Below are 115,343 nucleotides of genomic sequence, written 5' to 3' on the forward strand. Positions count from 1 at the left end.
GTAGTCGTCCTTCCCGTCCCCGTTGAAGTCCAGGAACCGGACCTTGGAACCGTCACCGGTGCCGGGCGCGACCCGTCCGAGGCTCTTCCAGCCGGCGCCTCCGTTGCTGTCTCCACCATTGTTGAGCCAGACGTCCAGCTGGCCGGCGGACCCGAGGACCGCATAGTCGTCCTTCCCGTCCCCGTCGAAGTCCATCAGCCGGACCGACGCGGAGGAAGCCGCACCTTGAGCGTGGACGCCGGTGCCTTGCCATTTGCTTATGTCGTTCAACGTGTACTTGGTCGTGTCGATGAGCGCCAGTCCGGTGCCGCTCGCTCCGCCGCTGCCGCCGCCCATCTGACCCGTTCCTCCGGTCTCTGCCCCGGCCGCCCCGCCGTCGAGGACGCGGTTGATCCAGAGCCGCATCTCACCGTTTGCCGGCTCGAGGGTCACGTAGTCGTCGTCACCGTCCCTGTCGGCGTGCATGAACTGGACCTTGGAACCGTCGCCCGTCCCGACCCCGATGAGGCCGAGGCTCTCCCAGCCATGGCCCCCGGCACGGTCGCCACCGTTGTTGCGCCAGGCCAGCATCGCTCCCTGCGTCCCGAGGACGATGTAGTCATCGTCACCGTCGCCGTCGAGATCCATGAACCTGATGGCGTCCCGAGGGCCGGCACCCTTCGCGTCACGGCCCATATTCGTCCACCCGTGCCCGCCGGGGACGTCGCCGCCGTCGTTGCGCCACAGGTCCATCTCTCCATTCGGGCCGAGGATGACGTAGTCGTCGTCGCCGTCGCCGTCAGCGTCCATGAACCGAATGTTGTCGCGTGTGGACAGGCCGCCCTTTGCGACCTGTCCAAGGTTGGTCCACCCGTGCCCGCCGGGGACGTCGCCGCCGTCGTTGCGCCAGACGGTCAGCTCACCGTTGGGGCCGAGGATCCCGTAGTCGTCCTTCCCGTCCCCGTCGAAGTCGAGGAAGCGGACGTTCGCCGGATCCGTGAGGCCGCCCTTTGCGACCTTGCCCAGGTTGGTAAAGCCCTTTCCTCCGTAGGTGTCGCCGCCGTCGTTGCGCCAGACGTACAGCTCACCGGCGGGGCCGAGGATCCCGTAGTCGTCATCGCCGTCCCCGTCGAAGTCAAAGAAGCGGACCGACGCGGCGGGAGCCGCACCCAGCGCGTGGACCCCTCCGGTGCCGAGCCACCTGGCGACATCGTTGAGCGTGTAGTCCGCCGTGTTGATCGTGGCGAGCTGGCCGCTCAAGCCCCTGCCATCGCCCGAGCCCGTGCCGCCCAAGCCCTTGCCATCGCCCGGGCTGCCCCAGCTTCCGGTGTTCTCGTCACTGCCGGTCACCGTGACGCCGGGCAGCAGCCCTCGCTTGATACCGTCCGCGACGCCGTTGGAGAAGATCGCTGCCATCTGCTGATACGACGCATCGTTGGGGTGCACGAAGTCCGGCCACCCTTGCGTCGACACCCCGGCCATCTCCACCAGGACGATACGGTCGCCCTTCGACACCCGCGCTCCGACTTGCTGCCGGACCTGCGCGTTGTAGGAATCCATACGAGCCTGAACCGCCGCGTCGGTGCACGGGGTCAGCGTCGCGACGACCACGAACCCGGCCGGGTTCGCCGCCAGCACGCCATCGATCAAGCGCTGCAGCCGGTTGATCGCGTTGCCCGGGTCGACGTTGTGGATCATGTCGTTGGTACCCGCCATGAGCGTGACCACGTCCGGACGCATCACCGGAACGTCTCTGCCCGCAGGCCCGGCGATCTGATCGATGGTCCATCCCGGGTACCCGTTGTTCTCCGGGTTGCTCATGGTGCCGTTCTTCTGCGAGCCAACGAATTCCACAGTGACCGAGCGCCGCTTGAGTGAGGCGGCCAGGTGGTCGCGATAGCCGTTCCCGTCCGGATCACCTATGCCGTAGGTGATCGAGTCTCCGAGGGGCATCAGCCGCAGCGTACGGTCCGAGGGATGCAGCCCACCCCAGTCCCTCATCGCTTCGTCGAGGAGTCCCTCCAGTGCCTCAAGCTCCTGGCCGAGATGATCCGCCTGCTCGGCGGCACTGGTTCCGAGCCAGGAGTCGACCCAGGGCACCTTGTTCCTGATCCAGGTACCGACGTCCTTGAAGGCCCTGGCGACATGGGTCTTCGCCCACGGGGAGAAATACTTCTCCCACAGGGCACCAATGGACAGTCCGACAAGCCCACCGATGATGATGTCCCTGATCGACTCCCTGGAGCCCAGGTCTCCGGCGAACCCGTGGTTCACGATCGCCGTCACGATGCCGGTAACGGCGCCTTGGAGGGGGGTGCAGACCAGCGGGATGGTCGCGGCGCCCACCCCGGTGGAGGTCAAGCCCGCGATGCACAGCACCCTGAGCCCGTACCCCGCGGCGTAGCCGATCAGCGAGGCGGCGACCCCCGACCAGAAGCCGGCGGTGGTGATCTGCCCCCTCGGGATGGTGATGGCCAGGCCGCCCGAGGTCACGTCCACCGTGCCCTGGAAATTCGGCCACTCCGAGGTATTGACGTTGGTGCTCACATTGCTGTCCGCGAGCGTCTGCTTGACCGCGTTGCCCAGTCCGCCGTGGTCCCTGATATCTGCCTGCATCGCGGGAACGATGTTCCGCAGGTCGGCAGTTGTGACGCCGATGTCCGAGGCGTTGAGGGTGAGGACCAAGTCCTCGCTGAGCCCTCGGTCGTCTGCCGCTGCCACCGGGGATATCAGGCCGACGAACACAGCCACCACGACGGACAGGACCAAGGCCACACGGCCGGTCGATCTTCGCGTGTTCACGCTTACCTCTCAAATCGGGGAGGTGATCTTCTCCAACCCAGACGAGTGCGGCGTGAACGTTTCGTTAACTTTGATTCGCCAGCGGGTTTCGGTTGCTACTTTTCGCCTGTAATGTCCTCTGCTGTTGGAGGATGGACCGTCGCGTGACGCCGCGGGTACGCCGGGTGCCCGGAGGTTGCGGGTTCTCCTCCTTCCTGGTCCTCGTCAGGACGTGAGCCGGCCGTCAGGTAGCGGGCGGAAGCTGAGTGATCCTGTTCCAGCTGGTGGTGAACGCCGCCGGCCAGGGCCAGGTCCGCTCGACGCGCAGGATGCGACGGCGGGCGTGGCGGGACAGGCGGGCCGGAAGGTGACAGAGGCGCAGGCGCATCGTGTCCGGCTCGGTGTTGAAGAACGTCGCGAAGACCATCATCGACACCCGGTCCGCCGAACACCAGGAGATCAGCCGACTGGCCGGCTACAAGAACTGACCTGTTCGGGGCGCCGCGCGAAAGCGTGGTTTTCCTTCGAAGTCAACCAAATGCGGGGCGCTTCCCAGCCGGGGGCCGGACATTTCCCGAAACCGTCGTGTACAACCTAAGGAGACGACCTCGTGAACGATGTTGACCAGAGGAGAAAAGGTGGCGGACGACCAGCCCCCGGCCGAGACGGCCCTCGGACCCGACGAGCGGCTCGCGCGGCTCAGCGCGGAGTTCTTCCAGGTCAAGCACTCCGCCGACCCGTTCAGCGCCACGGTGCTCGGCGTCTCGGGCTTCGACGGCCTGGTGCCCGACGTCAGCCGGGAGGGCTCCGCCGCCGTCGCCGCGAAGCTGGGCGACCTGGAACGGCGGCTCGCGGAGATCGACCCGGCGGGCCTGAACCAGGCCGACCACGTCAACCACGCCGTGCTCGGCCGTCTCGCCTGGGCGATGCGGGCCGACCTGGAACACGCGCTGTGGGAGACGGGCGCGTCCGCGGACGGCTACTCGGCGCCGCAGTCGATGATGTTCATGGCGGTCCCGGCCACGTCCATCACCGACGCCGCCGGCGCCGAGGCGTACCTGGAGCGCCTGGCCGCCCTGCCGCCGTTCCTCGACGCGGTCCTCGACCGGCACCTGCGCGCCAAGGCGGACGGGCGGATCCCGACCCGCGTCGGCGTCGGCCAGGCGATCGACCAGCTCACCGGGCACCTCGCTCTCCCGCTGGAGGACGACACCCTGCTCAGCCCCAAGCTGCCCGAGGGAATCGACGCCGGCCGGGTGCGGGCCCGCGCAGCCGAGATCGTCGCCGGGTCCGTACGGCCCGCGCTGCGCCGCCTGCTCGCCGGGCTGGAGGAGGAACTGCTGCCGGTGGCCCGTCCCGACGACCGGGTCGGTGTCCGGTTCGTCCCGGGCGGCGAGGAAGGCTACCGCGCGGCCGTGCGGCGGCACACCACCACCGGCCTCACGCCCGAGGAGATCCACCAGATCGGCCTTGACTGCCTCGCCGCCCTGCGGGACGAATGGGCCGAGGTGGGCGGCCGGGCGCTCGGCACCGGCGACGTCGAGGAGATCCGCAAGCGGCTGCGCGAGGACCCCTCGCTGCGCTTCGGAAGCGCAACCGAGATCGTCGGCGCCGTCACAGACGCCCTGCGCCGCGCCGAGGTGGCCGGTAAGGACTGGTTCCCCGACTACGGCATCGCCGGCTGCGTCGTCGAGGAGATCAACCCGATCGAGGCAGGCAACGCCGCGCTCGCGTACTACCGCGGGCCCTCCGGCGACGGCTCGCGTCCCGGCGCCTTCTGCGTGCTCACCACCGACCCGGGCGAGCGGTTCGTGTACGAGTACGAGGCGCTGGCCTTCCACGAGAGCACGCCCGGCCACCACCTGCAGATCGCCTCCGCGCAGACGCTGACCGACCTGCCCGAGTACCGGCGCTTCCTGGACGTCGAGGTGTGCGGGTATGTCGAGGGCTGGGGCCTCTACAGCGAGCGACTGGCCGACGAGATGGGGCTCTACACCTCCGAGATCGCCCGGCTCGGCATGCTGTCGTTCGACGCGCTGCGCGCCTGCCGCCTGGTCGTCGACACCGGCATGCACCACTTCGGCTGGTCCCGGCAGAAGGCCATGGAGTTCATGTGGGACAACACCGCGACCACCCGGGCCAACGTCCGCAACGAGATCGACCGGTACATCTCCTGGCCCGGCCAGGCCCTGGCGTACATGATCGGCCGCCGCGAGATCCGCCGCCTGCGCGACCTCGCCGAAACCCGCCTCGGCCCCCGCTTCGACATCCGCGCCTTCCACGCCACCGTCCTCGGCAACGCCGCCGTCCCCCTCGACGTCCTCGACCAGATCGTCACCACCTGGATCGCCACGGTCCCGGCCTGACGCGACACGAACCGACCCCGGACCGCGGCCTTCGCCCAGGCCCGCGTTCGCGCCTGTGAGCCTCACGCGCTTCGCGGCCTGGCCCCTGCCGACCCCACGTCTGATCGGCCGTGCAGGACGGCCGATCAGACGCTCTTGCGTGGGTGAGACCGAGAAGTGGCTGACTTTGGCTAGGAGCCGAGCGGCCCACCGGTTCGTAGCGATGCGGACGTTCCCGTGATCAGCGTGAGTAGCGTGTTAGGCAGATTCCCTGGCCGAAGCGTTGGGTAACCGAGCATCGCTGCCCCGGACCATCGATGATCCGCAGTGCTTCAGCGTGATGGGCACCGGGTGTTGCCGAGTTCGAACCATGTCGTGGTGCTCGCCCTGGAGTCGCGGGTGAATCCCCATCGCGTCGCCATGACGTCGACGAGCTTAATGCCGCGCCCTGATTCCAGGAGCATTCCTCTTGAACACAGGCAGGGGACGGTCTCGCCGCCGCCGTCGGCCACTTCGACACGCAGAGCGCCGTCGACGTCGAGCACTGCGACGGTCACCGAGCCCCCTCGCCCGCTGGCACTGTGGCGGATGCTGTTTCCGATCAGTTCGCTGAGGAGAAGCCTGCCGGCCTCGATGTCCTGGTGGTCCGCACCGAGAAGTTTCACTAGGAAGCGGCGGGCTTCTGCAATGTTCTGCGCAGAGCCGGGGACGGTCAGCGCTCCGATGACGGTGGAGGAGTTCATCACGCCACCGCCTGCGCGATCGTCTCTACGGTAGTGGACTGCCGCTCAGCCGGTACGCCCATCTCCGGACCCCAGATGAAAAACCACTGGTCACCCCGTTCGATGGCCAGAACGGCTACCTTGTGCCCATCGCCGCGCTCCAGGTAGAGCACCGGTTCGCTCTGGCGCCGGACGACGAGTATGGCCGTGCGGTCAGCCCGGTGCAGGCCCCATGCAAGCCATGCCAGCAAGGTGTAGCGCACCTCGGAGGACCGCTTCGGCTGCTCTGGATTCGGGCTGGGCTGTGCGCCCGCCGTCGTAGTACATCGCAATGAGATGACCTTCTCCTCGTTCGACGTCGGGGAAGGCCGATCGCATATCGGACCCATGGCTGTGCTCGCTTCCGGAGATCTGGCCTTCAGGGGTAACGATCTGTGGAACCATGCGATACGCAGTGTGACGCACGGTTGCCCGTGTTGCAAGCCATGTAACTTGCAGGCCCTGTAAGTCGGCTAGATATCACCCATTTGGAGCGGAATGTCATGGCAGATCACATCCCCACTGTCAGGCAGCGGCGTCTCGCCCAGTCCCTGCGAGAGCTACGCCTGAAAGCCGGCCTCACGCAGGAGCGGGTCGCCGCCGAGATGGGCTGGCACTCCAGCAAGTTGTTTCGGCTGGAGAACGCCCGAAGTCCGCGCGTCGACTGGATCGACGTCAAAGAGCTACTCGACCTGTACGGCGTGGCGAGCCCTCAGCGCGATGCGCTCATCCAACTCGCCCGAGATGCCCGGCGCCGAGGCTGGTGGACTCCCTACAGTGATGTCTTCACCGGGTCCTTCGTGGCCTTGGAAGACGCCGCATCCCTGCTACGCGTATACCAATCTGAGCTGGTACCAGGGCTGCTCCAAACCAGCGAGTACGCTCGCGCGGTCATCACCGCTGTCCGGCCAGGATTGCCCCCTGAAGAGACCGAGCGTCGCGTCGAAGCCCGCATGGCACGCCAACTCGCCGTCCTCGATCGTGACCACAGTCCGCAGCTCGTCTGTCTCCTCAACGAGGCCGTGGTACGGCGGCCGGTCGGTGGACCCTCGACAATGCGCGCCCAATTGCGACGGCTTGCCGAGATCGATGGCCGACCGGATGTCGCCATCCGGATCATTCCGTTCGGTGCTGGGGCGCACGCGGCGATCGAAGGTCCGTTCGTCCTGTTCCGCTTCCCTGAAGAGCACGCCCCTGACGTCGCCTACGTTGAGGGAGCCATGGGCGACCTCTATTTGGAGAGTGTCGAGGAAGTTCAACGCTATACGCTCTTGTTCGAGCGGATTTGTGAACTCGCGCTGGACGTCGAGGAGACCGCGAAGGTGATCGCGGCAGCGGCTGAGGAGTTGTAGTGTCCGACCAGTTTGACCTTGTTGGCGTGTCGTGGTGGAAGAGCAGCTTCAGCGGTGGTGGAAACGACTGCGTGGAGATCGCGAAGATCGACGACACCATTGCGCTCAGGGATTCCAAGAGGCCTGGAGGCCCCATCCTCCGGTTCGGTCGTAGCGAATGGAAGGCCTTCCTGGACCACCTGAGAACCGACGGCCTCGCGCCTTAGCCGTTCGGTGGCGCGGCGGCTTCACTCTGGGCCGCGTGGTGCGCATGGCTGTGCGGACGTCGTGGTAGCACGATAGGGACGACCGCACGAGAGGACCGCCTGTGCAGAATGATCAGGGGCGCGTGTTCCGCGAAGCGTGGATCTCCGGGGTACGCAAGCACTACCCGGGTGAGCCGAAGGCGGGATTTGTCGCGCCGTGGGAGGAGACTCCCGAGTGGGAGCGTCAGGCCGCGGCGGCGGCGGTGTGCCATCGTGGACAGGTCAACCGACGACGCCGCTCATGAGCGGCATTTTCACGATTTCCGGGGGCAGTACCACGCCGGTCAACCGGGCCGCGAGGAGAAGCGCTCCGGATACCGACGACGGCGCCTTTGCGCCGGTTCCAGGTACGTCATCGGGATCAAGTCCCGCCTCCCGTATCAGGTCGTTGAGCCGATCAGGATCACTCCCGTGCCGCCACTCTGGAATCTTGGGGTTAAAGTACGTGACCAGTACCCCGTCCACTGCGTAGACGAAGTCGTCGGATGCGTAATCGTGCCGTAGCACCGCCACGGTCACGGTCCCAGCCGACAGCGCCTGTGCCTTGTCGGCTTCCGTGCACGTCCACCCGCTCTCCTCGATGAGAACCGTCCATTCGCCCACCCGCCCCGCGAGCACCGTCTCAGGAAAGAGGCCCTCGTCTATCAACTCGTCATAGGTGAGCGGCCGGATGCTCTCCTGGTCGGCCCCCAGTCGGCGAAGCGCCTCCACCTCGCTGACTCCATGCACGAAGGTCAGGCACCACAGATCGCCCAGCTCATCGTCTTCGGCCAGCCAGGCAACATCGTCGTAGGTAAAAGCCATCCGCGACACCTCATCCGTTGATCGTCGTGCCATTAGCGTGCCATTAAGGGCGGTGAACAGGGGGGAGTCACGGGGACCCAGCCGGAGGCTTGCTCTTGAGGTCAGGCATGTTCCCCCAGGCGATCAGGCCGATATGCAAGCAGGAAGTCAGGGGTTCGACTCCTAGGCTCCACCTGCAAAAACGCCCCGTTTCCGATCATGGAAACGGGGCGTGAGTGACCAACTGAGTGACTAAGCCTCTCTGTCACCTCTGAAGATGCCGTCCATCGAGAGCTTCGAACAGCAGTGCCGCCGCGGTCCGGAGCATGATCAGTACACGTCTGTCGCGTAGCGTCCCGCTTTGCGCATCTCCTCCAGCCACCCGCTACCGTCCTGGTCGTCCGAGATCGTCGTGCCGATTCGCTGGAGTGTCTCCTCTACGGCCGGTCCCATGCCCGTCGCATCGCCGCAGACGTACACGTGTGCCCCGTCGCCGATCAGGGCGCGTACACGCTCGCGCTGTTCCCACAGCCGGTGCTGAACGTAGCGAAGCTCGCCATCGGCCAGCCGGGAGTACGCTCGGTGGATTTCAAGGCGGCCGGCTTCCGCGTGCTCGATGAACTCGGCGGCGTAGAGGTCGTCCCATTCGGGGTGCCGGCAGCCGAAAAACAGCACCGTGGGTCCCACGTCCTGTCCGGACGCCGCGGCGCTCATGCGTGCCCGGATGAAGCCGCGGAACGGAGCGATGCCCGAGCCGGCGGCGATCATGACGGCAGGGGTGCCGGTGTCGGCCGGTGGCCGGAACGCGTCCGAAGGGGAGGTGATGGTGGCGACGATGCGATCACCGGGGCGCACACGCTGCAGGTAGCTCGATGCCACACCGCGGAAGGTGCCTTGCCCGGACAGTGCCGGGCCCTCGAGCACTGACACGGTCAGGGCCACCTCGCCTTGTTCTTCGGCGGCGGAGCTGATCGAGTACTGGCGCGGTCGGGGCGCGGGCAGCAGTTCGAGCGCGAGGGCGAGGTCCACCTGGCACGAGGCGAATGTCTCGAGCAGGTCGATCAGCGTCAGCCGGCGGCGCAGCACGTGGTCGGCGTGGTCGTCGCCGCCGAGGCGTTCGAGCTGCACCCGTTCCGGCGGGCAGCCGGTCGTCTTCGCCAGCCGGGCCACGACGCCCGGGGAAGCGGGGGCCGCCAGGTCGACGTAGCGGGTCAGCAGATCGTCCACGCGTAGCGCACGTCCGATGGGGACCAGTCCTAGGGGCGCGCTCGATTCGATCGTGCAGATCCGGCCGCCGCGCAGGCCGAGGCGTTCGATCATCCTGGCGACCAGGCTGGGGTCGTTCTGGGGCAGGACCGAGAGGTAGTCACCGGTCCGATAGCGCACGCCGTCCGGGAGACGGATCTCCAGGTGACGCTTGGACCCGCGGCCGGGGTGGCGTACGAGCTCGTGGTTGTCCAGCACGACCGCGGGCCCGTGGCTGTCCTCGTGCTCGTCGTCTGCCTCGATGACGCGGAAGCGGGGGCCGGTCTGCGCGATTCGTTCGACGCGGTACTCGTCGGCCAGGAGCGACCACAGCGGTTCGTACCAGCGCTCCCAGTCGCCGAAGAAGTCGGTGCGGGCGTCGATCGTGCCGCGTTCGCGGATGCGGCGAGACCCCGCGGCCCGCATCGCCTCGTCGAGGAGCGTGGGGACTCGCTGGTAGGTGGCCGCCCAGTCCAGGCTTCCGCAGCCGAGCACGAGGTAGTCGACGCCGCTCAGGTCGGGTTCGGCCGTGGTGAGCCAGGTGAGGAAGCGCCGTGCGTTGTCGGGCGGGGTGCCGTTGTAGGAGGAGGTGACGATGGCCACCGGTCCGGTCGTGGGGAGGCGTTCTGCGTATTCGTCCAGCGCGGCCACGGTCGTCTTCCAGCCGCGCAGAGCCCCGTCGGCGGCGATCGTGCGTGCCAGGCTTTCGCTGCTCCCCCCGTTCGAGCCGTAGAGCACGAGCAGCGGGGTGCCGTGGCTGGGCACGGAGCTCTCGCTCGTGATGCCGGTGTCCGCCGGGGAGGGCCGTTGTACGCGTGGGCGGGTGTGGCGGGGCGTGGCACGGATGGCGAGGTTCTTGGGCTTGATCGTCAACGTCTCCTGGATGACCAGTTCGTAGCCCGGATCGGCGAGTTCGATGTCGAAGCGCTGCAGCATCATGGCCAGGACCAGGGTGGCCTCCTGGAGCGCGAAGGCCCGGCCGATGCAGGCTCGGGCGCCGTGGCCGAACGGCATCCACGCGTACTCCGGGATCTCGGCCATCCGCCCGGGGGCGAAGCGATCGGGGTCGAAGAGGTCCGGGGCGTTCCAGACGGCGGGATCGCGGTGGAGCGTGGGGAGCATGATGAGCACGTCCTCGCCCTTGCGCACCGTGTACCCGCCCAGCGTGGTGTCCTCGCTGGGGGTGAGCGCGAAAGCGGGCGCGGTCGGGTGCATCCGCAGCGTCTCGCGGAGGACCTGACCCAGGTACCCGAGGTTGGCGAGGTCGTCGAAGCCGGGTGTGCGCTCGCCGAGGACCTCATCGACGGTCTGCCGGGCCCGGCGCAGCACATCGGGGTGGGTGAGCAGTTCGTACGTGGCGAAGGAGAGCAGGCCGGAGGTCGTCTCATGGCCCGCGATCAGGAAGGTCGCGAGCTGGTACTGGACGTTCTCCTCCGGCAGCTTCGCCCCGGTCACGGGGTCGACCGCTGTGAGCATGCGTTCGAGCAGGTCGTCGGGGCGCGTGGGGGAGGCGTGCGCGGTCCGTGCCGCGACGATCTCCTCGGTGATACGGCGCATGGTCGCGATGTCGTCCCGGTACTGGCGGTTGGTCCTGAACAGCAGCGGCTGGATGGCGGGCAGCCGATCGGTGCGGGCGCCGGCTTCGACGAGGCTGCGCACCATAGCCCCGATGAACGGGTGCATCCCTTCGGAGTAGAAAGAGTTGAGCCGGACGTTGAAGGCGGACAGGGCGATCGTGTCCAGGGTCAGGCGGGTCATGTCGTCGGGGATGTCGATGCGTGCGTCCGGTCCGAAGCGCTCCCAGCGGGTGAACATCTGCTCAGCGATGTCGAGCATGACGGGGAAGTAGTCCTTCATGGCGACCGGCCCGAAGGCGGGCATGAGGAGGCGGTGGGCGATCGCCCAGTTCGGCTCGTGGTTGTGGGCCGTGAACAGACCGTCGCCCGCGATGGCGCGCACCTCCTCGAGCGCCGCGTGGACCGACTTCGTCCACAGAGGGCTGGAGCACATCTCCGAGACCAGCGCATGGCTCGAGGCGAAGATTGTTCGTTCACCGGCGGTGGTCAGGGCGAAGATGCCGCCGTACCTGCGGTGATACTCGTCGGCGAAGTCAACGTTCGTCTCGGCGGACGTGGTCAGCAACTCGGTCAGGTTGCCCAGCAGCGGCAGGGCCTTCGGCCCGGGCATCTGGGAATCGTCAGGCGCGGGTGCGGTGGTCGGCGGCTTGACCGCGGACATGGCGAACTCCTCTTTCTGCGCTGGTGATCAGCGGTTGTGGCGGTGCCGCCGGAGCGTGACGATCGCGGCGACGGCGGCGGCGCCCACGATGAGCGCGGCGGCCGTGAACGTCTGGGTCATGGCGTTGACGAAGTCGACACTCGATTCACCCCGGACGGGCATGCCGATCACTCCTTCTGTGACGTGCCAACGAGGCGACCATAGAATTGGCCACATGGCCAAGTCAAACGGCCAAGTCACATGGCCAAGAACTTGCTACCCTGGAGACATGGCTTCCGCACAGGTGGATAAGGCAACGAAGAAGCACGTCAGCGCGGACGTCCGGCGCGAACTGCTGGTGGCGGCGGCGCTGCGCGTGATGAAACGTGACGGCATCGCCGCGGCGACAACACGGGCGATCTGCGCGGAGGCGGACATGCCTCATGGCGCCTTCCACTACTGCTTCCGCGGCAAGCGGGAGCTCTACGCCGCCCTGCTGTCCACCGACATCAACATCACCCTGGACGCGGCCTGGCCCGGCATCACCCCTGAAGCCGAACCCGTCGAGAACATCCGGATGCTGTTGCGCGCCTACTGGTCGGCCGTGGAGACCGACCCCGAGGCGCAGCTCGTCCTGAGCGAACTGGTCAACCTCGCGCTAAGGGAACCCGAGCTGAGCGGGCTGCCGGCCTGGGAGCACCGGGCCTACCTCGACAAGACCGTGTCGTACTTGGAGCGCTTCACAGACGAGGCGTGCCTCGAGTTGACCGTCGACACACGGGTTCTCGCCGAGATGATCAATTCAGTGGTCAGCGGAGTCATCTCCTTCTGGCTCTCCCACCGTGACAACGGCACCGTCGTGGAGACCCTCGACAACTTCGCCGCCCTCTTGGCCACCCTCACCCGCCCTCGCCGGAAGGTATGAGGAGGCGACGTTCCGTTACGTCTCAGGGGTTGGGATGACATTCATGCCAGGTCGTGGCGCATTCACAGCGAGCCGCCCCCAAGGGCGACCTCGGAGGCGTCGGCGCGGATCATCAAGTCGCCGAGGAGGAAGGTGCTATCCGCAATGAACGACTTCCCGGCCGCGCGTCGCTCCAACCGCAGCGGCGCCTGATCCAGACGACCGTGAACCCATGCATGCACGTTCGAAGTCGCGTACCCATCTCTGGACCCCAGATGAAAAACCACTGGTCACCCCGTTCGATGGCCAGAACGGCTACCTTGTGCCCATCGCCGCGCTCCAGGTAGAGCACCGGTTCGCTCTGGCGCCGGACGACGAGTATGGCCGTGCGGTCAGCCCGGTGCAGGCCCCATGCAAGCCATGCCGGCAGGGTTTACCGCACCTCGGAGGACCGCTTCGGCTGCTCTGGATTCGGGCTGGGCTGTGCGCCCGCCGTCGTAGTACATCGCAATGAGATGACCTTCTCCTCGTTCGACGTCGGGGAAGGCCTATCGCATATCGGACCCATGGTCGCTCATGCAACTCGCCCGAGGGGCGAACTGCCGCCAAGCAAGATCTCCCCCGAGGGCTGTGCAAGAGTGGCCAACACCCGGCCGCCCCTCCCATCGAAGGAGCTGTCCAGTTCATGCATTGCGCCGACTCGGCATACGCGGCACGTATGCTCTCCTACGACGCCGTATCCACCCATCTGGCCATGCTGAGCGACCGCGAACTCGCCGACCTCGTCGCCCAGGCCGAGCCACGGGGAACCGGTATCGGCGGTCGGTCAGCGGAGCTGGAGATCAACGCAAGGCGCGTGTTCACCAAGCGCGTTCCCCTCACCGACCTGGAAACACGTCCTGAGAACATGCGCTCAACAGCCAACCTCTTCGGCCTGCCGAGCTACTACCACTACGGCATCGGCTCGGCCGGGTTCGGTGCCTGGCGCGAACTGGCCGCCCACGTCATCACCACCTGGGTGCTGACCAACGCCCACGCCGGATTCCCGCTGCTCTATCACTGGCGGATCGTCCCCGACACTCCTCCCGAAGGATTCGTCGACGAATTCGGTGGCATCGACCAAGCCGTCGCACACTGGGAAGGTTCACCTGCCATACGCAGGCGATTGGAAGCCATCGCCGAGTCCTCTCTCAGCCTGGTCCTAGTCCTCGAACACCTGCCCCAGGCGGTGGCGTCCTGGCTATCAGACCGGCACGGCGCAACCACCCCGCACAACGCCACCGCCGCGCCGTACCCATGGATCGAACAAACCCTCGCCCACGCAACCAGCTTCATGAGCTCGCGCGGTTTCGTTCACTTCGACGCCCACTTCCTCAACCTGCTCACCGACGGCCAAGAGATCTACTTCGCCGACTTCGGACTGGCGCTGAGCTCGCAGTTCAGCCTCTCCGCCGAGGAATCCCGCTTCCTTGCCAGCCACCTCTCCTACGACCGGCACTACACCACGAGCCATCTCCTCCGTCACCACCTACCCCGCGACCTCCGAGGAAGCAAGCAGCACACCCAGTTCCTCCGCGACTGGACCACAGGCAACGCACGACGCCAAGACGTTCCGGACGCCGTCGCCAAGCTCATCGATCGACACGCCGCGACCGCCCTCATCTTCGATCAGTTCCACCACCAACTGATCAACGAAAGCAAGAAGACGCCCTACCCCCATGCGGAGCTTGACCTCACGACAGCCCGGGCATAAGCCGGCCAATCCAACCAGCGGGAAACGATCACATCTCCGCCGGGAAGCGATCACATCTCCGCCGGGAAGCGATCACATAGCGCGGGACATCACCCAAGGCCAGCCGTACTCGTGAACACCCCCCGGCATTCCCGCTCTCACCCGTCCGCGGGCCAACTCCCACAGCGCGTGGGTGTGTCCGGCGTCGACGGCGGCGCAGGCCAGGCGTCTCGACCCCGTCCCAGTCCCCAGCCCGCTGCCGCCTCTGGGCCAGTTTTCGAAGGGCGGTGGCGTCTCCCGCGTCAGTGGCAACGCGGGCCAACCGCTCTGCCACATCCACCTCACACACCCTGGCGCTCGCCTACCTGCCCGCAGGGCCACCAAGCAAGGTGCTCAAACTGACGGGCCCAATTGCGACGGCTTGCCGAGATCGATGGCCGACCGGATGTCGCCATCCGGTTCGGTCGTAGGGAATGGAAGGCCTTCCTGGACCACCTGAGAACCGACGGCCTCGCGCCTTAGCCGTTCGGTGGCGCGGCGGCTTCACTCTGGGCCGCGTGGTGCGCATGGCTGTGCGGACGTCGTGGTAGCAGGATAGGGACGACCGCACGAGAGGACCGTCCGTGCAGAACGATCAGGGACGCGTGTTCCGCGAAGCGTGGATCGCCGGAGTGAACAAGTACTACCCCGGTGCGCCGAAGCCAGGGTACGTCGCGCCGTGGGAGGAGACTCCCGAGTGGGAGCAGCAGGCTGCGGCGGCGGTGTACGGGCAGGTGCGGGAGTTCATCGCGGTCAGCGGAGGTGCCGCGACTCGGCTGACCCGGGCGCAGAAGGGCCGTTTCGTGGCGTTGTGCTGGATCGCGCAGATCTACCGGCACTTCCCGGACCCCAAGCCCTCCTATGTCGCCGACTGGGACGAGATGCCGGAGTGGCAGCGCGAGACCGACGCCGACATCTTCGAGCGGATCGAGTTGGAGGCGTAGCGACGGCGCCCTCCGGCTACTGGCGTCGCCGTGCCGCCGCAGGTATCGCTGGACTCGCGGCCGGATCAGCGGCACTGGGACCTTCGTGGGCGTGCCGCGATCTCTGTCGGCACTCCGGGCGCCCCCGTGGGCGATGGCCGGGCCGGCCGCGCGACCGAGCATGCCAACCGACATGGGTCTATGCAGCGGGTCCGTTGCATGAAATTATGCATTCGTGGTGACGAGTGAAAGTGCGCCGGAGGACGGCTCGATCCGGGGGCGGCTCGGGTGAGCGGGCCGGTCGAGCAGGGAGCCGCGGTCGCCTCGGAGGATGGGTCGCGGGTGGCGGGGCGGCTTAGGGAGATCTTCGAGGGGCATCGGCTGTCGCCGGCGCAGCGGCGGATCGCGCGGCATCTGCTGGAGCGGCCGGCGGACGCGGTGTTCCTCACCGGGAACGACCTCGCCGAGGCGGTCGGCATCAGCCAGCCGTCGGTGACGCGCTTCGCCGTCGCGCTCGGGTACGCCGGTTTCCCCGAGTTCCGCGACGACCTGCGGACCGCGCTACGGGACGGCAGGGGCCCGGACGCCGTGCCGGTCGTGTCGAACCCGGTCCAGGCCATGGTCGACTCCGAGATCCGCAACCTGGAACTGCTGCGCGACTCGCTGGCCGACACCCGCAGACTCACCCAGGTGGCGGCGGCCATGGCGGCGTCGCGGCCGTTGCCCGTCGTCGGGTTGCGGGTGTCCGCGCCGCTGGCACGGCTGTTCGGCCAGTTGGCGGCCAAGGCGCACCCGGACGTGCGGGTGCTCGACGCGCCGGGGTCGACGTTGGAGGACGGGCTGACCCGGGCCAGGGACGCCGGAGCCGAGTGGACGCTCGCCTTCGGCCTGCCCCGCTACCCGCGCGAGCTGCGCGACGGGCTCGTCTGGGCGCGACGGGCGGGGTTGCGGGTGGCGCTCGTCAGCGACCATGCGGTGGGCGCGCTGGCCGAGCACGCCGACGCCGTCCTGACGGCCCCGGTGAGTTCGCAGTTCGCCTTCGACTCGCAGGCGGCGCCGAGCGTGCTGTGCACGCTGCTCGTGCAGGCGATGGTCGACGCGCTGCCGACCCGGGAACAGGCGTCGATCGAGGAGTTCGAGAGCAGCGCCGCCGAACGCCGGCTGTTCCTCACCGAGTGAGCGGCTGGAGGTCCCCTCGGCGGGAGGGCCCGGGACGGGCCAGGGAACGACCGGACGGCCTTGGCCGGGGGAAACGACCTCGGGGAATGGCCGGGAACGGTGTTGACCAGGGAAGACGACCCGAGAACGACCGGACCGCCTTGACCGGGGAAACGACCTCGGGGAATGGCCGGACCGCCTTGACCGGGGAAAACGACCTCGGGGAATGGCCGGGAACGGTATTGACCAGGGAAGACGACCGGAGAACGACGGAAGACGACGAGTGGGCGGCCCGCCGGGCGTGCCCGCCAGGTAACGACACGAGAGGACCGGCGGGCGGCCAACGGGCGTGCCCGCCGAGTGAGGAGGGGACGAGCGATGAGTGAGGACGCCGGGCGGGTCATCCGCGCGCCGCGGGGGACGGATTTGTCGTGCCGGGGGTGGCAGCAGGAGGCCGCGTTCCGGATGCTGCACAACAACCTCGACCCCGAGGTGGCCGAGCATCCGGACAAGCTGGTCGTGTACGGAGGAACCGGCAAGGCCGCGCGAGACTGGCCCTCCTTCGACGCCATCGCCCGCACGCTGCGCGGCCTGGAGCAGGACGAGACGCTGCTCGTGCAGTCGGGCCGTCCGGTGGGCGTGATGCGCACCCACGAGTGGGCGCCGCGCGTGCTGATCGCCAACTCCAACCTGGTGCCCGACTGGGCGAGCTGGGAGGAGTTCCGGCGCCTGGAGGCCGCCGGGCTCACGATGTACGGCCAGATGACCGCCGGGTCGTGGATCTACATCGGCACCCAGGGCATCCTGCAGGGCACCTACGAGACCTTCGCCGCCGTCGCGGCCAAGCGGTTCGGCGGCAGCCTGGCCGGGACGATCACCCTCACCGCCGGGCTCGGCGGCATGGGCGGCGCCCAGCCGCTGGCGGTGACCATGAACGACGGCGTCGTGATCTGCGTCGAGTGCGACCCCTCGCGCATCGCCCGCCGCATCGAGCACCGCTACCTCGACGTCGAGGCCGAGGACCTGGACCACGCCCTGCGCCTCGCCGTCGAGGCCAGGGACGCCCGCCGGCCCCTGTCGATCGGCCTGCTCGGCAACGCGGCCGACGTGCTGCCCCGGCTGCTCGCCATGGACGCCCCCATCGACGTGGTCACCGACCAGACCTCGGCGCACGACCCGCTGTCGTACCTGCCGTCCGGCATGGCGTTCGAGGACATGCGCGACGAGGCCGCCAAGGACCCGGCGGGCTTCACCGAGCGCGCCCGCGCGTCGATGGCCCGGCACGTCGAGGCCATGGTCGGCTTCCTGGACAAGGGCGCCGAGGTCTTCGACTACGGCAACTCGATCCGCGGCGAGGCCAAGCTGGCGGGTTACACGCGGGCGTTCGACTTCCCCGGGTTCGTGCCCGCCTACATCCGTCCGCTGTTCTGCGAGGGCCGGGGCCCGTTCCGCTGGGCCGCGCTGTCGGGCGACCCGCGCGACATCGCCGCGACCGACCGGGCGATCCTCGAGCTGTTCCCGGAGAACGAGTCCCTGGCCCGCTGGATCAAGCTCGCCGGCGAGCGCGTCGCCTTCCAGGGGCTGCCCGCGCGCATCTGCTGGCTCGGGTACGGCGAGCGGGACAAGGCGGGCCTACGGTTCAACGAGATGGTCGCCTCCGGGGAACTGAGCGCCCCGCTCGCCATCGGCCGCGACCATCTCGACTGCGGGTCGGTCGCCTCGCCGTACCGCGAGACCGAGGGGATGCTGGACGGTTCCGACGCCATCGCCGACTGGCCGCTGCTGAACGCCATGGTCAACGTCGCCTCCGGCGCGTCCTGGGTGTCGATCCACCACGGCGGCGGGGTCGGCATCGGCCGTTCCATCCACGCCGGGCAGGTCGCCGTCGCCGACGGTACCGAGCTGGCGGCGCGGAAGCTGGAGCGCGTGCTGACCAACGACCCGGGCATGGGCGTCATCCGGCACGTCGACGCCGGGTACGACAGGGCGGCGGAGGTCGCCGGGGAGCGCGGCGTGCCGATCCCGATGGCATCTGGGGAAGCGCGATGATCCAACGCCCCGCGGCACCCGTCCCCGCGTACCTGGACGAGGCGGAGGGCCATGGTCAGGTGGCGTCCGTGCGGATGGCCTTCGAGCGGGAATGGGGCGCGCTGGCCGGAATCGGCGGCGGGGGAGTCGGCGGCTACCACCGGTTCGCCTGGACTCCGGCCGACCTCGCCTTGCGTGCCTGGTTCCGCGAGCAGGCCGCCCGGCGTGACATGGCGTGTGAGCAGGACCGCAACGGCAACCTCTGGGCCTGGTGGGGAACCCCCGGCCCCGGCGCGGTCGTCACGGGCAGCCACTTGGACAGCGTCCCCGGCGGCGGGGCCTTCGACGGGCCGCTCGGCGTGGTCTCGGCCTTCCTCGCGATCGACGTTCTGCGCGAGCGCGGTGTCGAGCCCGCGCGGCCGATCGCGGTGGTGGACTTCGCCGACGAGGAGGGCGCCCGCTTCGGCGTGGCGTGCGTCGGCAGCCGCCTGCTCACCGGCGTGCTCACCCCGGACGACGCCCGCGCCCTGCGCGACGGCGACGGGGTGACCCTGGCCGAGGCGATGCGCGCCGCTGACGCCGACCCGGACGCACTCGGCCGCGACGAGCGGGCCCTGGAACGCATCGGTTCATTCGTGGAAATGCACGTCGAGCAGGGACGCGCCCTGGACGACCTCGGCGCGCGGGTCGGCGTGGCGAGTGCGATCTGGCCGCACGGCCGGTGGCGGTGCACCTTCCACGGGGTGGCCGACCACGCGGGGACGACCCGCCTCGCCGACCGGCACGACCCCATGCAGCCGTTCGCCTCGACCGTGCTCGCGGCCCGGGGGATGGCCGAGCGGTTCGGCGGGCTGGCCACGTTCGGCAAGGTGCGCGTCGAACCGGGCGCCACCAACGCGATCCCCTCGCGGGTCGACGCCTGGCTGGACTGCCGCGCCCCAGACGAGACCACCGTCACCCGGATGGTGAAGGAGATCGGCGCCGCCGCTCGCCGCGCGGCCGGCCTGCACGACGTCCGTGTTGAGGTCGTGACCGAGTCCTCGACGCCGCTCGTCGAGTTCGGCGACGCCCTGCGCGACCGGATCTCCGCCGCGCTCGGCGGCGTCCCCGCGCTCCCGACCGGCGCGGGCCACGACGCGGGCGTCCTGTCGGCCTCGGTCCCGGCCGCGATGTTGTTCGTCCGCAACCCGACCGGCGTCAGCCACAGCCCGGCCGAGCACGCCGAGACCGACGACTGCGTGACGGGCGTCTTCGCCCTGGCCGCAGTCCTGGAAGACCTGGCATGCCGGTGACCGTCTACTACTGCGACCACGCCTGGCTGAACGACGGAACCCGCGGTACCTCCGGCCCCGGCGAAGCGGGCGACACGCGCGAGATCGGCCGGGCCGGGGGGAGGGACGACGGCGTCGTCCGGGGCGTCGTTGTGGAGGCCGGACACGGCAGGATCACGGCTGTACGCCGGGGGGTCCCGGGGCCCCCGCCGGGAGCCGTCCGGCTGCGCGGCCTGACCGTCCCCGGCCTGGCCAACGCGCACAGCCACGCCTTCCACCGGGCCTTGCGCGCCCGCACCCAGCGTGAGCGCGGCACGTTCTGGACCTGGCGCCGCCAGATGTACGAGGTCGCGGCCCGCCTCACCCCCGACACCTACCACGCGCTGGCCACGGCGGCGTACGCGGAGATGGCGCTCGCCGGGGTGACCTGCGTGGGCGAGTTCCACTACGTCCACCACGACACCGGCGGGCGGCCGTACCAGGCGCGCAACGCGATGGGCGAGGCGCTGGTCGCCGCGGCCCGGGACGCCGGGATCAGGATCACGCTGCTCGACACCTGCTACCTGCGCGGCGGCTTCGGCACACCCCTGGAGGGGCCGCAGACACGCTTCGGCGACGGCGACGCGGCGGCGTGGGCGGACCGGGCAGGCGCGCTCAAGGGCGGCGAGCACGCCCGGATCGGCGCCGCGATCCACTCGGTCCGCGCCGTCCCCGCCGAACAGCTCGCCGTCGTGAGCGGATGGGCGTGCGAACGCGGCGCGCCCCTGCACGTCCACCTGTCCGAGCAGGTCGCCGAGAACGAGGCGTGCCTGGCCGCGCACGGCAGCACCCCCGCGGGGCTGCTGGACGACCACGGCGCGCTCGGCCCGCGCACCACCGCCGTACACGCCACCCACCTCACCCCGGGCGACATCGCCCTGCTCGGGACATCCCGGACCGGCGTCTGCATGTGCCCCACCACCGAACGCGACCTCGCCGACGGCATCGGCCCCGCCCGCGCGCTGGCCGGGGCCGGGTCCCCGCTCTCCCTCGGCAGCGACAGCCACGCCGTCGTCGACCTGCTGGAGGAGGCGCGCGCCGTCGAGCTGGACGAACGGCTCGCCACGCGCGAGCGCGGCCACTGGACGGCCGCCGAGCTGCTGCGCGGCGCCACCTCCGGCGGGCACGCGGCGCTCGGCTGGCCCGAGGCGGGACGCATCGAGCCCGGCGCCCCCGCCGACCTGGTCACGGTCGCGCTGGACTCGGTCCGCACGGCCGGGGCTCCCGAGGACGCGCTGCTGGAGACGGCCGTCTTCGCAGCCACGGCCGCCGACGTCCGCGAGGTCGTCGCCGGAGGCCGCCACATCGTCACGGAGGGCCGCCACCTGCTGGTGCAGGACGTCCCCGCCGCCCTGGCCGCCGCCGTGTCGGCCGTGATCTCACCCACCAGCTCGGAGCGGGTATGACTTCGCTGCTCATCGACCACATCGGGTCCCTCGTCACCAACGACCCCGGCCTCGGCGCGGGGCCGCTCGGGGTGATCGAGGACGCGGCGGTCGTCGTCGAGGACGGCGTCGTCGCCTGGGCGGGCCCCCGCGCCGCGACGCCCGAGGGGGCGGCGGGGGAGCGGGTCGACGCCGGGGGCCGCGCGGTGATCCCCGGGTTCGTGGACAGCCACGCCCACCTGGTGTTCGCGGGCGACCGGGCGCGCGAGTTCGAGGCGCGCATGTCGGGCCGCCCGTACACCGCCGGGGGAATCCGCACCACCGTGGCGGCGACCCGCGCGGCGACCGACGAGGAGCTGCGGCGCAACGTGCGGCGGCTGGTGGCGGAGGCGCTGCGGTCGGGCACCACGACCGTCGAGTGCAAGTCCGGATACGGCCTCACGGTCGAGGACGAGGAGCGCGGCCTGCGCCTCGCCGCCGAGCACACCCCCGAGGTGACCTACCTCGGCGCGCACGTCGTCCCGCCCGAGTACGTCGGCGACCCGGACGCGTACGTCGACCTCGTGCGCGGCCCCATGCTGGACGCCTGCGCGCCGCACGCGCGGTGGATCGACGTCTTCTGCGAGCGCGGCGCCTTCGACGGCGACCAGACCCGCGCGATCCTCGAAGCGGGCGCGCGGCGCGGGCTGGTGCCGCGGGTGCACGCGGGCCAGCTCGGCCCCGGCCCCGGGGTCGCGGTCGCCGTCGAACTCGGCGCCGCGTCGGCCGACCACGTCACCCACCTGACCGATGCCGACATGGACGCGCTCGCCTCCGGCAGCACCGTGGCCACGCTGCTGCCCGGCGCGGAGTTCTCGACCCGCGCGCCCTACCCCGACGCGCGGCGGCTGCTGGACGCCGGGGTCACGGTCGCGCTGGCCGCCGACTGCAACCCCGGGTCCAGTTACACCACGAACATCCCGTTCTGCGTCGCCCTCGCCGTGCGCGACATGAACATGACCCCCGCCGAGGCCGTGTGGGCGGCCACCATGGGCGGCGCCCGTGCCCTGCGCCGGACGGACGTCGGCCACCTCGCCCCCGGCGCCCGCGCCGACCTCGTCCTGCTGGACGCCCCCTCGTACATCCACCTCGCCTACCGCCCCGGCGTGCCCCTGGTCGCGCGCGTGTGGAAGGACGGCAGGCCGAACCCCTGACGGATGGCGATCGCGCCGATGCGGGTCAGACGCGGGCCGTGTCCGCGACCGACCGGGCCTCCTCGGGCGCGAGCCTGCCGCCGCGGGCGAACTCGGCGGCGAACCCGTCCTCGCCGAGGGTGTGCCGGGCCCGCGCCTCGATGCGGTCGACGTCGCCGCGCTCGGCGGGCGCGAGCGGCAGGGCGCTGGACGCGCGGGTCGCGGCGGCGGCCCCGAGCAGTTGCGCGGCGGGTCCGGCGCACTCCGACAGCGCGAGCGCGCCGGCCAGGCCCTCCAGGGCGCGCGCCTTCCCGCGTGGCGCGCCCAGCCGGTCGGCGATGGCGAACGCCTCCAGGTGCAGGGCCTTGGCCGCCGGGGCGTCGCCGCGCTGCTCGGCGACGAAGCCCAGCTCGGCGAGGTTCATCGACAGGTGCGGCGCGGCCTCCTGCGCGGCGTCCCTGCGGGGCGTGGAGTCGAGGACGTCGCGCAGATGCCGCTCGGCGACGTCCAGCAGCCCGTCCTTGCGCGCGGCGAACGCGAGCCCCATCTCGGCGAACACCTGGATCGGCCGGAAGCTCTGCTCCCTGGCCAGGCGCACGGCCTCCTCGCAGTACTCACGCGCCCGCGCGTACTCGCCCTGCTGCAGGGCGATCCAGCCGAGCCACGCCAGCCGCCCAGAGACGTCCGGCCACAGCGCGAGCTCCTCGGCCATGCGCAGCCCGTCGGTGTGCAGCGCGCGGGCCCGCTCGTATTCGCCGGTCATCTCGGCGAGCGCGCCGAGCCAGCCGTTCGCCTGCAGCTCGCCCCAGCGGTCGCCGAGCGTCTCGAACAGCTCGGCGCTGCGCTCACCGTCGCGCCGCAGCGCGTCCAGGTCGCCGCGCAGGTGCGCGAGCTTGGTCCGGGTCACCAGGGCCGCGGCGACGCCCCACTCGTCCCCGATGGCGCGGAAACCGTTCAGCGCGTGCTTCAGCAGCTCCTCGCTGGCGGCCAGGTCACCGGCGTCGAGTCCGGCGAAGGCCAGGAACCACTGCGACCGGGCGAGCCCGCACGCGTCCTCGACGCCGTCGTACGCGCGCAGCGCCGCCTCGAGCGGCTCGGCGCGCCCCGCGTCGGCGCCGCCGCCTGTGTCGCCCTGGAGCCGGGCGACGCCGGCGTGCCAGGCGGTGGCTCGGGCGCGCAGGGCGGCGTGCGCGTCGCCTTCCCCGTCTTTGTCCCCGTCCCCGTCCATGGGCAGGGCCAGGGCCAGGGCCGCGGCCAGGGACCGCCGCGCCTCGGCGAGCCGCCCGCGCAGGAACCAGTACCAGGCGAGCGCGTTCACCATGCGCAGCGCGCACTCGGCGTGCCGGTCGGCGAGGGCGGCGTCCAGCGCGGCGCGCAGGTTGGCGGTGGCGCCGTCGAGGCGGGCCAGCCACCGGCGCTGGTCCTTGCCGTACAGGTGGGGGGCGGCCTTCTCGGCCAGGTCGATGTAGTACTCGTGGTGGCGCCGCCGCACCTGCTCGAACTCGCCCGCCTCGTGCATGCGCTCCAGGCAGTAGGCCGCCACCGACTCCAGCAGGCGGTAGCGGGGGCCGTCCACGCCGTGTACGGCCACCACCAGCGACCGGTCGACCAGGCGGGCCAGCAGGTCCAGGACGGCCGCGGCCGGCAGGTCCTCTCCCGAGCAGACGGACTCGGCGGCCTCCAGGGTGCAGCCGTCGGCGTGGACCGCCAGGCGGCGCAGCGCGATCCGCTCGGGCGCGGTCAGCAGCTCCCAGCTCCAGTCGATCATCGCGGTCAGGGTCTGCTGGCGCGGCGGCGCGCCGCGGTGGCCGGTGGCCAGCAGCCGGAAGCGGTCGTCCAGCCGGGCGACCAGCCCGTGCACGCCGAGGGTGGGCACCTTGGTCGCGGCCAGCTCCAGCGCCAGCGGGATGCCGTCCAGGCGCCGGCACAGCACCGCGACGTCCGGGGCGGTGTCGTCGTCCAGGGTGAAGCCGCGGGCGGCGGCCGAGGCCCGCGTCACGAAGAGCCGGACGGCGCTGGAGCGTTCGAGCTCGGCGGGGTCCTCGGCCGCCCCGCGACCGGGCACCCGCAGGGGAGGCACGTTCCAGACGACCTCGCCGGGCAGCGCGAGCGGCTCCTGGCTTGTGGCGAGGACGCGCAGGCCGGGGGCCGCCCGCAGCAGGGCTTCGGCCAGCTCGGCGACCTGGTCGACGACGTGCTCGCAGTTGTCCAGGACGAGCAGCGTCCTGCGCGTGCGCAGCGCGGCGATCAGCCGCTCCAGCGGGGTCATGGGCCGGCCGGGGGCGCCGCCGTCGCGGATGTCCAGCGCCGACATGACCGCGTCGATCAGCGAGCCGAGCACGTCGGGCGTGCCGAGCCGGTCCAGGACGGCCAGCTCGACCAGCCACACGCCGTCGGCGTAGGAGTCGACCAGCCCCCCGGCGGTCTCCAGGGCCAGCCGCGTCTTGCCGACGCCACCGGGGCCGGTCAGCGTGACGAGCCGCGACGTCTGGAGCTGCGCGCGGACGTCGTCCACCGCGTCCTCCCGGCCGATGAGGTCGGTGAGCGGGGCGGGCAGGTTGGTGACCGGGCGCGCGGTGGCGGTGTGGCGTTCCTGCGGCGGGTCCAGCGAGGGGTCCTGGTTGAGGATCGCGCGGTGCAGGGCGACGAGGTCCGCGCCCGGGTCCAGGCCCAGTTCGTCGGCGAGGCGGACGCGCAGTTCCTCGTAGCCGTCCAGCGCCTCGCTCTGCCGGCCGGCGCGGTACAGGGCCCGCATGTGCGCGGCGCGCAGCCGCTCGCGCAGCGGGTACCGCCGGAGGACCTCGGCGAGTTCGTCGGCGAGCAGCGTGTGCTCGCCGAGCGCGAGCCGCGCCTCGGCCTGGTCCTCGCAGGCGGTGAGCCGCTGCTCGTCGAGGCGGGCGACGGCGGGACGGGTGAAGGCGTCGTCGGCGAAGTCGGCGTAGGCGTGGCCGCGCCACAGGGCGAGCGCGTCCGCGAGCAGGGACGCCCGGACGCGGGGGTCGTCGGTGGCGCGGGCCTCGGCGACGAGGGCCTGGAAGCGGCGCGCGTCCACGGCCTCGGCGGGGACGTCCAGCAGGTAGCCGGCGGGCCGGGCGACCAGAAGATCGCGCGCGCCCGGTTCGGCGTCGTCGAGCGCGCGGCGGAGTTGTGAGACCTTGGCGGACAACGCGCCCGCGGGGTTGCCGGGCGGCCTGTCGCCCCACAGGTCGTCGATGAGGCGGTCGGCGGGCACGGGCCGGGCGTCGTGCAGGAGGAGGTCGGCGAGCAGGGCGCGCACTTTCACGCCGGGGACGGTCACAGGATCGCCGGTGGCCGTCCACACAGCGAGCGGCCCCAGAACCCCAAAACGCATGAATGCCACGATATCGCCACACGCCCTCAGGAATCACGACCCTTACGGGGGCACAGGCAGGACCCCGTAAGCGAGTGAGCAACATGCCGTAAACCTCTGCCCCAGAGTGAAACACAATAGGCCGGACTCACGCGCGAAGGAGCCGCAGATGGCACCGCACGACGTGAGCCCGCACGGCGGCGGACGCGGTCCGCGGCGTGCGGGCGCCCGGCGAGCCGGCCTCCCGTCCGGATCCCTCGCGCCGGCCCTGGAGCCGGGTGCAGAGAACGGCTCGCCTGCTCCGACTTCCCCCGAGAAGGCCGCCCACCTGGGCGCCGACCACCGACCGCCCGCCAGGACGATCTTCGATGGATATGACGGAAGGGTTTTGAGATGAGCCAGAACGTGCAGGAGCAGACGTACCGATATCCCGGGATCGACCCCGCCGCCGTCGCCGCCCGCCTTTCGCGCCTCGGTTTCGAGGGCGCCGTTCACCGGCCGGATGACCCCGGATACGACGAATACCGGGAACCCCTATATGACACGATCAACCCCTACCCGGTGGTCGTCGCCGAGGCTTCCGGGCCCGCGGACGTCCGCGCCGCCGTCCTCACCGCCCGCGAGGAGGAACTGCCGCTGGCCGTCCAGGTCTCCGGGCACGGCACCTGGGTCCCCTCCGACGGGGGCGTCCTGCTCAGGACCAACTCCCAGTCGGCCGTCATTGTCGACCCGGACCGGCGGATCGCCCGCGTCGGCCCCGGCGCGCTGTGGGGCGAGGTGATCGCCGAGGCCGGGCGGTCCGGCCTCGCGCCGCTCGCCGGCTCCTCGGCCACCGTGGGCGTCACGGGCTACACCCTCGGCGGCGGGCTCGGATGGCTGGGACGCAAGCACGGCTTCGCCGCCGACAGCGTCCTGCGCGCCGAGGTCGTCACCGCGGACGGCTCGCTCGTCACCGCGAGCCCGGACAGCCACCCCGCCCTGTTCTGGGCGCTGCGCGGGGGAGGCGCCAACTTCGGCGTCGTCACCGCGCTGGAGTTCCGGCTCTACCCGGTCCCCGAGGTCTACGCGGGGCAGTCGTACCACTCCATCGAACGCGGCGCCGAGACGCTCGACTTCTACCGGCGGTGGGCGGCCGAGGCCCCCGACGCGCTCAGCACCGCCATCGTCCTGCGGCGCGTTCCCGACACCGAGGACTTCCCCGCGGCGGTGCGCGGCCGGCGCGTGCTCGTCCTCAAGGCCACGTACGCCGGCGACCCGGAGGAGGGCGAGCGGCTGCTGCGCCCGCTGCGCGAGGTCGCCGGGCCCGCCATCCTGGACGACATCCGCCCGACGACCTTCGCCGACGCGGTCATGGGCGGACAGGGCGCGCCGTTCCTGGACTTCTACCACGAGCTGCCCGACCCGGTCGTGGACGCGCTCGCCACCGCGATCCAGGACGACCCGGAGTCGCCGGTGACCAGCGTGGAGCTCCGGCACTGGGGCGGCGCCCTGGCCGCCCCCGGCCCGGACGCCGGGCCGATCGGCCCGCGCCTGGCGCCGTTCGCCATCAGCGTCGACGCCGACGTGCCGGAAGTGACGGCGAAGCTCAGGCCGCACGGCACCGGCGCCACGTTCCTGAACTTCCTCGGCGACCCGGGACGGGTGCCCGCCGCCTACACGACCGCCGACTACCGGCGGCTCGCCGAGGTGAAGCGGGACTACGACCCCTCCAACCTGTTCCGCCTGAACCACAACATCCCCCCGGCGCTGCCGCCCCGCGCCGGCTGACCGGACGCACGCGAGGGGGACCGGGCCGGCCCGGTCCCCTTTTCGTCGTGCCGTTCCGCCTTCCTAGGCCACCGGCACGCGCGCGTCCCCGCCCGGGTCCGAGGCGCGCTCCAGCTCCGCGATCACGAGCTCCGCGACCCGGGCCGCGGACGCCGGGTTCTGCCCGGTGACCAGGCGCCCGTCGGCCACGGCGTGCTCGGCGAAGTCAGGTCCCTTGGTGAAGCGCGCGCCGCGCTCCCTCAACCGGGTCTCCAGCGAGAACGGCACCACGGCGCTCAGGCCGACGGCGTCCTCTTCCTCGTTGGTGAACGCGCTGACCTCCTTGCCGTCCACGAGGTAGGTGCCGTCGCCCAGTCGCACGTTGACCAGACCGGCCGGGCCGTGGCACACGCCCGCGACCACGCTGCCGCTCTCGTAGACCGCCGCGGCGAGCCGGGCGAACTCCTCGGAGCCGGGAAAGTCCCACATGGTGCCGTGCCCGCCGACGAAGAGGACGGCCCGGTACTCGGCCGGGTCGAGCTCGCCGGCGGCGGGGGTGGAGGCGAGCCGGTCGGCCTGCTCGGTGAGGAACCGCGCGATCTCCTCGTCGCCGGGGTCCACGCCGTCGCGCGGGGGCTCGCCGCCCTTGACGGAGGCGAAGGACACCTCGTATCCGGCCTCGGTGAACACCCGGTAGGGGTGGGCGGCCTCGGGCACGTAGAACCCGGTCGTCCGGCCGGTGTCACCGAGCTCGCCATGGCTCGTCAGGGCAAGAAGGATCTTGGGCATGGCAGGTGCCTTTCGTGAGTCGTTCGGTCCGAGGCACCGCGCGAGGAATGCGCGGAGCGCGCTCAGGCCAGCAGGTCAGCCGGTACGGCCGCCAGCGTGGCCAGGGGAAACGGTCGGCCTCCGTCAGGTCCCCGGCGGTGTGACGGGTGCATGGCTCCCATAACGCGCATAGCGCCTCAGGGCCCGGAAGGGGGTCCGCGCATGCGGAAGGGGCGCGCACGATACCCGTGCGCGCCCCTTGGCGGTCGTTCAGTGGTGTCAGCCGGCGGTCGTGGCCGGGCGGTAGGACAGGACGGCGATGCCGGAGTCGAAGGTGGTGGCCTCGGCGAGCTCGAGCAGAACCTTGCTGCCCTCGCGGACGATCTGCGTGCCGGGGGCGGTGACGCCGACCAGGACGGGGTGGACCCAGATCTCCAGCTCGTCCAGCAGGCCGTGTTCGAGCAGGGTGTGGGCGAGCTGTCCGACGCCGTAGATGAGGATGTTGTCGCCGGGCTTGTTCTTCAGCTCGGTGATCTGTTCGATCACGTTGTCGCGGATGACCGTGACCGGGCCCCACTCGGCTTTCTCGATGGTGGTGGAGACGACGTACTTGGGCAGGGTGTTCATCCGGTGAGCGAAGCCGTCTATGCCTTCTTGTTCGGCCATGGTGGGCCAGGCCTGGGCGAAGCCCTCGTAGGTGCCCTTTCCGAGCAGCAGGGTGTCACTGGCGAACAGGGTGGCGCTGGCGCGCTGGGCGGCCTGTTCGTTGAAGTAGGGCATGGACCATTCGGGGTTCTCGATGACGCCGTCCAGCGAGGCGTACACCACGGCGATGATCTTTCGGGACACGGAAACTCCAGGTGGTAGGTCGGGTGGTTGCCTTGGACCCGGAACCCGCCCACGCCCTGCGCGGCGCACCGGCGATCAGGGACGGTGCGCCCCGGAGGAGGCACACGGCCGGCAGGGGCGGGTCCGGAGGTCGACCAGGCCAGGTCCGGGTTCAGGACGGACCTGGCCTGGTGGCGTGGGGGCCCGGTCAGGTCAGGGACTTGGTGACCAGGGCGGAGATGGGGGCGATGTTGGTGTAGTCGCCCGCGGTGAAGCGGTTCTTGGTGACGGCGAAGGCGATGTTGTTGGTCAGGTCGACATCGGCCACGCTGCCGCCGGCGCCGGGCCAGCCGATGGTGGTGGCGCCGGCGGGCGCGTCGGGCACCGGGCGGCCGATCGAGTAGCCCAGCGCGTACTGGGTGGGCATGCCGAAGATCTGGTCGGTGTCGGCGACGGCCACCGCCGAGATCTCGGCCAGCCGCTCACCCGAGACCAGCGGCTTGGTGCCGGGAAGCTGCCCGGCCAGCGCGGCGTACACCTTGGCCACGCCACGCGCGGTCAGGGTGCCACCGGCCGGGATGTCGGCCTTGAGGTAGTCATCGCGGTTGCACAGCTCGACCGACAGCTGCACGGCCGGCGGCGCGATCTTGAAGAAGGTCGGCATCATCGCGCGCAGCTGCTCGAGGTCGATCTGCGGGCCGACCTGCTCCAGCCGCGCCACCCGGGACAGCTCGGCCTCGGGGACGCCCAGGTAGATCTCCCGCTCCAGCCCCAGCGGCGCCGCGATCTCCTCGTGCAGGACCTGGGAGATGGGCTTGCCGGTGGCGCGGCGGACGACCTCGCCCAGGATGTAGCCGAAGGTCTGGGGGTGGTAGCCGACCTTGGTGCCCGGCTCCCACCACGGCTCGGTGTCGGCGAGCGCGGTGGTGATCTTGTCCCAGTCGAGCAGGTCGTCGGCGGTGGTGTCCTCCGGGACGCCCGGGACGCCGACGGTGAAGGCCAGCGCGTGGCGGATGGTGGCGTTCTGCTTGCCGTGCGCGGCGAACTCGGGCCACAGCTCGGCGATGGGGGTGTCGTAGGAGAACACGCCCTGCTCGGCCAGCACGTGGACCACGGCGCTGGTGAGGGACTTGCCGGTGGAGCTGCTGTAGATCGGGCTGTCGCCGGTGATCGCGCGCCCGGTGGCCGGGTCGGTGCCGGCGACCGCGTCCACGACCAGGTCACCGTCCTTGTACACGGCGACCTGCAGCGCCCGCTCGGCTCCGGACTTGACCAGCTCGTCGATGGTGTTCTGCACTTGCTGCTGCAGGTCGCTCAATGCGATCGCTTCCTGTTCGGTAATGGATGGGAAAGAAGTCTCAGGTCGTGTACGGACGCTCGGCCCGCGCGGCGCGCAGGGCATGCGCCCACCACGCGAGCTGGTCCAAGGTGGTCTTGATGGCGCTGTTGCACTCCGCGCCCGGTCGCGGCCAGCTCCCGTCGGCGGCGAACAGCTCCCAGTAGCAGGGGAGGCTGATCGTGTTGCGGATCGGCACGGCGTGCAACTCGGTGAACACCTGGCGCAACTGGGCGACGGCGTGCAGGCCGCCCGACTCCCTGCCATAGGAGACGAAGGTGACGGGCTTGGCCTTCCATTCCTCGTAGTACCAGTCGATGGCGGTCTTCAGCGGCGCCGGAAAGCTCTGGTTGTACTCGGGCGTGACGATGACGAAGGCGTCGGCGGCGGCGAGGCGGGGCGCGAGGGCGCGGACCTGGGGCGGGAGGGCCTCGTCCTGGTCGGTGAGCGTCTCGGGCAGGCGGGTCTCGGCCAGGTCGATCAGGTCGACGTCCAGGTCTCCGCGCCTGACGGCACGGGCGCTGAACCAGCGGGCCACCGTGGGGCCGAACCGGCCGCTACGGGTGCTGCCGATGATGACGGCCACCCGCAACCTATGGTTCTCCGGCATCTCCAGCCTCCTCAGCGCTCGCGTCCGCTTCGACGTTCTCACTGTGCCCGGCGCCGTTTACGGTTTGTTGCTCGCGGGCTTACGGCCATCTGCTCACGTCCTCACGCCGGGGTGACGGCGGCGCGTCAAAGCCGCGTCGGTTCTCCGGGCATATCCGTCAGAAGGGCGTCAAGAGTAGGTATCAGACACCCTTCCCCGTCCTAGCGTGGCGTTCGAGGCGAATGTGAAGGGCCTCCAGAACCGCTGCCAGGAGGAAAGATCGTGGGAACCGAAGCCGATCCGCTCATAGTGGTCCCGGTGCGAGGGGACGACGTCGTGTCGCTGCGCCTGTTCCGGACGGTCGCCGGAGCGAGGACGGCCGTCGCGTTCTCCTCGCCCCTGGCGCTGACCAGGGTGCTCGGCGAGGGGCAGCGCTGGATCCGCCTCAGCGAACCCGCCCTGCGGCACATGCTCGCCGATCTCGGCGTCACCGGGATCGTCCTCGACCCCGCGGGCGCCCTGCCCGCCCGCGCCCCCGAGCGCGGCGCCGTGCGGGCCGCGTGATGTGCGTCCTGGCCCAGTCTCTAGAGGCCACCGGAGACCTCACCGAGGACCCCGCCGTGCCCGCGGCCTTGGAATCCGGCGATATCCCCGCAGACCCCGAAGATCCTGACAACCCCGAAGACACCGCGGGAGGCGAGGCCCCATGTCTCTCATGACCGAAACCACTCACCGGCCGTGGTGCTTGGACGGCCTGATGCGCCGCGAGGCCGGGCTCTAGACCGGAGCCGCGACCTTGAGGATCTTGAGGAACTCGCGCATCCAGGCGGGGTGGTCCGGCCAGGCGCGGCCGGTGACGAGGTTGCCGTCGATATGCGCCTCGCTGTCCACCCAGGTCGCCCCGGCCAGCTCGACGTCGGGCGCGCAGGCGGGGTACGCGCTGCTCGACCGGCCCTTCAGCACGCCGGCGGCGGCCAGGACCAGCGGGCCGTGGCACAGCGCGGCGATGGGCAGGCCGCCTTCAGCGAAGTGCCGCACGATGCGGCGGCAGTCGGCGTCGTTGCGGATGTACTCGGGTGCACGCCCGCCCGGGATCACCAGCGCCGCGTAGGCGGACGGGTCGACGTCCGCGAAGGCGACGTCCGCGGGCCAGGAGTGGCCGGGCTTCTCGGTGTAGGTGTCGAAGCCGTCCACGAAGTCGTGCACGACGAACTGGAGCTTCTTGGCGCTCGGCGCGGCGATGTCGACCTCGTACCCCTCCTCCAGCAGCCGCTGGTACGGGTACATCACCTCGAGGTCCTCGGCCGCGTCACCGGTGATGATCAGCACTTTCGCCATCGCGGACACCCCTTCTCGACTGTACGACCCTCCGCGTCGATCGTGTCGAGCCGCACCCTGCCGGTCAACCACCGCGCTCTATCCCGATCCGGCTCGCACAGTGTATGAGAGACTCGTACACTGTGCGAGCGGCGAGTGCCGTCGGCGGGAGGCGAGGGACGATGGACGAACGCGACCTGCCCGTGGCCGCGCGGGAGCGGCGGTGGGCGAGGGACGCGCTGGCGGCGTTGCGCGCCGACGCGCGGGCCGAGCCGCCGACGCCGCTGAGGCACTACCCCCTGCCGCCCGAGTGGGACATCTCGCTGTACCTCAAGGACGAATCGCTCCGGCCCACGGGCAGCCTCAAGCACGGCACGGCACGGCGGCTGTTCGAGGACGCGATCGCCTGCGGCCACATCGGCGAGCACACCACCGTCGTCGCCGCCACCGCGGGCAACGCGGCCGTCTCCGGTGCGTACTTCGCCGGCATGCTCGGGCTGCCCTTCGTCGCCGTCGTCCCCGGCAGGACCACGTCGGCCAGGCGGGCCGGGATCGAGGCCTTTGGCGGCCGCTGCCACCCGTTCGACCCGCCGCTCGCGATCTACGACGAGGCCCGGCGGCTCGCCGGGGAGACCGGCGGCCACTACCTGGACCACTTCCAGGCGGCGCACGCGGAGGACTGGCGTGGCGACGGCGGGCTCGCCGCGACGCTGCTCGGCCAGGTGGCCGAGGCGAGAGGGGACGTGCCGCGCTGGCTCGTGGTCGGCGCGGGCACCGGGGTCACCAGCGCGACGCTCGGCCGGCACCTGCGCTACCACGGCCACCCGAGCCTGCTCGCCGTGGTCGACCCCGAGAACTCGGCCTACCTGCCGAGCTGGGTGACCGGATACCCGGGCTACGGGACCGGTATGCCCTCGCGGATCGAGGGGATCGGCCGCCCGCGCGTCGAACCGGCGTTCCTGCCCGCCGTCGTCGACCTGATGATCCCCGTGCCGGACGCGGCGAGTGTGGCCGCGACGCGCCACCTGGCCGCCGTGACGGGCTGGGAGGCCGGGCCGTCCACCGGCGCGAACCTCTGGGGGGCGCTCCGGCTGGCGGCGCGGATGCGCGAGCGCGGGGAGCGCGGCGCCGTCGCCACGCTGATCTGCGACGGCGCGAACGCCTACCGGGACACCTTCTACGACGACGCCTGGGTGGCGGGCAGGGGGCTCGACCTCGCTCCGCACGCCGAGGTGATCGAGCGCTTCGTCGCCGAGGGCGTGTGGGCGGGGTCGTGAGCGCCGGCGCGGCTCAGGGGCGGGGAGGCGGGACCAGGCGCAGCAGATGGGCGCGGGTCTCGTCGTCGAGGTCGGCCTGGAGCAGGACGTTCGAGACCGGCGGGACGGAGCCGAGGTCGACGCGGACGCCCGCGTGCGGCCCGTCCGGGTAGCGGAACAGCAGGACGAACTCGCCCTCGCCGGCCTTCGCGCCGGGGATCGGGCGGGACATGTGCTCGGTGGGCCAGGTGTCCAGGGAGTTCAGCGCCTCGGCGAGTGCCCGGGCCTCCTGCTTGCGGTGGTACACGCGGGTCGGCCGCCGGCCCTGCGGGTCGCGCCGGCACACCACCACGGCGACGGCGCCCTCGGGAACCAGGCGCTCGTCCTGCCCCCGCCGGTCGGGGAGGCCCGTGCACGGGTCGTCCGGCTCCGGGATCCGCCACGCCCCCTGCCGGTAGGCGATGCCCAGGCTCCCTCCCACGTACGTCGGAACCTTGACCGTGCCGTTCGTCGTCGCCGTGCAGGAGTTGACCTCCTCGGCGCCGCCCACCCAGAGCGCGTCGCCGTTCGCGTAGGCGAACCGGACGAGGAAGTTCGTCATCGGCCCGCCCGCCGCCGTGCAGATGCGGTTGGGGTCGTCGGACGTGGTCACCGGCAGGTAGGCGAGGTCGCGGGCCATCGTCGCGGCCTCGGCCTTGAGGACGCGCACCCCGGCGAGGCGCTCGCCGCCGGGATTCATGTTCACGCCCGGGTAGGCGCAGATCATCGCCTCCACCGGCTCGCCGGGCACGAGCGACTCCCCGGCTCCCTCGACGTCGGCCGCGGCGGGCACCCAGTCGCCGATGCCCTCGCCGCCCCACTGCCCGGGACACGCCTTCGGCACCGGCGGCGCGGGTCTCACCGCCCACGAGATCAGCAGGACCGCCGCGCACACGCCGACGATGGCCAGGACGGTGGGCAGCGCGCGTCTGAGGTCCACATGAATGAAGACGTCCGTCTCGTTCGATCGGTTCGCGGCCCGGGGAACGGCGGAGACGGGAAAACGAGAAAGCCCAGGCCATACAGGGCCCGAGCTTTGAAAATGGTGGGCGATACTGGGATTGAACCAGTGGCCTCTACCGTGTCAAGGTGGTCCCGATCGTGCGCTTACCTGCGATTTCTCCTGATGTCGCAGGTCAGGGGCGTTTGTTGGGCGTCACTAGACGCCTGTTGGGAGCGGCTGAGGAATGATGTCCGCTCCTGTTGATCTTAGTGAGGGGCGGGAGCGCGGGGAGCAATTGCGTAATCCTTGTGGCGCATCCAATTCGCGGCGAGGGCGGTGGCGGGATCCTCGACGTCGAGGCAGGGCCGTGCCGTGCTCGACCTGCCGAGGGGAGACGCCCCTGCGGCGCTCGGGGGTGAGCGGAAGTCAGATCACCCATTCCTTCAGTTGGCGCACGAGAGCGGCCGGGTCGTCTCCGATCGGGGTCACCTGGAGGTTGGTCACGCCCGACTCGCGGAACGCTTCGATGCGCTCCTTGACGTACGACTCCGGGCCGACGAGGTTGACCTGCTCCAGCAGCTCGAGCGGGACCTTGGCCTCGGCTTCCTTCTTCTTGCCGTCGAGGTAGAGGTCCTGAATTTCCTTGGCCTCCGCCTCGTAGCCGTACCGGCAGGCGAGGTCGTTGTAAAAGTTCTTGCCACGGGCGCCCATGCCGCCGATGTAGAGGGCGAACATCGGCCGCGCGAAGTCGAGCATCCCCTTCACATCCTCGCCAACCGCGACGATGCCGCCGGCCACAACCTCCAGCGGCGCCAGGTCCTCGGAGCGCTCGGCGGTACCAGCGGCAAGCGAGTCGCCCCAAACCTTGGCGGCGCCCTCGGGGGAGTAGAGGAACGGCAGCCAGCTGTCGGCGTACGCTGCCGCACCCTCGACCGACTTGGGTCCCAGCGCAGCGATGTAGAGCGGGACCGAGGAGCGCTCCGGCTTGGTCGGCATCTTCAGCGGCTTGCCCAGGCCGGTGGCCTGGCCGGCGGGTAGGGGAAGCTGGAAGGAGCGGCCGCTGTACTCGATCACCTCGCGGCGCAGGACCGCACGGATGATCTCTATGGTCTCCTTCGTCCGGCCGACCGGCTTGGCGTAGGGCAGGCCGTGCCAGCCTTCGACCACCTGCGGGCCAGAGGCGCCGAGACCGATGATGGCGCGACCGCCGGTGACGTTGTCAAGGCCGGCCGCGGTCTGCGCGAGCAGAGCCGGGGTGCGGGAGTAGACGTTGAGGATCGCCGAGCCGATCTCCACGGTCGAGGTGCGGGCCGCGAGGTAGCCCATCAGGGTCGGTGAGTCGAAGCCGTATCCCTCGGCGACCCAGACCGTGTCGAGTCCGGCGGCCTCAAGTCCAGCGACCTGGTCGGCGGCCGAGCGCGGGTCGCCGCCGTACATGAGCATGGTGGAGAGCTTCATGACCAGGACAATCACTCCGAGGCGGGCGGCGAATCGAAGCTTGCGCCCATCCCGATACCGGCTCCGTCGTCGACCGGAACCACCGCGCCGGTCCAAATCTGAGATGCGGTGACACGAGCGCACCGACTAGGTCGGCGAACTCGCGTGGCTCCCCGATGCGTCCCATCGGTAGCCCGCTCCCCAGACGAGCTTTGGAGAGTTCCGGCTGCCTCTCAAGCGTTCTCTCGATAAGCGGGGTGTCGAAGTACCCGGACATCAGGGTGTTGACGTTGATGTTGTGCGGCCCGACCTCTAGGGCGAGGGTCTGGGCGTAGCCGATCACGGCCGACCACACTGTCGCAGGCGCTGCCATGCCGACGGCCTGACGCCGAAGACGACGTTGAGGATGCTGCCACCTTCGGCCGTCATGTGCGGCAGCGTCGCTCGCACGGACCTGACCACGTAGAAGAAGTGGCGTGCGAAGGCTTGAAGCCACACATCGTCGGTGAGCTCCGAGATTCGGCGGATCGGCGGTCCACCGTCGTTGGTGACCAGGACGTGGACAGCTGGACCGAACCGCTCGAGCGTCGAGGCCGTGACCTGGTCGATGTCGGCGGCGACCGAGCAATCGGCGGCAAGCCCGAGGACCTGCTCCTCGCCGTACTTGCCGGCAAGTTGTTCTGCGGCGGCTGCGATCTTCTCCGCGCGTCGCGCGAAGATCGTGACGAAGGCACCTTCACTCAAAAGGCGATCAGCGATCGCGAAACCCAAGCCATCGCTGCCACCGCCGACAATGGCTACCTTCCCGGTCAGTCCCAGGTCCATCACTCAACTCCAATCGACGTGAGGAATGATTCGGCATTGCCCGAGAACACGTCGTCGAGGACGTCCGATGAGAAGTACAGGACACCTTCGTCGTCCTGACGGGCCAGGTCTCCCGTGTGCAACCAGCCGCCCTTGAGCGCTGCCTCTGTCTCCTCGGGAAGGTTCCTGTAGCCAAGCATGACTCCGCGGTTCCGCATGGCGATCTCGCCCACCTCGCCCAAGGGAACGTCATGACCGTCGTCGTCGATCAGCCTGATGCGGTTCCCGACCACGGGACGACCACAGGAGGCAAGCCGCTCCAGGCTCGCGGTCTCGTGCGCGGCCTTGGGCAGGACCGTCCCGATGCCGGTCGACTCCGTCTGCCCATATATCTGGGAAAAGACCGGACCGATGCGCTCACGAGCCTCTGCCAGGCGCACCGGAGACATCGGCCCGGTAGCATACCAGATCACCTCGAGACTGGATAGGTCTCTCGTCTCCGGACGCTCATGGTCCAGCAGCGTGTAGATCATCGTCGGAAGGCCGCTGATGCAGTTGATGCGCTCCGCCTCGATGATGTCGAGGAATCGGCTGGGGTCGAAGCCCTGCTCGATCACGACGGTGCCCCCACGAAGTAGCGTTGGGATGACACCAAGCCCGGTGGCATGGGTGAGCGGAGCCGAGGCCAAGTACCGCGGCAAGTGCGGCTGTTCGAAGTCGGCCATGTACGCATAGACCATCTGCACCATCGACCGATGAGGCTGTATCACGCCCTTGGGTCTCCCGGTCGTCCCCCCGGTGTACTGCAGCCATGCGACGTCCGTCTCGGTGGCCGGACCGGCATCAAGAGGTCGAGCTCCGTGAGACTCGCCCTCAGGCAGGCCACCTGCAGCCGGGATCACCATCAGGTGTCTCAGCGAGCCGGCCTCGGCGAGGACCTGGCGCCCGTGCTCCTCCAGGGGCGCGGTCACCACCAACACCGTGGCCTCCGCATCCTCGCAGACGACGATGTGGTCCTCGACCGAGGCCAGGGCCTGAAGGCCGGTAAAGCGCCCCCCCAAGAGGTACGTCGCAGCCTGGACGATCCATGACTCAGGCATGTTCGGACTGAGCATCGTGACACCCACTCCGAGCCCCACCCCTCGACGGGCCAGCGCGGTCATGTACTGCGAGACGAGATCTCTGACCTGAGCGTAAGTCAGTCGCCGATCACCGGCGACGAAGGCCTCGGACGAGCTGTGCCGAGTGAGGGCCTGCACGATCAGGTCGCCCAGCGTCACCCCAGAGGAGGCCGTTGTGGCAGTTGCCGAAGCGGAAGCGCTCTGCACGTTGACGGGATGAGACACGCCTCAACGATGGGTGTTACACGACGGACGTGCCACCGATGTTCCGCCAACAATTACGGGTAACCCGCCACGCTGACGCTAGTGAGCTGCGCGCGCCGTAGAGCGGTAGCGACCGGGTGTCTGGCCGACGAGATCGGTGAAGGCTTCGATGAAGCTGCTTGGGTTCGCCCAGCCCAGTCGCATCGCCGTGTCAGTGACCGAGGCGCCTTCGCAGAGTTCGAGCAGTGCCCGCTGAATACGCAGCAGCGTGCGCCACTGATGAAAGCTCATCGACAGTTCGCTGCCGAACAGACGGCTGAGGGTTCGTTCGCTCGAGCCGGTTCTGTGCCCCAGCTCCGCCAGTGTCGCCGGGCTGGCCGGGTCGGCGTGCAGCAGGTCGGTAACGGCCTTGAGGCGAGTGTCGCTCGGCTCCGGGAGGCGCAGTGATTCCTGCGGGGCGCGAGCGAGCTCCGCGATGACGACCTCGAGCAGCAGTCGGGCGCGGGGGCCATCGACTGGGTCGTGGTCGCTGATCAGCGCCAGGTAGGCCTCGCGCATCAGCGGACTGGCCACGAACACTGAGGGCTCCGTTGGCAGTTGCTCGGCCAGTGCCGCCGGAACCTGGAGCAGTCGGACATCGGTCTCGCCGTACGAGCGTCCGCTGTGTACATAGAAAGGTGGCACCCAGGTAATGCGGTTCGCCGGCGCCACCCATGTGCCGACCTGGGTCGCAGTGACCAGTGCTCCGGAGGCGGCGTACCTGAGCTGGCCGAAGTCATGGAAGTGCGCGGCGATGTCCTCGCCGTGGGCCATGGGCTCGCAGACCGCCGAATCGTCGGTCCAGAACACTGGCTCGCGGATAAGTTCGGTCATGGGCACTCACCCTAGCCCGCGTTCGCAAGTCTCTGGGCATGGTCGATCGGGGGTCGGCCGGGGTTGAGGCCGTTCCACGAGCGTCGCCGGCGATGCGGGGTCTCAGGCCCGTCAAGGCCAGAGCTCGTGGGCTCGGCAGCGGACCCCGAGGATTCCGCAGGTCGCCCATCGACCATGTTGGCGGGTTATCGGAATATTCTGGCGCGACACCGGTGGTACGCCTGCGTTGTGGCGTTCATCGTTGAGGTATGTCGCATCAGATGAATCTCGAGGGGGCAGTCGCACCCTCGTCCTCCCCAGCCGCGGAAGTCAACGCCTGGCTGGTTCTCGGCTCGCTCATGTCAGGGGTCAAGGCCTGAGGACCGCTTCGCCGTTCGTCCTTGCCCCGCTCCGTCAGCATGTGGATCGGATCGATCAGCGTGGCCCCGAGCGGGGTGAGTTCGTACTCGACGCGGGGCGGTGCCTCGGCGTAGGCGTACCGGCGGACAAGCCCGTGCGACTCGAGCCGTCGGAGCGTCTGGGTGAGCACCTTGCGGGAGATACCGCCGATCAACTCGACCAGCTCGCCATGGCGTACCGGGCCCTTGCCATGTAGAGCACGACCACCGTCCACTTATCGGCGATCAGTTCGACCGCCAGACACGCCGGGCAGTCGGCGAGAAGGAATCACCGGGACCGGACTCGCTCATGGCACCAAAGGGTACCTGCTGGTTCCCATCGGTCTCGTTCTCACACCCCAATACCAGGAGAGTCATGCGAGCCATCACCCAGCACACATTCGGCGGCCCAGAGGTCCTCACCATCGTGGACGCGCCCGAGCCCCAACCCCTTCCGACCGAGGTCCTCGTCCGGGTCAAGGCGATCGGGCTGAACCCACTGGAACCGCGCCTGCGCGCCGGCGAATTCCCGCTGTTCGGCCAGCCGCCGTTCATCCTCGGCTGGGACATCAGCGGCGTGGTCGAGGGTTTGCCGCAGACGTGGCGGTTCAGGCCCGGCGATGAGGTGTTCGGGATGCCGCTGTTCCCGCGGGCGGCCAACGCGTACGCCGAGATCGTGGCAGCGCCGGCATTGCACCTGGCGCGCAAGCCGGCGTCGCTTTCACACGTTGAGGCGTCGGCGTTGCCGGTCGTCGGGCTGACAGCGTGGCAGGGCCTCGTCGACCTCGGCGGCGTGACCGAGGGTGACCGCGTCCTGGTCCATGGCGGTGGCGGCGGGATCGGCCACGTCGCGATCCAGATCGCGAAATCGCTCGGCGCGCACGTGATCGCAACCGCCAGCGGGAGCAAGCGGGAGTTCGTCGAGGGGTTCGGCGCCGACGAGGTCGTTGATTACACGGCGGTCGACTTCACCGAGGCGGTCAGCGACATCGATGTGGTGCTCGACACGGTCGGCGGCGACACCGCCGAGCGCTCGCTCAAAGTGCTCCGCCCAGGGGGTCACCTCGTGACGGCGGTCGCCGAGGAGGATACGGAACTCGCCGCCAGGTTCGAGGCGGCCGGCGTGCGCTTCAGCGGCATCGCGGTCGACCCCGATCCGGTCGCCCTGCGACGCCTCGTCGAACTCGTCGAACAGGGCAAGCTCCGGGTCCATGTGCAGGAGACCTTCCCGTTCGAGCGCATCGCCGACGCACACCGGCTGATCGAGAGCGGTCACCTCCAGGGCAAGCTCGTCCTCACCGTCTGATCCTGCAGCCACGGCGCCGGATCCCTGGTCCCCTGCGGGGACGCTTTTCATGATCAGCGATCTTTAAAAGAAGATCCCCAGGCCGTTGACCTGGGGATCTGGTGGTGGGCGATACTGGGATTGAACCAGTGGCCTCTACCGTGTCAAGGTAGCGCTCTCCCACTGAGCTAATCGCCCTCGATGAAGAATCAGAGCGGACGACGGGATTCGAACCCGCGACCCTCACCTTGGCAAGGTGATGCTCTACCAGCTGAGCCACGTCCGCGCGATCATCAAGAACCCTGGAAGGCTCTTGCTGATGCCTGGTACAACTTTACCGGATCCCGGCAGTGCGAGATTCCGTCGAGGTGGAGACGGGATTTGAACCCGTGTACGCGGCTTTGCAGGCCGCTGCCTCGCCTCTCGGCCACTCCACCAGGATCTTCGAGCGGACGACGGGATTCGAACCCGCGACCCTCACCTTGGCAAGGTGATGCTCTACCAGCTGAGCCACGTCCGCGTGAGCCTCGGGAACGATCCCCGGCCACGCAAAGACTCTAGCGCGTCCGGGGACCTGGTGTGCGCAGTCCGTCGGGTGAGCCGTCTTCGAACGTGCGGAGATCGGGCCGGTGCGGTCTCCGGGCGGGGTTCGCGGCGCACGGTGCGTGACCGGGCGCTTCGCGGGTGCCGGGCGTCCATGCCCGTGCCCGATCGGGAGCGCCCGGGGTGCTCGACGTGTCCATTGCCTGCTCGATGCCGGACGGCGGGCCCTTCTAGTGCGTATCCTTGCCCGAATTCGGGCAGAAATCTTGGCGTGGCATCTCTTTCCTGCGTAAAGTCCTGGCCTGTGTCCACGGCCCGGCATTCCTACGAGGATCTGATCACCCACCTGACCCGGACCACCTCCCTTGGCCCGGGGGAGGCGGCGCGGGTCGTGGCGGAGGTCGTGGCCTACTTCTCGGAGTCCGTCGAGGAGTACGTCCGCCGCCGCCACGGTGAGATGAAGGCCCGAGGTCTCACCAACGATCAGATCTTCCCCGGGATCGCCGCCGAGTTGTCGGCCCGCCGCGTCGCGGCCCCTGAGCTGTCCCTGCGCCAACTGCGCCGCATCGTGTACGGCTAGCGCCAAGGAGATTTCATATGTGCGGAATCGTCGCTTACATCGGGCCCAAGGACGCGGCGCCGATCCTTTTGGAAGGGCTGCAGCGCCTGGAGTACCGAGGCTACGACTCGGCCGGTCTCGTGGTGAACAACAAAGGGCTGAAGGTACGCAAGGTCAAGGGCAGGGTCGCCGACCTCGCCGCCGCCGTACCCGCGCGGTTCAAGGGCGGCCTCGGCATCGGGCACACCCGCTGGGCCACGCACGGCGTGCCCAACGACGTCAACGCCCACCCCCACCTGGACACCAAGGAGCGCATCGCGGTCGTCCACAACGGCATCATCGAGAACGCCGACGAGCTGCGCGCCAAGCTTATCGCCGACGGCGCCGTGTTCGTCTCCGAGACCGACACCGAGGTGCTCGCCCACCTGATCGCCCGCATCGTCCAGGACTCCGACTCCCTGGAGGAGGCCGTCAGGGAGGCGCTGAAGAGCGTCGTCGGCACCTACGGCATCGCCGTCATGGACGCCGAGCGCGGCTCCGAGATCGTCGTCGCCCGCAACGGCAGCCCGATCGTGATCGGCATCGGCGAGAAGGAGATGTTCTGCGCCTCCGACGTCGCCGCGCTGGTCCGCTACACCCGCCAGGTCGTCCACCTGGAGGACGGCGAGCTCGCCGTGCTGAAGGCCGACGGCTTCCACACCTTCACCATGGACGCCCGCGTCACCTCCAAGGAGCCGCTGACCGTCGACTGGGACGCCGGGCACTACGACACCGGCGGGTTCGAGCACTACCTGCTCAAGGAGATCTCCGACCAGCCCGAGTCGGTGGCGCGCACGCTGCGCGGGCGCCTCGACGACCGGTTCCACATCGCCCACCTGGGCGGGCTCAACCTCGACCCCCGCGAGACCCGCGCGTTCCGCCGCGTCAAGATCATCGGCTGTGGCTCCGCCTACTACGCCGGGCAGATCGGCGCCCAGCTCATCGAGGAGCTCGCCCGCATCCCCGCCGACGCCGAGCCCGCCTCCGAATTCCGCTACCGCAGCCCCGTGGTCGAGCACGACACGCTGTACGTCGCCGTCAGCCAGTCGGGGGAGACCTACGACACGCTCGCCGCCGTGCAGGAGCTGAAGCGCAAGGGCGGGCGCGTCCTCGGCGTCGTCAACGCGGTCGGCAGCGCGATCGCGCGCGAGGTGGACGGCGGCGTCTACCTGCACGCCGGGCCGGAGGTCTCGGTGGCCTCGACCAAGGCGTTCACCTCGACGGCCGTCGCGTTCGCCCTGATCGCGCTGCACTTCGGCCGCGTCCGCGACCTTTCCCCGTCCGACGGCCGGCGCATCGCCGACGGGCTCAGGCGGCTCCCCGAGCAGATCGAGCGGATCGTCGAGCAGAGCGACGCCATCGCCGCCCTCGCCCGCAAGTACGCCCCCCACCCCGGGATGATGTTCGTCGGCCGGGTGCGCGGCTACCCGGTGGCCCGCGAGGGCGCCCAGAAGCTCAAGGAGATTTCGTACGTGCACGCCGAGGCGTACCCGGCGAGCGAGCTGAAGCACGGCCCGCTGGCGCTGATCGGCCCGGACATGCCGACCGTGGCGGTCGTGCCCGACGACGAGCTGCTCGACAAGAACCTCACCACCCTCGGCGAGATCCGCGCCCGCGGCGGCAAGGTGCTCATGATCGGTCACCGCGAGCCGGACGCCAAGCTGGCCGACGACGTCATCGTGGTGCCGAAGAACGAGGTCGAGCTGGACCCGATCCTCCTCGGCATCCCCCTCCAGCTCTTCGCCTACCACGCGGCCGTCGCCCTCGAACGCGACGTCGACAAGCCGCGCAACCTGGCCAAGAGCGTCACCGTCGAGTGACGTCCACCCTCTGACACCCTTTGACGCAGCCTGAGGCCGTGGTCCCGGCCCACCGCGGGGGGCACGGCCGGGGGTCGTACAGTCGATCGGGTGAGCAACCTGGAAAGCGATCCGCAGGAGACGGTGTGCGAGGCGCGGGCCGGCGGGCCCGCGCACGAGCTGCTGGAGGGCCGGGACGTCGTCCTCGGCGGCACCCGGGGCATGAAGGTGACCCGCACCCTCCCGAGCCGCGACCGCCGCATGGTCGGCGCGTGGTGCTTCGTCGACCACTACGGCCCCGAGCCGGCCGCCATGCGGGTGGCCCCCCACCCGCACACCGGCCTCCAGACGGTCACCTGGCTGCTCGAAGGGGAGGTCCTGCACCGAGACAGCCTCGGCAGCGAGCAGGTGATCACCCCGGGGCGGCTGAACCTCATGACGGCCGGCCGCGCGATCTCCCACGCCGAGGAGTCGCCCGCGGAGGGCATGCTGCACGGAGTCCAGCTCTGGGTGGCGCTGCCCGACGGGTCCCGGCACACCGACCCGGCGTTCGACCACCACCCCGACCTGCCCGTGCTGACCGCGCCGGGCGTCACGACCACCGTCATCATCGGCGAGCTCGGCGGGGCGACCTCACCCGCCCGCGCCCACACCCCGCTGGTCGGCGCCGAGGTGGCCCTGGAGGCGGGGGCGGCGGTCACACTGCCCGTCCGGCCGGACTTCGAGTACGCCGCGCTGGTGCTGGCCGGCGCGGCCGAGGTGGACGGCGAGGCCCTGGAACCGGGGCCTCTGCTGTACCTCGGGCAGGGGCGGACGGAGCTGGCCGTCGCCGCGGGGCCGGCGAGCCGGGTGCTGTTGCTCGGCGGCGAGCCGTTCGAGGAACAGCTCGTCATGTGGTGGAACTTCGTCGGCCGCACCCACGAGGAGATCGAGCGGTTCCGCAAGGAATGGGCGGAGGGCGGCGCGTTCGGCACCGTCGAGGGCTTCGACGGCGCGCCGCTGCCCGCCCCGGCTCTGCCCGGCACCCGCCTCAAGCCCCGACCCCGCCACCGCTGACGCCCCCTCGGCCACCCGTGACGGTCACCACGTCCCCGCCGGATCAGCACTGAAAACCGTCCGGGTGCTGTGAGGCCGCTGAGAGACGGCGTGGGCTGGGCCGGGTGGTCTGGGAGAATGGCTGGCGTGTGGATTCGTGCCCTGGTCGCCCCGCTCGTCAGCGGAACGACCTACCGGCGCGCCGTCCACCTGCTGCTCGGCGCGGTCCTGCTCCTGCCGTACATCCTGCTCGGCGTGGCCTTCGCCGGCATGTTCGCCGTCCCCGGCGAGCCGTACGGGCTGCTCGTACTCGTGCTCGCCCTGGTGGCCGTGATCGGCCTGGTGCCTCCGTTCCTGCGCGGCACCCGCGCCCTGGAGATCGCGGCGGCCCGCTCGCTGCTCGGCGTGGCCCTTCCCGACCCGCCGGTGACGGCCGAGCCCGGCAGGGCGGCGCGCGAGACCCGCCTGCGGGCGGCCCTGTGGTTCGCCGTCCACCTGGCCGCCGGGGGACTGGTCGGGTTGCTGCTGCTCATCCCGCTGGTGATGGGGCTGGCGTTCGCCGTCGAGTCGCTGGGCGTCGTGAGCGGTGCGCTCGACGGGCTGCGGCTCGGGCCGCTGGGCCGGCAGGACGGCCCGTGGCTCGGGCTGCTCGGCGTCCTCATGCTGGTCGGTGTGCTCTACGCCGTCGCCGGGCTCGGCGGCCTCGCGGCGGTGATGGCGCCGGTGCTGCTCGGCCCGTCCTCCGCCGAGCGGATCGCCGCGCTGGAGGCGCGCGCCGCCAGGCTGGCCGAGCGCAACCGCCTGGCCCGCGAGCTTCACGACTCCATCGGCCACGCGCTGACCGTGACGACGTTACAGGCCGCCGCCGCGCGCGAGCTGCTGCGCACGGACCCGGAGTTCGCCGGCCGCGCGCTCGCCGCCATCGAGGAGACCGGCCGCGCCGCGGCGGAGGACCTGGACCGCGTGCTCGGCATGCTGCGCGAACACGACCCCGCCGGCGACGGCGACGCCCTGCCGGGGACCACCGGCGTCGGCCCCCGTCCGGGGGACGGCTCGTCCGCGGATCGCGCGCCCGAGCACCGGCTGGGCGAGCTGCGCCGTCTCGTCGAGCACTCGCGCGGCACCGGCGTCGACGTGCGCGCCCAGGTCGAGGGGCCGGTGGACGATCTGCCCGCCTCCGTGTCGCGCGAGGGGTACCGCATCATCCAGGAGAGCCTCACCAACGTACTGCGGCACGCCGGGCCGGTCCCCGTGGCGTTGCGCGTAGCCGCCGGCGCCCGCGCGCTCGCCATCGAGGTGACCAATCCCGTCACAGGCGTGCTCGCACCCCGTGAGGGCGGGCGGGGGCTCGCGGGCATGAGGGAGCGGGTGACGATCCTGGGCGGCTCCATGACCGCCGGGCCGGACGGCGGGCAGTGGAAGGTGTCGGTACGCCTCCCAGTGGAGCCGCCCCGATGAATCCGCCCGCTTTCCGTCCGGTTCCTGATACCTCGCTCCGGCTGCCGGGCGTCCGGGCCTTGCCCGCTTCGGAAGGTGGTGTGACGGTGATCTCGCCCGTCCGCACGGCAGGGAGGGCGGTGTGACGGCGATCCGCGTGGCCATCGTCGACGACGAGGAGCTGATCCGGGTCGGGCTGCGCGTCATCGTCGACGCGCAGCCCGATCTGGAGGTCGTGGGCGAGGCGGCCGACGGAGCCGAGGTGATGGCGATGGTGGCGCGCTCCCGGCCCGACGTCCTGCTCATGGACGTGCGGATGCCCGCCATCGACGGCATCGAGGCGACGCGCCGCCTGCTGGCCGCCTCCGCCGCGCCCCCGAAGGTGCTCGTCGTCACCACGTTCGAGAACGACGACCACGTGTACGGAGGCGTTGCGGGCGGGTGCGAACGGCTTCCTGCTGAAGCGCGCCCGCCCGGCGGAGGTCGTACAGGCCGTGCGGGTGGTGGCGCGGGGCGAGTCCCTGGTGTTCCCCGCCGCGATCCGCCGCCTGGCCGGGTCCCACGGGCGAGGGCCCGCGGCCACGGGCCCGGCCGCCGACCGGCTGCGCCGCGCCCGGCTCACCGACCGGGAGGAGGACGTCCTGCGGCTCATGGCGACCGGCCTGTCCAACGCCGAGATCGCCGCCCACCTGGTGGTCGGGGCCGAGACCGTCAAGACCCATGTCGGGAACATCCTCACCAAACTCGCCGTCCGTGACCGCACGCAGGCCGTGATCGCCGCCTACGAGTCCGGCTTCGTCAGCCCCGAGGGGTGAGCCCATGAGCCCGCCTCGCCAGGCCGGACGGGACACGAGCTCGTCGCCGCCGCGCGGATCACGCCGGGCCGTCCCGGGGTCGCCTGGTTCGAAGGCGAGGGGGCCGGGGTCCGTTCGCATGGCGGTCATCCCTCGCGTCCGCAGGTCCGGCAGGCGCCGCGGCGTCGCAGGTAGTAGGCGTACGTCGCGACGGCGAGGGCGACGCCCCACAGCGGCCAGAGCATGTGCGTGGCGATGAGGACGGGGCTGTAGCCCGTCATGTTCACGAGCTCCGGCGAGGTCATGATGCCGATGCCGCCCGTGATCACGATGGGGACCACGTACGCCGCCGGGATCACCGCCAGCTTGACGGGCACACGGCGGCCCGCGAGGCCGACCATCCAGCGGGGGAAGACCTCGCCCCAGCGCCGTACCAGCCCCAGGGTGAGGATCGCGCCGACCGTGGCGAAGCTCGCGAGCCCCAAACCCGCCCAGACGCCCCCCGAGTCCCACAGAAAGCGCAGCTTCGCGTCGTCGATGCCCAGCGGGATGTGCATGGCCCAGGCGAAGCGGCTCGCGGCGTACAGGAGGGGGATCGCCACGGCGGTGATCGTCGCCCGGCGGCTCCACGCGAGGACGCGGAGCCCGTCCCCGGGCCGGTGGTCGTCGTCCCGGCCGCATCGGGCGCACGCGCCACGGCTGCGCCGCTGCCAGGACAGCACCGCGAACGCGAGCAGGAATCCGCCCGCCAGGGACCAGAACTGGTTCAGCAGCGACCAGTCGAGCACCCGGGAGTAGTCGATGTCCGAGGGCCATCCGAACGGGGCGCCGAGGATGAGCATCGGCGCGTAGCCGGTGAGCCCCAGCACGTCCACGGTCGGCACGCCGATCAGCAGGACGGCCGTCACGGTCCAGCCGAAGGCGAGCAGTGAGACCCGCAGGGCGCGTCCCGGCATCACCGCGTGCCGTCCGGCCATGGCCAGGAGCGCCACCGTGGCCACGAGCAGGACCGCAGCGAAGACGGGTGCCCCCACCTGCGGGGAGACCTCCCTTAACAGGGGTGACGATCTGGTGAACGCGTCGGGTCCGAAGGGGAAGCCTTTGCCGGAAATCGTCCAGTAGAGGGCCGCGATCCCGTAGACGGCGGCCCAGACGGCGGCCGCGTAACCGCCCCAGACGGCGGCCCCGATTCCCCGCCGCGTTCTGCCGGTGGACGTCCCGGAGCCCCTTTCGGGGGACGGTTCCCGGGGCGATCCGGAGGCCGTCCGTGGGGGAGGCTCCGGCGACGACAGGTGCGACGGGACCGAGGAGGACGGGCGGGACGCGGCGGCGGAGGACGGGCGGGACAGAACCGGGGAGGGCTCCGGAGGCCGCCCCGGAGTGGTGGGCGAAACCGGCGACGAGGACGAACTCGCCGGTTGCTGGGACGTCGACACGATGATCTCCTTCGCGGGGATACGAATTGAGCGCACCCCCACGCTCCCGCCCGGCCCGCCCCCGGCGACTCCCCCCACATCGGGAACCCCCTCCCCCGCACGGGGGATCGAGCCTTCGCCGAAGGCGGTCCCGCCGGGCCGTGGAGGGTGGGTGAGGGCCGTGTGCGGGGGCGGTGAGCTGGGCATTTAGGTGATATCGGGGGAAAGGGCGTGAACCATGCGTCGTCGCCAGGTGCTCGCGCTCGGGGCGGGGCTTGTCGCAATGGCCACCGGATGCGGGAGCGCCACCGACCCCCGCAGGCTCGCCTCCGCCACGGTCTCAATGGTGGTGCCCGGGCCGGCGGGAGGCGAGACGGACATGATCGCCCGGTCGCTCAAAGGAGTGGCCGAGCGCGAGTCGCTGGCCGGAGCGGTGCGGGTCGTCAACCGGCCGCTCGAGTCGGCGCTGACCGAGTTCACCCGCGCCCGGCAACCCGGCATGATGCTGATGGCCGAGCCCGAGCTGGTCGGGACGGTGCGGGACGTCCGCCAGGCCACCGCCTTCGCCGGCACCACCCCGCTGGCCCGCCTCTGCGGCGAGTGGGAGCTCCTGGTCGTCCCGGCGGCCTCGCGCCTGACGACGTTCGGCGCGTTCGCCGACGCGCTGCGGCGCGACCCGTCCCGGCTCGCCGTCGCGGGCAGGAACACGGGCGGGGTCGACCACGTCCTGCTCGGCATGCTGGCCCAGAGCCTCGGCGTCGACCCGCGCCTGGTCCGGTACGCGGCCTATCCGACCTGCGAGCAGGCCGTCGCCGCGCTGGCGGCCGGACGCGCCCCGGTCGCGATCTCCGGGCACGCGGCGGTGCGGCCGCGCGTGCGGTCGGGGGAACTGCGGGTGCTCGCGGTGTCCTCGCCGGACCGCCTGCCCGGCGTCGAGGCCCCGACGCTGCTGGAGTCCGACGTCCACCTGTACTGCGCGAACTGGCGGGGCCTGCTCGGATCCGGCGACCTTGCCGAGGCCGACAGGGCGGCGCTGGCCCTGATGTGCCGCGGCGTCGCGGACTCGCCACGCTGGCAGGCGATCTGCGTACGCAACGGCTGGACCCCGCTGTACCTCGACGGCGACGAGTTCCGCCAATGGCTGGGTGTGGAGTCCGCCCGCCTCGGCCGCGCCCTCGGCGACCTCGGCGTCCGCGTGTAGCGCCACGACGTGCCGTGACCCGTCAGCTCGATCGGTCGCCTCCACGTCCGGGATGGGGGTGGATGGTCACGCTGGGTGCATGGGAGCGACACAACCTATAGGGGTTGTTGCGGGGCAGGACACTAGATGTAGGATCCATGCTCGTCGCTGGTTCGCTCCTCGGGGCGAGGCAAGAGGGAATCCGGTGTGAATCCGGGACTGCCCCGCAGCGGTGAGCGGGAACGACCGCCGTCACATCAGCACTGGGCCGCCCGCGGCCTGGGAAGCGACGGCCAGTAGGCGTGTGAGGTGCGCCCGCGAGTCCGAAGACCTGCCGGTGACGTCGTCCAGGCCCCGAGGGAGGGCCGCCGGACGGGGAGACCGGCATGCCCGCTCACGGGTGCCCGGTCGTGCTCCGCCGTGCCTTCCTCCGGGGTGATCCGAGCGCACGAAGGAGACAGCACGTGACGGTGACGGATTCGCGGCCGGTGTACCGGCCGGAGGCGGGGAGCGAGCACAGGCGGCTCGCCATCGAGGAGGCCGCCGCCCGGGTCATCGCCGACCCCGCCAACTCCCGCGTCGCCGCGCGGCTGCTCGCCGAGGAGATCGCCGATGAGGCCGCCGCGCACGGCGTGCGGTCGTTCTCCGAGTCGGTCGCGGCCACGCACGCGGCGGGGCTGGTCCAGGACCGCCTGGCGGACTTCGTCCGGGACAACGCGGCCGTGCTGGACGGGCTGGTGGACCCCGGCGGCGACGACCGTTTCGAGTACTTCGGGCTGCGCACCGTCTACGACCGCTACCTGCTGCGCCACCCCGTGACCCGGGGCGTGCTGGAGCGCCCGCAGCACTTCTTCCTCCGCGTGGCCTGCGGCCTGGCGGACACCGTCGCCGAGGCCGGCGAGCTGTACCGGCTGACCTCCACGCTGTCGTACATGCCGAGCTCGCCGACGCTGTTCAACTCCGGCACCCGCCGCCCGCAGCTCTCGTCGTGCTTCCTGCTGGACTCGCCGCGCGACGAGCTGGACGCGATCTACGAGCGGTACGGCCAGGTGGCGCGCCTGTCGAAGTACGCCGGGGGCATCGGCATCGCCTGGACGCGGATCCGCTCGCGCGGCTCGCTGATCCGGGGCACCAACGGGCACTCCAACGGAATCGTCCCGTGGCTGCGCACGCTGGACGCGAGCGTCGCCGCCGTCAACCAGGGCGGGCGGCGCAAGGGCGCGGCCTGCGTCTACCTCGAACCGTGGCACGCCGACGTCGAGGAGTTCCTCGAACTGCGCGACAACACCGGCGAGGAGGCCCGCCGCACCCACAACCTGAACCTGGCCAACTGGATCCCCGACGAGTTCATGCGCCGGGTCGAGGCGGACGGCGAGTGGTCGCTGTTCGACCCCAAGGAGGTCCCGGAGCTGACCGACCTGTGGGGCGAGGCGTTCGACGCCGCCTACCGCGAGGCCGAGGCCGCCGGGCGGTACGTCCGGAAGGTCCCCGCCAGGGCCCTGTACGGGCGCATGATGCGCACGCTGGCCCAGACGGGCAACGGCTGGATGACCTTCAAGGACGCCTCCAACCGTGCCTCCAACCAGACGGCGCTGCCCGGGAACGTCATCCACCTGTCCAACCTGTGCACCGAGATCCTGGAGGTGACCAGCGACGCCGAGACCGCCGTGTGCAACCTCGGCTCGGTCAACCTCGCCGCCCACCTGGTGGAGCGCGGGCTCGACTGGGAGCGGCTGCGCGCCACGGTGGCGACGGCCGTGCGGTTCCTCGACAGGTCCATCGACCGCGGCTTCTACCCGACGCCGGAGGCCGAGGCGGCGAACAAGCGCTGGCGGCCGATCGGGCTCGGCGTGATGGGCCTGGCCGACGTGTTCTTCGCACTGCGGCTGCCGTTCGACTCGCCGGAGGCGCTGGCGCTGTCCAGCCGCGTCAGCGAGGAGATGGCGCTGGCCGCGTACCAGACGTCCTGCGACCTCGCCGAGGCGCACGGCGCGCACCCCTCGTACGCCGACACGCGGGCGGCGCGCGGCGTCCTGCACCTGGACCACTACCCGGCGGCGCGGCCCGTCCACCCCGGCGAGTGGGCCGCCCTGCGCGAGCGGATCGCGGCCACCGGGCTGCGCAACTCGCTGATGATCGCGATCGCGCCCACGGCCACCATCGCCTCCATCGCAGGCTGCTACGAGTGCGTCGAGCCGCAGGTGTCCAACGTGTTCAAGCGCGAGACCCTGTCGGGCGAGTTCCTGCAGGTCAACCGCTACCTGGTGCGCGACCTTCAGGAGTGCGGGCTGTGGACGCCGCAGGTCAGGGACGCGGTGAAGCGCGCCGACGGCTCCGTCCAGGACATCGCGGCCATCCCGGCGGACCTGAAAGTGCTGTACCGCACCGCCTGGGAGCTGCCGCAGAAGGCGCTGATCGACCTCGCCGCCGCGCGCCAGCCGTACATCGACCAGTCGCAGTCACTGAACCTGTTCATGGCGACCCCGACGATCGGCAAGCTGTCGTCGATGTACGCCTACGCCTGGCGGGCCGGGCTGAAGACGACGTACTACCTGCGCTCGCGCCCGGCCACCCGCATCGCGCAGACGACCGTCGCCGCCGAGCCGGCCACAGAGCCTCTCACCGGGCCCGTCGCCGGACCCGCCGCCACGCCGATCGCGGTCTCCGAGGCCGTGGCGTGCTCCCTTGAGAACCCCGAGATCTGCGAGGCGTGCCAGTGATGCTGCTCGACCCCGGCATGAACCTGACCCTGCGCCCGATGCGGTACCCGGAGTTCTACGAGCGGTACCGGGCCGCGATCCGCAACACCTGGACGGTCGAGGAGGTGGACCTCCAGTCCGACCTCGCCGACCTCGCCAAACTCGGCGCGGGGGAGCGGCATCTGATCAACCGGCTGGTGGCCTTCTTCGCCACCGGCGACTCGATCGTGGCCAACAACCTCGTGCTGAACCTCTACCAGCACGTCAACGCCCCCGAGGCGCGGCTGTACCTGTCGCGGCAGCTCTTCGAGGAGGCCGTGCACGTGCAGTTCTACCTGACGCTGCTGGACACCTACCTGCCCGACCATGACGAGCGGGCCAAGGCGTTCGCGGCGATCGAGCACATCCCGTCCATCAGGGACAAGGCCGAGTTCTGCTTCCGCTGGATCGACTCCGTCAACGGGCTGGCCCGCCTGGAGACGCGGGACGACCGCCGGGCGTTCCTGCTCAACCTGATCTGCTTCGCCGCCTGCATCGAGGGGCTGTTCTTCTACGGGGCCTTCGCGTACGTGTACTGGCTGCGCTCGCGCGGGCTGCTCGGCGGGCTCGCCACGGGGACGAACTGGGTGTTCCGCGACGAGTCCATGCACATGGAGTTCGCGTTCTCGGTCGTGGACACCGTGCGCGCCGAGGAGCCGGACCTCTTCGACGACGAGCTGGGCGCCCAGGTGACCCGGATGATCGAGGAGGCGGTGGCCGCCGAGCTGGCGTTCGCCCGCGACCTGTGCGGTGACGGCCTGGCGGGGATGAGCGCCGAGCGCATGCGCGAGTACCTCGAGTACGTCGCCGACCGCCGTCTGGCCCGGCTCGGGCTGCCGATCCGGTACGGGACGGCCAACCCGTTCGCCTTCATGGAGCTCCAGGACGTGCAGGAGCTGGCGAACTTCTTCGAGCGGCGGGTCTCCGCCTACCAGGTGGCGGTGGAGGGCAGCGTCAGCTTCGACGAGGCGTTCTGACCCCGTCGTCCTGCCCCTTCGTCCTCGTCCGAAGGTGGTCCGACCGAGTCCCTCCTCCGTGTGATCTGTATCACTCTATTTCGGGATTCATGGCCATATGTCTGGCTATGGATCGCCCGAGCCGGCGCGTGGCCTCGCGGCCCGCGCCGGTGGCGGGCCCGCGACGTCCGCCGTCACATGCCTGTACGCCGTCGGAGGAGGAACTTGTTCGCGCCCTGACTCGTGTGAAACGCGTAGCTCTGTGATCATTCGATCCGAGAGCACTCCGGATCCCGGTGCCCGGCTGCCATGGTTAGCCATTTACGCCTTTCCCCTGCACGCGATAGGAAAGGACGACGAAAGGGGCGCCGCCTGTGTCATCGGTAGCAAGCTGGATACTCCTGGTGGTCGCGGTGCTCGCGGCGGTGATCGCGGTCGAGCTGGTCAGGCGGCTGCTGCGGTCGCGCCACGTCAACGGCAGGTTCTCCCTGGCGGGCCCGCTCCTCGAGCGGTGCACGTGGCCGGCGTTCGCGACCGCGGCCGTCGTGACGTTCGACACCGGGTACGCGCCCGGCATGTCCAGCGTGACGGCCACCCTCGTGGTCGAGCAGGTCGTCACCCTGTTGCTCATCGCCTGCGTCGCCTGGCTGGTCATCCAGGCCGCGTACGCCGTGACCGACGTGGTGCTGGACCGGCTCGGCGCGATCGAGGGAGAGGGCAACCGCAAGGCGCGGCGCATCCGCACCCAGATCGCGCTCGTCCGCCGCGTCGCCGCCGCCGTGATCATCATCGTGTCCATGGGCTCCATGCTGTTCAGCTTCCCGGCGGTCCGCGCGCTCGGCGCCGGGCTGCTCGCCTCGGCGGGCATCGCGGGCGTGGTCGCGGGCATCGCCGCCCAGTCCACGCTGAGCAACCTCATCGCCGGGCTGCAGCTCGCCTTCAGCGACGCCATCCGCCTGGACGACGCCGTCGTGGTCGGCGGCGAGTGGGGCCGTATCGAGGAGCTGACGCTCACCTACGTCGTCGTGCGGCTGTGGGACGAGCGGCGGCTCATCCTGCCGGTCTCCTACTTCACCAAGACGCCGTTCGAGAACTGGACCCGCTACGAGAGCCGCGTCATCGGGCACGTCATGCTGTACGTCGACTGGTCGGTGCCCGTGGAGGAACTGCGGACCGAGCTCTACCGCCGCCTGCGCGAGCACCCCCTGTGGGACCAGAAGGACTGGACCATCCAGGTCACCGGCATCCAGCCCAACGGCCTGGTCGAGCTGCGCGCCCTGATGAGCGCCTCGGACGCGCCGAGCGTCTGGGACCTGAAATGCGACATGCGCGAGCACCTGGTGGCCTACGTCCGCGACCACTACCCCGAGGCGCTGCCCCGCCTGCGCGTGGAGGACTTCCCGCCCGCCGGACGCGGCGGCGCACCCGTCCCCGGGGCGGACGGTTCCGCCGCGGAGGCGGGCAGGCCCCCCGTCCGCGCCGGCTCCCTGCGGCCGCCCGGCGGCCCGTACCCCGACGACACCCCCGACGCCCAGGCCGACGGCGTCCCCGTGCGCTAGCCCACGGTGGCTCCGGGGCTCAGTTCTGCTGCGGGCGCAGCAGGCGCGTGGCGCCGGCGATGAGCGCCGTGGCGAGGATCCACCCCGACGCGATCAGGATGTTCGCCAGCCACTGCGTCCAGCCGACCGGCTCCCAGGCGGCCCGCTGCTCGAAGACGCTCACCGGGACCAGCAGGTCCAGGGTGTAGGGGAAGGCGTGGAACACGCGCCGCTCGTCCAGGCCCACCTGCGCGGGGGGATGCAGCGTGAACACCACCGTCCCGACCGCGAGCAGCAGGCCGAACCACACCCCGGCCAGCCACGCGCGGTGCCCGTACCCGACCGCGACGTCGAGCACGTAGCCGCCCACCCGGCCGGGGACTTCCAGGGTGGCGCGCCGGGCGCGCTGCTTGGCGAGCAGGACGGCGCGCGCCTCCGCATCGTGGCCGATCCTGCGGTACCACGCCGCGAGCTGCTCGTAGGGCTGCGGCCGGTAGCCCTCCGGGTCGCGGGCCAGCCAGGTCAGGCGGTCGGCCAGGGACGTGCCGCCGCGCAGCGACTCGAAGCCGAACCCGTTGAGCCGCACCTCGTCGGGGTAGGCGTCCGGGGAGTCGAGCAGGACGCCGATCCGCGAATAGCCCAGGTTGACCTCGCCGCTCAACGACGCGGGGCGCAGGATCAGCTCGTCGACCTGCATGTGGCTGAGGTGCAGGCAGCGGCGGCCGGGCGCGGTGAGCACCGCCTGGTCGAACGAGAGCACGCCCGCCACCCGGGCGCCGCGCAGCCGGATCGTGCCCTCGGCGGTGAAGCCGGCGCTGAACTCGGCGCTCGACGCCTGCATGTGGTCGGCGTAGATCGCGTGCTTTCCCGTGGCCTTGATCACCGCCCGCTCCAGGTACAGGCCGCTGTTGAAGCGGGCGCCGATCATCCGCAGCCCGCCCGTGGTGCGCAGGTCGCGGCAGAAGGCGCCGCCCTCCACGGTCATGCCGCCCGCCCACAGCGCCCAGTGGTCCTGGTCCCACCCGCGCTCGCGCCGCTCGGCCTCGCTGAACGGGCGGCGGACGTCCTCCATGTAGGTCTCCGACGCCCCGCTCATGGGTGGCGGCGCGTGCAGCGTGGCCCGGGCCAGCCGGAACTGGCCGGCGATGCGGGCGTTGTCCAGCCGCACCCCGGCGTGGACCGTGGAGGCGTCCAGCTCCAGCAGCCCGTCGACCGTGCAGCGGGCGGCCCGGATCCGGTGGATGTCGCAGCCGCGGAACCGCAGGCCCTTGGCGGTGGTGTCGGTCAGCGAGACCACGCCGGGCAGGTGGCAGTTGAGCAGGTGCAGCTTGGTGGTGAGCGTCGCGTCGGACAGGTTCAGGTCGCCCGCGATGTGCGCCCCGGCGAGCCGGAGCCCCGCGACCTGCCCCGGTCCGGCGGGGTTCGCCCCGAGCATGAGCGCGGTGACGACCTCGGCGCGCACCGTGCGGTGCCGGCCCCACGTGGCGCCCTTCGCCGGGTCGTCCGCCTCGGGGTCGCCGCTGCGCAGGTCGACCCAGGCGCCGGAGGGGTAGGCGTCCCAGACCTGGTGTTCCGCAGGGGTCAGCCGCCAGAACGGCCGTGATCTCCGCACATCGGGGACTTTAGCGCGAAATATCCCGCCCGGTCCCGTCTTGATCGGTTTCCCGTCATCGGACCGGCACCCGGGCGGTCCCCTCCGGCCCCGGCCCGGCGTACTCCCCGTGAACGTCAGTCGCGCTCGATGTGCATCGCCCGTTCCTCGGCGGACAGGTCCCCGTCGTCGGCGCCGACCTCCTGCGCCCACTCCTCGTGCTCCACGTCGGGATGCGCGCCCTCGTCCGGGGCGACGAAGCGGTACTCCTCGCGCGGCGTGTGGGAGCGCTCGGGGGCCTCCTGCCACACCCGGCGCGAGATGCCGTGCTCGTCGGGCTCGTCCTCGACGATCTCGTGACCGATGGGCAGGTTGTCGGTCCATTCCTCGATCTGGGTCAACTGTTCGTCATCGCCCATGTCGTCGGGCCCGCGTGTCGTACCGGTCATAGTGAAGGCCCTACCCCCGATCGGTCATTTATTGTCCATCCGCAGCCCTGTCATCGGGCAATGCCTGCTAGATCCTGGGCGGAGCCGGCCACGCTACCGCTCGACGATCTCGTTCTTGCCGATCACCACCACGCCGCCGCGGGTCACGGCGAAGCGCGAGCGGTCGTACTCGACGTCCAGGCCGATGCGGGCGCCGTCCGGGATGACCACGTTCTTGTCGATGATCGCGCGCCGGACGATGGCCCCCCGGCCGATCTTGACCCCGCCCATGAGCACCGAGTCCTCCACCTGGGAGTGGGAGTGCAGCACGACCCCCGGCGACAGGATCGACCGGGACGCCGTGGCGCCGGAGACGATCACGCCGGGGGACACCAGCGACTCGAGGGCGCGCCCGACCCGGTCGCCGTCGTTGTGCACGAACTTGGCCGGCGGGTGCGGGTCGTGGCCGGTGTAGATCGGCCAGCGGTCGTTGTACAGGTTGAACACCGGGTGCACCGACACCAGGTCCATGTGCGCGTCGTAGTAGGCGTCCAGCGTCCCGACGTCGCGCCAGTAGCCGCGGTCGCGGTCGGTGGAACCGGGGACGACGTTGTGCGCGAAGTCGTACACCTCCGCGCCACCCGACTTCACGAACGTCGGGATGATATTGCCGCCCAGGTCGTGCTTGCTGCCCGGGTCCAGCGCGTCCTCGCGCAGCGCGTCGATCATGGCCTGCGTCTTGAAGACGTAGTTCCCCATCGAGGCGTACACCTGGTCCGGCGCGTCCGGCAGGCCAACGGCGTCGGTGGGCTTCTCGCGGAACGCGACGATCCGGCGCCCGGCCGGGTCGGTCTCGATCACCCCGAACTGGTCGGCGAGCGACAGCGGCTGGCGGATGGCGGCGACCGTCACGTCCGCGCCGGAGTCGATGTGCTGCTCCACCATCTGGCGCGGGTCCATGCGGTAGATGTGGTCGGCGCCGAAGACGATGCAGTGCTCGGGCAGCTCGTCGTAGATCAGGTTCAGGTTCTGGAACAGCGCGTCGGCGGACCCGGCGAACCAGCGCGGGCCGAGCCGCTGCTGGGCGGGCACCGGCGTGACGTAGTTGCCGAGCATGGTCGACATCCGCCACGTCCGCGAGACGTGCCGGTCGAGGCTGTGGCTCTTGTACTGGGTGAGGACGACCATCCTGAGGTAACCGCCGTTGGCCAGGTTCGACAGGACGAAGTCGACCAGGCGGTAGATCCCGCCGAAGGGCACCGCGGGCTTGGCGCGGTCGGCGGTCAGCGGCATCAGGCGCTTGCCCTCGCCACCGGCCAGCACGATCGCGAGGATTCTCGTCTTCATAGGTCCGACGTTACCCGTCATTTCCCTGCTGAAGCCATCATTTGCCAACGCCACGCCCACCCAGGCGTTTACCTCACCGACCACACCCGTAACAGGGGTGGCCGCACGGGTCACTGCTAAGATCCTCGCTTGCGTTCGGGCGCTTCCCGGAAGGTGTTGGGAGAGCGGTGGGCGCTATGGTCTACGCATGCGCGTCGATCTCCTGAGCCGTGAGTATCCGCCCGAGGTCTACGGTGGGGCCGGAGTCCATGTGGAGTACCTCGCCAGGGAACTGCGGAGCCTGATCGACGTGCGGGTGCGGTGCTTCGGGGCGCCGCGCCAGGAGGCGGGGGTGGACGCCTACTCCGTTCCCGAGGGGCTGGCCGGGGCCAACGCGGCGCTACAGGTGCTCGGCGTCGACCTGGAGATCGCGGCGGCCTGCGCGGGCGCCGACCTCGTCCACAGCCACACCTGGTACGCCAACTTCGCCGGTCACGTCGCCAAGATGCTGTACGGGATCCCGCACGTGGCGACCACACACAGCCTGGAGCCCCTGCGCCCCTGGAAGGCCGAGCAGCTCGGCGGCGGCTACACCCTGTCCTCCTGGGCCGAGCGCACCGCGCTGCTCGCCGCCGACGCGGTGATCGCCGTCTCGGAGGGCATGCGGCGCGACGTGCTCGCCTGCTACCCCGAGATCGCGCCCGAGCGCGTCACGGTGATCCACAACGGCATCGACACGGGCCAGTACGCGCCCGATCCCGGTACGGACGTACTGGTCCGGCATGGCATCGACCTCGCGCGCCCGTACGTCGTGTTCGTCGGCCGCATCACCCGCCAGAAGGGCCTGGCCCACCTGCTGCGGGCCGCGCGCGCCTTCGACCCGGCCGCGCAGATCGTCCTGTGCGCGGGCGCCCCCGACACCCCCGAGATCGCCGCCGAGGTGACCGCGCTGGTCGAGGAGCTGCGGGCGAGCCGGGAGGGCGTGGTCTGGATCTCCGAGATGCTGCCGCGCCCCGACGTCATCCAGATCCTCACCCACGCGGGTGTGTTCGTGTGCCCGTCGGTGTACGAGCCGATGGGCATCGTCAACCTGGAGGCCATGGCCTGCGAGACCGCCGTCGTGGCGACCGCGACCGGAGGAATCCCCGAGGTCGTGGCCGACGGCGAGACCGGACTGCTCGTCCCCATCGACCAGGGAGCCGACGGCGAGCCGCACGACCCGGACGCGTTCGCCGCCGCCATCGCCGAACGGGTGAACACCCTGCTCGCCGACCCCGCCAAGGCCGCCGAGATGGGCCTGGCCGGCCGGCGCCGCGCCGTGGAGCACTTCTCCTGGCCGGCCATCGCCGTCCGCACCCGGGAGCTGTACGCATCCTTGGTGTGACCCTCGGGCCGGGCTGGTTCGCCTCCACGAGCCTCGAAAACGAGTGGCGACAACAGAACCGGCGGTCGGCGCGTCCAACGAGGTATGAGAAGCAAGAACGTGGCGCGTCTCGCGCTGGCCGCCGGGGTGGCGGCCGTGGTGCTGAGCGCATCGGGGGTTACGGCGGCGGTCGCTTCGACGGCGAAGACGTCGGCGTCACGAGTGTCGATGGTGCCGATTTCGGCGGCGGGCGTTTCCCAGGCACAGGCGCAGCCTGGGCGGTGTCACACCTCGGCGCTCGCCGCTCGGGCGGGGCGGGTGGACGCGGGGGCCGGGCAGCGATACGCGCCGCTGGTGCTCACCAACGTCTCGTCCAAGACCTGCTGGGTGTACGGCTATGTCGGGCTGATCATGATCGACGACCGGGGCGACGTGCTGCGCACCAGGACCCGCAGGGACGGCACGACGCCGCGCAAGGTCACGCTGCGCCCCCGGGCCTCGGCGTACACGAAGGTGCACTGGACCGAGGTCCGGTCCGGCCGCGAGACCGCCTGCCCGGCGTCGGCCCGGGTGATCATTCTGCCGCCGGACGAGGTGAACGCCCACCTGGAGATCCCCTTCACGGCCGCCCCCTGCGACGACGGGCGTCTGGACGTCTCACCGCTGGCCCCCGGCACGCACCCCTGAGCGCCTGGAATACGAAGGAAGCGTGCGGCGCCGGGTGGGGGGATCAGTACACTGGCGGGGTGCTCGCGATCGATCAGGTGCGGATGGCGTTCACGGATCGCCACGGGGGAGTCAGCGCGGGGCCGTACGGCACACGCAACCTCGGCGGGTCGGTGGGGGACGATCCCGCCGCCGTCGCCGAGAACCGGGCGCTGACCGCCAGGGGCTTCGGGCTCGACCCCGGCGGCGTGGTGTTCATGCGGCAGGTCCACGGCCGTGACGTGAGTTACGTGACCGAGCCCTTCGGGGCCGTTCCGCCCTCGCTCGACGGCGTGTTCACCGACAGGCCGGCGCTCGGCCTCGCCGTGCTGGCCGCCGACTGCGCGCCCGTCCTGCTCGCCGACCCCGTCAAGGGGATGGTGGGGGGCGCGCACTCCGGCCGCGTGGGCACGGCGGCCGGCGTGGTGACCGCGCTCGTGGAGGCGATGCGCGCCCACGGGGCGGACGATCTGGTCGCGATGGTCGGCCCGCTGGCCTGCGGTTCGTGTTACGAGGTGTCGGACGAGCTGCGTGACGAGGTCGCCGCCGTGGTTCCCGAGACGTGGTCGTCCACTCCGGCGGGCGCCCCGGCCCTGGACCTGCGGGCGGGGATCTCCGCCCAGCTCGCGCGGGCCGGGGTGGGCGACGTCCGGCACGACGCCCGCTGCACGATCGAGACCGCCGACCTGTTCTCTCATCGGCGCGAGAGGCTGACCGGCAGGTTCGCCGGGTACGTCTGGCTCACCGGCTGACCGGCGGCCGGGACCGCCCCGTCGCGGGTGGGGCGGGGCCCGGACCGGCGGGCGGCCCAGGACGTCCGGAACGCCGCGGGCCGCCGCATCGGCGTGATCAGCGCCAGGCCGGTCAGCATGGCCGCGGCTCCGAGCATCGGCGCCACGCCTGTGGTGAAGCCCGTCACGGTGAGGGTGAGCAGCCCCGCGCCCGTCAGGGCCGTCGCCACGGCCACCCGGACGCCGCCGGGCCGCGCGCCGGAAGCGGACGGGGGCTCCTCGAAGCGGGCGAACAGCCGGATCAGCGGGCGGGCGGCCAGCACGAGCGCGGCCAGCCAGAGGGGCCATCCGGCGAGCCAGGCCGCGCTCGCGGGCGCCGGGGTGGCGAGGCCCAGGCCGACGACGGCGACTCCGGCGACCACGAACAGGGCGCTCATGTGCCAGAGGTAGACGGTCATCATGCGCGGTCCCGCCCACGCCATCACGCGGGTCACGCGCGGCCGGGCGGCCAGGCGCACGAGACGGGGGCGCAGCAGCATGGCCAGCCCGATCTGCCCGAAGGCCACCCCGAGCAGCGCGACGGTCGGCGGGGCCATGTTGGAGATCGCTCCGGGCAGCCCGATCATGCTCCCCGGGTACGGGCCGAAGGCGACGAGCGCGGCGGCGGCGCCGAACCCGCCGGCCGCCATGAGCCGGAACCCGGCCAGGCGCCCGCTCGCGTACAGGAAGCCGAGCTGGTGAACGGCCAGCCAGACGAACGCGACGTTGAGGAATCCCGCCGCCTCGAATCCGTTGAACCGGACGACGTCGGTCAGCACGGCGGCCACGGCCATCGCCGCGGGCACCCGCCATCCGTACCGCTCGCCGAGCCGCAGCAGCGCCGGGGTCGCCGCGACCGCGACCAGGTAGATCGCGAGGAACCATAGGAGCTGCCCGGCCAGGCGCGCGGCCGTCTGCACCGGCTGCTCCGGCAGGCCGAACGCCAGGAGCAGGTGGGGGAGCGGGATCCACACGGCGGCCAGGGGGAGCACGGGCCAGGCGAGGCGGCGCACGCGACCGGCCAGCCAAGGCGCGTCTCCGCCCCCGCGGGAGGCGTGCGATCGGTGGCTGATCGCGTTGGCGGCCCCGCCGGCGAAGAAGACCAGGGGCATGACCTGGGTGATCCAGGTGATGACGAACGCGCCCGGTGAGGCGAACGCGTTGCCCGTGGTGATCCGCCCGTCGGGGCCGCCGGTGTAGGACAGGACGGGGATGCTCCAGTGCTCCAGCACCACCATGCCGATGCCGAACAGGCGTAACAGGTCGATGAACAGGTCGCGCCCCGGCCGGGCCTGGCGGGGGAGGGAGGACGACGGGCCGTCGCGTCCCGCGCGCACCTCGGCGACCGGGCCGGCACCGGCGGCGTCATGGGTGGAGGCGGTGGTGGCGCCGGACGTCACAGCGGGCAGGGCGACGGTGGTGGGGGGTGCGGGATCGGCCAGGTTCGCGGGCATGGGGGGACCTCGTGTCGTGAGGGGATCCAGGGTCCGGGAAGCCCGGCTCTGGCGGGATCCCGATGGACTCGACCCTCTCGCCGCCACCCCTGCCGGCGCACTGACGGCTACGGGTGTCTTCGGCGAAGATCACCTGACCTCTCGTGGTAGGGCTGGCCCTACCATCGGCCGGCCTGCGCACCGGCTCGATCGAGGTCGGAGGGGCTCGTACCTTTGACGGCATGACCTCCCCTTTCAAGCGACTTTTCAAGCGACTCGGCACCGACACGCAGTACACGTTGCTCGGCTTCCCCCTCGCCGTCCTGAGCTTCTGCCTGCTGCTGCCGGGCCTCGCCGCCGGAATCGGCACGACGGTGGTGTGGGTCGGCCTGCCCGTTCTCGCGCTCACCCTCATGGTGGCCCGGGGCATGGCGAACATCGAGCGGAGCCGCTTGCCGGCGATCATCGGCCGCCCGGTCACCCTGCCGCGCCGCAAGCGGGCGCCCGCGGGGGCGCGCTGGCCGCGCCGGGCGATCCAGCCGCTGCTGGACGGCCAGTCGTGGCTCGACCTGCTGCACGGCATCGTGGCCTTCCCGGTGGCGATCGTCACGTTCGTCGTCACCGTGGCGTGGTGGGCCGCTGCGCTGGCCGGCCTGACCTACCCCTTGTACGGGTGGATCACCTCCAGCATCCCGGGCAACATGCAGCTTCCCGAGCTGCTCGGGCTCGGCAGCGGCTACATCGTGGACTCGCTGTTCCACGTCGGCCTCGGCGCGTTCTTCGGCCTCACCCTGCCGTTCGTCATGCGCGGCGCGGCGATGCTGCAGGCAGGGCTCGGGCGGGCGCTGCTGGTCGGCGTGGCCGAGCTGCGCGAGCGCATCGACGACCTCACCGAGGGACGCGCCGCCGCCGTGTCGGCCGAGGCCGTCGCCCTGCGCAGGCTGGAGCGCGACATCCACGACGGGCCGCAGCAGCGCCTGGTGTACCTGGCGATGGAGCTGTCCCGGGCCCAGCGCCAGATGCGGAAGGACCCGGAGGCCGCGCAGGCGACGCTGGCGGAGGCGATCACGGCGACCCGCGAGACGCTGGATGAGCTGCGCGCGCTGTCGCGGGGCATCGCGCCGCCGATTCTCAGCGACCGCGGCCTGGCTCCCGCGCTGGCGGCGCTCGCCGGCCGCTGCACCGTCCCGGTCGACCTGGACGTGCAGACGGCCGAGAGGTACACCGCCGTGGTGGAGAACACCGTGTACTACGTGGCGGCCGAGACGCTGACCAACATCGCCAAGCACAGCCGCGCCCAGCTGTGCACGCTGTTGCTGACGCGCCTCGGGGACACGCTGGTGCTCAGCATCGGCGATGATGGGGTCGGCGGCGCGCACGTCGCCAAGGGGCACGGCCTGGCGGGCCTGGCCGACCGGCTTCGCGCGGTCGACGGTGAGCTGGTCGTGCAGTCGCCGGCCGGGGGGCCGACCTTGATCGTCGCGGAGGTGCCGTGCGGGTAGTCGTGGCCGATGACGCAGTCCTCATCCGGTCCGGCCTGATCAGGCTGCTGGAGGAGTTCGGCTGCGAGGTGGTCGACGCGGTGGGCGACGGCGGCGCGCTGGTGAAGTCGGTCGCGGCCCACCGCCCGGACATCTCGGTCGTGGACGTCCGCATGCCGCCGAGCTTCACCGACGAGGGGCTGCGGGCGGCCGTGGAGGCGCGGCGGCTGGTGCCCGGCTCCCCGATCATGATCCTCTCGCAGTACGTCGAGGTCTCCTACGCCGACGACCTGCTCGCCGACGCGCGCGGCGCGGTCGGCTACCTGCTGAAGGACCGCGTGGCCGACGTGGACGAGTTCCTGGAGGGACTGCGCCGCGTGGCCTCCGGAGGTACCGTGTTCGACCCTCAGGTGGTGGCCCAGTTGATGGTGAGGCGGCGGCGTGACGACCCGCTGGGGTCGCTGACCCCGCGCGAACGGGAGGTCCTCGGACTGATGGCCGAGGGCAGGTCCAACCCGGCGATCGGCCGGCAGCTCGTGATCACCGACGGCGCGGTCGAGAAGCACGTCAGGAGCATCTTCAACAAGCTCGGCCTGTACGCCGACGACGGCGACCAGCACCGGCGGGTGCTCGCGGTGCTGGCCTACCTGCGCTCCTGAGGTGTCACCGAAGCCGGGGGGATCGTCAGTCCGGGACGATGACGGTGACCGACGAGAACAGGTGGCGGAAGCCGAGCCGTTCGTAGAGCCGGCGGGCCGGGTTGCCCTCGGTGACGGCGAGGCCGAGCGCGGGCAGGCCGTGCAGGGTGGCCAGCGACAGCGCGCGGCGCAGCATGACGGCACCGAGCCCGGCGTACTGCGGGCTCGGGTCGCGGAAGACGTCGTAGATCCACGGGCCGCCGACGGGCGGCGGGTCGCCGCGGTCGCCGACGAGCACGCCCGCGACGACGCGCCCGTCGCGCAGGAGCAGCCCGCCGCAGGGCAGCAGCGGGCCGTGGGACCGGCCGTCGAGCAGCGGCTCCAGTTCGCGTTCGAGCAGTTCGGTGTCGTCGACCGGGCGGTGGTCGGGATGGCCGGGCCCGTAGGCGGCGTGCCAGGCGGGGAACACCTCGGCGGCGGGCACGGCGTCGGAGGAGACCACGCCGTAGCCGGTCTCGGCCCACTCGGCGGGGGCGGGGGCGGCGCGCAGGTCGCGTGAGTGGACGTGGGCGTGCCGCAGCGGGCGCGCCCCGGCGGCGAGCAGGCGCCGGCCGAGGTCCTCATTGCCCGAAACGACCCACCCCGGCATGTCACGGAGGATCACCTCGACCGCCCCGGGGGCGAGTTCCTCGGCGAGGTCGGCGCAGGGGCGTCCCGCGCGGGTGCCCTCGACGTAGCTGAGCACCGGGCGTCCGGCCTGGTCGGTGGCCGTCCTGCGGTTGAGAGTCTCCACGTCGACCAAGTTAGAGCCGGTCAGAGCCTGGAGCCACTTATTTTCGGGTTGTTTGCCCCGGTATGACCGCTCGTGCGCCGAGCATCCTCCGATGTTTACACGAGTCAGATCGGTCATTCAAGATCACGAAAATTCTGTAACGTTCTGGTACCAGCGGTGAGATCCGCGCGTTCGCGCAGGTCGCGGTGGACGTGGTCATGAAACACATGACGCTTCTGGAGAGCACGGGCAAGGCCGATTTCTCGGCGCTGCCCACGCCCCCGCCTCCCTCCCCTAACCCCTCCAAATAGGGGACGAAGGCGCCGGCGTCATCCGTCTCGCTGGGACGACCACGTACAACCGCGACCGCGCCGCGAAAACCCGGAGCCGGCGGCCGATCGGCGGGGGATCCACCTCCCGCTCGACCGATCGGCCGCCTCGGGGTTTCCGCCTCACCCCGGTCCGTAGACGTCCCAGAGCTGTCCGACGAAGAACCTCCCGAATCTGGCCAGCGCGGTCAGACCGTGCGGGCCCTCGGTCGAGAAGCTCTTCAGCGTCGCGGCGAGGTCCATGGGCTGGATGCGCAGCGTCCCCGCGCCGGCCACCACGGCCCCGTCGTCCTCGCCCTCCGGGACGTGACCCTCCAGCAAGCACGTGTAGAGGGTCGAGGTGTCGAGCCACAGCCGCGTGGCGGGCCCGTGATGAACGTCCTTCCACCCGGCGAGCGTGCGGGGCCGCCCCTCGCCGTCGGTGAACCACAGCCGGTAGCGCATCTCACGCCGGTCCGGCGTCGCGCCCGGCGCGAACAGGTTGAACCAGCCGTGCTCCACCGTACGGCGGCCACCGCAGAACTCCGCCTCGATCCAGCCCCAGGCCCGCGCCAGGTGGGCGGGCCGGGCCAGGAAGCCGTCGACGTCGTCGATCTCGATGGTGAGCTGGAACGAGAAGCGGTCCCCGTGCGACCTGCCGTTCACGTGACGGGCCCGCGGGTCCTCCACCCCGAGCGAGACGAACCCCGTCATCTCCTCGGTGAACGACAGGGACGTGGGCACGGCGGGCTCGCCCGCCGTGAGCAGGACGCCCTCCTCGGGCGACCCGCCGACGGCCATTTCGGTCTCCACGGCCATACGCGGCCGACCTCCGTTCACGCTTTTCCCGCCCGCGGGCGGCCGGCCCTCCAGCATGCGGGTGCACATGCGGTCGGCCAGCGCCGCGATGGTGAGCGACGGGTTGGCCCCCACCGGACCCGGCAGGGCCGCCCCGTCGGCGACGTACAACCCGGGATGGCCGAACATCTCGCCGTAGGCGTCACAGGCGCCCTCTCCGGCGTGACGTCCCATCGGCACGCCGCCGAGCGGGTGGACGGTGATGATCCGCTTGCCCAGCCAGGCCGGCATGTCGGAGTGCTCGGCCCCGAGCACGTCGGACACGCGGCGCATGGTGGCGCGGATCCTCTCGAAGTGCTCCTCGTTGCCCTGCGAGTGCCACTGCACGTCCAGCCTGCCGTCGCGCAGCCGAAGCCGCCCGTCCGGGACGTCCCTGCCCATGCCGAGCAGGGGAAGGGAGCTGCCCGACAGCTCGCCGTCGCCGATCAGGCCCGCGATCTCTGCCGACATGTTGGTGTCGCGGGTGAGCAACGCGCGCAGCCGGTCGGCCAGGAAGCGGGCGGCGCGCCGGAACTCGCTGCGCACGTCGGCGCCCTCGACCAGCCAGTCGATGAAGGCCGGATACCCGCCGTCCTGGATGTAGGCGCCGCGCCCGGTGTCGCGGGTGCCGTCCATCTCGTCGGCCAGGCGGATCGCGCTGGTGATCACCGGCCCCCGGCTGGAGTTGATCGTGCGGGTGCGGCTGCGGTCCTTGGCCCGCAGCAGGAACGTCAGCAGGTCGCCGTTGCCGGAGAACCGGGTGCCCAGCGTGTCGCTCAGCCCGGGAAGGCTCCCGCGGCTGCGCAGCAGGAGCAGCGTCGTGCCGTACGTGCCGGCCGCGAGCACCAGGCGGTCGCACCGGATCGTCCGCCGCCCCGACTCCGGGTGGTGGCGGACGTAGTCGACCTCGTAGCCGCCGTCCGGGTGCGGCCGGATCGCCCGCGCCTCGCGCAGCGTGCGCAGATCGGCGCCGTGGTGGCGCGCCGCGGACAGATAGGTGTGGTCCAGGCTGTTCTTGGCGCCGTCGTTGCAGCCGAAGTCGCACTCGCCGCAGAGCCGGCACGTGCGGCGCGTCACGCCGTGCAGGTTGCCGTACTCGGGGTCCGGGATCGGCAGGCCGATCCCCGGCTCGGCGCCGCGGAACGGCGCGAAGTTGATCGCCAGCGGCGGCAGGCGCCAGTCGAGCCCGAGCTCGGCGGCCGCGTCCTGCATGGCCCTGGTCTTCGGCGTGTCGGAGTAGACCGGGTGGTCGAGGGGGTACGGCGTGACGCCGATCATCTTCTCGACCGCGTCGTAGTGCGGGTCCAGCTCGGCGCGCGTCACCGGCCACGACTCGTACCCGCCGGAGGGCAGCGGCTCCTCGTGCACGAACCAGCGTTCGTCCTTGCGGAGCATGACGTTGGCGTAGATCAGCGAGCCGCCCCCGAGCCCGCTGCTCACCACCGAGTCGCAGCCGCTGAAGCTCCACACGTCGAACATGCCGTAGTGGCCCGCGGCCGGGTCCCAGAACGCCTTGCTCATCTCGGCGGGGCTGCGCGGGAACATGCCAGGTGCGTAGGCACGGCCCCGCTCCAGCACCACCACCGACAGCCCCGCCGATGCCAACCGGTACGCCGCGACCGAGCCCCCGAAACCGGACCCGACGACGACGGCGTCCACATGCTCTGTGTTCATTGGTCTCACTGTGTTCAGCCGGCGTGCCGCTTGAGGAAGTCGAGGATGCGCGGGAACACGTCGACGTGGGCGTTCTTGCCGATCAGCGGGTCGATGTGCCCGTAGCCGGGAATCACCTGGAGCTCGTGCCGGCCGGGCGCCCGCTTCGACAGGATCTTGTGGCAGACGATGTTGGAATCGGTGAACACGTCGTTGTGGTCACCGGTCATGAACAGGACCGGCGTCGGGACCTGCCCGGCCTCGGCCAGGTAGTCGTCGGGCAGGCGGTCGTGGAGCGGGTTGCCGGGCTCGCACTTCACGGCGCGCCCGGCCCGCACCATCTTGCCGATGTGGCGGTAGTAGTTGACGTCCGCCGCGCCGTTCAGGTCGGCGAGCCGCTCGTGGACGTGCGTCCGCGGCGTCAGGTTCCCGTGCCGGTACATCGCCGGCCTGCCGCTGCCCCACATGAAGCTCTGCATGTGACAGGCCGGCTCCCGGCACTCGGGATGGAAGGACGAGACCAGCCACGAGAGCAGCCGCCGCCGCGTTAACGGCGGGGCCTCACTGAACCTCGGGTCCAGGTAGGAGAGACCGAGGCCGTACTCCAGCAGCGCCGGCCCGAGCGTGAGCTTGACCCGCGCCCAGGCGGGCACCCGCGGGGTCAGGCCCACGCTGTTGGCCACCATGCTGGTGACGCCGTCCAGAGCGCCGCCGAACAGGCTCATCTGGAACGACACCGACCCCAGGCAGTGCGCGATGACGTGGATCCGCCGTGCCCCAACGTGACGGCGGAGCTCGGCCATCGCGGCCGGGTGGTCGAACGCGGCGATGTCGTCCAGGGACTGGCGCCGGGTCTCCAGGTTGTACGGGTAGCGGTTGCTCATCCGGAAGTCGAGCGTCCAGACGTCGCCGAACCCGCTGTCCAGCAGGAAGCTCACCAGGTTGTGGTGCTCGGGCATGATGAACATGTCGCTGGACGAGGTGAGGCCGTGGACGAGGAGCACGACGTCGTCGCAGTCGTCCCCGTGGAACCGCGTCAACGACAGCCCGAGCTCGTCATCGGTGGAGAAGGGGTGGACCGAAATCTCGGCTCCCCGCACGCCTTCCAGCGTGTACCGCGGTATGCGGTGCTCCATCTGACCGTCCTCCTGTGGTGACCCGCTCCAACAATGCCAACCGGCCGACCCCGGCGGCATCGTGGAAACCCCGTACATCCGCCACGGAACCCCGTACACCGGGTAGGGGTCCCCGTAGGTGAGACAGTGGATCAGGGGTTTCGGTTCACTTTCGGTTGAGTTTGGTGGCCACGCCGACGCGGGAGGTGACGCCGAGCTTGGCGAAGACCCGGGTGAGGTGAGTCTCGACGGTGCGCGCGCTGAGGAAGAGTTGCTCGGCGATCTGCTGGTTGGTCAGGCCCTCGGCGACCAGCCCGGCGATCTCCAGCTCGCGCGGTGAGAGCCCGTGCGCGCCGCCGCCCTGCCCGGCCGCGGCCGTGGAGGAGACGCGCACGCCGAGCCGGCGCTGCTCGCGCAGGGCCTGGGCCGCGAGGGCGCGCGCGCCCGCGGTCTGGAAGATCTCGGCGGCGTCGCGCAGGCACTCGATGGCCACCGGCCGCCGTCCCGCGTCGCCGTACGCCTGCCCGGCGGCGAGCAGGGCGCGCCCGGCGTCGATGCGGCGCTCGCCGGCGGTCAGCAGCCTGGCCGCCTCCTGGGCCAGCGCCGCCGCCTGGGCGGGGTCGGACGCGCGCAGGGCGTGGGCGCGGGCCAGCGGGATGAACCCGGAGAACACCGGCAGCGCGGGGTCGGTGATGCCGGCGGCGACCTCCGCCCACCGCGCCGCCTCGGAGGCGCGGCCGTGTGAGGCCTCGGCCAGGGCCAGCAGTTCGCAGCTCGCCACCAGCGTGCCGCGGTCCAGGCGGGGGTCGTCGAACCGGCCGCACGCGTCCAGGATCGCCTCGATGCCCTCGCCCATGCGCCCGGCCATCACCAGCGCGACGCCCCGGGCGTGCCGCGCCATGTCGCTCCAGACCTCGCCGCCTCCCACGCCCGCCCGGATGGCCTCCTCGACGGCCCGCAACGCGGCTTCGTGCTCGCCGGTCAGGGCCGAGGAGACGCAGAACTGGGTGAGCGCGAAGACGAGCTGCTGGCCGGACTCCAGCAGCCGGGCGCCCTCGACGGACTCCTCGACGGTGGCGAGCGCCTCGGGGAGCCTGCCGAGCACGGTGAGCGTCCTGGCCTTGCCCGCGAGCAGGTTGGTCAGGATGTAGGTCTGCCCGGTGGAGCGGGCGACGGCGACGGCGCGCTCGAAGTGGCGCAGCGCCACCGAGTAGCGGCCGAGGTTGGTCTCGGCCCAGCACAGCCAGGCCACGGCGTCCAGCCACTCGGCGAGGTGGTCGTCCAGGGCGGTGCTGACGAGCCGGTCGGCGGCGTCGGCCGCGCGCAGCGCCTCGACCATGCGCCCGGCGGCGTAGGCGGGCATCGGGCGCAGGGCCGCCACCGCCATGGCCAGGTCGGGCTCCCAGTCGTCGCCGGAGTCGGGCATGAGGTCCAGCACGGCCTGGGCGGCGCGGAAGTCGACGCGCATCATGCTCTCGGCGACCAGCCGCATGCGCAGCGGGATCGCGGCGGCGGCCCGGGGGTCGGGCATGCGGCGCAGCTCGTCCAGCAGCAGGGCCCGCGCCTCGGCGGGACGGTCGAGCTGGCGTTCCATCAGGGCGCAGATGCGCGCGGCGCGGGCGCGGCGGGCGTGGTCGTCGACGGGCAGCAGGCGCAGCAGCTCGCGGGCGGTGTCGCGGCCCTCGGCCAGGCGCCCGCTGACCCCCTGGGTGCGGCTGAGCTCCATCAGCAGTTCCAGGCGGTCCTCCAGCGTGGCGGGCTCCTCGGGGGTCAGGTCGAGGGCCTTGCGCAGCCAGTGGGCGGCGGTGACGGGGGCGTGGGTGGCCACCGTGCGGGCGGCCTCGACCAGGGTGGCGACGGCGCGCTGGTCGCCGAAGGATCCCGACCGCTCCACGTGGTGGGCCTGGACGGTGGCCGGCGCGCCCAGCTCGGCCAGGTGGGCGGCCAGGCGGGCGTGCGCGGCGAGCTGCCAGCCGGCCGCGGCCGATTCGTAGGCGGTGCGGCGGACCAGCGGGTGGCGGAAGCGGAACCGCCCGGCGGCGGCGGGGCGGACGATGTCGCGGGCGACCAGCTCGTTGAGCCCCTCCAGGGCGGTCGCCTCGGGCACCTGCGCGGTGACGGCGGCCAGGGCGGGGACGAACTCGTCGGCGGTCACGGCGGCCGCCTGGGCGATCAGCAGCGAGCCGGGGGACAGGTCGCCCAGCTCCACGCGCAGCGCGGCCCGGACGGTCGGGGGCAGGTCGCCGACCTCGCGCTGGCTCATGCGCGCCAGCGCCTCCAGGTAGAACGGGTTGCCGCCGCTGGCCTCGTACAGGGCGCGGCTGCGGGTGCGGTTGACGCGCGGGCCGAGGAACTCCTCGACCTCGGCCTGGTCGAGCGGGCCCACCGTGACCTGCCGGCCGCGCGCGCCCGCGCTCAGCGCCAGGGCGGCCAGGCGCGGGGTGACCTGGGCGGGCCGGTAGGCGATGGCGACCAGCACCTTGCCGCGCGGGGGATGGCGTACCAGGTGGTCCAGGAACTCGGCCGAGCTGTCGTCGGCCCAGTGCAGGTCGTCCAGGATGAGCGCCAGCCCGCTGGGCGCGGCCAGCTCGTCGACGAGCTGGCGCAGCGCGCGGTAGAGCCGGTAGCGGACCATTCCGCTCTGGTCGTCGCTCTCGGGGGCCTCGGCCTCCGGCGGCATCTTGGCGGCCAGCGCGGGGAAGACGCTGGCGAGCCCGCGGGCCTGACCGGGGGCGAGCCGTCCCGACAGCTCGTCGCGGCGGGCCTCCAGGTGGTCGTCCAGGGCGTCGACCAGCGCGCTGAACGGCATTATCTGTTCGAACTCGGCCGCCCTGCCCCACAGTGTGGTCAGGCCGCGGCCGGTGGTGAGGTGGGCGAGCTCGGCCAGCAGCCGGGTCTTGCCGGCGCCGGGCTCGCCGACCACGGCCAGGAACCGGAACCCGCTGGACCCGGTGCGCGGGGGGTATCCGGAGGAGGAGCCGGGGTGGCCGGGAGACAGGGCGTCGACCGTCTGGGTGAATTCGCGCAGAGCGTCGTGTCGGCCGACGAGGGGGGTCCCGCCGGGGCGGGCCGTCTGGGTGCCCTCGCCGAATGGCAGCGTCTCAGGACCGTTCATATCTGTACCCCACAGCGCGACGGAACACCACGAACAGCCGCGCCGCAATGCAATTCCGTGATGGACTTGACGCGGGACTCCGGCGGAGCCGGGTGTTCACGGTCGAGGGCTCACCATGCGCACGCCCTCGGGGCATGATTTTGTCGTAAAACAGGCTGGTGGCGGGCCGATCAGCCCAATAAGACCTTTTGTGACCAAATCGTGCGCCCTGTACCGCGGTCGGTTAGGCTTTTGTGGCGGTTTCGTGTAGTCGTGCGCGGCGTATCATCGCGAGCCGCCGCCCCGGCCGTCCAGATGTGGACGCCCGCCCGCGCGGAGCCTCAGCCGCGCCGGCCCGGATCGTCCAGCGAGCCCAGCCCGCGGACGGCGATCTGGACGCCCCGGCGCGCCGCCGCCCATATCATCTCCGGGGACTCGCCGCGGTCCCGGCTGGCCATCGCCGCCATCTTCGCCCCGCCGACGAAGACGCCCACGACCGCCGCGGCCTCGATGGGGTCGAGCTCGCCCTTGTACGCCCGGCACAGGGCCTCCGACAGCTCGCGCTGGACGTCGAACAGCAGGTGCAGCGCCCGCGCCTGGAGCGCCGGGACCGACGTGATCAGATCGTAGCGCGCCGGGGCCAGCCTCAGGGCGAGCCGCGCGTCCTCCGCGAGCTCGGCCGAGTCGGCGTCCTCGGCGTCATCCGTGCCGTCCCCCCCGCCGGCGTCGCGCTCATCCTGGCGGAGCGTGCCGTCCAGGTGGACGAGCACCGCGTCGCCCACGCGCACCAGCAGGTCCACCAGGGGCTCGCCCGGCCGGCGGCCGGCGATGATCGCCAGCGCGCGCTCGAACCGCGACCGGGTGTCGAAGAACAGCACGTCCTCCTTGCTCGGGAAGTAGCTGAAGAACGTGCGGGGCGCGACCTCCACGGCGGCGGCGATCTCGGCGACGGTCGTCTCGTCGAAGCCCTTCTCCTCGAAGAGGCGCACGGCGGCCTCGACCAGCGCACGGCGCGTGCGCTGCTTCTTGCGTTCCCTCAGCCCGATGCCGCCCATGACGGAATTTTACTGCATCTGATGCTTTTTTTCAGCCGTTGCAACTTCGGAGGAGGTACTGTTTTCTTGGGAGAGCAAATCTGGTCAAGTTCCGTAAGAGCGTCCAGTCAAGGAGCGTCTCATGACCAACGCCATGCCCGAGCCCGTCACCCTTCCCCTGTCCCGGGAGGAACCGTTCGATCCTCCCGGGGACCTGGGGCGATGGCGCGAGGAGGGCCCGATCCGGCCGATGCTGTACGCCGACGACCACGTCGGCTGGCTCGCCACCGGATACTCCGCGGTGCGCGCGGTGCTCGCCGACCCCCGCTTCAGCGCCGAGACCCCGCGCCTGCACCCGCCGATCAGCCAGCGCGCGCGGGTGCAGACCCTGGCCAAGCTGCCCGGGTTCTTCATCCGCGAGGACCCGCCCGAGCACACGCGCTTCCGCCGCCTGCTCACCGGCCAGTTCACCGTCCGCCGCATGCGGCAGCTCGAACCGCGGATCGAGAAGATCACCGCCGACCGGCTCGACGCCATGGAACAGGTGGGGGCGCCCGCCGACCTCGTGCGGGAGTTCGCGCTGCCGATCCCGTCCCTGGTCATCTGCGAACTGCTCGGCGTCCCGTACGACGACCACGACCGCTTCCAGCGCGACTCGACCACCCTGCTGAGCCTGGAGTCGTCCATCGAGCAGGCGAAGGGGGCGATGGACAACCTGGTGGACTACATCCGCGGCCTGGTCACCCTCAAGCGCGCCGAGCCGGGCGACGACCTGATCGGCGGTCTGATCGCGACCGGGGAGCTCACCGACATCGAGATCGCCGGAGCCTCGGTGCTCATGCTCATCGCCGGCCACGAGACCACCGCGAACATGCTCGCGCTCGGCACCTACACCCTGCTGAAGAACCCCGCCCAGCTCGCCGCGCTGCGCGACGACCCCTCACTGGCCGACTCCGCCGTCGAGGAGCTGCTGAGGTACCTCACGATCGTCCACATCGGCCCGATCAGGACCGCGCTGGAGGACGCCGAGATCGAGGGGTACACCATCAAGGCCGGCGAGTCCGTGACGCTCTCGCTCGGCGCCGCGAACCGTGATCCCGGGCGGTTCGAATCCCCCGATACGCTGGACATCACGCGGCAGGCCACCGGGCACCTCTCGTTCGGCCACGGCGTCCACCAGTGTCTCGGGCAGCAACTCGCCCGCATCGAGATGCGCATCGGATACCCGGCGCTGCTGCGTCGCTTCCCGGGGCTCCGCCTCGCGACGCCGGAGGAGGAGGTCGCGATGCGGTCCAACATGGCCATCTACGGCGTTCACCGATTGCCGGTCGCCTGGTAGGAGGTTTGATCATGCGGATCAAAGCGGACACCGACGTCTGCATCGGCGCGGGCATGTGCGTGCTCACCGCCGCCGACGTGTTCGACCAGAGCGAGGAGGACGGCACGGTCGTGGTGCTGCTTCCCGAGCCCCCCGCCGACAAGGAGGGGGCGGTCCGGCGCGCCGTGCAGGTCTGCCCATCCGGCGCGCTGTCCATCTCGTGAGCCCGGCGAGGTCGGCGAGGCCGGTCGGCTCGCCGGGGTCCGCGGCGGCCGCGCGCGCGTGAGCGCCCGGACGGGCGTCGCCCCGCGACGACCTCTCGCGGGGCGGCGCCGTGCCGGGGCGCGGGACGCGCGGCCGTCCTCAGGCGGTCACGCGGGGCGCCGCGCCGGTGACACCGGCCGGCTCGTTAGTCCCAGTCGTCGTCCTCGTCGTCCCAGTCGTCGTCATCATCGTCCCCGCCGCGCTCGTGGACGGCGGAGGCGGGCGCCGTCATCGCGAGAACGGCGACGGTGAGCAGGATGCCGGTGGCGATGAGTCGTCTGAACATGAGAATCAACTCCGTAACCAGACTCGTCTGTGGCCCTGGAGCTCGCCTCTGGGCCGACGGAACGTCGCTATGGCTTCCCGGGATACGCCAAGACGGCGCGGTACAGCACTCACCCTAACCACGCCGTCGCGGCATGGTCACCCGGCTGCGGGCAAACCACCGGCATGGGTTCCGGCAACCGCCGACGCGCCGCCGCCGGAAGCCTCGTCGCGGGCGCGCCTACCCCTTAACCTGCAGAAACACGCGTGCCGACCACTGGCGCGCCACGCGGGTGCGGCGCGGGGGAGGCGTGGATGGGGACGTGGCAGCCGGCCGTGGGCCTGCTCGCCGAAACGGCGCGCATGGCGGCGACGGCCGGTGCGGGGGTCCTGGAGGTCCTCCGGAACGCGGCCGGCCCGGCGAGCCCGCAGGACCTCCTCGCGGCGCGCACGCAGATGGCGCTGTCGCTCGGCTGGCACATCGTGCTCGCCTGCCTGGGCGTCGGCATGCCCGCGCTGATCCTGCTGGCCGAATGGCGGGCGATCCGCACGGGCGACGACGCGTACATGCGGCTGGCCCACCAGTGGGCCACGGCGGTCGGTGTGCTGTTCGCGGCGGGCGCGGTGTCGGGGACGATCCTCAGCTTCGAGCTGGGCCTGCTGTGGCCCGCCATGATGGGCGTCTACGGCCAGGTGATCGGCCTGCCGTTCGCCGCCGAGGGCGTCGCCTTCTTCGTGGAGGCCATCTTCCTCGGCATCTACCTCTACTCCTGGAACCACCTCACGCCGAGGGCCCACCTGCTCGCCGGGCTGCCCGTCCTGCTCGCCGGGACGGCGTCGGCCTTCCTCGTCGTCTGCGCCAACGCGTGGATGAACGCGCCGGTGGGCTTCACGCCCGCGGGCGCCGTGGTGCGGAACGTGAACCCGTGGCGGGCGATGTTCAACCCGGCCGTGCCGCACGAGACCCTGCACATGATCGTGGCGGCGTTCATGGTCTCCGGCTTCCTCGTCGCGGGCGTGTACGCGGCCGGCATGCTCCGGGGACGTACGGACCGCTACCACAGGCTGGGCTTCCTGGTCCCCTTCACGCTCGCGGCCGCGCTCACGCCCGTCCAGGTCGTGGTCGGCGACTGGGCGGGGAGGGAGGTCGCCCGGCTCCAGCCGGCCAAGTTCGCCGCCGCCGAGGCGCTCTTCCAGACGCGGGCGGGCGCGCCGCTGAGCATCGGCGGCATCGTCTCCGGCGACCGGCTGCACTACTCCATCGAGGTGCCGAAGATGCTGTCCTTCCTGGCGAAGGGCAGTTTCGACGCCGTCGTCCAGGGCCTCGACCGCGTCCCCAGGCCGGACCGCGCGCCGGTCGGCATCGTCCACCTGGCCTTCGACCTGATGGTCGCGATGGGCTTCGCGCTGCTCGCGCTGTCGGCCTGGCTCGCCTGGAGCTGGTGGCGGCGGCGCGGGACGCCGCGCTCGCCGTGGTTCCTGCGGCTGGCAGCCCTGTCCGGGGTGGCGGCGGTGATCGCCGTCGAGGCCGGATGGACGGTCACCGAGGTCGGCAGGCAGCCGTGGACGGTGTACGGTCACATGCGCACATTCGACGCGGTGAACCCCGCTCCGGGGCTGTGGAACGGGTTCGTCGTCGTGACGCTCGTCTACCTCGTGCTCACCGTCGTCACCCTGTACGTCCTGCGGCTGCTGCGCCGGGGCGGCCAGGTGATCGCGCCGCAGGAGCCGGAGCCCGCGCCGGGGCCGCGCTGATGGACGTCGCGCGCGTCGTGCTCGTGGTGATGTGGGTGGGGCTGACCTTGTACGCCCTGCTGGCCGGGGCGGACTTCGGCGCCGGGGCCTGGGACCTGATGGCCGGGCGCAGCCGTCCCGGCATGCCGCGGCGCAAGCTCATCGAGCGGGCGATCGGGCCGGTCTGGGAGGCCAACCACGTGTGGCTGATCTTCGTCCTGGTGGTGCTGTGGACGGCCTTCCCCGGGGTGTTCGCCTCGGTGATGTCCACCCTCTACATCCCGCTGACCGTCGCCGCGCTCGGGATCATCGCCCGGGGCACGGCGTTCGCGTTCCGCAAGGCCGCACGGGAGCTGTGGCAGCGGCGGCTGTTCGGCGGGGCCTTCGCGATCTCCTCGGTCCTCACCCCCTTCTTCTTCGGCACGGTCGCGGGCGGCATCGCCTCCGGCCGGGTGCCGCCCGGCCTGGCCAGGGGGAACATCGTCACGAGCTGGCTCAACCCGACCTCGATCCTCGGCGGTGTGCTCGCCGTCCTGGTCTGCGTGTACCTGGCCGGGGCCTATCTGAGCGACGACGCGGTCGAGGGCGGGAAGCCGGAGGTGGCCGAGTGGTTCCGCGCCCGCGCGCTGGTCGCGGCGGTCGTCATCGGCGCCGTCGCCCTCGGCGGCATCGCCGTCCTGCGCTGGGACGCCCGGCCGCTGTACGACGGGCTCACCGGGCGCGCCCTGCCCGTGGTGGTGGCGAGCGCGGTGTTCGGCGTGGCGTCGCTCGTGCTGCTGTGGTGGCGGGTCTACTCGCTGGTGCGCGCCGCGGCGATGCTGGGCGTGATCGCGATCCTGTGGGGGTGGCCGCTGGCGCAGTACCCCGTCATGCTGCCACCGAACCTCACCTACCTTCAGGCGGCCGCGGAAATGTCGGTGCTGGTCGCCACAATGGTCGTGATCGCGGTGGGTGTGCTCCTGATCGCGCCGTCCATGGCGTGGCTGATCGACCTTCAGCGGCGCGGGCTGCGCGAGGGCGAATCGCCGGAGTGACGGCCCTGCCGCGGCCGCGGCGCCCCGAGGAGGCTCCTTGACCTCAACATTTGTTGAGGTTCTAGGGTTTTCTGTGGGCTCGCCGCACCGGCCGCGGAGCGCACCCTGTGATCACGGCCGCCGCGAGGGCCGGTGGACGACCGAGAGGTCCGGCGAAGCGCCGGGCCCGCCTGAACACGGGGTGTTGTGACGATGGACATGGAAGTGACCGCGTGGCATTCGCTGTACAACGCGATGCACGCGAGCGACGACCGGCGGCCGTTCTCGAAGGCCACGTTGCGGCGCATCGGCGCGTTCGCGCGGCCGCACCGCCGCATGCTGGCCTGGTTCCTGCTGCTGAGCGTGGTGGGGGCGGTGCTCGCGGTCGCCTCGCCCGTGCTCGCCGGCCGCGTCGTGGACGCGATCGTGCGCGGCGAGGCGCTCGGCACGGTGGTGACGCTGGCGGTGCTGATCGCCGTCATCGCGCTGCTCGACGCCGGGCTCGGGCTGCTGACACGCTGGTTGTCGGCCGGCGTCGGCGAGGGGCTGATCCTCGACCTGCGCAGAGCCGTGTTCGACCACGTCCAGCGCATGCCGGTCGCGTTCTTCACCCGCACCAGGACGGGCGCGCTGGTCAGCCGCCTCAACAACGACGTCATCGGCGCCCAGCGCGCCTTCAGCGACACCCTGTCGGGCGTGGTCGGCAACGTCGTGACGCTCGTGCTCACGCTCGTCGTCATGATCGGCCTGTCCTGGCAGGTCACGCTGCTCGCGCTGGTGCTGCTGCCGGTGTTCGTCCTGCCCGCGCGGCGCATGGGCACGCGCCTGGCCCGCCTGGAGCGCGAGGCGGCCGACCACAACGCGCAGATGAGCACCCAGATGACCGAGCGGTTCTCCGCGCCCGGCGCGACGCTGATCAAGCTGTTCGGCAGGCCCGCGAGCGAGTCGGCCGAGTTCGCGGCCCGGGCGCGGCGCGTCCGCGACATCGGCGTGCGCACGGCGATGGTCCAGTCGGTGTTCGTCACCGCCCTGACGCTGGTCTCCGCGCTGGCCCTCGCCATCGTGTACGGCCTGGGCGGCTTCTACTCCCTGAGCGGCCAGCTCGAACCGGGCAACGTCGTCGCCCTCGCGCTGCTGCTCACCCGCCTGTACGCGCCGCTCACCGCCCTGGCCAGCGCGCGCGTCGAGGTCATGAGCGCGCTGGTGAGCTTCGAGCGGGTCTTCGAGGTGCTCGACCTCAAGCCGCTCATCGCCGACAGGCCCGGCGCCCGCGCCGTCCCCGAGGGGCCGGTCTCCGTCGAGTTCGACGATGTGCGGTTCTCCTACCCCTCGGCCGACAAGGTGTCGCTCGCCTCGCTCGAAGAGGTCGCCACCCTCGACACCCGCGGCGGCGCCGAGGTACTGCACGGCGTGTCGTTCGCCGTCGAGCCGGGGCGCATGGTCGCGCTGGTCGGGTCATCGGGCGCGGGCAAGTCCACGATCGCCCAGCTCCTGGCCCGCCTGTACGACGTCGACTCGGGCGCCGTGCGGCTCGGGGGCGTCGACCTGCGCGATCTGTCCGCCGAGTCGATCCGCGCGACGCTCGGCATGGTCACCCAGGACGGGCACCTGTTCCACGAGTCCGTCCGCGCCAACCTGCTGCTGGCCCGGCCGGAGGCGGGGGAGGACGAGCTGTGGGAGGTCCTGCGCCGCGCCCGGCTCGACGGCCTGGTGCGCTCCCTGCCCGACGGGCTGGACACGATCGTCGGTGAGCGGGGGTACCGGCTGTCCGGCGGCGAGCGCCAGCGGCTGACGATCGCCCGGCTGCTGCTCGCCCGCCCGCGCGTCGTGATCCTCGACGAGGCCACCGCCCACCTGGACTCGACCTCGGAGGCCGCGGTGCAGGAGGCGCTGGGCGAGGCCCTCGCCGGGCGGACGGCCGTGGTGATCGCCCACCGGCTGTCCACGATCCGCGCGGCCGACCTCATCCTGGTGATCGAGGACGGGCGGGTGGCCGAGCGCGGCACCCACCTGGACCTGCTCGCCGCGGGCGGTCGCTACGAGGAGTTGTACCGCACTCAGTTCGACGAGCGCGACGCCGCCGAGGCCGTCGCCTGACCCAAGGGCCGGCGGGAAACCGGTGAGGAGAACGGGCCGGTCCGGAGCCCGGTCAGGAGAGGCTGAGGGATGCCCGGCTCTCCATGGGGCCGCCCGCCATCGCGGCGTCCACCGAGGGGTAGATGTCGAAGGCGGCGTCGATGCCGGTGAGGTTCAGGATGCGTCTCGGGGTGGGGCACAGGCAGCAGAGCGCGCAGGTGCCGCCGCATTCGGCGGCCTTGGCGCCGGCCCGGACCAGGACGCGCAGGCCGGAGGAGTCGATGAAGTTCATGCGTGACAGGTCGAAGATCAGTTGAGGGGCCTTGCGGTGGAACGCCTCCTCGATGTTCTCGCCCAGCCGGGGCACACCGTTGAGGTCCACCTCGCCGATGATGGCGATAACGGTGAACTCGCGCCGGTTCTCCCGACTTACCGTCAACGGCATGTCGTGACCTCCACGGCTGGGGACCTGCCCCCTCAGTCTGTTCCTGGTCGACACGCGATTACAAGGATGTGGGACCGGCAAACCTCCGGGAGTCAAGTATTCATCCCCGGTCGCCGGGGAGGACCGCCCGGCGGGGACGCGCCGGGCGCGGTGGGCGGGCCCCCGGTGAGCGCCCGCCGATGACGTCCGTCACCTCGTCCGCCCTGGTCCGGGGCCGGTGGCCGTTTTTGGGCGGGGCCTGGGGCGGGCTTTGCCCGGCGAGGACGAGGCTGGTGTGGGGAGGTAGGTGTGCGGGTCATCGGCGCGGCATTCGGGCGTACGGGAAGGCTGTCCCTGAAGGCCGCCCTGGAACGGCTGGGCTTCGCCGAGCCGTTCCCGAGGCGGGGCGGTCGCGAGGACTTCGGCCGTCACACCTGCCGGTACCTGCTGCGCGCCGCGCTGCGCCTGTCGCCCGCGCGCGGGCGCCGCCCTCCGGTCCTGCCGGTGATTCCGGGAGGCCGCCGGCGCCGTTGAGCCGCGGGACCCCTACCAGCCCGCCGCCGTCCCCCTCGTCGCCCTCGAAGAAGTCGCCGATCTCGTCGACGACCTCCGCCGCGACGATGCCCCCGATGATGCGGTGGTGACCATGTTCTGCAAGCGGATGGCCGCAGCCCGGGGCGCCGTGCCGGGCCCGCCTGCGGCTTCGCGCGGGTGGACGCTGCAGGCCGGCGCGACCGTTCTCGGGATCGGCCCGGCGCTCGACGAGGTTCAATCACGGGCGCGAACGTGGCGGTCGCGTCCAGCACCGTAACCGGCAGCGGCCATGACCAGGCTCAATGCGATGAGGAGGATGAGAGCACCAGTCCAGCTGTCGGTGGTGTCGTGCAGGATGCCCAGAAGAAGGGGCCCCGCCGCGGCGACGAGATAGCCGATGGACTGAGCCATCCCGGCCAGGGCTGTGGTCTCGCTGGGGCCAGTGGCGCGTTGGCTTTGAAAGCTCAGGGCGAGCACGAGGCAAACACCGGAGCCTAGCCCGAGAAGAGTACACGCCACGGCTGCAAGGGTCGGAAGGAGGAGCAGAATCGCGAAGCCGGCGGCGACGATCGCTGAGGCCGCGGCAGCAGCGAAGCGCTGGTCGTGGCGGCCCCGGGTGATCAAAGGCAGCAACATGCTCGTGACCAGTGCGACGAGTTGGTAGTAGAACAGCATCCAGCCGGCAGCTGCGGTGCCCATGCCCTGCTTACTGAGGATGCTGGGCAGCCAGGCGATGGCGGTGTAGAAGGCAAGGGATTGCAGGCCCATGAAGAAGGACACCTGCCACGCCAGCCAGGATCTCCATGGGGTCCGAGCGTGGGTCCCACGAGACCGCACGCCGCCGTCTGGTCGGGCCCCGCGTAGCCGGGGCAGCCAACCGGCGAGAGCAGCGAGGGCGACGACCACTCCCCAGGCCAGGGCGGAATGCCAGGTTCCGGGTAGGACCTTGGCAAGCGGGACGGAGATGCCGGACGACAGAGCAGCGACCAATCCCATAGCGGTGACGTAGAGGGCGCTAACGGTATGAACCTGCGGGCCGGGCACGTGGGTGCGAATCACCGTAGGCAGCAGAACGTTGCCGACTGCGATCGCCACCGAGAGGATCACAGTTCCGACGAACAAACAGGCGATCGAAGGAAGGGACCGGATCACGGTGCCCGCTGCCAGAACTGCGAGGGCAGCCACGAGGAGACGGGTGGTGCCGACCCGGTGTGAGGCACGCCCGACAAATGGCGAAGTCACAGCGAACATGAGCAGCGGCATGGTGCTCAGTACGCCACCCGCCGACGCGGTCAACCCGGTGTCGTGCTCGATGGCCGGCAGCAGTGTGCCCACACCCGTCAAGGTCGCGCGCAGGTTGGCCGCCACCAAGAGAATCGCGATCACGAGGCCGGCCGAAAGGGCAGGCGTGGTAACCGGCCTCATAGTGGTTGCGGCCAGGTCAGCCTCTGTAGCCACGGCGAGGTCGACGTGGGAGGTCCTTGAGTTGGTCACTTCTGTCGTTCCGTCGCGGTCTCGGTGAGCTTCACGATCTCGGCGGCGCAGTAGCGTGCACCGACCTCGTCTTGGGCGGCGATCGCCTCAACAAGACGCCTATGCAGAAGGGTGTGCTCTGTGGCCGTCGCGCTTGGCCAGAGCGTGCCGCAGATCTGCTCGGTGACCGCGATGCTGAGGACGTCGTACATCTCGGTGAGCAGGGTGTTCCCGCCGGCACTCACCACGGCCTGGTGGAAGCGGGTGTCGACCTCCGCCATGGCGGCCATCTCCTGGGAATCCGCGGTCGCCTCGGCCTCGTCGAGGAGGTGCCGAAGGCGAATCAGGTCATCGTCGGTACGCCGCAACGCGGCGAGGCCCGAGGCGTACTCCTCCAGCACCGCGCGCAGTTCCAGCACGTCTCTTCCCCTCGAGGTTTCGGCACGTCTCATCAGTACCGACTGCATTTCGCTCGATGCCCGGACGTACGTCCCGTCACCTTTCCGAGCCTCCAACAGGCCCAGATGCACCAGCGCGCCTAGCGCCTCGCGCACCGTCGTGCGCCCGACACCGAGTTGCTTGACCAGATCATGTTCGGGCGGAATCCGCATCCCTACAGGCCATGCGCCGGATGCGATCTGCTCACGGAGAGTGTCCACCAGTTGCGCAGACAAGCTCGCGACGCGGCGCGGCGCCGGAAGATTCTTCATAAGGTGACCCTAACACCGAATGTCTGACATTTGTATGTGACGTAGATCGCTATGCGCCTATGTCCTCCTGTCGTGCAGGTGTCCTCGGCGCAGCGGATTTGCGTGATGGACACAGGCGCAACTGTGCAGGCGTCGTGGTCGGATCGGCCAGTGCCCGACAGGTCTGTGCCCGCGCCGTCGCCGAGACCCCCGGTTCCGGTGTCTGCAAGATCAACGGTCACGGTGAACGCAGTCGGCTTGTGGTCGGAATCGACGCCACTCCGCCGGAGCTACCCGAGGCGATCAAAGGACAACGTGGGAAGCTCGTTCGCGACACTGATCGACGAAATGTACGGCGCGGACGACGACGCGGCGATCGCGAACCACGTGCGCCCGAGGCCGAACTAAGGAGGAACGGCCGGCCGAGCCCCAAGCCCGAGGAGGACGCGGATGGTTGGTTTGGGACCAGGCCATGGGGCCGGTCTTGATTTCCATGTCGACCGGCGTGTGTGCAGCAGCCGGGAGGCCGCCCGCGTCGGTGAGCCGCGGGACCCCTACCAGCCGCCGTCCCCCTCGTCGCCCTCGAAGAAGTCGCCGATCTCGTCGACGACCTCCGCCGCGACGATGCCGCCGATGAGTCCGGCCGCCCCGACCGCGGCCACCGTGCCCCAGCCCGGCCCGCCGTGGTGCCGGTCGTGGTCGTAGTGCCCGTGGTGGGGCTCGCCGTAGTGGCCGCCGTGGTGGCCGCCGTGCCCGTACGGGTCGTGGCCGCCCATCATGGGGTGGCCGCCGCCGTGGTGGTGGGCCAGCCCGTCCATCCAGCGGCCGATCTCGGCGGCCCAGTCCATCTGCGCTGCCTGCTCGTGGCCGACCTGGAAACGGCCGTAGGTGTCGTGCCCGGCGGTGAACAGCCCGCCGCGCTTGTCGGCCTCCAGGATCACGGCCAGCCCGTGCGGGTCGGCGACGAAGGTCAGCTCGACCTCGTTGACGCGCCCGGCCCACTGCGCGGGCGGGTAGAACTCGATCTCCTGGAAGAACGGGAGCTGCTGGTGCACGCCCTGGATGCGGCCCGCCTCCATGTCGGCCTTCTTGAGGTGGAAGCCGAGCCGGGCGAAGCCGTCCAGCACCCGCTCCTGCGAGGGCAGCGGCGCGACCGAGACGGCGTCGAGGTCGCCCTTGTCGACGGCCCTGGCGACCGACAGCTCGGTGCGCACGCCGACGGTCGCGCCGTGCAGCGCGCCGCCGTGCGTCTCGGTGATCGGCGTCTCCCACGGGACGGGAAGGTGGAACGGGATGGTGTGGTACCCGCCCTCGGAGAGGTGGAACGGCCCCGAGACCTGCGCCCTGAAGAACTCGGCGGTGCCGGTGTGCTCGGAGTCGCCGTGCTCGACCTCGACCCGCGTGACCAGCGAGAGCGCGACGTACTCGATGTCGGAGGGGATCTCGCCGCCCTTGACGCGCACCTCTCCGCTCAGCGACCCGCCGGGCAGCACGCGCGGTGTGGCCAGGACCGTGTCGACCGAAGGGCCCCCGACACCTAAGGCTCCCAGCATCCGTTTGAAGACCACGGTTCCCTCTCCTGCTGTCGTCGGACATCACAATGACCGAACAGGCAACGAGCAGGACGGGGCGGCGGTTCCCTCGCGGAGGCCCCGTCCCCGGGCGCTCTCTCAGCCGGTGGGCCGGACGAACTCCGGCCGGTCGAGCGCGCGCGGCCAGGGCCGTATCGCCGCCCAGGGGACGCCCCGGAACATTTCCCGCGGAGCGGGTGTTGAGCGGTCCAGTTTCCACCGTGTCGCCTGGTCGACGGCGCCGCACCACCGGCGGCCGGGTGCTGTTCCACTCGCAGCTCGTACCGGGGACGAGGCTGCGTGCCGCGCCGGAGGCATGGTCTCGGACGTCCGCGATCCGCCGCCGCGCCGGCTGATTCTCGTATCGGACACGCCGGCCGTCCGGTTCTCGTGAACCGGAGGCCGGACCCCGGACGGACTTGGGAGGACGAAGGCAGTGACCATGGTCGAGATGGAACCGGCCGTCGGCGATCGTTGTTCGTCGGCGCAGTTGTGGGACGTTCTGGTGGACCGGCTGCCCGTGGAGCGCGTGCCGATCGCGTCGGTGCGCGCGGCGGACTCGCCGCGGCTGGCCGGCGAGAGCGCCGAGCACGCCCGGATGCTCGCGCAGTCGGGCGAGGTGCTGCCGCCGATCATCGTGCACCGGGAGACCATGCGCGTCATCGACGGGATGCACCGGCTGAAGGCGGCCGAGCTCAGAGACCAGCGTGAGATCGACGTGCGGTTCTTCGACGGCGACGAAGATGAGGTTTTCGTGCTCGCCGTCCGGGCCAACACCAAGCACGGCCTGCCGTTGACGCACGCGGACCGGACGGCCGCGGCGGAGCGGATCATCCGGTCGCATCCGCAGTGGTCGGACCGGATGATCGCGGGCAGCACGGGGTTGTCGCCGAAGACGGTGGGCGGGATCCGCAGCCGGCTGACCGAGGAGCTTCCCCGGATGGACGTCCGGCTCGGCCACGACGGCAGGATGCGGCCCGTCGACAGCGGGGAGGGCCGCAGGCTGGCGGCGAAGTTCATCATGGAGAACCCCGACGCGACGCTGCGGCAGATCGCCAAGGCCGTGGGCGTCTCGCTGGCGACCGCGCGGGACGTGCGCAACCGGGTCCACCGGGGTGAGAGCCCCGTGCTGCCGAAGCGCGGGGAACGGCCGAGCGTCCCCGTGGCCGCCGGGCGGCGCGAGGAACCGGCGCCGGAGGAGCCCGTGGCCGACGGGTTCCCCGGGGCGGCGCGCATCCTGCCGATCCTGAAGAGGGACCCCTCCATCAGGTACACCGACCAGGGCCGCCTGCTGCTGCGCCTGCTGGACGCCAACACCATGCTGAGCCCCGACCAGTGGAACAGCCTCATCGAGAACGTGCCGCCGCACTGCAGGGAGCTGGTCGCGAACGCCGCCCGGGAGTGCGCGGAGGTCTGGCGGCAGGTCGCGCACCAGATGAGCAGCCGCGTCCGCTGAGCCGGCGGTCGTCCGGGCGCGTCAGACGAGGAAGCTGATCTCGCGCGGGTCCCGTCCGACCAGGGCCCGGCCGTGGACCTGCTGCGGGATCCCCATGCCGAAGCCCGCGTGCCTGCCGCCGACGTTGACGTCGCGCCAGATGCGCTGGAGCGGGCTGGACTCGTCGAACGCCGAGGTGCCGTACGCGGTGACCAGGACGTCGACCGCCTCGCGGCACTGCTGGGCGACGTGGGTCGCCTCCATGCGGACGCGGGCACGCGTCTCCAGGTCCGCGTTCACCTTGGCGCGCGCGAACTCGTCGATCGTGTCGGCGACGCGCCGCGCGTGCAGCCGCGCGGTGTCGATCTTCATGGCCGCCGTGCTCAGGTCGAGCTGCAGCGTCGGCGACTCGGCCTGCCGGGCGTAGGTGGATCCGGCGGCGGGACGGTCGTGCGCCCGCTCGCGCACGAAGTCGAACGCCGCCTCGGCGCCGCCGACGAGCGAGCCGATCACGCTGAGCGAGAACACGGCGGTCAGGCTGTTGCGGTACAGGTGCCCCTCGTCGACCAGGCCGTCGGTCTCGCCGTTGAGCACCGGCGCGTAGGGGAGCAGGCGGTGCCGGGGGACGGTCACGCGGTCGGCGGCCACCGTGTTGCTGCCGGTGCCGCGCATGCCGACGAAGAACCAGGTGTCCTCGACCTCGACCTCGTCGCGGCGCAGCAGCGCGATGTGCACGGACGGCCTGCCCGCCTCGGTCGGGAGCGCGACCAGGACGCCGATCCAGTCGGCGTGCAGGGAGCCGGACGCGTAGGCCCACCGGCCGCTGACGACGACCCCGTCCCCGGCGTCTTCCATCGACCGGGACGGCAGGCCCAGCACCAGGGCGGTCCGCGCGTCCGGGTTCGTCCCGAACACCTCGTCCTGGGTGCGCTCGGGGAACAGGGACACGACGAAGTTGCCGGCGTTGAAGAGCCCGGTGACCCACGAGGCCGAGCAGCAGCCGCGGCCGAGCTCCGAGGTGACCCCGAGCAGCGTGCGCATGCCGGATTCGTGGCCGCCGAACCGCGCCGGCGTCATCAGCCGCGTCAGGCCCGCGCGGGTGATCTTCTCGACGGTGGCGTCGGTGAGACGGCGGGAACGGTCGGATTCCGCGGCGTCCGCCCATAAGTGCTCGCGCAGGGCGGCGGCCCGTGCCACGAGTTCCTCATCGCCGGGGACGGGAATGCCCGCCGCGCCGCCGGTGAGGATTCCGGCGCCCGTCGAATTCTCCATAACCTTATCGGTCCTTCCTTGCCGGGGTCGACGGAAAAAGCTAACACGGCCGTCCGGTGACGCGAATGCGGGCGTCGCGGGCGTCCGGCGGAGTAATGGCACGCCCGCGACGAGGATACGTTGTCCTGGACGCGTGCGAATACACGGCGCAGGACCGGGTGAAACCGCTCCGCGGCGGGGACGTCCAACCGAGGAAAATCCTCGTTCGAACCCGCGCGGCCCCGCGCCCGAGCCCGCCGTCCGCAGGTCCGCCCCCGTGAACCCGGCCGCTCTCCCTCCCCGGCGTTCGCGCCGTCCATGTCGCCGTCCCCCGAACACGGGCCCGGGATGTCACAGTGGCTGCGTCACGGAGCCCCTCCCGCCGAAATCGATCCACCGCGCCCGCCTTTCGTCCCAGGCGGCGGACGGGCCCTGCATTGTTCGCACGCGACGGTGTTCCGCGCGTGCGCGGCCCAAGAAAAGACAAGGAGGGTGGGATGCCATGAGCCCGGTCGACTGGACCGCGGTCGCGAATCGCATTTCGTTCGTTCCGATCCGGTTCGGCAGGCCGTCGGTGGACCGCCGGACCGCCCGCGAGATTCTCGGATGCGACGACGGCGACCTGGCGGCGCTGGCCGAGGCGGGGCTTCCGTACGCCGGCGACGGCGACGACCGCCTGTTCGACCCCGACGACCTTTACAACCTGGCTATTTATTCGGGCACCGGGCGCACCTTGCCGGAACGGGCGTTCGGCACGCTTTTCCGTTTCACCGCCGGCGGGACCGGCGGCCTGACCGTCCCCCGGGCGTGGCGTCTCACGCTGCGCCTGGAGTGCGGTGACTGCCGGGGCCCGGCCGCGTGGTCCCTGCACGAGCCCACGGGCGGATCGTTCGGCGGCGGCAGGTCCCGCGCCCTGCTCCCCGGCCCCTCGGAGCGCGAGGCCGCCTACACCGCCTCGGTGGTCACGCGCGGGACCAGGACGCCGCTGGTGTCCCCGCTGCTGCGCAAGATCGCGTACGAATACCTCGAAGGCGGCCTGCGCTGGCAGATGCTGCCGGAGGACCTGCAGGTCGACTACGACGCGGTGCACGACCTCGGCGCCACCGGCTGCGTCGCGGGCAGCCTCTATCTCGCGGACCGCTTCCGCATCGAGGGGTACGAGGCGGAAGCGCGCCGAGGCTGGTTCTGCGACGCTCCCGCGGGGATCGCGGAGGTGCCGTACGCCTGGGTCGAGGTGATCGACGACGACGGCCGCCCGAAGGCCGTGGACGTGACCACCCCGCAGCTCGCGGCCCGGTTCTCGCCCGGCGCCCGGGTGTTCCAGGACCTGTGCGTCGGCTCGGCGTTCAACCGCGTCGTGCTCTGCGACGGCCTGGCGGACGAGCCGCTCGCCGCGCACGCCTGCGGGGGAGACCCGGCCCGGGTCGTGGTCCGCTCCGACATCCGCGCGGCGCACGCCGGGACGGGAGGAACCGAGAATGTCTGACACTCTGGATCCGCGGCGCTGCGCGCTGCTCACCATCAACGTGCAGAACGACTTCACGCGCAACGACTCCCTGCACGCCATGCCCGGCACCGACGAACTCGTCCCGGTCATGGGCTCGGTGGTGGACGGCTTCCGCGCGCTCAGACTGCCGATCGTCCACATGGTCCGCCTCTACCACGCGGACGGCTCCAACGCCGAGATCACCCGGCGCTCGCTCATCGCCGCGGGCATGCCGGTCGTCCGGCCCGGGACCGAGGGCAGCGAGGTGCGGTCCGAGCTGCAGCCGCCCGACGGGTTCCTGCTCGACCACGAGGCGCTCCTCGAAGGCAAGGCCCAGCCCGTCGCCCCCCGCGAGTGGGTGATGTACAAGCCGCGGTGGGGCGCCTTCTACGAGACCGGGCTCTCCGGTCACCTGCACGGCCTCGACGTCGACACGGTCGCCGTCATCGGGACCAACTTCCCGAACTGCCCGAGGACCACCATCTACGAGGCGAGCGAGCGGGACTTCCACGTCGTGGTCGTCTCGGACGCGATCTCCCGGATCTACCCCCGGGGCCTGGACGAGTGCGCGGGCATCGGCGCCCGCGTGTCCACCTCCGACCGGCTCCTGGAATGGCTGCGCGCCGCCCGATGACCCCGGCCCGCCGCACCCTCGTCCCGCCGGCGTGGACCGGCCACCCAGCGAAGGACCAGCCGATGACGACGACCCCGCGCCGGACCTCCCCGATGCCCGCGTCCCGCGCACGACCGGCACGCGATTCCCGGAACGGACGGTGACCCGATGACGACGACCCAGGGCGTGTACGACCGGGTGGACGACCGCGGGAACGACGGCCTCGACGTGCTCGGCCCCGGCGAGCTCCGGCTGCTGCGGGAGCTGGACGCGCTGATCCTGACCTGGGCCGAGGAGGCCGGAGCCCTCGAACGCCGGTACCCCTTCCTGTTGCGGCCGGACTTCCTCGACGGCCTCGGCCACTTCGAGGACTTCCCGCACCTCGGCCTGCCGGTGTCGGCGGCCGATCCCGAGCGGCTGCTGAAGTCGCTGCGGATCGCCGAACGCCCGCTGGCGTCGGTGCCTGCCGAGGCGCTCGACGACGCGCGGTACGTCCTGCCGTCGGCCGCCTGCCACGCGATCTTCCAGAGCCTCGCCGGGCGGACCGTGCCGGCCGAGGGCGCCGCGCACACCACCCTCGCGACCTGCTTCCGCAACGAGGAGCGGCACGGGGGCCCGCGCCGGCCGCTCGCGTTCTCCATGCGCGAGATCGTGCACGTGGGGACGGCGGAGGGGGCCAGGGAGCACGTCGCCCGCTTCAAGGAGCGGGTGCTCGCGCTCGGCGCGAGGCTGGGCCTGGACATGAGGACCGAGGTCGCGACCGATCCGTTCTTCGACAGGACCGCCTCGCGTGCCATCATGCAACTCCTGTTCCCCGTCAAGGAGGAGTTCGTCGTGGACGGCGTGACCGTCGGTTCGGTCGACCACCACGGCGACTTCTTCGGCGAGCGCTGCGGCATCCGGCTCCCGGACGGCACGGCCGCGCGCAGCGGCTGCGTCGCGTTCGGCCTGGAGCGCTGGGTCCACGTCCTGACGGCGCGGTTCGGCGGCGCCGGGGCGGCCGCCGAGGCGATCCTGAAACTACGGTGAGGCGGGCGGCCTGACGCCGGGCGAGCCGGTGCCGTCCCCGGATCGGCCGCGCACCTGCTCGTCGCCATTCCCGCCGCGGAGGGGAACCGATGATCGACCTGACCGCCGACGACGGCACCATCGAGACCGGCAGGGTCGAGGTGAGCCCCGGCGTCGAGCTGCACTACGAGCGGCGCGGGGGCGGGCCCGACCTCGTCCTGGTCAACGACTTCCTCATGGAGAGCAGCTCGTGGCGGCCCTTCACCTCCCGGCTGCAGAACGAGTGCCGCCTGCTGAGCTACGACCAGCGCGGCCAGGGAGAGTCGTCCCGCGCGGACGCCGTCTGGGCCGATCACGTCGCCGACCTCGCCACGCTGCTGGACGCGCTCGGCGTCCGGGAGGCCTTCCTGCTCGGCACCTCGTCCGCGGCCCTGCTGTGCCGCGACTTCGCCCTGGCGCATCCGAAGCGGACCCGGGGCCTGATCCTCGCGGGCCCGGCGCTCAGCCCGTTCGGCGGGCGCCGCCACCGCCGGATCGTCACCTCCTGGATCAGGACGCTGGACGGCCAGGGGCTGCCGGCGCTGTTCGACCAGCTCTACCCGCTGGTCTCGGGCGATTACGGCGCGGAGGTGGCGGGCACGACCGGGTTCCTCGGCCGCAAGCAGGCGTTCCTCGCGCTCCACACCCCCGAGACGATCAGGGCGGGAATGGCCGCCTCGCTGATGGCCGACCACGACCCCGTGCTGCTCGCCGGTGTCCGCTGCCCGGTGCTGGTGGTGGCGGGCGACGACGATTTCATCCTGGGCGTCGCCGCCGCCGAGCGGCTCGCCGAGCTGATCCCGAGGGGCCGCGCGGTGGTCTTCCCCCGCACCGGGCATCTGCCCTTCGTCGAGCAGCCCCACCGGTTCCAGGAGGAGGCCGCCGCGTTCGTCGCCGAGGTGGTGAAGGGAGGAAGGGACGGCGACTGAGCCCATCGCCCGGACGCACGTCACCGCGGCGCCGGGGCGCAGGTCAGGGGCGGGTGACGCCGTCGAGGTCGGCGCGCTGGGTGGCTCGCAGCCGCTCGATGGCGGCGGCGAGCCGCTTGGTGTCCCGGTTCAGGCCCGAGGCCTGCTCACCGCGGGCCACCGTGACGGACTGGTCCAGGTGCTCGCGCAGCCGCCGCGCGAACCGGCGGTCGAACTCGGCGCCGGCGGTCCGGCCGAGCTCGGCCAGGTCGTCCGCGTTGACCATGCCCGGCATGCTGTGCCCCTCGTGGACGTTCAGGGAGGGCAGGCCGGTGCGGGCCAGCAGCCGCCGCAGGCCGGTGAGCTCGGCGGTGTGGCTGTCCTTGATGCGCGTGGCGAGCCGTTTCAGCGCCGTGTCGGTGCCGCGCGCCCGCGCCATGTCGAGAAGGGCGAGCGTCTGGCCGTCCATGGGGATCATGAGCTGGAGCCAGGCGACGTCGGTGCCGTTGAAACCGGGCGGGATCGTGGCCACGGCGGCGGCGGGCGAGGGGGCCGGCACGGAGACCGCGGGGGAGCCGGGGGCGGTTGCGGCAGGGGAGGGCGGCGCCGCGGGGTCCGTGCCCGTGCCGCCGCATCCGGCCGAGAGCAGGGCGGCCAGGAGCGGGACGGTCAGGAGGACGGCCCGCCACGCGCGCGCGGGCCCGTCGGCCCTCACGTTCCCGCCGGGTACGCGCGCGGGCGCCGGACGCGCGCCCGGCTTCGCCTGTGTCACAAGGGTCACCTGCCTTCGCGAGGCCGTCCCGGGGGTGGGGACGGTGTTGACGGGCGGACCGGCGGGTGGAACCGGACGGCTCCCTCCCGGTAAGGATCGCGAAAAGGAGAGCGCTCTCCAACGAGAGTTACGCCCGCGTTGCGTAGATGTCAACCGCCCTCGGCCCTCTGACTACCAGGTGTTTCAGCCGCGGGCGCGGTGAAGTGGGCCCGGCCCCCTAGGTCCGGGGGACATCGTCAGGCGGACTCCCGGACCACCAGGGACGGTTCGAAGATGACTGAGGTCATCGGCCTGCCGGGCTCGTCCACGTGCTCCAGCAGCAGGCGCGCCATCTCGGCGGCCATGTCCTCCACGGGGTGGCGGATCGTGGTGAGCATGGGACGGCTCGCGGTGGCGGCGCTGCTGTCGTCGAAGCCGACCACGGCGACGTCCTCGGGGACGCGCCGCCCGTGGTGGCGCAGCACGAGCAGCGCGCCCTGGGCCATCAGGTCGTTGGCGACGAAGACGCCGTCGAGGCCGGGGTGCTCGCTCAGCAGGCGCTCCATCGCGGCCTCGCCGCTGGCGTAGGTGAACTGCCCCTCCACGCAGGGGATGTACGGGTGGCCGTGCGCCGCCATCGCGTCGCGGAAGCCGGCCAGCCGGTCCTGGGCGGCGAGCACGTCGAGGGGACCGGTGATGGTCGCCACCCGGCGGCATCCCCGGGCCACCAGGTGGTCGGCGGCGAGTTTGGCGCCCGTCCGGTGCGCGACGTCGACGTAGCTGATGGGGATGGCCTCGCCGGGCCTGGCGAACAGCACCGAGGGCAGGGCGGCCTCGATCAGCAGGCGGGGGAGCGGGTCGTGCGGCTGGGTGGAGACCAGGACGGCGCCGTCGGCGTACCCCTGGCGCAGGAACGAGATGATCTGGGTGCGCGCCTCGTCGGTCTCGGCGAACATCAGGATCGGGTGGATGCCGCGCGGGCGCAGGAAGCCGACCACGCCGCTCGCCACGCGCCCGAAGAACGGGTCGGCGAAGACCTGGCTGTGGAAGGGGTTGGCCTCGTCCTCCTCGCCCGCGCCGGAGACGACCAGGGCGATCGCGCCGGTGCGGCGGGTGACCAGGGACCGGGCCGCCCGGTTCGGGACGTACCCGGTGTCGGCGATCGCCCGCCGGACCGTCTCCTGGATCGCCGGGTCGACGTTGCGGATACCGTTGATCACCCGGGAGACCGTCGCGCGCGAGACGCCCGCCGCGCGAGCGACGTCCTCCAGGGTGGGGGCTGCCGTCACGGGCGGGCGACCTTCGCTCATGTGGCTTTTATAGCATGGCGGGAGAGCGCTCTCCACAAACCGGCCGCGCAGGCGGCCGTCGTCACGCCGACGGGCCGTCGCCGCTCCACGTCTTGGTGGCCAGCGGAAGAACGTCCGCGCTCGCGCCCGCGTGCACGGTGAACGTCCCCGGCTCGGCCTCCCACGCGCCGCGCGCGGGCGACCAGTGCTCCAGCGCGCGCGCCTGGACCTCCACCGCGACCTCCACGCTCGCGCCCGGCGCGGCCTGTGCCCGCGCGAAGCCCGCGAGCCAGCGTACCGGACGTTCGACCTCGCTCTCCGGCCGGGACAGGTAGACCTGCACGAGCTCCGCGCCCGCTCGCCCGCCGGTGTTGTGCAACCGCACCCGCACGGTGAACGACCGGCCCGGCTCCACGCGCTCGGGTGCGACGACGCTCTCGTACGCCCACGTGGTGTACCCCAGCCCGTGCCCGAACCAGTAGGAAGGCGCCTCGCCCCCGCGCAGCCGCCCCCGGTGGCCGATGTGCAGCCCCTCGGCGTACTCCAGCACGCCGTCGACGGGGGTCGTGCCGACCAGTGCCTCGTCCGCCCACGTGGTGGGCAGCCGGCCGCCGGGCTCGGCCGCGCCGAGCAGCACCTCCGCCAGGCCGTGCCCGTACTCCTGGCCGGGGAACCAGCTAAGCAGGACGGCGGGCACCTCCTCGCGCCACGGCATGGCGACCGGGCCGCCCGCGTTGACCACCACGACGGTGTCGGGGTTGGCCGCCGCCACCGCGCGCACCAGCTCGTCCTGGCCGCCGGGCAGACGCAGGTCCACGCGGTCGTACCCCTCGCTCTCGGTCTCCTCGGTCGTGCCGACGACCAGGATCGCGACGTCGGAGGCCCGTGCGAGCTCCACCGCCTCGGTGAGCAACTCGCCGGCGTCGCGCACGGGCGGATCGGCGGCCAGCACCGAGGCCAGCCCGCTGCCGGGGTCGAGGCGCCGCCAGGCGACCAGCTCGACCTCGCGGCCCTCGGTGAGCTCCAGCGCCGCGTGCCGGTAGGGCGGGTGCAGGTGGACCGTCGCCGGGTCGTCGGTGTCGCGGCCCACCTCGTCGTCGATCAGCGTCATGCCGTCCGCGTCCAGCCGGAGGTGGCCCCAGCCCGCGACGGCCAGGTCCCACACGCCGCCGACCGGGGGGCGCAGCCGCGCGCTGATCTCCACGGTGTGCGCGCCCTCGACGATCGCGGTCTCCAGCACGTTGCCCGTGTAGCGCCGCTCGCTGTGCAGCTCCTCGCCCGTGGCCGACAGCAGCCGGACGCGCAGTCCCGGCTCGCCGGTCAGCGGGTCGCGGGCGCAGTCCACGCCGAGCGGGGTGGGACGTCCCGGGATGTGGATGCCTGCGGTGTGGACGACCTCGGCGCGGCCCGCGAGCGCGTCGCTCAGGCCCTCCAGCGGAGAGACCGACGACACGGGGTAGACGCCCGCGCTGCCGCCGCCCTGGATGCGCGGCGTGGCGGCGCTCGGGCCGATCAGCGCGACCCTGCGCAGCCGCGCGGGGTCGAGGGGGAGTAGCGCCCGCTCGTTGCGCGCCAGGACGGTGCTCGCCACGACGGTCTCGCGCAGCAGCGCCCGGGTGGGGGCGTCGTTGGCCGGGGCCAAGGGCCCGGGCGGCGGGGCCTCTCCCGTGCCGAGCGCGCCGACGCGGGCCGCCAGGCGCAGCAGCCGCCGGACCTTCGCGTCGATCGCCTCCTCGGGCACCTCGCCCGCGCGGACCGCCGCCAGCAGGGCGTCGCCCCATGGGCCGTCCGGGCCGGGCATGGCGAGGTCCTGCGCGGCGCGCCCGGCGGGCACCGTGCTGCGCACCGCGCCCCAGTCGGACACCACCATGCCGTCGAAGCCCCACTCGCCCTTCAGCGGCTCGTCCAGCAGCGGGTTCTCGCTCATCGTGGCGCCGTTCACGCCGTTGTAGGCGGACATGACCACCCACACCCCGGCCCGGACCGCGGCCTCGAACGGCGGCATGTACACCTCGCGTAGCGTGCGCTCGTCGACGCGCGCGTCCAGCGTGAGCCGCTCGGTCTCCGAGTCGTTGGCCACGTAGTGCTTGGCGGTGGCGGCGACGCCGCGCGACTGTACGCCCCTGATGTACGCCGCGCCGATCCTCGCCGTGAGCAGCGGGTCCTCGGAGTAGCACTCGAAGTGGCGCCCGCCGAGGGCCGAGCGGTGCAGGTTGATCGTCGGCGCCAGCAGCACGTCGACGCCCTTGCGCCGCGCCTCGGCCGCGAGCAGCTCGCCGAGCCGGGTGACCAGGCCCTCGTCCCAGGTGGCGGCCAGCGCGGAGGGAGAGGGCAGGGTCAGCGAGGTGCTCCGCTCGTCCCACCCCTGGCCGCGCACGCCGATCGGCCCGTCGGAGACCACGATGGAGCGCAGGCCGATGGCCGGCTCATCGTAGGTGCGCCACGCGGTGGCCCCGGTGAGCAACCTCACCTTCTGCTCCAGGCTCAGCGTCCGCACCGCGCCGTCGACGCCGTCGAGGTCGGCGTCGGGGCGGGCGTCGAGCCGGGCACGACCGTCGAGGTCGGCGAGCTGGTCGTCGGTCACCCTGTTAATCCTCTCGAGGTCTGGAGAGCGCTCTCCCTCCACCGCCTAGACTCACCGTGCCGCGCGGGGATGTCAATGGCGACGGTGCGTCCGTTTCGGCGGCCGCCCCTTTCACCGAGGTGGGCAAGACGTTTCGTCCGGATTGTGGGGGAGCCTTGACGGGGGCGGCGCGCAGGTGCACTCTCCTTGGAGAGCGCTCTCCCTCGCTTGTCCCGCCCTTCGCGGCGCCACCCCCTTCCCCCAGGAGAGACCGTGCATCCATCCCGAGGTCCGGGCCACCGCCGCCCGGGCACCGTCGTCTTCGCCTTGCTCACCGTGATCACTGTGCTCACCACGCTCGCCCCCGCCCTGGTGTCGGCGGCCGCTCCCGCCTCGGCCGCCGACACGCTGCTTTCCCAGGGCAGGCCCGCCACCGCGTCCTCCACCGAGGGCGCCGCGTGGGCCGCGTCCGCGGCGGTCGACGGCGACCTCGACACCCGCTGGGCGAGCGCCTTCAGCGACCCGCAGTGGCTCCAGGTGGACCTCGGCGCGACCGCGACCGTGAACCAGGTCGTCCTGCGCTGGGAGACCGCGTACGGCAAGGCGTTCAAGATCCAGCTCTCCACCGACGGCACCTCCTGGACCGACGCCTACTCCACGACCACCGGCACGGGCGGCACGCAGACGCTGGCGGTGTCCGGCAGCGGCCGGTACGTGCGCATGTACGGCACCGCCCGGGGCACCGGCTACGGCTACTCGCTGTGGGAGTTCCAGGTGTACGGCAGCACCGGCACCACCGAGCCGCCCGGCACGTGGACCCCCGTCTGGCGCGACGACTTCGACGGCCCGGCGGGCACCTCCCCGTCGGCGGCGAACTGGATCCTGCGCACCGGCACCCAGTACCCGGGCGGCGCCGCCAACTGGGGGACCGGCGAGGTCGAGACCATGAGCGCCTCCACCGCCAACGTCTCCCTCGACGGCGCCGGGCGCCTGTCGATCAAGGCGATCAAGGACGGCGCGGGCAACTGGACCTCCGGCCGGATCGAGACCCAGCGCACCGACTTCGCCCCCCAGCCCGGTGAGCAGCTCAGGTTCACCGCGCGGCTCAAGCAGCCCGACGTCGCGAACGCCCTCGGCTACTGGCCGGGCTTCCGCGCGACCGGCGCCGCCTACCGGGGCAACTACAACAACTGGCCCGGCGTCGGCGAGACCGACATCATGACCGACGTCAACGGCCGCGACCAGCTCTCCAACACCCTGCACTGCGGCACCGCGCCGGGCGGGGTCTGCAACGAGTACGACGGCCGCACCAGCGGCTTCGCGTCCTGCACCGGCTGCCAGACCGGCTACCACGACTACACCCAGATCATCGACCGGACCAAGACCGACGAGGAGATCCGCTTCTACCTCGACGGAAAGCAGTCCTGGGTCGTGCGCGAGAGCCAGGTCGGCGTCGCCGCCTGGCAGGCCGCCGTCCACCACGGCTTCTACCTGCGCCTGGACCTCGCCATGGGCGGCTCGCTGCCGAGCGCCCTCGCCGGGGTCACCACCCCCACCGCCGCGACGACCTCCGGCGGCGTCCTCAGCGTCGAGTCGATCGCGGTCGAGAGGAGCGCCGGTACCGCGGCCCCGGCCATGACCGACCCGCCCGTCCCCGCCGGGCCCAGCACCGTCCGGGTGACCGGGACCCAGGGGAACTGGCAGCTCACCTGCAACGGCCTGCCCTACATCGTCAAGGGCCTCACCTACGGACCGCCGCAGGGCGCCGCCGACGGGTACATGCGCGACCTCGCCTCCATGGGCGTCAACACCATCCGCACCTGGGGCGTGGACGACGCGCAGACCCCCGGCCTGCTCGACCGGGCCGCCGCGCACGGCATCAGGGTGATCGTCGGGCACTGGCTGAACCAGGGCGCGGACTACGTCAACGACACCACCTACAAGAACAACGTCAAGAACGAGATCGTCGCCCGGGTCAACGCGCTGAAGAACAAGCAGGGCGTGCTCATGTGGGACGTCGGCAACGAGGTCATCCTCACCATGCAGGACCACGGACTGCCCGCCGCCGAGGTCGAGGCCCGCCGCGTCGCCTACGCCAGGTTCGTCGACGAGGTCGCCGTGGCGATCCACGCCGCCGACCCCAACCACCCCGTCACCTCCACCGACGCCTGGACCGGCGCGTGGCCGTACTACAAGCAGTACGCCCCCGCGCTCGACCTGCTGGCCGTGAACTCCTACGGCGCGATCGGCGGCGTCAAGCAGGCGTGGATCGACGGCGGTTACACCAAGCCGTACATCCTCACCGAGGGCGGCCCGGCCGGCGAGTGGGAAGTGCCGGGCGACGTCAACGGCGTGCCCACCGAGCCCACCGACCTGCAGAAGCGCGCCGGCTACACGGCGAGCTGGAACGCGATCAAGGCGCACCCGGGCGTCGCGCTCGGCGCCACCGAGTTCCACTACGGGCTGGAGAACGACTTCGGCGGCGTGTGGCTCAACACCTTCACCGGCGGATGGCGGCGCCTCGGCTACCACGCGCTCAGGCAGGCCTACACCGGGCAGCCCACCGGCAACACCCCGCCGGAGATCACCGCCATGAACGTCGGAACCCAGACGAGCGTCCCGGCGGGCGGGCAGTTCACCGTGGACGTCACCGCCTCCGACCCCGACGGCGACGCGATCCGCTACAACCTGATGTACAGCGACAAGCACATCACCGGCGCAACCGGCCTGAAGCACGTCCGCTTCACCGAGACCGCGCCCGGCCGGTTCACCGCCACCGCGCCGCAGCAGATGGGCGTGTGGAAGGTGTACGTCTACGCCTACGACGGGCAGGGCAACGTGGGCATCGAGCAGCGGTCCTTCCGCGTCGTGCCGCCCACCGTGCCCGGCACCAACGTGGCGATCGGCAAGCCCACCACCGCCTCGACCTACCAGGCCACCGGGGACGGCGGCGCGCCGTTCCTGCCCGCCAAGGCCACCGACGGCAGCTTCACCACGCGGTGGGCCAGCGAGTGGAGCGACGCGCAGTGGATCCAGGTCGACCTCGGGAGCAGCGTGCCGGTCAAGCACGTGCAGCTCGGCTGGGAGGCCGCCTACGGCAAGTCCTACCAGATCAGGACGTCCACGGACGGGACCACCTGGACCGTCCCCCACTCCACCACGACCGGCGACGGCGGCTTCGACGACATCGACCTGAACGTCACGGCCCGCTACGTCCGCGTCGAGCTCTCCCAGCGCGGGACACCGTGGGGGTACTCACTCTGGGAGTTCGGGGTCTACCGGTGAGGTGAGTCCCCTCTATCCCTGTTCGCGACCTCACCCGTACCGACCCCTTCCGCACGCGCCTCGGGGGCCGGTAGTCCGGTAGGGTCCGAGCGCGGGCGGCCGTAGGCGTGAGTTGGACACGCCCGCGGCCGCGGTCCGCCCGCCGATCGAGCGAGCAGAGTGGGGGAGACGTGTCAGTCCAGAGCAGCCGGCCCGGACCGTCCAGTGAGTCCGGTCAGGCAGGCCGGCCCGGCGCCGGGAGCGCCTCGGGCCCGATCAAGAGGACCGCGCCGTTACGCACCGGCCGCTCGTCCTGGGCCACCTGGTTCCCGGCCGCCAAGTCGCGGCCGTTCTCGCGGCTCCGCCTGTTCTGCTTCCCCCACGCGGGCGGGTCCGCCGCCGTCTACCACCAGTGGCACCTCGGGTTGTCCCCGGCGATCGAGGTCCGCGCCGTGCAGTACCCGGGCCGGGCCGACCGCATGTCCGAGCCGCTGATCTCCGACGACGCGCGCATGGTGAGCCTGGTCACCGAGGCGATGGGCGCGCTGCTCGACCGCCCGGTCGCGCTGTTCGGCCACAGCATGGGCGCCGTCCTCGCCTACGAGACCGCCCGCGCGCTGCGGGAGCTCGGCACGCCGCCCGTCCACCTGTTCGTCTCCGGCAGGCGAGCGCCGCAGATCCCCCTGCGCGAGGAGCCGGTCGCGCACGCCGACGACGAGACGTTCATGCGCAGCCTGCGCGCCCTCGGCGGCACCGACGCCGACGTGCTGGACGACCCGCAGATCCGCGAGCTGACGTTCCCGTACGTGCGCAACGACTTCGACCTGATCGAGTCCTACGTCCACCGCGACGGCCCGCCGCTGGCCTGTCCCGTCACCGTGCTCGCCGGCGACGAGGACGCTCAGGTGACCCCCGAGGACGTCGAGCGCTGGCGCGAGGTGACGACCGGCGAGGTCACGGTGCGCTTCCTGCCCGGCGACCACTTCTACCTGGTGCCCCGGCAGGCCGAGGTCCTCGCCGAGATCGACCGCGCACTCGACTGACGCGGGCCCCGATCCGGACGCCTCCTGAACGCCCGGAGCCGGGGCGCCCCGCCCACGCGGCAGGAGGCGCCCCGGCTCCGGAGGGAACGCGGGGAATGGAAGGTCAGAAGACCGGCACGCCCTCGCGCACCAGCTTCCAGTTGGGGTCGGCGAAGGTCGAGGCGTCGATCGTGCCCGCGGCCGTGGCGTACTCGATCAGGGCCTGGCGGATCTCCACCTGCGCGTTGTAGACCACCGGCGCGGTCGCGACGTGCGGGAAGCCGCCGCCGCCCGACTGCCGGTAGTTGTTGATCGCCACGACGAAAGACTGGCCGGCGGCGACCGGCTTGCCCTGGTAGGACAGGCCCACGATGCGCTGCCCGGCCGGCTTGGAGATGTCGATGTCGTAGGTCACGCTGGAGAGCTGGTCGTAGTTGTAGTCCGGCGTGCCGCCCGCGTTGGTCAGCGCGCGCAGGTCGACCGGCGCGCCCGGCGCCACCTGCGCGAAGTACTTCGCCGAGTACTCCAGGTAGTCCTTAAGCTGGGCGCCGGTCAGCTTCACCGCGAGCAGCGTGTTGTCGTACACGTACAGCCCGGCCATGTCGCGCACGCTCACCGGGCCCGCCGGGAAGACGGCGGTACGGCTGAACGGCGCGGCGATGGACAGCACCGGCAGCGACGCGTCGGGCGTGCCCGCGATCGCCTTGGTGACCAGGTCGGTCTGCACCTTCTGGATGTAGTCGAGGATCGCGGTGTCCTTGTAGGGGGACTCGGCGGCCGACAACTGCTCCTTGGACTGCGCGATGACCTTGTTCACGTACCCGACCGTCTTGTCGTGCTGCTCCTTCATCAGGGCGACGATCTTCGGGTCCTCGGCCACCGTGTTGGTGTTGAGCGTCGTGGACGCCTTGGAGGTGACGGCCCACGAGCCGCGCTCCTTGGTCAGCGTGAAGTCCACCACCGACAGCCGGTTGCCCCAGCGGCCCGGCTCGGTCAGCAGCACCTGCTTGCCGGTCGCCTTGTTGGTGACGAACCGCTGCGGCACGTCGTTGTGGGCGTGGCCGAACAGCACCGCGTCGATGCCGGGCACCTGCTCGGCGACCATCGCGGAGGCGTTCTCGACCGGCAGGTCCGAGCCGTAGGACGACATGCCGTTGTCGCCGGCGTGGGCGGTGACGAGGACGACGTCGGCGCCGAGCTTCCGGATGACCGGCACCCACTTCTTGGCGGTGTCGACCAGGTCGAGGAACTTCAGCTTGCCGTCTACGTTGGCCTTGTCCCAGATGGCGCTGCCCGGGTTGGTGAGGCCGAGGACGCCCACCTTGACGGGCCTGCCGCCCTTGACGGGCATCGACTTGATGACGAACGGCCGGTAGGCGGGCAGCCCGGTCTTCGCCGACACCGCGTTGGCGCCGAGCACGGGGGCCTTCATCTGCTTGACCCAGGTCGCGAGCAGGGGGAGCCCGTAGTTGAACTCGTGGTTGCCCAGCGTCACCGCGTCGTACCCGATGGCGTTCATGGCCTTGGCCATCGGGTGCGTCTTCTTGGTCTCGGTGATCGGCTCGATCTTGGCGAAGTAGTAGTCGAGCGGGGTCCCCTGGATGGTGTCGCCCGAGTCGAACAGCAGGGTGTGGTCGGCGCCGCGGTCGGCGCGGATCTTGTTCACCAGCGTGGAGACCTTGGCGAGGCCCACGTCGTTGTGCGCGCTGTCGTCGTACTCGGCGTTCTTGAAGTAGTCCCAGTTAAGGGCGTTGCCGTGGATGTCTGAGGTGGCCATCACGGTCACCTTGACCGTCTGCGGGTGGCCGGTCGAGGCGGAGGCCGAGAGGGGTGCGAGGAGTCCGAGGACCGCGGCCACTGTGGCGCCCGCGGCGAGGACTCTGCCGGTTCTGGAACTCATGCGCGGGAGGCTAGCGGTGGGGAATCACCTGCCGGTCACAACACACCATTTGTCGCATAGCTCCTTGATGAATGGTGGGTACCCGCCGCCTTTACGCTCAGTAGCCGCCGTCAGCGCGGAGGGGTGCCGCGCTCCAGCAGCAGGACCGTCACGCCGCGGAAGTGCCACACGCGGCGGACGGCGAAGCGGTTCTCCAGCAGGACGTCCACCTTGGGGATCGCCCCCCGCGCCAGGCCGTACCGGGACGGGGCCGAGGTGCCGGGGCGCACGGGACGGTCCGTGCGCTCGCGCACCAGCCAGACGCGGGCGCCCATCGCCTCGCGCGGGTTCATCTCCGGCGGCATGGCCGCGTAGTGGGTCAGGCCCTCGCGGGCCCACGGCACCGCGTAGGCGACCCGGTCACCTGGCCGCGCCCCCGCCGCGGTCACGGCGGCGGCGTCCCGGTAGTTCACCTGGTGCCCGGAGGCCGTCCGCGCGTGCGCCTGCTGGGGCAGGGCCAGGGCGGCGGCCGCGGCAAGGGCGGCGAGCCGGACCGGCAGGCGGGCGCGGCCCAGGGCCATCCCGGCGAGCAGGGCGAAGGCGGGTGCGGCGGCCAGCACGTACCGGGAGTTGTAGACCGGCGTGCCGAGGAAGGACACGGCGCACAGCACGGCGGTGGGCAGCACGCCCCAGACCACTGCGCCCGCCACGAAGGCCCGCCGGCCGGGCTCCCTGCGCCAGAGGTACACGGCGGCGGCCAGTCCCGCGAGCGCGACCAGCCAGCCGAGGACCGCGGCCGGCAGGTCGCCGGGCTCGGGCTCGGGCATCCACGCGGTGATCGCACTGCGCACGAGGACGATGTTCTGCCAGGTGGGCGGGCCGAGCCAGCCGACCTGCCCCACCTGACCGGCCGACAGGGCCGCGAGCGCGAGGGCCGGCGGGGAGCCGAGGGCCAGCCACGGCAGGCACCGGCGGGTGATCACCAGGTGCGCGGGCAGCACGAGCACGGCGAACAGGTGCGCGCAGGGCAGCAGCGCGACGGCGAGGACGTACCGCCCCCACCGGCCGGTCTCGGTGGCCCGGTGCAGCGCCCAGAACGAGAACACCGCGGCGGCGACGGCCAGCGTGTACGGCCGGGCCTCCTGGCCGAACCGGGCCATCGACGGCAGCACCAGCAGCGCGACCCCCGCGGCCACGCCCGCCCGGGCGCCCGCGAGACGGCGGCCGAGGTCGGTGAGCAGCCCCGTGGCCGCGGCGACGGTGAGCGCGGAGGGCAGCCGCACCCACCAGTCCGCGGTCCCCAGCCGGGTCCAGAGGTACATCAGCACGTAATAGGGGAGGAAGACGGCGTCGCGCTGACGCAACGTGTCCCACAGGACGTCCAGGGAGGACACCGAGCCCACGGTGGCGAGCTCGTCGGCCCACATCGACGGCTCCCACGACCACGCCACCGTGAGCACGAGGGCCGCCGCGGTCATCACGGCCACGGCGGCGTTCACGCGCGGGACGCGCCCCCGGCCCGTGTGCGCGCCCGGGTCCTGCTCCGGCGTGGTCACCGCGCGGTCGCCGCCCCCTGCCACGCCCGGCACCGAGATGTCCATGGACGCCCATACTGTCCGAGACGTGGTGCGGGTACCAAAGCAAACCCGGGCGAACCCGAACGAAATGGTGCGGCCGGGCCCCGGGGAGAGAGTTACCGAGGAAAACATGGGAGGCGGGGGAGCGCTCCCTGGCTTCCGAGAGTGGCTTTCGTCCGATCATCTGTCAAGACCTGAATTAACTCCAAGGCAAGGCGGAGCACATCTGTGCGCTACTTGTGATGAACCGAGGAGAGCGCTCTCTCCAAATGGGACATCCGCCGTTGATCATACTTTGACGTGCGAAGACACCGTTGGGAAGGTGTGAGCGCTCTCTCCCGCTTCATCGTTGCCCCCGGTAGGTCACGGCGATCGTTACCCTCCAACCCGTTGACATGACCGTCACAATCGCATGAACCTTCTCAGGGAGCGCTCCCTCCAAGATCAATAAATGCCCCAGGGAGGGTCTATGGGCAAGCTTCGCGCAGGGATGGTCACCCCGCTGCTGGCCGCTGCCGTTCTGGCCGCAAGCGCGACCGCCTGCGGCGGTGGCGACGGCGGCGGCACGAACGCGGGCGCCTCGTCGGGTTCCACTCAGCCGGCCGAGAAGATCACGCTGACGGTCGCGCTGTTCAGCGACTTCCACTTCGCTCCCATCTACGAGGAGTTCAAGAAGACGCACCCGAACGTCGAGATCGTCGAGCGCCGCGCGCAGTTCAACGACCACCACAGGAACCTCACCACGCAGCTGGCCACGGGGGCGGGGGCCGCCGACGTGGAGGCGGTGGAGGCGGGGTACATCGCGCAGTTCACCCCGCTGCCCGACAAGTTCTACGACCTGAACGAGTACGGCCTGAGCAAGCGCCAGGGCGACTACCTGGACTGGAAGTGGAAGCAGGGCCTCTCGCCCGACGGCTCCAAGCTGCTCGGCCTCGGCACCGACGTCGGCGGCCTGGCCATGTGCTACCGCACCGACCTGTTCAAGAAGGCCGGCCTGCCGACCGACCGCACCGAGGTCTCCCAGCTCTGGCCCACCTGGGAGCAGTACATGGAGGTCGGCAAGAAATTCGTCGCCGCCAAGGTCGAGGGCGCCAAGTGGTTCGACGGCCCGGGCGAGAACTTCCGCGCCATGGTCGACCAGGCCCCCGTCGGCTACTACGACGAGCAGAACAACCTCATCGCGGGCACCAACCCGGATGTGAAGAAGGCGTTCGACCTGAACGCCGCGATGGTGCAGGCCGACGAGTCCGCCAAGCTCGCCGCCTTCAGCCCCCCGTGGAACACCGGCCTCACCAAGGGCTCGTTCGCCACGATCATCTGCCCGGCCTGGAAGCTCGGCAGCATCAAGGACGCCGCCCCGACGACCTCGGGCAAGTGGGACGTCGCCGCGGTGCCCGGCGGTGGCGGCGGCAACCAGGGCGGCACCCACCTCATGGCCCCCAAGCAGGGTAAGCACCCCAAGGAGGCGGCCGAGCTGATCGACCTTCTCACGAACAAGGACAACCAGCTCAAGCTGTTCGCCGAGGCCGGAGCGCTGCCGTCGATCCCGGCGCTCTACGACGACCCGGCGATCACCGGGTTCAAGAATCCGTTCTTCAGCGACGCGCCCACCGGCAAGATCTTCACCGATGCCGCCAAGGCGCTGAAGCCGCAGTACGTCGGTCCCAAGGCCGGTGACGTGCTCACCGCGTTCGGCAACGCGTTCCAGCGCATCGAGCAGGGCAAGCAGTCTCCCGACGAGGCATGGGCACAGGCCCTCAAGGACCTCGAAAGGATCAAATAAGCCGCCGGAGGTGGCCGGCCCGCGACAACCGGGCCGGCCACACCCTCGCGGGATCCTACGGCGGACGTCCCCGGTCCGATCGCCCGGCCCCCGGCCCCCGGCCCGCGACCGGACCGGCCGGATCCGCCGGTCCCTGTGGCCTGACAAGGCCACACCTCTGTGGCCTGCCGAAAGGAGCTGCCATGGCCACCCGTGCCCCCGACGACGTGGCGGCGACCCCGCCCGCCTCACCGGTGCGGTCCAGCCCCGGATCCCACCGGCGGCATCTGGTCCACCGCCTGGACGTCAAGGCCTCCCCGTACGCCTATGTCGCCCCGTTCTTCCTGCTCTTCTGCGCCTTCGGGCTGTTCCCGCTCGCCTACACCGCCTGGGTGAGCCTGCACGAGTGGACGCTGCTGTCCGACGAGCACACCTTCGTCGGCCTCGACAACTTCCGCACGCTGCTCGCCGACGACTACTTCTGGAACGCGACGTTCAACACCATCTCCATCGGCGTGTTCTCGACGGTGCCGCAGCTGCTGCTGGCCATCTGGCTCGCGCACCTGCTGAACCGCCCGCTGAAGGCCCAGACGATCTTCCGCGTGACGCTGCTGCTGCCCAACGTCACCAGTGTCGTCGCGGTCGTCGTCATCTTCAGCCAGCTCTTCGGCCGTGACTACGGGCTGATCAACTGGGTGCTGTCCTGGTTCGGCGCCGGCGCGATCGACTGGAACGCCGGGACCGCGACCTCCCACGCCGCCATCTCCATCATGATCATGTGGCGGTGGACGGGCTACAACGCGCTGATCTTCCTGGCCGCCATGCAGGCCGTGCCCCGCGAGCTGTACGAGGCCGCGACCATCGACGGCGCCAGCGGGATGACGCAGCTGCGCAAGATCACCATTCCGATGATCCGGCCCACGATCGTGTTCGTGGTCATCACCTCCACGATCGGCGCGATGCAGATCCTCGCCGAGCCGCTGCTCTTCGGCACCTACAGCATCACCGGCGGCCCCGACCGCCAGTACCAGACCCTGGCGCTGTTCATCTACGAGAACTTCACCAAGCTGGACTTCGGGTACGCCTCCGCCGTGTCCTGGATGATGTTCGTCTTCATCGTCATCGTCGCGATCATCAACTACCTGCTGACCCGCCGGACGCGAGGGAGCCTGACGTGATGCCGCGGATCAAGGCGGGCCCCGCCCGCACGCTCACGTATCTCACGCTGATGGCGATGGCGTTCTTCTCGGCCCTCCCGCTCTACTACAGCGTGGTGGTCGCCTCCCGCGACAACTCGGCGCTGGCGGACGTGCCGCCCCCGCTGGTGCCCGGCGGCAACCTGGTCGCGAACATCACCCGCGTCTTCGACACCGTGCCCTTCGCCCTGGCGCTGCTCAACTCGGTCCTCGTCGCCGGCGGGATCGCCATCTCGGTGATGTTCTTCTCCACCCTGGCGGGGTTCGCCTTCGCCAAGCTGCGCTTCCGCGGCGGCAGGATCCTGCTGGTGATCACCGTCGCGACGATGATGGTGCCCACCCAGCTCGGCATCATCCCGCTGTACCTGCTCATGGTGAAGCTCGAGTGGACCGGCACGATGTACGCGCTGATCGTCCCGGCGCTCACCAACGCCTTCGGCGTCTTCTTCATGACGCAGTACCTGTCGCGGGCCCTGCCGACCGAGCTGCTGGAGGCCGGGCGGGTCGACGGGTGCAGCACCTGGGGCCTGTTCTGGCACGTCGTCCTGCCCGCCGCGCGCCCGGCCGCGGCCGTCCTCGGCATGCTGACCTTCATGCAGGCGTGGAACGACTACTTCTGGCCGCTGGTCGTGCTCACCCCGGAGAACCCCACCGTCCAGGTGGCGCTGTCGACGCTGGCCGCCGGATACGTCAGCGACTACGCCCTCAGCCTGGCCGGCACGGCGCTCGGAACGCTGCCGCTGGTCATCGTGTTCGCCCTGCTCGGTAAGCAGGTCATCGGAGGAATCATGCAAGGAGCTGTGAAGGGATGACAATGACCGTCACCACTCGGGGGACCCTGCCTTCATATCTGACGGAGGGGCGTGCGGTCTTCCCCGAAGGCTTCGTCTGGGGCGCCGCGACGGCGTCCTACCAGATCGAGGGGGCGGTCAGGGACGACGGCCGCGCCCTCTCGGTCTGGGACACCTTCGCGCGCACGCCCGGCAAGGTGGCCTTCGGCCACACCGGTGACGTCGCCTGCGACCACTACCATCGGTACGCCGACGACGTGCGGCTGATGAAGGACCTGGGCCTGCGCGCCTACCGGTTCTCGATCTCCTGGCCCCGCGTGCAGCCGGACGGCACCGGGCCGATCAACCCGCGTGGCCTGGACTTCTACGACCGGCTCGTGGACGAGCTGGCCGCCGCGGGCATCACGCCGTACGTCACCCTCTACCACTGGGACCTGCCCCAGACGTTGGAGGACCGCGGCGGGTGGACCTCGCGGGACACCTCCTACCGGCTGGCCGAGTACGCCGAGGCCGTGTACGCGCGCCTCGGCGACCGCGTGAGCAACTGGGCCACGCTGAACGAGCCGTGGGTCCAGGCGTTCCTCGGCTACGGCTCGGGCATCCACGCGCCGGGACGCACCGACGCCGCCTCGGCCCTGCGCGCCACCCACCACTTCCTGCTCGCGCACGGCCTGGCCACCCAGGCCCTGCGCGCGGCCGGGGCGCAGGAGATCATGCTGGCCGTCAACTCCTCGCCGGTGATCACCCCGGCGCAGAGCGCCGACCCGGGCGCCGAGCTGTCGGAGGCCGACGCCGAGGCGGTGCACCGCGTGGACTGCCTGCTCACCAAGCAGATCCTCGACCCGGTCCTGCGCGGCGCCTACCCCGAGGAGGTGCTGGCGATCGTGGAACGGCACGGCGGGCTGGACCACATCCACGACGGCGACCTGGCCGACATCCACCAGCGCCCCGACCTGATCGGCATCAACTACTACAACCCGTGCATCGTGCGGTCCAGCCCGGGCGAGCCGGCCAACCCCGCCTGGCCCGGCACCGAGGACATCCTGTTCGACCGCGTGGACGCCCCCAAGACCGCCATGGACTGGCCGATCGTCCCGACCGGCCTGTCCCGCCTGCTCGTGCGCCTGTCCAACGACTACCCCGAGGTCGGGCTGATGGTCACCGAGAACGGCGCGGCCTTCGACGACGTCGTCACCAAGGACGCCACCGGCGAGCACGTCCACGACACCGACCGCACCGCCTACCTGGAGTCCCACCTGCGGGCGGTGCACGCGGCGATCGAGGCGGGCGCCGACATGCGGGGCTACCTCGTCTGGTCGCTGCTGGACAACTTCGAGTGGGCGGAGGGCTACAACCGCCGGTTCGGCATCGTCCACGTCGACTACGCGACGCAGCGCCGCCTGCCCAAGGACAGCGCCCTGTGGTACCGCGGCGTCATCCGGGAGAATGGGCTGGCATGAAACGACCCACCTTGGAGGCGGTGGCCGCCCGGGCGGGGGTGTCGAAGTCGAGCGTGTCGCGGGTGGTGAACGGTGACGCCACCGTCACCCCCGAGATCCGCGAGCTGGTGATCCGAGCCGTGCGCGAGCTCGGCTACGTCCCCAACGGGGCGGCGCGCAGCCTGGCGACGCGGCGCACCGACGCGGTCGCCGTCATCGTCTCCGACCCGCCGATGGCGGTGATCGCCGACGACCCGATGTTCTCGGCCGTCGTGCGCACGATGAGCCGGGGGCTGGAGGAGGCGGGAAAGCAGGTCACGCTCGTCCTCGCGGGGTCGCCGGAGAGCCGGCTCCGGGTGGAGCGGTTCGTGGCCGCCGGGCACGTCGCCGGCGTCCTGCTGTTGTCGCTGCACGGCGCCGACCCCCTGCCCGCCTCGCTCGCGCGCATGGGCGTGCCCATGGTCTCGCACGGGCGGTCCGCCCCCGGGGTGCCGTACGTCGACAACGACAACCAGGGTGGCGCCCGCGTCGCGGTGCGCCACCTGCTCGGCCTGGGGCGGCGCCGGATCGCCACGATCACCGGGCCGCTCGACATGCTCGCCGCCCAGGACCGGCTCACCGGCTACCGCGAGACGCTGCGGGACACCGGCCGCCGGTCCATCGTCGCCATCGGCGACTTCACCCGCGTCTCCGGCGACGCGGGCATGCGGCAGCTTCTGGAGGACGACCCGGCGCTCGACGCGGTGTTCGCCGCGAACGACCTCATGGCCATCGGCGCCCTGCGCGCGCTGCACGAGGCCGGGCGGCGGGTGCCGGAGGACGTCGCGGTGGTGGGCTTCGACGACATCGAGGCCGCGCTTTACACCACGCCGCGGCTCACGACCGTGCGGAGCTCCATGACCGACCAGGCCGCGGCGACCACCCGGTTGCTGCTCGGCCTGCTGGAGGGGGCGCCGGGCGATCCCGTCATCATGCCGAACGAGCTGGTCGTCAGGGAATCGGCGTGACACAACCAGGGAGGGCACAGCCATGAAGCGCCCGACTCTCGAGGCCGTGGCGGCACGGGCGGGGGTCTCCCGCGCCACGGTCTCCCGGGTCGTCAACGGTGGCACCACCGTGACGCCCGAGCTCCGCGACGCCGTGATGCGCGCGGTGGACGAGATGGGGTACGTCCCGAACCTCGCGGCGCGCAGCCTGGTCACCCAGCGCACCGACTCGATCGCCCTGGTGGTCTCCGAGCCGCCCACCAGGGTGTTCTCCGACGACCCGATGTTCGCGACCGTCATACGCTCGGCCAGTGCCGAACTGGAGGAGGCCGACAGGCAGGTCATCCTCATGCTCGCCGGCACCCCCCCCGGGCACGCGCGGGTCGAGCGTTACCTCACCGGCGGGCACGTCGACGGCGTCATACTCATCTCCATGCACGGCGCCGATCCGCTGCCCGCGGCGATCACCCGCATGCGCGTCCCCGCCGTGTCGCTGGGGCGGCCCGCCGTGAACGTCAACCTGCCGTACGTCGACGCCGACAACGTGGGCGGGGCCGAGGCGGCGGTGCGCCACCTGCTCCAGCGCGGGCGGCGGCGCATCGCCACGATCGCCGGGCCGCCGGACATGATCGGCGGCCAGGACCGGCTGGCCGGGTACCGCGCGGTGCTCCAGGGCTCCGACCGCCGGTCCATCGTCGCGATCGGCGACTTCACCCGTGAGTCGGGCCTGGTCGCGATGCGGCAGCTCCTGGAGGACGACCCGGGGCTCGACGCCGTATTCGTCGCCAACGACCTGATGGCGCTCGGGGCCATGCAGGCGCTGCGGCAGGCCGGGCGGCGGGTGCCGGACGACGTCGCGGTGGTGGGGTTCGACGACATCGAGGCCGCGCGCTACACCGAGCCGCCGCTGACGACGATCCGTCAGCCGTTCCGCGAGCAGGCGGCGGCGACCGTGCGGCTGCTGCTCGGCATCATGGACGAAGGTGACGCCGCCCCCGTGATGCTGCCGACCGAGCTGATCGTGCGCGAGTCCGCGTGACGGCCCGGGACGGGGTGCGGGATTGATGGTTATTACACGAATTATCGGCCTTTCTGGCTGAAAGTGGGCGATGTGTTGACTTAGTTTACTTTTGGGGGTGATATCGCCGGACCCCGGTAAGCGCCGCGTGCGGTCATTCGACGTGCGCCGCGCTCCGAAACGCGGTCCCGGACTCGCAAGAATGCACAATTCGGTCCCGTCCCTCGTGAGCCGCAGGGCGGCCACGCGGCGCCGCGCCGGGCTGTTCCGGCTGGGTACGATCGGCGTAGACTGCCACGATGACCCCGGGCGCCCGCGGTGCCCGACGAGGACGGTGACGATGCTGGTCGAATTGACAATGCACAGCGCCGGGCTCGGCCCCCCGCCGAATGCGCCGATCGACGGCATCCGCATTTTGGCCCTCCTGCCCGGAGAATGGCGTAAAGACCTCCGGCAGGCCAACGGAGAGATCGTCATCCGGGTCGAGACCGGCGACGACATCACCCGCGCCCAGATCCACGCCATGGTCACCGAGGCGCTGAGTGATCCCTCCGTCAGCCACTGGCGCCTGCACGCCTGCGAGCCCGTCCCCGCCGCCCCGCCCTTCGAGGGCGGCCCCTGACCGCGCCGTCCGGGAACGCGAGCCCGGGAGATCACCGGCGCGGCGGCAGGCCGAACAGGGGGAACAGCGTCTCGCCGTCGCGCTGCGTGCCCAGATCCCTGTCTCACCGGCGTACGACCGGCCGTGACGCCTATGCGGGAGAAGCGGGCGCCGGCCGCTCGGATTCGGTGGATCCCGTCTCGGCGGGTCCTCGTGAGGGTCGTGGGACGTACAGCCATGCGGGCTGGTCGAACTGCTTGACCTTGGCCCGGACCTTTGTGAACTCCGAAGGCGGAAGCTCCGTACGGCCTCCCTCGACGACCTGGGCGAACACCTGCTCCGAGAGGACCGCCGCGACGAACGTGACATCGGGATCGCTGTCGCGCAGCGCGGACCTGACGGGGTCGCAGCCGAGCAGGCGGTGGACCTCGTTCATCGCCCTGGAGATGCCCGCCGTCACCGAGGCGTCGCCCCGCACCGATCCCACGTGGACGGCCACCCGCAGCCGTAGCCGGAGATCGCGGTCGTGCTCGCGGAGCCTGCGGTCGGCCCGCACCAGTTCCTCCTGCAGGTGATCGAGGAAAGGGTGGACCAGCAGAGGAAGCGTCTCCACGGGGAGCAGGGCGACCAGTTCGTCACCGGGTCGCTGCAGGAGCGACACCGAGCTCCATGCCTCCGCGAGTGAGGACCGCTCGCACACGTTCGTCAGGGCGGCGTAGATCTCGCGGTGGAGCATCGAGAGCAGGGCGTCGGGCTGCCGGCCGTAGCCGTCGACATCGACCGCGAGAAGCGCGCGAAACGGGCTGATAGTGGACATTGGGCCCTCCTGCCAACGTCGGGAGTGCTCCACACTGTGCGCTACTGGACAACGACCAACTGTCCGAAATCAGACGCCCGCCCGGCTCAGGAAATGAAACCCTCACTCGGCGGCAAGCTTGCGGAGCGCGTTGACATCGGTGACGACGATGCGGCGCCGCGCCGTGACGATCAGGCCCTGCTCTCTGAGCCGCGCCAGCTCGGCGGCGACCGTGCTTCTGGACAGCCCCGTGGCCTGTCCCAGCTCGGCCTGGTCGAGCCCCACGTCCACGGAGGCCTGCGTGCCCGACTCGGGCACCCACAGCCTCATCAGGGCATGCACGATACGCGGCCCGGCCGGCAGGGCCGCCAGTTCGGCACGCAGCGACTCGCTCTCGCGGATCCGTTTCATGGCGAGGCTCAGGAGTTCGCCCTCCAAAGCGAGCGAGCGCACCAGGGCGACGAACCGATCCGCCGGAATCAGCCGGGTATGACATCTGTCGATCGCGGTCACCGTGGCCGAACGGTCGTCGTCGCCCAGCACCGCGATCTCGCCCAGAAGCTCGCCTGGTCCGCGTACGGCCAGGATGAGCACGGTGCCGTCGGCGGCCACCCGGGACACACGGACACGGCCCGCGAGCAGCAGAAGGACGTGCGTCGGCGGATCACCTTGGTAAAGGATCACCGAGCCCGGGTCGTGGATCTTGGGGACACCCGCCGAGACCAGAGATCTCCACGTCTCCTCCGACACGATCGCGGCAAGACCGTCCACATGAACATCTTCCGCGCGACGCCCCGGGTCCGGCAACACGGTCAGGGATCGCTGGACGAGGTGGCGGGCATCAGAATTCGTCTGTGGTGAACGCCACGTGCTCGGTGCGCAGTGCGTCGTCCAGCGCCTTCGCCGCCCCTGACGTGTGCTCGGTGACCAGGCCGGCCTGGACGAAGCGGGTGACCTGGGTGCCGCCGAGGTAGCAGGAGGCTAGTTCGCGCACGTCCAGGGTGAGGTCGGCCGGGTCGGTCGAGGGCTCGTACCTGGTGACGGAATCCGGGCCGGCCGTCAGCCGGAAGCGACCCGCGTTGCGGGCCAGCGTCGGATCGTCTACCTGGAGCACCAGATCTATGGGTTCGGCCCAGGAGCGAGCCAGAAGCGCTCCACATCAGCCTGTCGAATGTGCTCGTGATCGTCTCCGCCGGGATGGGCGTGGTCGTGCTCGTGACCCTGGTGACCCTGCCGGTCCAACTGAGGCTCATGCGCCCGGAAGGCCTACGCGAGGAATGACCCTCACCTCCGCACCGCACCCCTGCCGGGCCTGTTGGTGAGGATGCCGTCCACCCGGTAGGAGATCAGGCGGCGCGCGACCTCCCGGCTGTCGACGGTCCAGGTGTAGACCCGCATGCCGTGCCGGTGGACGTCGCGGACGTACCGCGCGGTGAGGTGGCGGTGCGGCGGGTTGATCTGGCGGGCGAACTTCGCGAGCTCCGGCAGCTGCGCGGGCGCCGGCGTGCCGAGCAGGCCGACCGGGACCTCGGGCATGACGCGGTGGAAGCGCCGCATCGAGTTCCAGTCGAACGACTGGACGACCAGGCGGCCCGGACGCCGCCACGCCGGATGGCGCCGCAGCTCGCGGGCGACGCGCGCCTCGATGCCGGGGTACAGGTGCGGCTTCTTGACCTCCAGCAGCATGCCGATCCCGCTGCCGCCCAGCGCGTCGAGCGTCTCGCCGAGCGTGGGCACCCGCTCGCCCCTGTGCTTCCGCGAGAACCACGAGCCCGCGTCGAGTCTCCTGATCTGGGCGAGCGTGAGGTCGCGGACGCGCCAGGGCGCGCGCCCGGGGAAGACGCGCGCGGCGTCGGTGGTGCGGGCGAGGGTCGTGTCGTGCATCACGACCAGCTTGTGGTCCTTGGTCTCCTGGACGTCCAGCTCGAACATGTCGGCGTGCCGCCGCGCGGCGAGCCGGAAGGCCGCGATGGTGTTCTCCGGCGCCTCCTTGGACGCCCCGCGGTGGGCGACCTCGGCGACGGCCGCCCGGTCCGCGGTGGCGGGAGGCGCGGGGGTCGTCGTGAGGATCGTGGTGGTGGCCACGGTGGCGACCGTGGTCGTGACAATGAGGCCGAGTCGTCGGAACATGCGTCTCCCCGGGCTTGGCGCGGCATCTCCGCACCTTGAATCTGACCCCGTCGCATGACCATGAGTCGCCAGTTGGGCAACCCTGTGGCGCCGGATAAATGAGTATTTGTCTCGGGGTGCTATGTCCCTGTCTGCGGTAGATCGTCACCCAGCCGAGCCTTAACCCCTCAGGTCCATTTCCTGCGGCTTCCCGCGGCATCGGCCCGTGCGCGCCCTCCCTGGCGGTGCGCGCGGGCCGATGCGCGTTCCGCGCCTGGGGGAGCCGGGGAGGCGTCTGTTACGGCCGTGCGGGTGCCCCGGCATTTCGATCATGAAGAGCACGCTCCCTCGGAGGGGTTTCCGTCTCAGGGGCCGCGCGATCGGTGCTGCCCCAGAAGACGCGCGCGTGAACACGTTGACCTCAGGACGGGCCGATGGCGGGGGGAGGCCCCCCGCTCGGGCGGGGGTGAGGAGAAGGTACGCCGAACCGACTTCTCACCCCCGGCCCTTCCCTTTGGTCCGGCTTACGGGAAGGCCGAGCATGAGCGGCCCGGCCGTCGTCACCGTCCAAGCCATCGTGTGACGGCCGGCAAGTGCGCAATCCCGCGCGTATACAAGCACGCGCCGCCGATAGGACGATGGCGGCAGCTACAGGTGGTGTGAAGGGAGCGCGCTATGAAATTGACGTTGACGACATTTCTGTCGCTGGACGGGGTCATGCAGGCTCCGGGCCAGCCTGACGAGGACCGTGAGGGCGGCTTCGAGCTCGGCGGCTGGCAGATCCCCCATGGGGACGAGGACATGGGGACGTTCATCGGTGAGTGGTTCAAGGAGGCCGACGCCTTCCTGTTCGGGCGCAAGACCTACCAGATCTTCGCCGCCCACTGGCCGAACGTCATCGACGACAGCGACCCGATAGCGGCCAAGCTGAACAATTGCCCGAAGTACGTCGTGTCGGAGACTTTGGACACCGCGGACTGGGCCGGGACGACCATCCTCAAGGGCG

Annotated in this window: 93 protein-coding genes, 4 tRNA genes, 1 pseudogene and 1 riboswitch (1 of these 99 running past the window's edge); of the genes and pseudogenes, 50 read left to right on the forward strand and 48 right to left on the reverse strand. The window is 71.3% G+C overall.

What is annotated here, in order from left to right:
* Window positions 1–2,700 (reverse strand): GDSL-type esterase/lipase family protein (locus tag AB0H21_RS27730; RefSeq protein ID WP_358522066.1); only part of this gene is annotated, 2,700 nt, incomplete at its 3' end.
* Window positions 2,701–3,398: 698 nt separating this feature from the next.
* On the opposite strand from AB0H21_RS27730, the gene AB0H21_RS27735 reads away from it, so the two are divergent.
* Window positions 3,399–5,126: a DUF885 domain-containing protein gene (locus AB0H21_RS27735; protein WP_358522069.1), complete on the forward strand. Its 1,728-nt coding sequence runs from the start codon at window positions 3,399–3,401 to the stop codon at window positions 5,124–5,126.
* A gap of 311 nt (window positions 5,127–5,437) precedes the next feature.
* Here the strand turns inward: AB0H21_RS27735 and AB0H21_RS27740 are convergent, their stop codons facing one another.
* Complete coding sequence (locus AB0H21_RS27740; RefSeq protein ID WP_358522070.1) at window positions 5,438–5,848, reverse strand: ATP-binding protein; 411 nt, start codon at window positions 5,846–5,848, stop codon at window positions 5,438–5,440.
* Window positions 5,848–6,090 carry a hypothetical protein gene (locus AB0H21_RS27745; protein WP_358522073.1) on the reverse strand — a complete coding sequence of 81 codons (243 nt, stop codon included), beginning with the start codon at window positions 6,088–6,090 and terminating at the stop codon, window positions 5,848–5,850. The genes AB0H21_RS27740 and AB0H21_RS27745 overlap by 1 nt, the downstream gene beginning before the upstream one ends.
* 279 nt (window positions 6,091–6,369) lie before the next feature.
* Here AB0H21_RS27745 and AB0H21_RS27750 point away from each other — a divergent pair, with 279 nt between their 5' ends.
* Both AB0H21_RS27750 and AB0H21_RS27755 read left to right on the forward strand, forming a co-directional pair.
* Window positions 6,370–7,218: a helix-turn-helix transcriptional regulator gene (locus AB0H21_RS27750; protein ID WP_358522075.1), complete on the forward strand. Its 849-nt coding sequence runs from the start codon at window positions 6,370–6,372 to the stop codon at window positions 7,216–7,218.
* Window positions 7,218–7,424: a DUF397 domain-containing protein gene (locus AB0H21_RS27755; RefSeq protein WP_358522078.1), complete on the forward strand. Its 207-nt coding sequence runs from the start codon at window positions 7,218–7,220 to the stop codon at window positions 7,422–7,424. The genes AB0H21_RS27750 and AB0H21_RS27755 overlap by 1 nt, the downstream gene beginning before the upstream one ends.
* 261 nt (window positions 7,425–7,685) lie before the next feature.
* Here AB0H21_RS27755 and AB0H21_RS27760 read toward each other — a convergent pair whose 3' ends face one another.
* From AB0H21_RS27760 to AB0H21_RS27770, 3 genes are all read right to left on the reverse strand, one after another.
* On the reverse strand, window positions 7,686–8,267 hold the full coding sequence (locus AB0H21_RS27760) for a DUF6461 domain-containing protein (RefSeq protein ID WP_358522081.1): 582 nt from the start codon (window positions 8,265–8,267) through the stop codon (window positions 7,686–7,688).
* A 309-nt stretch (window positions 8,268–8,576) separates the two neighbouring features.
* Window positions 8,577–11,729 carry a cytochrome P450 gene (locus AB0H21_RS27765; RefSeq protein WP_358522084.1) on the reverse strand — a complete coding sequence of 1,051 codons (3,153 nt, stop codon included), beginning with the start codon at window positions 11,727–11,729 and terminating at the stop codon, window positions 8,577–8,579.
* Between the two features lie 27 nt (window positions 11,730–11,756).
* Window positions 11,757–11,891: a hypothetical protein gene (locus AB0H21_RS27770; RefSeq protein WP_358522088.1), complete on the reverse strand. Its 135-nt coding sequence runs from the start codon at window positions 11,889–11,891 to the stop codon at window positions 11,757–11,759.
* Between the two features lie 106 nt (window positions 11,892–11,997).
* Between AB0H21_RS27770 and AB0H21_RS27775 the strand changes: the two genes are divergently transcribed.
* The 8 genes from AB0H21_RS27775 (at window position 11,998) to hutI (ending at window position 22,380) form a co-directional block, all read left to right on the forward strand.
* Window positions 11,998–12,633 (forward strand): TetR family transcriptional regulator, encoded by a 636-nt coding sequence (locus AB0H21_RS27775; protein ID WP_358522091.1) that lies wholly within the window; start codon window positions 11,998–12,000, stop codon window positions 12,631–12,633.
* Window positions 12,634–13,330: 697 nt separating this feature from the next.
* Window positions 13,331–14,365, forward strand: coding sequence for a protein kinase family protein (locus AB0H21_RS27780; RefSeq protein WP_358522094.1), 1,035 nt, complete (start codon window positions 13,331–13,333; stop codon window positions 14,363–14,365).
* A gap of 602 nt (window positions 14,366–14,967) precedes the next feature.
* The gene (locus tag AB0H21_RS27785) at window positions 14,968–15,327 is read left to right on the forward strand and encodes a hypothetical protein (RefSeq protein ID WP_358522097.1); all 360 of its coding nucleotides are present in this window, start codon (window positions 14,968–14,970) and stop codon (window positions 15,325–15,327) included.
* 267 nt (window positions 15,328–15,594) lie between these two features.
* The gene (locus tag AB0H21_RS27790; protein WP_358522100.1) at window positions 15,595–16,485 is read left to right on the forward strand and encodes a MurR/RpiR family transcriptional regulator; all 891 of its coding nucleotides are present in this window, start codon (window positions 15,595–15,597) and stop codon (window positions 16,483–16,485) included.
* Between the two features lie 357 nt (window positions 16,486–16,842).
* On the forward strand, window positions 16,843–18,513 hold the full coding sequence (hutU, locus tag AB0H21_RS27795; protein WP_358522103.1) for a urocanate hydratase: 1,671 nt from the start codon (window positions 16,843–16,845) through the stop codon (window positions 18,511–18,513).
* Window positions 18,514–18,587: 74 nt separating this feature from the next.
* Window positions 18,588–19,784: an allantoate amidohydrolase gene (locus AB0H21_RS27800; RefSeq protein WP_358522596.1), complete on the forward strand. Its 1,197-nt coding sequence runs from the start codon at window positions 18,588–18,590 to the stop codon at window positions 19,782–19,784.
* On the forward strand, window positions 19,775–21,208 hold the full coding sequence (locus AB0H21_RS27805; protein ID WP_358522106.1) for a formimidoylglutamate deiminase: 1,434 nt from the start codon (window positions 19,775–19,777) through the stop codon (window positions 21,206–21,208). The genes AB0H21_RS27800 and AB0H21_RS27805 overlap by 10 nt, the downstream gene beginning before the upstream one ends.
* Entirely contained in the window at window positions 21,205–22,380 is a 1,176-nt protein-coding gene (gene hutI / locus AB0H21_RS27810) for an imidazolonepropionase (protein WP_358522108.1), read from the forward strand. Before AB0H21_RS27805 ends, hutI begins: the two co-directional genes overlap by 4 nt.
* A 25-nt stretch (window positions 22,381–22,405) precedes the next feature.
* Here the strand turns inward: hutI and AB0H21_RS27815 are convergent, their stop codons facing one another.
* Window positions 22,406–25,711: a BTAD domain-containing putative transcriptional regulator gene (locus AB0H21_RS27815; protein WP_358522111.1), complete on the reverse strand. Its 3,306-nt coding sequence runs from the start codon at window positions 25,709–25,711 to the stop codon at window positions 22,406–22,408.
* A 372-nt stretch (window positions 25,712–26,083) separates the two neighbouring features.
* Between AB0H21_RS27815 and AB0H21_RS27820 the strand changes: the two genes are divergently transcribed.
* Window positions 26,084–27,457: an FAD-binding oxidoreductase gene (locus tag AB0H21_RS27820; RefSeq protein ID WP_358522113.1), complete on the forward strand. Its 1,374-nt coding sequence runs from the start codon at window positions 26,084–26,086 to the stop codon at window positions 27,455–27,457.
* A 63-nt stretch (window positions 27,458–27,520) separates the two neighbouring features.
* On the opposite strand, the gene AB0H21_RS27825 is transcribed toward AB0H21_RS27820, so the two are convergent.
* The 4 genes from AB0H21_RS27825 to AB0H21_RS27840 form a co-directional block, all read right to left on the reverse strand.
* The gene (locus AB0H21_RS27825) at window positions 27,521–28,225 is read right to left on the reverse strand and encodes a type 1 glutamine amidotransferase domain-containing protein (RefSeq protein ID WP_358522116.1); all 705 of its coding nucleotides are present in this window, start codon (window positions 28,223–28,225) and stop codon (window positions 27,521–27,523) included.
* 258 nt (window positions 28,226–28,483) lie between these two features.
* Entirely contained in the window at window positions 28,484–29,053 is a 570-nt protein-coding gene (locus tag AB0H21_RS27830; protein WP_358522119.1) for a dihydrofolate reductase family protein, read from the reverse strand.
* A gap of 187 nt (window positions 29,054–29,240) precedes the next feature.
* A complete protein-coding gene (locus tag AB0H21_RS27835) occupies window positions 29,241–30,350 on the reverse strand; it encodes a serine hydrolase domain-containing protein (RefSeq protein WP_358522121.1) in 1,110 nt (369 codons plus the stop codon).
* Window positions 30,351–30,390: 40 nt separating this feature from the next.
* The gene (locus tag AB0H21_RS27840) at window positions 30,391–30,978 is read right to left on the reverse strand and encodes an NAD(P)H-dependent oxidoreductase (protein WP_358522124.1); all 588 of its coding nucleotides are present in this window, start codon (window positions 30,976–30,978) and stop codon (window positions 30,391–30,393) included.
* Window positions 30,979–31,239: 261 nt separating this feature from the next.
* On the opposite strand from AB0H21_RS27840, the gene AB0H21_RS27845 reads away from it, so the two are divergent.
* Complete coding sequence (locus AB0H21_RS27845) at window positions 31,240–31,521, forward strand: SAV_915 family protein (protein WP_358522127.1); 282 nt, start codon at window positions 31,240–31,242, stop codon at window positions 31,519–31,521.
* Window positions 31,522–31,734: 213 nt separating this feature from the next.
* On the opposite strand, the gene AB0H21_RS27850 is transcribed toward AB0H21_RS27845, so the two are convergent.
* On the reverse strand, window positions 31,735–32,295 hold the full coding sequence (locus AB0H21_RS27850) for a DJ-1/PfpI family protein (RefSeq protein WP_358522130.1): 561 nt from the start codon (window positions 32,293–32,295) through the stop codon (window positions 31,735–31,737).
* A 161-nt stretch (window positions 32,296–32,456) separates the two neighbouring features.
* On the opposite strand from AB0H21_RS27850, the gene AB0H21_RS27855 reads away from it, so the two are divergent.
* Complete coding sequence (locus tag AB0H21_RS27855; protein WP_358522133.1) at window positions 32,457–33,551, forward strand: pyridoxal-phosphate dependent enzyme; 1,095 nt, start codon at window positions 32,457–32,459, stop codon at window positions 33,549–33,551.
* 13 nt (window positions 33,552–33,564) lie between these two features.
* Here AB0H21_RS27855 and AB0H21_RS27860 read toward each other — a convergent pair whose 3' ends face one another.
* The 7 genes from AB0H21_RS27860 to AB0H21_RS27890 form a co-directional block, all read right to left on the reverse strand.
* A complete protein-coding gene (locus AB0H21_RS27860) occupies window positions 33,565–34,509 on the reverse strand; it encodes a hypothetical protein (protein ID WP_358522136.1) in 945 nt (314 codons plus the stop codon).
* 429 nt (window positions 34,510–34,938) lie between these two features.
* Window positions 34,939–35,970 carry an LLM class F420-dependent oxidoreductase gene (locus AB0H21_RS27865; RefSeq protein WP_358522139.1) on the reverse strand — a complete coding sequence of 344 codons (1,032 nt, stop codon included), beginning with the start codon at window positions 35,968–35,970 and terminating at the stop codon, window positions 34,939–34,941.
* Window positions 35,900–36,322, reverse strand: coding sequence for an SDR family oxidoreductase (locus tag AB0H21_RS27870; protein ID WP_358522141.1), 423 nt, complete (start codon window positions 36,320–36,322; stop codon window positions 35,900–35,902). The genes AB0H21_RS27865 and AB0H21_RS27870 overlap by 71 nt, the downstream gene beginning before the upstream one ends.
* Complete coding sequence (locus AB0H21_RS27875) at window positions 36,289–36,774, reverse strand: SDR family NAD(P)-dependent oxidoreductase (RefSeq protein ID WP_358522144.1); 486 nt, start codon at window positions 36,772–36,774, stop codon at window positions 36,289–36,291. Before AB0H21_RS27875 ends, AB0H21_RS27870 begins: the two co-directional genes overlap by 34 nt.
* Complete coding sequence (locus AB0H21_RS27880; protein ID WP_358522147.1) at window positions 36,774–38,099, reverse strand: AMP-binding protein; 1,326 nt, start codon at window positions 38,097–38,099, stop codon at window positions 36,774–36,776. The genes AB0H21_RS27875 and AB0H21_RS27880 overlap by 1 nt, the downstream gene beginning before the upstream one ends.
* 78 nt (window positions 38,100–38,177) lie before the next feature.
* Entirely contained in the window at window positions 38,178–38,951 is a 774-nt protein-coding gene (locus AB0H21_RS27885; protein WP_358522150.1) for a helix-turn-helix transcriptional regulator, read from the reverse strand.
* Window positions 38,952–39,207: 256 nt separating this feature from the next.
* A complete protein-coding gene (locus tag AB0H21_RS27890; protein WP_358522153.1) occupies window positions 39,208–39,564 on the reverse strand; it encodes a helix-turn-helix domain-containing protein in 357 nt (118 codons plus the stop codon).
* A 191-nt stretch (window positions 39,565–39,755) separates the two neighbouring features.
* Between AB0H21_RS27890 and AB0H21_RS27895 the strand changes: the two genes are divergently transcribed.
* Window positions 39,756–40,634, forward strand: a complete 879-nt coding sequence (locus AB0H21_RS27895; protein ID WP_358522156.1) for an NADP-dependent oxidoreductase — start codon at window positions 39,756–39,758, stop codon at window positions 40,632–40,634.
* 102 nt (window positions 40,635–40,736) lie between these two features.
* Here AB0H21_RS27895 and AB0H21_RS27900 read toward each other — a convergent pair.
* The 4 genes from AB0H21_RS27900 to AB0H21_RS27915 all read right to left on the reverse strand — a co-directional run bounded on the left by AB0H21_RS27900 (window position 40,737) and on the right by AB0H21_RS27915 (window position 41,133).
* Window positions 40,737–40,811 (reverse strand) — tRNA-Val (locus tag AB0H21_RS27900).
* Window positions 40,812–40,826: 15 nt separating this feature from the next.
* Window positions 40,827–40,899: transfer RNA gene (locus AB0H21_RS27905), tRNA-Gly, on the reverse strand.
* An 80-nt stretch (window positions 40,900–40,979) separates the two neighbouring features.
* Window positions 40,980–41,050, reverse strand: a tRNA-Cys gene (locus tag AB0H21_RS27910).
* A gap of 10 nt (window positions 41,051–41,060) precedes the next feature.
* A tRNA-Gly gene (locus AB0H21_RS27915) sits at window positions 41,061–41,133 on the reverse strand.
* 327 nt (window positions 41,134–41,460) lie between these two features.
* On the opposite strand from AB0H21_RS27915, the gene AB0H21_RS27920 reads away from it, so the two are divergent.
* From AB0H21_RS27920 to AB0H21_RS27940, 5 genes and pseudogenes are all read left to right on the forward strand, one after another.
* Window positions 41,461–41,736: a hypothetical protein gene (locus AB0H21_RS27920; RefSeq protein ID WP_358522159.1), complete on the forward strand. Its 276-nt coding sequence runs from the start codon at window positions 41,461–41,463 to the stop codon at window positions 41,734–41,736.
* A gap of 17 nt (window positions 41,737–41,753) precedes the next feature.
* On the forward strand, window positions 41,754–43,574 hold the full coding sequence (gene glmS, locus AB0H21_RS27925; protein ID WP_358522162.1) for a glutamine--fructose-6-phosphate transaminase (isomerizing): 1,821 nt from the start codon (window positions 41,754–41,756) through the stop codon (window positions 43,572–43,574).
* 90 nt (window positions 43,575–43,664) lie between these two features.
* The gene (locus AB0H21_RS27930; protein WP_358522164.1) at window positions 43,665–44,609 is read left to right on the forward strand and encodes a pirin family protein; all 945 of its coding nucleotides are present in this window, start codon (window positions 43,665–43,667) and stop codon (window positions 44,607–44,609) included.
* Window positions 44,610–44,735: 126 nt separating this feature from the next.
* A complete protein-coding gene (locus tag AB0H21_RS27935; RefSeq protein WP_358522167.1) occupies window positions 44,736–46,046 on the forward strand; it encodes a histidine kinase in 1,311 nt (436 codons plus the stop codon).
* Window positions 46,047–46,167: 121 nt separating this feature from the next.
* A pseudogene (locus tag AB0H21_RS27940) lies at window positions 46,168–46,840 on the forward strand (response regulator transcription factor).
* Between the two features lie 125 nt (window positions 46,841–46,965).
* Here AB0H21_RS27940 and AB0H21_RS27945 read toward each other — a convergent pair.
* Window positions 46,966–47,853 (reverse strand): hypothetical protein, encoded by an 888-nt coding sequence (locus AB0H21_RS27945; RefSeq protein WP_358522170.1) that lies wholly within the window; start codon window positions 47,851–47,853, stop codon window positions 46,966–46,968.
* Between the two features lie 619 nt (window positions 47,854–48,472).
* On the opposite strand from AB0H21_RS27945, the gene AB0H21_RS27950 reads away from it, so the two are divergent.
* From AB0H21_RS27950 to AB0H21_RS27965, 4 genes are all read left to right on the forward strand, one after another.
* Window positions 48,473–49,435: a tripartite tricarboxylate transporter substrate-binding protein gene (locus tag AB0H21_RS27950; RefSeq protein ID WP_358522173.1), complete on the forward strand. Its 963-nt coding sequence runs from the start codon at window positions 48,473–48,475 to the stop codon at window positions 49,433–49,435.
* A gap of 131 nt (window positions 49,436–49,566) precedes the next feature.
* Window positions 49,567–49,768: riboswitch (cobalamin riboswitch) on the forward strand.
* A gap of 110 nt (window positions 49,769–49,878) precedes the next feature.
* Window positions 49,879–52,134, forward strand: a complete 2,256-nt coding sequence (locus tag AB0H21_RS27955) for a ribonucleoside-diphosphate reductase subunit alpha (RefSeq protein ID WP_358522176.1) — start codon at window positions 49,879–49,881, stop codon at window positions 52,132–52,134.
* Window positions 52,134–53,129: a ribonucleotide-diphosphate reductase subunit beta gene (locus tag AB0H21_RS27960; protein ID WP_358522598.1), complete on the forward strand. Its 996-nt coding sequence runs from the start codon at window positions 52,134–52,136 to the stop codon at window positions 53,127–53,129. The genes AB0H21_RS27955 and AB0H21_RS27960 overlap by 1 nt, the downstream gene beginning before the upstream one ends.
* Before the next feature lie 353 nt (window positions 53,130–53,482).
* Window positions 53,483–54,667, forward strand: coding sequence for a mechanosensitive ion channel domain-containing protein (locus AB0H21_RS27965; RefSeq protein ID WP_358522179.1), 1,185 nt, complete (start codon window positions 53,483–53,485; stop codon window positions 54,665–54,667).
* A gap of 19 nt (window positions 54,668–54,686) precedes the next feature.
* On the opposite strand, the gene AB0H21_RS27970 is transcribed toward AB0H21_RS27965, so the two are convergent.
* The 3 genes from AB0H21_RS27970 to glgC all read right to left on the reverse strand — a co-directional run bounded on the left by AB0H21_RS27970 (window position 54,687) and on the right by glgC (window position 58,012).
* Window positions 54,687–56,258: a hypothetical protein gene (locus AB0H21_RS27970; RefSeq protein WP_358522182.1), complete on the reverse strand. Its 1,572-nt coding sequence runs from the start codon at window positions 56,256–56,258 to the stop codon at window positions 54,687–54,689.
* A gap of 116 nt (window positions 56,259–56,374) precedes the next feature.
* Complete coding sequence (locus tag AB0H21_RS27975) at window positions 56,375–56,686, reverse strand: DUF5709 domain-containing protein (RefSeq protein ID WP_358522185.1); 312 nt, start codon at window positions 56,684–56,686, stop codon at window positions 56,375–56,377.
* A gap of 93 nt (window positions 56,687–56,779) precedes the next feature.
* A complete protein-coding gene (glgC, locus tag AB0H21_RS27980; protein ID WP_358522188.1) occupies window positions 56,780–58,012 on the reverse strand; it encodes a glucose-1-phosphate adenylyltransferase in 1,233 nt (410 codons plus the stop codon).
* 187 nt (window positions 58,013–58,199) lie between these two features.
* Here glgC and glgA point away from each other — a divergent pair, with 187 nt between their 5' ends.
* From glgA to pgeF, 3 genes are all read left to right on the forward strand, one after another.
* Window positions 58,200–59,375: a glycogen synthase gene (gene glgA / locus AB0H21_RS27985; RefSeq protein ID WP_358522191.1), complete on the forward strand. Its 1,176-nt coding sequence runs from the start codon at window positions 58,200–58,202 to the stop codon at window positions 59,373–59,375.
* A gap of 84 nt (window positions 59,376–59,459) precedes the next feature.
* A complete protein-coding gene (locus AB0H21_RS27990) occupies window positions 59,460–60,041 on the forward strand; it encodes a DUF4232 domain-containing protein (protein WP_358522194.1) in 582 nt (193 codons plus the stop codon).
* 83 nt (window positions 60,042–60,124) lie between these two features.
* Complete coding sequence (pgeF, locus tag AB0H21_RS27995) at window positions 60,125–60,811, forward strand: peptidoglycan editing factor PgeF (protein WP_358522601.1); 687 nt, start codon at window positions 60,125–60,127, stop codon at window positions 60,809–60,811.
* Here pgeF and AB0H21_RS28000 read toward each other — a convergent pair.
* On the reverse strand, window positions 60,754–62,283 hold the full coding sequence (locus AB0H21_RS28000; protein ID WP_358522197.1) for an acyltransferase: 1,530 nt from the start codon (window positions 62,281–62,283) through the stop codon (window positions 60,754–60,756). The genes pgeF and AB0H21_RS28000 overlap by 58 nt on opposite strands.
* Before the next feature lie 221 nt (window positions 62,284–62,504).
* On the opposite strand from AB0H21_RS28000, the gene AB0H21_RS28005 reads away from it, so the two are divergent.
* Entirely contained in the window at window positions 62,505–63,764 is a 1,260-nt protein-coding gene (locus AB0H21_RS28005) for a sensor domain-containing protein (RefSeq protein WP_358522200.1), read from the forward strand.
* The gene (locus AB0H21_RS28010) at window positions 63,755–64,402 is read left to right on the forward strand and encodes a response regulator transcription factor (RefSeq protein ID WP_358522202.1); all 648 of its coding nucleotides are present in this window, start codon (window positions 63,755–63,757) and stop codon (window positions 64,400–64,402) included. The genes AB0H21_RS28005 and AB0H21_RS28010 overlap by 10 nt, the downstream gene beginning before the upstream one ends.
* 25 nt (window positions 64,403–64,427) lie before the next feature.
* Here AB0H21_RS28010 and AB0H21_RS28015 read toward each other — a convergent pair whose 3' ends face one another.
* The 5 genes from AB0H21_RS28015 to AB0H21_RS28035 all read right to left on the reverse strand — a co-directional run bounded on the left by AB0H21_RS28015 (window position 64,428) and on the right by AB0H21_RS28035 (window position 73,215).
* Window positions 64,428–65,174: a GNAT family N-acetyltransferase gene (locus AB0H21_RS28015; RefSeq protein WP_358522205.1), complete on the reverse strand. Its 747-nt coding sequence runs from the start codon at window positions 65,172–65,174 to the stop codon at window positions 64,428–64,430.
* Between the two features lie 431 nt (window positions 65,175–65,605).
* On the reverse strand, window positions 65,606–67,972 hold the full coding sequence (locus AB0H21_RS28020; protein ID WP_358522208.1) for a GMC family oxidoreductase: 2,367 nt from the start codon (window positions 67,970–67,972) through the stop codon (window positions 65,606–65,608).
* 14 nt (window positions 67,973–67,986) lie between these two features.
* A complete protein-coding gene (locus tag AB0H21_RS28025; protein WP_358522210.1) occupies window positions 67,987–69,087 on the reverse strand; it encodes an alpha/beta fold hydrolase in 1,101 nt (366 codons plus the stop codon).
* A 145-nt stretch (window positions 69,088–69,232) separates the two neighbouring features.
* The gene (locus AB0H21_RS28030; protein WP_358522212.1) at window positions 69,233–72,181 is read right to left on the reverse strand and encodes an AAA family ATPase; all 2,949 of its coding nucleotides are present in this window, start codon (window positions 72,179–72,181) and stop codon (window positions 69,233–69,235) included.
* A 320-nt stretch (window positions 72,182–72,501) separates the two neighbouring features.
* Window positions 72,502–73,215, reverse strand: coding sequence for a TetR family transcriptional regulator (locus AB0H21_RS28035; protein WP_358522215.1), 714 nt, complete (start codon window positions 73,213–73,215; stop codon window positions 72,502–72,504).
* Between the two features lie 121 nt (window positions 73,216–73,336).
* On the opposite strand from AB0H21_RS28035, the gene AB0H21_RS28040 reads away from it, so the two are divergent.
* Together AB0H21_RS28040 and AB0H21_RS28045 are read left to right on the forward strand one after the other, a co-directional pair.
* Window positions 73,337–74,533 carry a cytochrome P450 gene (locus tag AB0H21_RS28040; RefSeq protein ID WP_358522217.1) on the forward strand — a complete coding sequence of 399 codons (1,197 nt, stop codon included), beginning with the start codon at window positions 73,337–73,339 and terminating at the stop codon, window positions 74,531–74,533.
* An 11-nt stretch (window positions 74,534–74,544) separates the two neighbouring features.
* On the forward strand, window positions 74,545–74,736 hold the full coding sequence (locus AB0H21_RS28045) for a (4Fe-4S)-binding protein (protein WP_114032898.1): 192 nt from the start codon (window positions 74,545–74,547) through the stop codon (window positions 74,734–74,736).
* A 185-nt stretch (window positions 74,737–74,921) separates the two neighbouring features.
* Here AB0H21_RS28045 and AB0H21_RS28050 read toward each other — a convergent pair whose 3' ends face one another.
* On the reverse strand, window positions 74,922–75,062 hold the full coding sequence (locus AB0H21_RS28050) for a hypothetical protein (RefSeq protein ID WP_358522220.1): 141 nt from the start codon (window positions 75,060–75,062) through the stop codon (window positions 74,922–74,924).
* Between the two features lie 293 nt (window positions 75,063–75,355).
* Between AB0H21_RS28050 and AB0H21_RS28055 the strand changes: the two genes are divergently transcribed.
* From AB0H21_RS28055 to AB0H21_RS28065, 3 genes are all read left to right on the forward strand, one after another.
* Window positions 75,356–76,795 carry a cytochrome ubiquinol oxidase subunit I gene (locus AB0H21_RS28055; RefSeq protein WP_358522223.1) on the forward strand — a complete coding sequence of 480 codons (1,440 nt, stop codon included), beginning with the start codon at window positions 75,356–75,358 and terminating at the stop codon, window positions 76,793–76,795.
* Window positions 76,795–77,808 (forward strand): cytochrome d ubiquinol oxidase subunit II, encoded by a 1,014-nt coding sequence (locus tag AB0H21_RS28060; protein ID WP_358522226.1) that lies wholly within the window; start codon window positions 76,795–76,797, stop codon window positions 77,806–77,808. Before AB0H21_RS28055 ends, AB0H21_RS28060 begins: the two co-directional genes overlap by 1 nt.
* Window positions 77,809–78,000: 192 nt before the next feature.
* Window positions 78,001–79,884: an ABC transporter ATP-binding protein gene (locus AB0H21_RS28065; RefSeq protein ID WP_358522228.1), complete on the forward strand. Its 1,884-nt coding sequence runs from the start codon at window positions 78,001–78,003 to the stop codon at window positions 79,882–79,884.
* A gap of 52 nt (window positions 79,885–79,936) precedes the next feature.
* Here the strand turns inward: AB0H21_RS28065 and AB0H21_RS28070 are convergent, their stop codons facing one another.
* Window positions 79,937–80,308, reverse strand: coding sequence for an STAS domain-containing protein (locus AB0H21_RS28070; RefSeq protein WP_358522231.1), 372 nt, complete (start codon window positions 80,306–80,308; stop codon window positions 79,937–79,939).
* A gap of 288 nt (window positions 80,309–80,596) precedes the next feature.
* On the opposite strand from AB0H21_RS28070, the gene AB0H21_RS28075 reads away from it, so the two are divergent.
* On the forward strand, window positions 80,597–80,821 hold the full coding sequence (locus tag AB0H21_RS28075) for a hypothetical protein (protein ID WP_358522234.1): 225 nt from the start codon (window positions 80,597–80,599) through the stop codon (window positions 80,819–80,821).
* A gap of 234 nt (window positions 80,822–81,055) precedes the next feature.
* Here the strand turns inward: AB0H21_RS28075 and AB0H21_RS28080 are convergent, their stop codons facing one another.
* The 3 genes from AB0H21_RS28080 to AB0H21_RS28090 form a co-directional block, all read right to left on the reverse strand.
* On the reverse strand, window positions 81,056–82,207 hold the full coding sequence (locus AB0H21_RS28080; RefSeq protein WP_358522237.1) for an MFS transporter: 1,152 nt from the start codon (window positions 82,205–82,207) through the stop codon (window positions 81,056–81,058).
* 104 nt (window positions 82,208–82,311) lie between these two features.
* A complete protein-coding gene (locus AB0H21_RS28085; RefSeq protein ID WP_358522240.1) occupies window positions 82,312–83,004 on the reverse strand; it encodes a FadR/GntR family transcriptional regulator in 693 nt (230 codons plus the stop codon).
* A 533-nt stretch (window positions 83,005–83,537) separates the two neighbouring features.
* Window positions 83,538–84,551: a sporulation protein gene (locus tag AB0H21_RS28090; RefSeq protein WP_358522242.1), complete on the reverse strand. Its 1,014-nt coding sequence runs from the start codon at window positions 84,549–84,551 to the stop codon at window positions 83,538–83,540.
* Between the two features lie 445 nt (window positions 84,552–84,996).
* Here AB0H21_RS28090 and AB0H21_RS28095 point away from each other — a divergent pair, with 445 nt between their 5' ends.
* Window positions 84,997–86,010, forward strand: a complete 1,014-nt coding sequence (locus AB0H21_RS28095; protein ID WP_358522602.1) for a ParB N-terminal domain-containing protein — start codon at window positions 84,997–84,999, stop codon at window positions 86,008–86,010.
* 21 nt (window positions 86,011–86,031) lie between these two features.
* Here AB0H21_RS28095 and AB0H21_RS28100 read toward each other — a convergent pair whose 3' ends face one another.
* On the reverse strand, window positions 86,032–87,261 hold the full coding sequence (locus AB0H21_RS28100) for an acyl-CoA dehydrogenase family protein (protein ID WP_358522245.1): 1,230 nt from the start codon (window positions 87,259–87,261) through the stop codon (window positions 86,032–86,034).
* A gap of 481 nt (window positions 87,262–87,742) precedes the next feature.
* Here AB0H21_RS28100 and AB0H21_RS28105 point away from each other — a divergent pair, with 481 nt between their 5' ends.
* From AB0H21_RS28105 to AB0H21_RS28120, 4 genes are all read left to right on the forward strand, one after another.
* Window positions 87,743–88,726 (forward strand): hypothetical protein, encoded by a 984-nt coding sequence (locus tag AB0H21_RS28105; protein WP_358522247.1) that lies wholly within the window; start codon window positions 87,743–87,745, stop codon window positions 88,724–88,726.
* Window positions 88,719–89,360, forward strand: coding sequence for an isochorismatase family cysteine hydrolase (locus AB0H21_RS28110; RefSeq protein ID WP_358522249.1), 642 nt, complete (start codon window positions 88,719–88,721; stop codon window positions 89,358–89,360). Before AB0H21_RS28105 ends, AB0H21_RS28110 begins: the two co-directional genes overlap by 8 nt.
* A 147-nt stretch (window positions 89,361–89,507) precedes the next feature.
* Entirely contained in the window at window positions 89,508–90,368 is an 861-nt protein-coding gene (locus tag AB0H21_RS28115; protein WP_358522250.1) for a hypothetical protein, read from the forward strand.
* An 89-nt stretch (window positions 90,369–90,457) separates the two neighbouring features.
* On the forward strand, window positions 90,458–91,315 hold the full coding sequence (locus AB0H21_RS28120) for an alpha/beta hydrolase (protein ID WP_358522252.1): 858 nt from the start codon (window positions 90,458–90,460) through the stop codon (window positions 91,313–91,315).
* 43 nt (window positions 91,316–91,358) lie between these two features.
* Here AB0H21_RS28120 and AB0H21_RS28125 read toward each other — a convergent pair whose 3' ends face one another.
* From AB0H21_RS28125 to AB0H21_RS28135, 3 genes are all read right to left on the reverse strand, one after another.
* Window positions 91,359–92,066 carry a DUF305 domain-containing protein gene (locus AB0H21_RS28125; RefSeq protein WP_358522255.1) on the reverse strand — a complete coding sequence of 236 codons (708 nt, stop codon included), beginning with the start codon at window positions 92,064–92,066 and terminating at the stop codon, window positions 91,359–91,361.
* Between the two features lie 236 nt (window positions 92,067–92,302).
* Window positions 92,303–93,355, reverse strand: coding sequence for a LacI family DNA-binding transcriptional regulator (locus tag AB0H21_RS28130; protein WP_358522257.1), 1,053 nt, complete (start codon window positions 93,353–93,355; stop codon window positions 92,303–92,305).
* 61 nt (window positions 93,356–93,416) lie between these two features.
* The gene (locus AB0H21_RS28135; RefSeq protein WP_358522260.1) at window positions 93,417–95,918 is read right to left on the reverse strand and encodes a glycoside hydrolase family 3 C-terminal domain-containing protein; all 2,502 of its coding nucleotides are present in this window, start codon (window positions 95,916–95,918) and stop codon (window positions 93,417–93,419) included.
* A gap of 252 nt (window positions 95,919–96,170) precedes the next feature.
* Between AB0H21_RS28135 and AB0H21_RS28140 the strand changes: the two genes are divergently transcribed.
* Together AB0H21_RS28140 and AB0H21_RS28145 are read left to right on the forward strand one after the other, a co-directional pair.
* A complete protein-coding gene (locus AB0H21_RS28140) occupies window positions 96,171–99,182 on the forward strand; it encodes a discoidin domain-containing protein (RefSeq protein WP_358522262.1) in 3,012 nt (1,003 codons plus the stop codon).
* 170 nt (window positions 99,183–99,352) lie between these two features.
* Complete coding sequence (locus AB0H21_RS28145; RefSeq protein WP_358522264.1) at window positions 99,353–100,204, forward strand: alpha/beta fold hydrolase; 852 nt, start codon at window positions 99,353–99,355, stop codon at window positions 100,202–100,204.
* Between the two features lie 103 nt (window positions 100,205–100,307).
* Here AB0H21_RS28145 and AB0H21_RS28150 read toward each other — a convergent pair whose 3' ends face one another.
* The gene (locus tag AB0H21_RS28150; RefSeq protein ID WP_358522267.1) at window positions 100,308–102,083 is read right to left on the reverse strand and encodes a 5'-nucleotidase C-terminal domain-containing protein; all 1,776 of its coding nucleotides are present in this window, start codon (window positions 102,081–102,083) and stop codon (window positions 100,308–100,310) included.
* Window positions 102,084–102,193: 110 nt separating this feature from the next.
* Window positions 102,194–103,663, reverse strand: coding sequence for a glycosyltransferase family 39 protein (locus AB0H21_RS28155; RefSeq protein WP_358522270.1), 1,470 nt, complete (start codon window positions 103,661–103,663; stop codon window positions 102,194–102,196).
* A gap of 445 nt (window positions 103,664–104,108) precedes the next feature.
* On the opposite strand from AB0H21_RS28155, the gene AB0H21_RS28160 reads away from it, so the two are divergent.
* The 7 genes from AB0H21_RS28160 (at window position 104,109) to AB0H21_RS28190 (ending at window position 111,453) form a co-directional block, all read left to right on the forward strand.
* Window positions 104,109–105,422, forward strand: coding sequence for an extracellular solute-binding protein (locus AB0H21_RS28160; protein ID WP_358522272.1), 1,314 nt, complete (start codon window positions 104,109–104,111; stop codon window positions 105,420–105,422).
* 182 nt (window positions 105,423–105,604) lie between these two features.
* Entirely contained in the window at window positions 105,605–106,579 is a 975-nt protein-coding gene (locus AB0H21_RS28165; protein ID WP_358522274.1) for a sugar ABC transporter permease, read from the forward strand.
* On the forward strand, window positions 106,579–107,409 hold the full coding sequence (locus AB0H21_RS28170; RefSeq protein WP_358522604.1) for a carbohydrate ABC transporter permease: 831 nt from the start codon (window positions 106,579–106,581) through the stop codon (window positions 107,407–107,409). Before AB0H21_RS28165 ends, AB0H21_RS28170 begins: the two co-directional genes overlap by 1 nt.
* Window positions 107,410–107,411: 2 nt before the next feature.
* Window positions 107,412–108,848: a GH1 family beta-glucosidase gene (locus AB0H21_RS28175; protein WP_358522607.1), complete on the forward strand. Its 1,437-nt coding sequence runs from the start codon at window positions 107,412–107,414 to the stop codon at window positions 108,846–108,848.
* Window positions 108,845–109,834: a LacI family DNA-binding transcriptional regulator gene (locus AB0H21_RS28180; protein WP_358522277.1), complete on the forward strand. Its 990-nt coding sequence runs from the start codon at window positions 108,845–108,847 to the stop codon at window positions 109,832–109,834. The genes AB0H21_RS28175 and AB0H21_RS28180 overlap by 4 nt, the downstream gene beginning before the upstream one ends.
* 22 nt (window positions 109,835–109,856) lie before the next feature.
* On the forward strand, window positions 109,857–110,852 hold the full coding sequence (locus AB0H21_RS28185) for a LacI family DNA-binding transcriptional regulator (RefSeq protein WP_358522279.1): 996 nt from the start codon (window positions 109,857–109,859) through the stop codon (window positions 110,850–110,852).
* A gap of 319 nt (window positions 110,853–111,171) precedes the next feature.
* Window positions 111,172–111,453 carry a hypothetical protein gene (locus AB0H21_RS28190; RefSeq protein WP_358522282.1) on the forward strand — a complete coding sequence of 94 codons (282 nt, stop codon included), beginning with the start codon at window positions 111,172–111,174 and terminating at the stop codon, window positions 111,451–111,453.
* 130 nt (window positions 111,454–111,583) lie between these two features.
* On the opposite strand, the gene AB0H21_RS28195 is transcribed toward AB0H21_RS28190, so the two are convergent.
* From AB0H21_RS28195 to AB0H21_RS28210, 4 genes are all read right to left on the reverse strand, one after another.
* Complete coding sequence (locus AB0H21_RS28195) at window positions 111,584–112,249, reverse strand: hypothetical protein (RefSeq protein WP_358522284.1); 666 nt, start codon at window positions 112,247–112,249, stop codon at window positions 111,584–111,586.
* A gap of 102 nt (window positions 112,250–112,351) precedes the next feature.
* Window positions 112,352–112,999, reverse strand: coding sequence for a Crp/Fnr family transcriptional regulator (locus AB0H21_RS28200; RefSeq protein ID WP_358522286.1), 648 nt, complete (start codon window positions 112,997–112,999; stop codon window positions 112,352–112,354).
* A gap of 70 nt (window positions 113,000–113,069) precedes the next feature.
* Window positions 113,070–113,375, reverse strand: a complete 306-nt coding sequence (locus tag AB0H21_RS28205) for a sterol carrier protein domain-containing protein (RefSeq protein WP_358522609.1) — start codon at window positions 113,373–113,375, stop codon at window positions 113,070–113,072.
* A 137-nt stretch (window positions 113,376–113,512) separates the two neighbouring features.
* Window positions 113,513–114,358: a glycerophosphodiester phosphodiesterase family protein gene (locus AB0H21_RS28210; protein ID WP_358522288.1), complete on the reverse strand. Its 846-nt coding sequence runs from the start codon at window positions 114,356–114,358 to the stop codon at window positions 113,513–113,515.
* 654 nt (window positions 114,359–115,012) lie between these two features.
* Here AB0H21_RS28210 and AB0H21_RS28215 point away from each other — a divergent pair.
* Window positions 115,013–115,343: the 5' portion of a dihydrofolate reductase family protein gene (locus AB0H21_RS28215; RefSeq protein ID WP_358522291.1), read on the forward strand. The gene runs 281 nt beyond the window's last position; only the first 331 of its 612 coding nucleotides appear in the window; it begins with the start codon at window positions 115,013–115,015; the stop codon falls past the right edge of the window.

It is taken from the genome of Sphaerisporangium sp. NPDC051011, from assembly GCF_040653595.1.
Lineage (GTDB): Bacteria > Actinomycetota > Actinomycetes > Streptosporangiales > Streptosporangiaceae > Sphaerisporangium.

What these genes read in the sequence shown, in the direction of transcription:
- AB0H21_RS27885 (WP_358522150.1), bottom strand. Translation starts at nt 38,951, where the DNA reads ATGACCGAACTTATCCGCGAGCCAGTGTTCTGGACCGACGATTCGGCG.
- AB0H21_RS28160 (WP_358522272.1), top strand. Translation starts at nt 104,109, where the DNA reads ATGGGCAAGCTTCGCGCAGGGATGGTCACCCCGCTGCTGGCCGCTGCC.
- AB0H21_RS28020 (WP_358522208.1), bottom strand. Translation starts at nt 67,972, where the DNA reads ATGAACACAGAGCATGTGGACGCCGTCGTCGTCGGGTCCGGTTTCGGG.
- hutU (WP_358522103.1), top strand. Translation starts at nt 16,843, where the DNA reads ATGAGTGAGGACGCCGGGCGGGTCATCCGCGCGCCGCGGGGGACGGAT.
- AB0H21_RS27865 (WP_358522139.1), bottom strand. Translation starts at nt 35,970, where the DNA reads ATGAAGCTCTCCACCATGCTCATGTACGGCGGCGACCCGCGCTCGGCC.
- AB0H21_RS27990 (WP_358522194.1), top strand. Translation starts at nt 59,460, where the DNA reads ATGAGAAGCAAGAACGTGGCGCGTCTCGCGCTGGCCGCCGGGGTGGCG.
- AB0H21_RS27815 (WP_358522111.1), bottom strand. Translation starts at nt 25,711, where the DNA reads ATGCGTTTTGGGGTTCTGGGGCCGCTCGCTGTGTGGACGGCCACCGGC.
- AB0H21_RS28110 (WP_358522249.1), top strand. Translation starts at nt 88,719, where the DNA reads ATGTCTGACACTCTGGATCCGCGGCGCTGCGCGCTGCTCACCATCAAC.
- AB0H21_RS28170 (WP_358522604.1), top strand. Translation starts at nt 106,579, where the DNA reads ATGCCGCGGATCAAGGCGGGCCCCGCCCGCACGCTCACGTATCTCACG.
- AB0H21_RS27850 (WP_358522130.1), bottom strand. Translation starts at nt 32,295, where the DNA reads ATGGCGAAAGTGCTGATCATCACCGGTGACGCGGCCGAGGACCTCGAG.
- AB0H21_RS28105 (WP_358522247.1), top strand. Translation starts at nt 87,743, where the DNA reads ATGAGCCCGGTCGACTGGACCGCGGTCGCGAATCGCATTTCGTTCGTT.
- AB0H21_RS27825 (WP_358522116.1), bottom strand. Translation starts at nt 28,225, where the DNA reads ATGCCCAAGATCCTTCTTGCCCTGACGAGCCATGGCGAGCTCGGTGAC.
- AB0H21_RS28005 (WP_358522200.1), top strand. Translation starts at nt 62,505, where the DNA reads ATGACCTCCCCTTTCAAGCGACTTTTCAAGCGACTCGGCACCGACACG.
- AB0H21_RS28165 (WP_358522274.1), top strand. Translation starts at nt 105,605, where the DNA reads ATGGCCACCCGTGCCCCCGACGACGTGGCGGCGACCCCGCCCGCCTCA.
- AB0H21_RS27975 (WP_358522185.1), bottom strand. Translation starts at nt 56,686, where the DNA reads ATGACCGGTACGACACGCGGGCCCGACGACATGGGCGATGACGAACAG.
- AB0H21_RS28210 (WP_358522288.1), bottom strand. Translation starts at nt 114,358, where the DNA reads ATGTTCCGACGACTCGGCCTCATTGTCACGACCACGGTCGCCACCGTG.
- AB0H21_RS28065 (WP_358522228.1), top strand. Translation starts at nt 78,001, where the DNA reads ATGGACATGGAAGTGACCGCGTGGCATTCGCTGTACAACGCGATGCAC.
- AB0H21_RS28070 (WP_358522231.1), bottom strand. Translation starts at nt 80,308, where the DNA reads ATGCCGTTGACGGTAAGTCGGGAGAACCGGCGCGAGTTCACCGTTATC.
- AB0H21_RS27780 (WP_358522094.1), top strand. Translation starts at nt 13,331, where the DNA reads ATGCTCTCCTACGACGCCGTATCCACCCATCTGGCCATGCTGAGCGAC.
- AB0H21_RS28155 (WP_358522270.1), bottom strand. Translation starts at nt 103,663, where the DNA reads ATGGACATCTCGGTGCCGGGCGTGGCAGGGGGCGGCGACCGCGCGGTG.
- hutI (WP_358522108.1), top strand. Translation starts at nt 21,205, where the DNA reads ATGACTTCGCTGCTCATCGACCACATCGGGTCCCTCGTCACCAACGAC.
- AB0H21_RS27875 (WP_358522144.1), bottom strand. Translation starts at nt 36,774, where the DNA reads ATGGACCTGGGACTGACCGGGAAGGTAGCCATTGTCGGCGGTGGCAGC.
- pgeF (WP_358522601.1), top strand. Translation starts at nt 60,125, where the DNA reads ATGGCGTTCACGGATCGCCACGGGGGAGTCAGCGCGGGGCCGTACGGC.
- AB0H21_RS28120 (WP_358522252.1), top strand. Translation starts at nt 90,458, where the DNA reads ATGATCGACCTGACCGCCGACGACGGCACCATCGAGACCGGCAGGGTC.
- AB0H21_RS27950 (WP_358522173.1), top strand. Translation starts at nt 48,473, where the DNA reads ATGCGTCGTCGCCAGGTGCTCGCGCTCGGGGCGGGGCTTGTCGCAATG.
- AB0H21_RS27760 (WP_358522081.1), bottom strand. Translation starts at nt 8,267, where the DNA reads ATGGCTTTTACCTACGACGATGTTGCCTGGCTGGCCGAAGACGATGAG.
- AB0H21_RS28115 (WP_358522250.1), top strand. Translation starts at nt 89,508, where the DNA reads ATGACGACGACCCAGGGCGTGTACGACCGGGTGGACGACCGCGGGAAC.
- AB0H21_RS28130 (WP_358522257.1), bottom strand. Translation starts at nt 93,355, where the DNA reads ATGAGCGAAGGTCGCCCGCCCGTGACGGCAGCCCCCACCCTGGAGGAC.
- AB0H21_RS28175 (WP_358522607.1), top strand. Translation starts at nt 107,412, where the DNA reads ATGACCGTCACCACTCGGGGGACCCTGCCTTCATATCTGACGGAGGGG.
- glmS (WP_358522162.1), top strand. Translation starts at nt 41,754, where the DNA reads ATGTGCGGAATCGTCGCTTACATCGGGCCCAAGGACGCGGCGCCGATC.
- AB0H21_RS28055 (WP_358522223.1), top strand. Translation starts at nt 75,356, where the DNA reads ATGGGGACGTGGCAGCCGGCCGTGGGCCTGCTCGCCGAAACGGCGCGC.
- glgA (WP_358522191.1), top strand. Translation starts at nt 58,200, where the DNA reads ATGCGCGTCGATCTCCTGAGCCGTGAGTATCCGCCCGAGGTCTACGGT.
- AB0H21_RS27855 (WP_358522133.1), top strand. Translation starts at nt 32,457, where the DNA reads ATGGACGAACGCGACCTGCCCGTGGCCGCGCGGGAGCGGCGGTGGGCG.
- AB0H21_RS27750 (WP_358522075.1), top strand. Translation starts at nt 6,370, where the DNA reads ATGGCAGATCACATCCCCACTGTCAGGCAGCGGCGTCTCGCCCAGTCC.
- AB0H21_RS28045 (WP_114032898.1), top strand. Translation starts at nt 74,545, where the DNA reads ATGCGGATCAAAGCGGACACCGACGTCTGCATCGGCGCGGGCATGTGC.
- AB0H21_RS28190 (WP_358522282.1), top strand. Translation starts at nt 111,172, where the DNA reads ATGCTGGTCGAATTGACAATGCACAGCGCCGGGCTCGGCCCCCCGCCG.
- AB0H21_RS28150 (WP_358522267.1), bottom strand. Translation starts at nt 102,083, where the DNA reads ATGAGTTCCAGAACCGGCAGAGTCCTCGCCGCGGGCGCCACAGTGGCC.
- AB0H21_RS28025 (WP_358522210.1), bottom strand. Translation starts at nt 69,087, where the DNA reads ATGGAGCACCGCATACCGCGGTACACGCTGGAAGGCGTGCGGGGAGCC.
- AB0H21_RS27870 (WP_358522141.1), bottom strand. Translation starts at nt 36,322, where the DNA reads ATGGCAGCGCCTGCGACAGTGTGGTCGGCCGTGATCGGCTACGCCCAG.
- AB0H21_RS27820 (WP_358522113.1), top strand. Translation starts at nt 26,084, where the DNA reads ATGAGCCAGAACGTGCAGGAGCAGACGTACCGATATCCCGGGATCGAC.
- AB0H21_RS27740 (WP_358522070.1), bottom strand. Translation starts at nt 5,848, where the DNA reads ATGAACTCCTCCACCGTCATCGGAGCGCTGACCGTCCCCGGCTCTGCG.
- AB0H21_RS28095 (WP_358522602.1), top strand. Translation starts at nt 84,997, where the DNA reads ATGGTCGAGATGGAACCGGCCGTCGGCGATCGTTGTTCGTCGGCGCAG.
- AB0H21_RS28035 (WP_358522215.1), bottom strand. Translation starts at nt 73,215, where the DNA reads ATGGGCGGCATCGGGCTGAGGGAACGCAAGAAGCAGCGCACGCGCCGT.
- AB0H21_RS27960 (WP_358522598.1), top strand. Translation starts at nt 52,134, where the DNA reads ATGCTGCTCGACCCCGGCATGAACCTGACCCTGCGCCCGATGCGGTAC.
- AB0H21_RS28180 (WP_358522277.1), top strand. Translation starts at nt 108,845, where the DNA reads ATGAAACGACCCACCTTGGAGGCGGTGGCCGCCCGGGCGGGGGTGTCG.
- AB0H21_RS28060 (WP_358522226.1), top strand. Translation starts at nt 76,795, where the DNA reads ATGGACGTCGCGCGCGTCGTGCTCGTGGTGATGTGGGTGGGGCTGACC.
- AB0H21_RS28050 (WP_358522220.1), bottom strand. Translation starts at nt 75,062, where the DNA reads ATGTTCAGACGACTCATCGCCACCGGCATCCTGCTCACCGTCGCCGTT.
- AB0H21_RS28030 (WP_358522212.1), bottom strand. Translation starts at nt 72,181, where the DNA reads ATGAACGGTCCTGAGACGCTGCCATTCGGCGAGGGCACCCAGACGGCC.
- AB0H21_RS27800 (WP_358522596.1), top strand. Translation starts at nt 18,588, where the DNA reads ATGGCCTTCGAGCGGGAATGGGGCGCGCTGGCCGGAATCGGCGGCGGG.
- AB0H21_RS27770 (WP_358522088.1), bottom strand. Translation starts at nt 11,891, where the DNA reads ATGCCCGTCCGGGGTGAATCGAGTGTCGACTTCGTCAACGCCATGACC.
- AB0H21_RS28100 (WP_358522245.1), bottom strand. Translation starts at nt 87,261, where the DNA reads ATGGAGAATTCGACGGGCGCCGGAATCCTCACCGGCGGCGCGGCGGGC.
- AB0H21_RS27805 (WP_358522106.1), top strand. Translation starts at nt 19,775, where the DNA reads ATGCCGGTGACCGTCTACTACTGCGACCACGCCTGGCTGAACGACGGA.
- AB0H21_RS27775 (WP_358522091.1), top strand. Translation starts at nt 11,998, where the DNA reads ATGGCTTCCGCACAGGTGGATAAGGCAACGAAGAAGCACGTCAGCGCG.
- AB0H21_RS28195 (WP_358522284.1), bottom strand. Translation starts at nt 112,249, where the DNA reads ATGTCCACTATCAGCCCGTTTCGCGCGCTTCTCGCGGTCGATGTCGAC.
- AB0H21_RS27765 (WP_358522084.1), bottom strand. Translation starts at nt 11,729, where the DNA reads ATGTCCGCGGTCAAGCCGCCGACCACCGCACCCGCGCCTGACGATTCC.
- AB0H21_RS28185 (WP_358522279.1), top strand. Translation starts at nt 109,857, where the DNA reads ATGAAGCGCCCGACTCTCGAGGCCGTGGCGGCACGGGCGGGGGTCTCC.
- AB0H21_RS28000 (WP_358522197.1), bottom strand. Translation starts at nt 62,283, where the DNA reads ATGCCCGCGAACCTGGCCGATCCCGCACCCCCCACCACCGTCGCCCTG.
- glgC (WP_358522188.1), bottom strand. Translation starts at nt 58,012, where the DNA reads ATGAAGACGAGAATCCTCGCGATCGTGCTGGCCGGTGGCGAGGGCAAG.
- AB0H21_RS28085 (WP_358522240.1), bottom strand. Translation starts at nt 83,004, where the DNA reads ATGAAGAATCTTCCGGCGCCGCGCCGCGTCGCGAGCTTGTCTGCGCAA.
- AB0H21_RS28040 (WP_358522217.1), top strand. Translation starts at nt 73,337, where the DNA reads ATGACCAACGCCATGCCCGAGCCCGTCACCCTTCCCCTGTCCCGGGAG.
- AB0H21_RS27840 (WP_358522124.1), bottom strand. Translation starts at nt 30,978, where the DNA reads ATGCCGGAGAACCATAGGTTGCGGGTGGCCGTCATCATCGGCAGCACC.